Annotated in this window: 93 protein-coding genes, 1 pseudogene and 1 riboswitch (2 of these 95 cut by a window edge); of the genes and pseudogenes, 74 read left to right on the forward strand and 20 right to left on the reverse strand. The window is 46.6% G+C overall.

What is annotated here, in order from left to right; translation table 11 throughout:
* A protein-coding gene (locus ACUYLD_RS15895; RefSeq protein ID WP_446675473.1) for a peptidoglycan D,D-transpeptidase FtsI family protein crosses the window boundary here: on the forward strand, positions 1 to 1378 show its 3' portion. Its footprint begins 431 nt before the window's first position; the window shows 1378 of its 1809 coding nt (coding positions 432–1809); the start codon falls outside the window, past its left edge; its stop codon occupies positions 1376 to 1378.
* Here ACUYLD_RS15895 and ACUYLD_RS15900 read toward each other — a convergent pair.
* Positions 1333 to 2487: an AI-2E family transporter gene (locus ACUYLD_RS15900; RefSeq protein ID WP_250266486.1), complete on the reverse strand. Its 1155-nt coding sequence runs from the start codon at positions 2485 to 2487 to the stop codon at positions 1333 to 1335. The two genes, ACUYLD_RS15895 and ACUYLD_RS15900, sit on opposite strands and share 46 nt — an antisense overlap.
* Positions 2488 to 2666: 179 nt before the next feature.
* Here ACUYLD_RS15900 and ACUYLD_RS15905 point away from each other — a divergent pair, with 179 nt between their 5' ends.
* Positions 2667 to 4052, forward strand: coding sequence for a polysaccharide deacetylase family protein (locus tag ACUYLD_RS15905; protein WP_446675474.1), 1386 nt, complete (start codon positions 2667 to 2669; stop codon positions 4050 to 4052).
* A 98-nt stretch (positions 4053 to 4150) separates the two neighbouring features.
* On the opposite strand, the gene ilvD is transcribed toward ACUYLD_RS15905, so the two are convergent.
* The 3 genes from ilvD to ACUYLD_RS15920 all read right to left on the reverse strand — a co-directional run bounded on the left by ilvD (position 4151) and on the right by ACUYLD_RS15920 (position 7641).
* Positions 4151 to 5839, reverse strand: coding sequence for a dihydroxy-acid dehydratase (ilvD, locus tag ACUYLD_RS15910; RefSeq protein ID WP_250270526.1), 1689 nt, complete (start codon positions 5837 to 5839; stop codon positions 4151 to 4153).
* A 342-nt stretch (positions 5840 to 6181) separates the two neighbouring features.
* Positions 6182 to 6430, reverse strand: coding sequence for a KGG domain-containing protein (locus tag ACUYLD_RS15915; protein ID WP_029515716.1), 249 nt, complete (start codon positions 6428 to 6430; stop codon positions 6182 to 6184).
* A 176-nt stretch (positions 6431 to 6606) separates the two neighbouring features.
* Positions 6607 to 7641 (reverse strand): acyltransferase family protein, encoded by a 1035-nt coding sequence (locus ACUYLD_RS15920; RefSeq protein WP_254351012.1) that lies wholly within the window; start codon positions 7639 to 7641, stop codon positions 6607 to 6609.
* Positions 7642 to 7955: 314 nt separating this feature from the next.
* Between ACUYLD_RS15920 and ACUYLD_RS15925 the strand changes: the two genes are divergently transcribed.
* The 4 genes from ACUYLD_RS15925 to mgrA all read left to right on the forward strand — a co-directional run bounded on the left by ACUYLD_RS15925 (position 7956) and on the right by mgrA (position 11367).
* Positions 7956 to 8762 carry an alpha/beta fold hydrolase gene (locus tag ACUYLD_RS15925; RefSeq protein ID WP_446675475.1) on the forward strand — a complete coding sequence of 269 codons (807 nt, stop codon included), beginning with the start codon at positions 7956 to 7958 and terminating at the stop codon, positions 8760 to 8762.
* A 14-nt stretch (positions 8763 to 8776) separates the two neighbouring features.
* Complete coding sequence (locus ACUYLD_RS15930; RefSeq protein ID WP_250260679.1) at positions 8777 to 9547, forward strand: HAD family hydrolase; 771 nt, start codon at positions 8777 to 8779, stop codon at positions 9545 to 9547.
* The gene (locus ACUYLD_RS15935) at positions 9544 to 10284 is read left to right on the forward strand and encodes an NAD-dependent protein deacylase (RefSeq protein ID WP_446675476.1); all 741 of its coding nucleotides are present in this window, start codon (positions 9544 to 9546) and stop codon (positions 10282 to 10284) included. Before ACUYLD_RS15930 ends, ACUYLD_RS15935 begins: the two co-directional genes overlap by 4 nt.
* An 84-nt stretch (positions 10285 to 10368) precedes the next feature.
* Positions 10369 to 11367, forward strand: coding sequence for an L-glyceraldehyde 3-phosphate reductase (mgrA, locus tag ACUYLD_RS15940; protein ID WP_039272878.1), 999 nt, complete (start codon positions 10369 to 10371; stop codon positions 11365 to 11367).
* A 126-nt stretch (positions 11368 to 11493) separates the two neighbouring features.
* Here mgrA and ACUYLD_RS15945 read toward each other — a convergent pair whose 3' ends face one another.
* On the reverse strand, positions 11494 to 12360 hold the full coding sequence (locus tag ACUYLD_RS15945) for an AraC family transcriptional regulator (RefSeq protein WP_235308853.1): 867 nt from the start codon (positions 12358 to 12360) through the stop codon (positions 11494 to 11496).
* Positions 12361 to 12580: 220 nt separating this feature from the next.
* Here ACUYLD_RS15945 and ACUYLD_RS15950 point away from each other — a divergent pair, with 220 nt between their 5' ends.
* The 10 genes from ACUYLD_RS15950 (at position 12581) to ptsP (ending at position 25476) form a co-directional block, all read left to right on the forward strand.
* A complete protein-coding gene (locus ACUYLD_RS15950; protein ID WP_069290182.1) occupies positions 12581 to 13759 on the forward strand; it encodes a galactokinase in 1179 nt (392 codons plus the stop codon).
* Between the two features lies 1 nt (position 13760).
* Entirely contained in the window at positions 13761 to 14750 is a 990-nt protein-coding gene (gene galE, locus ACUYLD_RS15955) for a UDP-glucose 4-epimerase GalE (protein ID WP_023989887.1), read from the forward strand.
* A gap of 17 nt (positions 14751 to 14767) precedes the next feature.
* Positions 14768 to 16411, forward strand: a complete 1644-nt coding sequence (locus ACUYLD_RS15960; protein ID WP_446675477.1) for a UDP-glucose--hexose-1-phosphate uridylyltransferase — start codon at positions 14768 to 14770, stop codon at positions 16409 to 16411.
* A 184-nt stretch (positions 16412 to 16595) separates the two neighbouring features.
* Entirely contained in the window at positions 16596 to 17759 is a 1164-nt protein-coding gene (locus ACUYLD_RS15965) for an iron-containing alcohol dehydrogenase (protein WP_446675478.1), read from the forward strand.
* 174 nt (positions 17760 to 17933) lie between these two features.
* Positions 17934 to 18452: a protease gene (locus tag ACUYLD_RS15970; RefSeq protein WP_061829262.1), complete on the forward strand. Its 519-nt coding sequence runs from the start codon at positions 17934 to 17936 to the stop codon at positions 18450 to 18452.
* Between the two features lie 48 nt (positions 18453 to 18500).
* Complete coding sequence (locus tag ACUYLD_RS15975) at positions 18501 to 20036, forward strand: flotillin family protein (protein WP_254351109.1); 1536 nt, start codon at positions 18501 to 18503, stop codon at positions 20034 to 20036.
* Between the two features lie 190 nt (positions 20037 to 20226).
* A complete protein-coding gene (gene glcT, locus ACUYLD_RS15980) occupies positions 20227 to 21087 on the forward strand; it encodes a glucose PTS transporter transcription antiterminator GlcT (protein WP_023989882.1) in 861 nt (286 codons plus the stop codon).
* Positions 21088 to 21339: 252 nt separating this feature from the next.
* On the forward strand, positions 21340 to 23385 hold the full coding sequence (gene ptsG / locus ACUYLD_RS15985) for a glucose-specific PTS transporter subunit IIBC (protein ID WP_061829260.1): 2046 nt from the start codon (positions 21340 to 21342) through the stop codon (positions 23383 to 23385).
* A gap of 110 nt (positions 23386 to 23495) precedes the next feature.
* Positions 23496 to 23771, forward strand: coding sequence for an HPr family phosphocarrier protein (locus ACUYLD_RS15990; protein ID WP_013372579.1), 276 nt, complete (start codon positions 23496 to 23498; stop codon positions 23769 to 23771).
* Positions 23764 to 25476: a phosphoenolpyruvate--protein phosphotransferase gene (gene ptsP / locus ACUYLD_RS15995; protein ID WP_446675479.1), complete on the forward strand. Its 1713-nt coding sequence runs from the start codon at positions 23764 to 23766 to the stop codon at positions 25474 to 25476. Before ACUYLD_RS15990 ends, ptsP begins: the two co-directional genes overlap by 8 nt.
* Before the next feature lie 120 nt (positions 25477 to 25596).
* On the opposite strand, the gene gcvPB is transcribed toward ptsP, so the two are convergent.
* The 3 genes from gcvPB to gcvT form a co-directional block, all read right to left on the reverse strand.
* Complete coding sequence (gcvPB, locus tag ACUYLD_RS16000) at positions 25597 to 27093, reverse strand: aminomethyl-transferring glycine dehydrogenase subunit GcvPB (protein ID WP_302057415.1); 1497 nt, start codon at positions 27091 to 27093, stop codon at positions 25597 to 25599.
* Positions 27090 to 28445: an aminomethyl-transferring glycine dehydrogenase subunit GcvPA gene (gene gcvPA, locus ACUYLD_RS16005; protein ID WP_446675480.1), complete on the reverse strand. Its 1356-nt coding sequence runs from the start codon at positions 28443 to 28445 to the stop codon at positions 27090 to 27092. The genes gcvPB and gcvPA overlap by 4 nt, the downstream gene beginning before the upstream one ends.
* A gap of 124 nt (positions 28446 to 28569) precedes the next feature.
* On the reverse strand, positions 28570 to 29670 hold the full coding sequence (gene gcvT / locus ACUYLD_RS16010) for a glycine cleavage system aminomethyltransferase GcvT (protein WP_446675481.1): 1101 nt from the start codon (positions 29668 to 29670) through the stop codon (positions 28570 to 28572).
* Between the two features lie 176 nt (positions 29671 to 29846).
* Positions 29847 to 29945, reverse strand: a riboswitch (glycine riboswitch).
* Between the two features lie 394 nt (positions 29946 to 30339).
* On the opposite strand from gcvT, the gene gcvH reads away from it, so the two are divergent.
* From gcvH to ACUYLD_RS16090, 16 genes and pseudogenes are all read left to right on the forward strand, one after another.
* A complete protein-coding gene (gene gcvH, locus ACUYLD_RS16015; RefSeq protein ID WP_446675482.1) occupies positions 30340 to 30738 on the forward strand; it encodes a glycine cleavage system protein GcvH in 399 nt (132 codons plus the stop codon).
* A gap of 378 nt (positions 30739 to 31116) precedes the next feature.
* A complete protein-coding gene (locus ACUYLD_RS16020; RefSeq protein ID WP_069290173.1) occupies positions 31117 to 32595 on the forward strand; it encodes a PTS mannitol transporter subunit IICB in 1479 nt (492 codons plus the stop codon).
* 81 nt (positions 32596 to 32676) lie between these two features.
* Positions 32677 to 34755 carry a BglG family transcription antiterminator gene (locus tag ACUYLD_RS16025; protein WP_446675483.1) on the forward strand — a complete coding sequence of 693 codons (2079 nt, stop codon included), beginning with the start codon at positions 32677 to 32679 and terminating at the stop codon, positions 34753 to 34755.
* Positions 34752 to 35186, forward strand: coding sequence for a PTS sugar transporter subunit IIA (locus ACUYLD_RS16030; RefSeq protein WP_235308869.1), 435 nt, complete (start codon positions 34752 to 34754; stop codon positions 35184 to 35186). The genes ACUYLD_RS16025 and ACUYLD_RS16030 overlap by 4 nt, the downstream gene beginning before the upstream one ends.
* Positions 35183 to 36328, forward strand: a complete 1146-nt coding sequence (locus ACUYLD_RS16035) for a mannitol-1-phosphate 5-dehydrogenase (protein WP_254325058.1) — start codon at positions 35183 to 35185, stop codon at positions 36326 to 36328. The genes ACUYLD_RS16030 and ACUYLD_RS16035 overlap by 4 nt, the downstream gene beginning before the upstream one ends.
* Before the next feature lie 214 nt (positions 36329 to 36542).
* Positions 36543 to 38708: a DUF454 family protein gene (locus tag ACUYLD_RS16040; protein WP_446675484.1), complete on the forward strand. Its 2166-nt coding sequence runs from the start codon at positions 36543 to 36545 to the stop codon at positions 38706 to 38708.
* Positions 38701 to 40356: an amino acid ABC transporter ATP-binding/permease protein gene (locus ACUYLD_RS16045; protein WP_446675485.1), complete on the forward strand. Its 1656-nt coding sequence runs from the start codon at positions 38701 to 38703 to the stop codon at positions 40354 to 40356. The genes ACUYLD_RS16040 and ACUYLD_RS16045 overlap by 8 nt, the downstream gene beginning before the upstream one ends.
* A 255-nt stretch (positions 40357 to 40611) precedes the next feature.
* Positions 40612 to 43146, forward strand: coding sequence for a type I pullulanase (gene pulA, locus ACUYLD_RS16050; RefSeq protein WP_446675486.1), 2535 nt, complete (start codon positions 40612 to 40614; stop codon positions 43144 to 43146).
* A gap of 231 nt (positions 43147 to 43377) precedes the next feature.
* Positions 43378 to 44019, forward strand: coding sequence for a 50S ribosomal protein L25 (locus ACUYLD_RS16055; RefSeq protein WP_061828704.1), 642 nt, complete (start codon positions 43378 to 43380; stop codon positions 44017 to 44019).
* Positions 44020 to 44303: 284 nt separating this feature from the next.
* A complete protein-coding gene (locus ACUYLD_RS16060) occupies positions 44304 to 44801 on the forward strand; it encodes a hypothetical protein (RefSeq protein ID WP_446675487.1) in 498 nt (165 codons plus the stop codon).
* A gap of 9 nt (positions 44802 to 44810) precedes the next feature.
* Positions 44811 to 45800 (forward strand): methyl-accepting chemotaxis protein, encoded by a 990-nt coding sequence (locus ACUYLD_RS16065; RefSeq protein WP_446675488.1) that lies wholly within the window; start codon positions 44811 to 44813, stop codon positions 45798 to 45800.
* A gap of 181 nt (positions 45801 to 45981) precedes the next feature.
* A pseudogene (locus ACUYLD_RS16070) lies at positions 45982 to 46969 on the forward strand (S66 family peptidase).
* 49 nt (positions 46970 to 47018) lie between these two features.
* Positions 47019 to 48680, forward strand: a complete 1662-nt coding sequence (locus ACUYLD_RS16075) for a LytS/YhcK type 5TM receptor domain-containing protein (RefSeq protein WP_446675489.1) — start codon at positions 47019 to 47021, stop codon at positions 48678 to 48680.
* The gene (locus ACUYLD_RS16080; RefSeq protein WP_013311480.1) at positions 48677 to 49441 is read left to right on the forward strand and encodes a LytR/AlgR family response regulator transcription factor; all 765 of its coding nucleotides are present in this window, start codon (positions 48677 to 48679) and stop codon (positions 49439 to 49441) included. Before ACUYLD_RS16075 ends, ACUYLD_RS16080 begins: the two co-directional genes overlap by 4 nt.
* A gap of 190 nt (positions 49442 to 49631) precedes the next feature.
* Entirely contained in the window at positions 49632 to 50885 is a 1254-nt protein-coding gene (locus ACUYLD_RS16085) for an L-lactate MFS transporter (protein WP_061828705.1), read from the forward strand.
* A gap of 177 nt (positions 50886 to 51062) precedes the next feature.
* A complete protein-coding gene (locus tag ACUYLD_RS16090) occupies positions 51063 to 51974 on the forward strand; it encodes a serine/threonine protein kinase (RefSeq protein ID WP_039272919.1) in 912 nt (303 codons plus the stop codon).
* A 43-nt stretch (positions 51975 to 52017) separates the two neighbouring features.
* Here the strand turns inward: ACUYLD_RS16090 and ACUYLD_RS16095 are convergent, their stop codons facing one another.
* Positions 52018 to 54117, reverse strand: coding sequence for a vWA domain-containing protein (locus ACUYLD_RS16095; protein WP_446675490.1), 2100 nt, complete (start codon positions 54115 to 54117; stop codon positions 52018 to 52020).
* A gap of 626 nt (positions 54118 to 54743) precedes the next feature.
* Between ACUYLD_RS16095 and ACUYLD_RS16100 the strand changes: the two genes are divergently transcribed.
* The 25 genes from ACUYLD_RS16100 to ACUYLD_RS16220 all read left to right on the forward strand — a co-directional run bounded on the left by ACUYLD_RS16100 (position 54744) and on the right by ACUYLD_RS16220 (position 78820).
* Positions 54744 to 56912, forward strand: a complete 2169-nt coding sequence (locus ACUYLD_RS16100) for a hypothetical protein (RefSeq protein WP_023989860.1) — start codon at positions 54744 to 54746, stop codon at positions 56910 to 56912.
* Between the two features lie 119 nt (positions 56913 to 57031).
* Entirely contained in the window at positions 57032 to 57457 is a 426-nt protein-coding gene (locus tag ACUYLD_RS16105; protein WP_025685506.1) for a hypothetical protein, read from the forward strand.
* A 130-nt stretch (positions 57458 to 57587) separates the two neighbouring features.
* Complete coding sequence (locus tag ACUYLD_RS16110; RefSeq protein WP_254325066.1) at positions 57588 to 58037, forward strand: J domain-containing protein; 450 nt, start codon at positions 57588 to 57590, stop codon at positions 58035 to 58037.
* Positions 58038 to 58069: 32 nt separating this feature from the next.
* Positions 58070 to 58618 carry an FHA domain-containing protein gene (locus tag ACUYLD_RS16115; protein ID WP_023989858.1) on the forward strand — a complete coding sequence of 183 codons (549 nt, stop codon included), beginning with the start codon at positions 58070 to 58072 and terminating at the stop codon, positions 58616 to 58618.
* Between the two features lie 65 nt (positions 58619 to 58683).
* Complete coding sequence (locus ACUYLD_RS16120) at positions 58684 to 59211, forward strand: FHA domain-containing protein (protein WP_028542470.1); 528 nt, start codon at positions 58684 to 58686, stop codon at positions 59209 to 59211.
* 35 nt (positions 59212 to 59246) lie between these two features.
* Positions 59247 to 60077 carry a PP2C family protein-serine/threonine phosphatase gene (locus ACUYLD_RS16125; protein WP_446675491.1) on the forward strand — a complete coding sequence of 277 codons (831 nt, stop codon included), beginning with the start codon at positions 59247 to 59249 and terminating at the stop codon, positions 60075 to 60077.
* Positions 60078 to 60099: 22 nt separating this feature from the next.
* Positions 60100 to 61977 (forward strand): serine/threonine protein phosphatase, encoded by a 1878-nt coding sequence (locus ACUYLD_RS16130; RefSeq protein ID WP_446675492.1) that lies wholly within the window; start codon positions 60100 to 60102, stop codon positions 61975 to 61977.
* A 47-nt stretch (positions 61978 to 62024) separates the two neighbouring features.
* Complete coding sequence (locus ACUYLD_RS16135; protein ID WP_103049361.1) at positions 62025 to 63344, forward strand: normocyte-binding protein; 1320 nt, start codon at positions 62025 to 62027, stop codon at positions 63342 to 63344.
* On the forward strand, positions 63341 to 64030 hold the full coding sequence (locus tag ACUYLD_RS16140; protein ID WP_028542472.1) for a hypothetical protein: 690 nt from the start codon (positions 63341 to 63343) through the stop codon (positions 64028 to 64030). Before ACUYLD_RS16135 ends, ACUYLD_RS16140 begins: the two co-directional genes overlap by 4 nt.
* Positions 64031 to 64061: 31 nt before the next feature.
* The gene (locus tag ACUYLD_RS16145) at positions 64062 to 66713 is read left to right on the forward strand and encodes a molecular chaperone (protein ID WP_446675493.1); all 2652 of its coding nucleotides are present in this window, start codon (positions 64062 to 64064) and stop codon (positions 66711 to 66713) included.
* A gap of 62 nt (positions 66714 to 66775) precedes the next feature.
* On the forward strand, positions 66776 to 67288 hold the full coding sequence (locus ACUYLD_RS16150; RefSeq protein ID WP_446675564.1) for an RDD family protein: 513 nt from the start codon (positions 66776 to 66778) through the stop codon (positions 67286 to 67288).
* A 68-nt stretch (positions 67289 to 67356) separates the two neighbouring features.
* A complete protein-coding gene (locus ACUYLD_RS16155; protein ID WP_446675494.1) occupies positions 67357 to 67935 on the forward strand; it encodes an RDD family protein in 579 nt (192 codons plus the stop codon).
* 33 nt (positions 67936 to 67968) lie between these two features.
* Positions 67969 to 68745 carry a DNA and RNA helicase gene (locus tag ACUYLD_RS16160; protein WP_446675495.1) on the forward strand — a complete coding sequence of 259 codons (777 nt, stop codon included), beginning with the start codon at positions 67969 to 67971 and terminating at the stop codon, positions 68743 to 68745.
* Between the two features lie 25 nt (positions 68746 to 68770).
* Complete coding sequence (locus ACUYLD_RS16165; RefSeq protein WP_446675496.1) at positions 68771 to 69370, forward strand: hypothetical protein; 600 nt, start codon at positions 68771 to 68773, stop codon at positions 69368 to 69370.
* Positions 69367 to 70779, forward strand: a complete 1413-nt coding sequence (locus ACUYLD_RS16170) for a phage tail protein (protein WP_446675497.1) — start codon at positions 69367 to 69369, stop codon at positions 70777 to 70779. Before ACUYLD_RS16165 ends, ACUYLD_RS16170 begins: the two co-directional genes overlap by 4 nt.
* Positions 70776 to 71423: a hypothetical protein gene (locus ACUYLD_RS16175; RefSeq protein ID WP_446675498.1), complete on the forward strand. Its 648-nt coding sequence runs from the start codon at positions 70776 to 70778 to the stop codon at positions 71421 to 71423. Before ACUYLD_RS16170 ends, ACUYLD_RS16175 begins: the two co-directional genes overlap by 4 nt.
* Positions 71405 to 71929: a hypothetical protein gene (locus tag ACUYLD_RS16180; RefSeq protein WP_446675499.1), complete on the forward strand. Its 525-nt coding sequence runs from the start codon at positions 71405 to 71407 to the stop codon at positions 71927 to 71929. Before ACUYLD_RS16175 ends, ACUYLD_RS16180 begins: the two co-directional genes overlap by 19 nt.
* Before the next feature lie 15 nt (positions 71930 to 71944).
* Positions 71945 to 72337, forward strand: a complete 393-nt coding sequence (locus ACUYLD_RS16185) for a DUF4280 domain-containing protein (protein ID WP_023989844.1) — start codon at positions 71945 to 71947, stop codon at positions 72335 to 72337.
* A 21-nt stretch (positions 72338 to 72358) separates the two neighbouring features.
* Complete coding sequence (locus tag ACUYLD_RS16190; RefSeq protein WP_446675500.1) at positions 72359 to 75265, forward strand: hypothetical protein; 2907 nt, start codon at positions 72359 to 72361, stop codon at positions 75263 to 75265.
* A gap of 16 nt (positions 75266 to 75281) precedes the next feature.
* Positions 75282 to 76256: a hypothetical protein gene (locus ACUYLD_RS16195; protein WP_023989843.1), complete on the forward strand. Its 975-nt coding sequence runs from the start codon at positions 75282 to 75284 to the stop codon at positions 76254 to 76256.
* A gap of 21 nt (positions 76257 to 76277) precedes the next feature.
* A complete protein-coding gene (locus ACUYLD_RS16200; RefSeq protein WP_023989842.1) occupies positions 76278 to 76733 on the forward strand; it encodes a DUF6630 family protein in 456 nt (151 codons plus the stop codon).
* A gap of 124 nt (positions 76734 to 76857) precedes the next feature.
* The gene (locus tag ACUYLD_RS16205; RefSeq protein WP_302055728.1) at positions 76858 to 76983 is read left to right on the forward strand and encodes a hypothetical protein; all 126 of its coding nucleotides are present in this window, start codon (positions 76858 to 76860) and stop codon (positions 76981 to 76983) included.
* A 564-nt stretch (positions 76984 to 77547) separates the two neighbouring features.
* Entirely contained in the window at positions 77548 to 77757 is a 210-nt protein-coding gene (locus ACUYLD_RS16210) for an SUKH-3 domain-containing protein (RefSeq protein ID WP_446675501.1), read from the forward strand.
* On the forward strand, positions 77738 to 77995 hold the full coding sequence (locus tag ACUYLD_RS16215; RefSeq protein ID WP_446675502.1) for an SUKH-3 domain-containing protein: 258 nt from the start codon (positions 77738 to 77740) through the stop codon (positions 77993 to 77995). Before ACUYLD_RS16210 ends, ACUYLD_RS16215 begins: the two co-directional genes overlap by 20 nt.
* Before the next feature lie 339 nt (positions 77996 to 78334).
* Positions 78335 to 78820 (forward strand): hypothetical protein, encoded by a 486-nt coding sequence (locus tag ACUYLD_RS16220; protein ID WP_446675503.1) that lies wholly within the window; start codon positions 78335 to 78337, stop codon positions 78818 to 78820.
* A gap of 245 nt (positions 78821 to 79065) precedes the next feature.
* Here ACUYLD_RS16220 and ACUYLD_RS16225 read toward each other — a convergent pair whose 3' ends face one another.
* Positions 79066 to 80097 (reverse strand): PocR ligand-binding domain-containing protein, encoded by a 1032-nt coding sequence (locus tag ACUYLD_RS16225; RefSeq protein WP_235308917.1) that lies wholly within the window; start codon positions 80095 to 80097, stop codon positions 79066 to 79068.
* A gap of 189 nt (positions 80098 to 80286) precedes the next feature.
* Between ACUYLD_RS16225 and ACUYLD_RS16230 the strand changes: the two genes are divergently transcribed.
* The 4 genes from ACUYLD_RS16230 (at position 80287) to ACUYLD_RS16245 (ending at position 85690) form a co-directional block, all read left to right on the forward strand.
* Positions 80287 to 81420, forward strand: coding sequence for a glycerol dehydrogenase (locus ACUYLD_RS16230; protein ID WP_061828720.1), 1134 nt, complete (start codon positions 80287 to 80289; stop codon positions 81418 to 81420).
* A gap of 1 nt (position 81421) precedes the next feature.
* Positions 81422 to 83182, forward strand: a complete 1761-nt coding sequence (gene dhaK / locus ACUYLD_RS16235) for a dihydroxyacetone kinase subunit DhaK (protein WP_446675504.1) — start codon at positions 81422 to 81424, stop codon at positions 83180 to 83182.
* A 226-nt stretch (positions 83183 to 83408) separates the two neighbouring features.
* Complete coding sequence (locus tag ACUYLD_RS16240) at positions 83409 to 83660, forward strand: hypothetical protein (RefSeq protein WP_025723818.1); 252 nt, start codon at positions 83409 to 83411, stop codon at positions 83658 to 83660.
* A gap of 407 nt (positions 83661 to 84067) precedes the next feature.
* Positions 84068 to 85690: a cellulase family glycosylhydrolase gene (locus ACUYLD_RS16245; RefSeq protein ID WP_446675505.1), complete on the forward strand. Its 1623-nt coding sequence runs from the start codon at positions 84068 to 84070 to the stop codon at positions 85688 to 85690.
* A gap of 321 nt (positions 85691 to 86011) precedes the next feature.
* On the opposite strand, the gene ACUYLD_RS16250 is transcribed toward ACUYLD_RS16245, so the two are convergent.
* A complete protein-coding gene (locus ACUYLD_RS16250) occupies positions 86012 to 87016 on the reverse strand; it encodes an LLM class flavin-dependent oxidoreductase (RefSeq protein ID WP_165178664.1) in 1005 nt (334 codons plus the stop codon).
* Positions 87017 to 87168: 152 nt separating this feature from the next.
* Here ACUYLD_RS16250 and ACUYLD_RS16255 point away from each other — a divergent pair, with 152 nt between their 5' ends.
* Complete coding sequence (locus tag ACUYLD_RS16255; protein ID WP_446675506.1) at positions 87169 to 87492, forward strand: DUF3817 domain-containing protein; 324 nt, start codon at positions 87169 to 87171, stop codon at positions 87490 to 87492.
* A gap of 168 nt (positions 87493 to 87660) precedes the next feature.
* Here ACUYLD_RS16255 and ACUYLD_RS16260 read toward each other — a convergent pair whose 3' ends face one another.
* Together ACUYLD_RS16260 and ACUYLD_RS16265 are read right to left on the reverse strand one after the other, a co-directional pair.
* A complete protein-coding gene (locus ACUYLD_RS16260; protein ID WP_446675507.1) occupies positions 87661 to 88611 on the reverse strand; it encodes an acetylxylan esterase in 951 nt (316 codons plus the stop codon).
* A 36-nt stretch (positions 88612 to 88647) separates the two neighbouring features.
* Positions 88648 to 88911 (reverse strand): YkgJ family cysteine cluster protein, encoded by a 264-nt coding sequence (locus ACUYLD_RS16265; RefSeq protein ID WP_013311446.1) that lies wholly within the window; start codon positions 88909 to 88911, stop codon positions 88648 to 88650.
* 300 nt (positions 88912 to 89211) lie between these two features.
* Here ACUYLD_RS16265 and ACUYLD_RS16270 point away from each other — a divergent pair, with 300 nt between their 5' ends.
* A complete protein-coding gene (locus tag ACUYLD_RS16270; protein WP_025686368.1) occupies positions 89212 to 89469 on the forward strand; it encodes a GlsB/YeaQ/YmgE family stress response membrane protein in 258 nt (85 codons plus the stop codon).
* A 126-nt stretch (positions 89470 to 89595) separates the two neighbouring features.
* Here ACUYLD_RS16270 and ACUYLD_RS16275 read toward each other — a convergent pair whose 3' ends face one another.
* Entirely contained in the window at positions 89596 to 90897 is a 1302-nt protein-coding gene (locus ACUYLD_RS16275; RefSeq protein WP_069290152.1) for an MFS transporter, read from the reverse strand.
* Between the two features lie 278 nt (positions 90898 to 91175).
* Between ACUYLD_RS16275 and ACUYLD_RS16280 the strand changes: the two genes are divergently transcribed.
* From ACUYLD_RS16280 to ACUYLD_RS16290, 3 genes are all read left to right on the forward strand, one after another.
* On the forward strand, positions 91176 to 92027 hold the full coding sequence (locus ACUYLD_RS16280; RefSeq protein ID WP_069290151.1) for an amino acid ABC transporter substrate-binding protein: 852 nt from the start codon (positions 91176 to 91178) through the stop codon (positions 92025 to 92027).
* 73 nt (positions 92028 to 92100) lie between these two features.
* Entirely contained in the window at positions 92101 to 92769 is a 669-nt protein-coding gene (locus tag ACUYLD_RS16285; RefSeq protein ID WP_023989825.1) for an amino acid ABC transporter permease, read from the forward strand.
* A gap of 14 nt (positions 92770 to 92783) precedes the next feature.
* Positions 92784 to 93536: an amino acid ABC transporter ATP-binding protein gene (locus tag ACUYLD_RS16290; protein WP_061828725.1), complete on the forward strand. Its 753-nt coding sequence runs from the start codon at positions 92784 to 92786 to the stop codon at positions 93534 to 93536.
* A gap of 120 nt (positions 93537 to 93656) precedes the next feature.
* Here ACUYLD_RS16290 and ACUYLD_RS16295 read toward each other — a convergent pair whose 3' ends face one another.
* The 3 genes from ACUYLD_RS16295 to ACUYLD_RS16305 form a co-directional block, all read right to left on the reverse strand.
* Positions 93657 to 94811 carry an MFS transporter gene (locus ACUYLD_RS16295; RefSeq protein WP_254351062.1) on the reverse strand — a complete coding sequence of 385 codons (1155 nt, stop codon included), beginning with the start codon at positions 94809 to 94811 and terminating at the stop codon, positions 93657 to 93659.
* Between the two features lie 260 nt (positions 94812 to 95071).
* The gene (locus tag ACUYLD_RS16300) at positions 95072 to 96352 is read right to left on the reverse strand and encodes an AAA family ATPase (RefSeq protein WP_250239969.1); all 1281 of its coding nucleotides are present in this window, start codon (positions 96350 to 96352) and stop codon (positions 95072 to 95074) included.
* Between the two features lies 1 nt (position 96353).
* A complete protein-coding gene (locus ACUYLD_RS16305; RefSeq protein WP_446675508.1) occupies positions 96354 to 97811 on the reverse strand; it encodes an RtcB family protein in 1458 nt (485 codons plus the stop codon).
* Positions 97812 to 98355: 544 nt separating this feature from the next.
* Between ACUYLD_RS16305 and ACUYLD_RS16310 the strand changes: the two genes are divergently transcribed.
* From ACUYLD_RS16310 to lpdD, 5 genes are all read left to right on the forward strand, one after another.
* On the forward strand, positions 98356 to 98685 hold the full coding sequence (locus ACUYLD_RS16310) for an ArsR/SmtB family transcription factor (protein WP_061828729.1): 330 nt from the start codon (positions 98356 to 98358) through the stop codon (positions 98683 to 98685).
* Positions 98686 to 98714: 29 nt separating this feature from the next.
* On the forward strand, positions 98715 to 100496 hold the full coding sequence (locus ACUYLD_RS16315) for a SulP family inorganic anion transporter (protein WP_446675509.1): 1782 nt from the start codon (positions 98715 to 98717) through the stop codon (positions 100494 to 100496).
* Positions 100497 to 101015: 519 nt separating this feature from the next.
* Positions 101016 to 102641 carry a S8 family serine peptidase gene (locus ACUYLD_RS16320; RefSeq protein WP_069290144.1) on the forward strand — a complete coding sequence of 542 codons (1626 nt, stop codon included), beginning with the start codon at positions 101016 to 101018 and terminating at the stop codon, positions 102639 to 102641.
* Between the two features lie 566 nt (positions 102642 to 103207).
* Positions 103208 to 108712 (forward strand): S8 family serine peptidase, encoded by a 5505-nt coding sequence (locus ACUYLD_RS16325; protein ID WP_446675510.1) that lies wholly within the window; start codon positions 103208 to 103210, stop codon positions 108710 to 108712.
* Positions 108713 to 108892: 180 nt separating this feature from the next.
* Positions 108893 to 109243, forward strand: a complete 351-nt coding sequence (gene lpdD, locus ACUYLD_RS16330) for a prenylated flavin chaperone LpdD (protein ID WP_446675511.1) — start codon at positions 108893 to 108895, stop codon at positions 109241 to 109243.
* 8 nt (positions 109244 to 109251) lie between these two features.
* Here the strand turns inward: lpdD and ACUYLD_RS16335 are convergent, their stop codons facing one another.
* Positions 109252 to 109839 (reverse strand): hypothetical protein, encoded by a 588-nt coding sequence (locus ACUYLD_RS16335; protein ID WP_446675512.1) that lies wholly within the window; start codon positions 109837 to 109839, stop codon positions 109252 to 109254.
* 223 nt (positions 109840 to 110062) lie between these two features.
* Here ACUYLD_RS16335 and ACUYLD_RS16340 point away from each other — a divergent pair, with 223 nt between their 5' ends.
* Positions 110063 to 110434 (forward strand): DUF4190 domain-containing protein, encoded by a 372-nt coding sequence (locus ACUYLD_RS16340; RefSeq protein ID WP_025720792.1) that lies wholly within the window; start codon positions 110063 to 110065, stop codon positions 110432 to 110434.
* Positions 110435 to 110527: 93 nt separating this feature from the next.
* Positions 110528 to 110767, forward strand: a complete 240-nt coding sequence (locus ACUYLD_RS16345; protein ID WP_446675513.1) for a hypothetical protein — start codon at positions 110528 to 110530, stop codon at positions 110765 to 110767.
* Between the two features lie 447 nt (positions 110768 to 111214).
* Here ACUYLD_RS16345 and ACUYLD_RS16350 read toward each other — a convergent pair whose 3' ends face one another.
* Both ACUYLD_RS16350 and fabV read right to left on the reverse strand, forming a co-directional pair.
* On the reverse strand, positions 111215 to 111367 hold the full coding sequence (locus tag ACUYLD_RS16350) for a DUF1540 domain-containing protein (RefSeq protein WP_446675514.1): 153 nt from the start codon (positions 111365 to 111367) through the stop codon (positions 111215 to 111217).
* A gap of 295 nt (positions 111368 to 111662) precedes the next feature.
* The gene (fabV, locus tag ACUYLD_RS16355) at positions 111663 to 112850 is read right to left on the reverse strand and encodes an enoyl-ACP reductase FabV (RefSeq protein ID WP_446675515.1); all 1188 of its coding nucleotides are present in this window, start codon (positions 112848 to 112850) and stop codon (positions 111663 to 111665) included.
* Positions 112851 to 113039: 189 nt separating this feature from the next.
* Between fabV and ACUYLD_RS16360 the strand changes: the two genes are divergently transcribed.
* Positions 113040 to 115343, forward strand: the beginning of a protein-coding gene (locus tag ACUYLD_RS16360; RefSeq protein WP_446675516.1) for a WIAG-tail domain. It continues 3933 nt past the right edge of the window; only the first 2304 of its 6237 coding nucleotides appear in the window; the start codon lies at positions 113040 to 113042; its stop codon lies beyond the right edge, outside the window.

A 115343-nucleotide genomic window follows, 5' to 3' on the forward strand; every position in this document is an offset into this window, starting at 1 on the left:
TGAAGCAGGCAAGCTGCTGAAGCTAGCCCCTTCGCTTATCGAGCTTGTACCTTATGCGAAACGTTACAGGGATTTGCCCAATGGCAGGCAATGGCTTGGCTTTCTGTATAATCGTGCCGACCGAGCGAGTGAACTGCCAATGGGGGCAGCCGGGCTGGAAAGAACGTTGGAGCCGCTGCTGAGCGGCGTCGGTGAAACGTTCGTCTCCCGATTTGTAGATGCGCAGCGTCGTCCATTGACTCATGTACCGCTGCGTGTCAGTGCTCCATCCAATGGTCACTATCCATTACAGGTACAGACTACAATTGATCTACCTATACAGGAACAGATTGAAAAGCTGACGGAATCTAGTCATTTGGCAGAAGGGGCCGTGGTAGTGCTCGATGCAGGCAACGCGGATGTACTGGCGATGGTGTCTCGCCCTTTTTATAATCCTGGTCATGTTGATCCCCAGAAAAAAACAGACTGGTCTAATCGTGCACTTAAGGCGATAACGCCTGGTTCCATTTTTAAGTTGGTTACGGCTGCTGCTGCACTTGAATCAGGTGTTGTCCAACCGCAGGAACAATTCCATTGTCATGGAACTTATGGCAAGTACGGTTTGGCTTGCTGGAAAAAAGAAGGACACGGTACCCTGAACCTGGAGGAAGGGCTTGCCGTATCCTGTAATAGTGTGTTCGCTCATCTCGGTGAACGGCTCAATCCTGAGCAAATTCAGGCCACAGCCTCTGCATTGGGATTGGGCCGAACTGTGGGCTGGCAGGAGCGGAATCTTGCAGGGCTACCTCAATTCAGACCGCTGGATCACGAAGAAAAGGGAGCCGTATTCGGCTCCCATACGAACGCGTCTGATCCGGGCGTACGTGTACAGACAGCTATCGGTCAGCGCGATGTGCTGGTAACGCCTCTCCAAGCTGCTAATCTCATCGTCACCTTGCTGCACGATGGTCAAGTACGTGCACCACGCATTGTCAAACGCATTAGCTACGCAGACGGAAACACCTTACTGGAACTACCTACTCATGCTGTACCTTCATCCGAGGGTAGCCGCTCGATTCACACATCGACGGCTCGCATGCTTCGTGAAGCAATGGAAAAGGTTGTGACACAGGGGACTGGTGCCTCCTTGCGTAATAAATCATGGAATCTGGCCGGCAAATCGGGTACCGCCCAAGCTTTGAAGAACGGTCACCCTATCAATCACCAGTGGTTTATAGGGTATGGTCCGATAGAGCGGCCTCGTTATGCTGTCGCCGTCCTTGTGCAAAATGCTTCAACACATTCTACAAATCAAGCTACAGCACTGTTCGGTCAAGTAATGGATCTACTAGCTCAATCTTCCTCAGTTCCACGAGTAGCTACACGATCTTCCTCCTGAATTTTGACGATAAAAGGAGGCTCATCAAATTCCTCTGTCGGAAACCGAATCCATTGTTGCAGATAACCTTGCTGCCACAATTCCTTGAGCAAAATGATCAGAATGGGGGACAGGATTAATCCGGCCAATCCGAAGATGGATAACGATATAATGGCAAAGGAAAGCATCAGATAGGCAGATGAAACACCGATGGAGTTACCAGTAATTTTAGGCTCTGCCAGCTGGCGGACGATAACCGTGACAGCCATGACAATAAGCAACCCTACAGCCAGGCCGGTATTGCCTGTGATGAACAGATACACTGCCCACGGAATAAAAATAACAGGCACACCCAACAAGGGCAGGATATCAAACAAAGCTGCCACGAGCGCCAACGATAGGGCATTATCCACTTGCAAAATGAGTAAACCTATAAATACGAGAACAAAGGTAATCCCTACCAATAGAGCTTGAGCTTTGAGAAAGGCGGAGATAGCTTTTAGTACGTGATTTTTCAGAAAAAGGTAAGCCGTTTTTAGTGTCTTGGGTGTTTTACTACGGGCAATTCCCTTCCAAAGATTAATTTCCATACTTAAAAAGAACGCTAAAATGATCGCAACCGCAAAGTTGCCCATAAAAACAGTGAAAGAGCTGAGGAATTGTATGAAAAAGGATAACCCTAGCTGTGCCCATTTCGTAGCAATGGTGGTGGCAGTCGCAAAATAATCATTTACACGTTCGGTAACACCCGGAGGTAAAGCAGCAATTTTATCTTGAGAAAGATGAAGATACCGCGTGAATTCCGTTTGGATAATCTGCGTATAATGTGGGAGGTTTTGCGCGACTTTCGTAAATTGCGTAACCAGAATCAGGCCCAATCCGAAAAAAATAGCAAGTAAAAGGATGATAAACAGCAATACGGAGAGCGCAGAGGCGAAGGGCTTCTTCATTCCCTTGCGATGAAAATAACGAGCGGCAGGTTCAATGCACCAGAACACGACAAACGAAAGGAACACAGGTGCGGCAAGTTGATAGAGTTTGCTGGATACGAACATAATTAAATACACGGTTAATACGATCAGACCGATATCAAAAACGGTACGCCAATATTTTTTGTACAATGGAAGCATATGTATACAACGACTCCTTTTAGATTTTTATTTATTGTACACTAAATTGGACCTCAATGCTGACCATATGCAATAGCGAAATCTCGGCATGTTTACGTCATTGTGATAACATATAAGTAAGTGAGTTTTCCTCAGGAAGCCTGCTTGGGGAGTTCAGAATAGAAAAGTGGGGATAAAACGTGCAGACTCTGCTGTTATGGATGTTTTACATTTCAACTTTTTATGCTTTTATTCCGGCGCTGGTTAGTCGTATATTTGGTTTCCGGGTGTTCAGGCGCGGCAAAAGTGAGCAAGAATATGCACTCACCTTTGATGATGGTCCTGATCCAGTGTATACATCACAGCTGCTTGATTTACTGAAGCGTTTTGATGCCAAGGCTACTTTTTTTGTTGTTGGGATGAATGCAGAAAAATACCCTGAACTTCTGAAACGCATGCATGATGAAGGTCATCTAATCGGTATTCATAATTATGTGCACAAATCGAATTGGCTTATGCGGCCTGTTACGGTCAGAAGACAAATTGCCCAGACAGAGTCAGTCATTCGTCGAGTAACTGGCGAGGGAACGACCTTTTATCGCCCACCTTGGGGGATAGTGAACTTTTTTGATATTTCCAACACCCATGGTCGTCGAATCGTATTATGGTCCTCCATGTTCGGAGATTGGAAGGCAAGCATTGGAGCGAAACAATTGGCGGAGAGAATGCTCAAAAAGCTAAGGGGTGGCGAGGTGATGCTGCTCCATGACTGTGGTACGACATTGGGGGCAGACGCGGAAGCGCCCCAGAATATGCTAATCGCACTGGAGAAGCTGCTGAGGGTCGCCCAAGAACGACAATTGCGCAGCGTACGGGTGGATACATTGTTTTGCCGTCAGTCTGTCAATCAACCTACTGCCTCCGAGATGTTCAGTACGAGCTGGTCAAAAAGAACGCTGGTATGTGGATGGCTCCAGTATGAGCGGCTATTCCATGTTTTGTTTCGTCTTCGTCCCGTAAGTCAGGAGGATACGATCTTTTATTATCGTCGCCGTATCTATCATGGGCCAAATGTAAATATGGAGAACAGCAGGTGGCTAGAAAAAGGGGACCCGATAATTGAGCTTCATTTTGATAATAAAAAGTTATTTCAATTAGGTTCGACGGCAAAGTCGATGGTACATTTAGCTATTCAATTGGTTCGGATTGTGGAAAAACAACTTCCTGATCTGGCCCAACGCATTGTACATGATTCTGAAATGAAGGGTGTAAAGGCGATCTATGCAGTAAGTATGATTCATCGGGGACCAGAGAAGTTGGGATTTCAAGTTCGGGAGCTTCCCAAAGGACTGTTCAAGCATGTGTCCACTGTATATCTAAAGCTGTTATTTCGTGTTATTCATCCTTCGGGTTCAGAGCAATTGAGTGAAAAAAAAGATGTAATGGTACCGAAACTGATTGTGATGCCAATGGATACCTTGTTTGACCGTTTTCATCAGGGAGACTCACACTGCTCAGACGAAGCTCTTGAGCAAACAGCTCAGAGAGATGATGTCCATATACTCAACAGCGAAATGACTGAATAGGCTAACCTAATGACCTAATAAAAAAGCCTCTCGATCCATTGTTAGGGATCGAGAGGCTTTTTAGCCGTTCATAAAGTAATCCTATCTTGGCAAAGCATTTAGATTTTCATAATTCCGCCGTTACTTGCGTTCGTCACCAGCTTGGAATAACGCGCCAGGTAACCCGTTTTCACCTTCGGCTCAAAGCCTTTCCAGTTGGCGCGACGACGTTCGAATTCTTCGTCCGTAATGTGGAGCTCAATCTTACGATTGTTCAAGTCCAGCTCAATGATATCGCCGTCCTCAACAAAAGCGATAGGTCCGCCTTCTGCGGCTTCGGGGGAAATATGACCGATGGAGATACCACGGGAAGCACCTGAGAAGCGTCCGTCTGTAATCAGACCCACCTTGGCACCAAGCCCCATGCCCACGATTTGTGAAGTTGGAGCGAGCATTTCAGGCATACCAGGTCCGCCCTTTGGACCTTCATAACGGATAACAACAACGTGTCCTTCATTAATTTTACCGTTGGCGATACCTGCCAGTGCATCTTCCTGTGAATCAAAGCAGATAGCAGGACCTTTGTGATAACCACCAACCGAAGCATCAACTGCACCGACTTTAATGATGGAGCCTTGCGGTGCCAGATTACCGAATAATACAGCCAGACCACCGCGTTCGGAATGAGGGTTGTCCAGTTTGTGGATGACGTTAGTATCCAGAATCTCCTGACCCTCTACGTTTTCACGAATGGTTTTTCCGGTTACGGTAATACAGTCTCCATGCAGTGCGCCCGGTTTCTTCAACAATTCATTCAGCACTGCGCTTACGCCGCCTGCATTATGAACATCCTCAATATGATAGTCGGAAGCAGGTGCCAATTTGGACAAATGAGGTACGCGGTTTGCGACTTCATTAATACGTTCGATAGGGTAGTCTACTTCTGCTTCATGGGCAAGTGCCAATGTATGCAATACGGTATTCGTGGATCCGCCCATTGCCATATCCAATGCAAATGCATTATCAATAGCTTCTTTAGTCACGATATCACGTGGTTTAAGATCCAGCTTAATCAATTCCATTAATTGGCGTGCAGATTGTTTAACGAATTCTTTACGTTCTTCTGCTACTGCGAGAATGGTGCCGTTACCCGGCATAGCCAGACCCATCGCTTCTGCGAGACAGTTCATGGAATTCGCTGTGAACATCCCTGAACAGGAGCCACATGTCGGACAGCCATATTGTTCTAATTCAAGCAAGCTTTGATCGTCGATTTTACCAGCCTGATATGCACCTACGCCTTCAAAGACGGAAGTCAGGGAAATAGAGCGTCCGTTCTTGTCTTTACCAGCTTTCATAGGACCACCGCTGACGAAAATAGTTGGAATGTTAACGCGCAATGCGCCCATCATCATGCCAGGGGTAATTTTATCACAGTTAGGAATACAAACCATGCCGTCAAACCAGTGAGCGGAAACGACAGTTTCCAGAGAGTCAGCTATAATTTCACGGCTCGGCAGAGAATAACGCATACCGATGTGCCCCATGGCAATGCCGTCATCTACACCGATGGTGTTAAACTCGAAAGGTACACCGCCTGCCTCACGAATGGCTTGCTTGACAATTTTGCCAAATTCCTGCAAATGGACGTGACCCGGTACGATATCAATATACGAGTTGCATACCGCAATAAACGGTTTGTCAAAATCTTCTTCCTTGACACCCGCTGCGCGCAGCAAGCTGCGGTGAGGAGCGCGGTCAAAGCCTTTTTTAATCATATCGGAACGCATTTTCGTCTTAGCTGTCATGATGCTGGTTTCCCCCCAAAGTATAAAAATAGTATGGCGTTCAATGGACGCCGTGATAGCGCAGATGTTTTCTAAAGAGTCTATCATAGATGTGAGCTTTTTTCTACATATATGAAGATTTTGAAAAAGTACAAGAAGTGTTCTGTAATCAACAATATAGATATGACCAGTTTTATTTGTCTATATATTGCATTTAGGAGAGGTTAGAATGTGATTCTATTAGAAATATGTATACTGATAGGTTTGCGTATCAGGTAAAATATGAAAAGCCCATTTCGCAATAAAGCGGATGGGCTCAGGCTTGTTTTTATGTTAAAGGAGGGCGGAATATGACACTACAGCTTAATTTCTGCCGCCTTTACGACCGATGTCTCTGTAGAAATTTTTGTCATGCGACTCAGCTGTAGCATCGCCGCCCTTTTTGCCGATTTCCTGATAAAATTCTTTATCATGAGAGTTTGCGGTTGCTTCCCCGCCTTTTTTACCAATCTCCTGATAAAATTCCTTATTGTGCTTCTTGGAAGTAGCTTCTCCACCCATACGACCTGCTTCTTCGCGACTCATTTTCTCCTGATTTTGATTACGTGCCATTACAAATCACTCCTTAATAAAAAAGTTGTTTTTTGTTGCGCGCATCCTTTACTTACCACATCACGCCTGTATGAAACAGGCTCTAAGTGGAGTAAAGAGAGGGTAGACTCGCTTACATGTTCGTCTGTAAGTGGGTTGTCGCGTGTTCAATGTTAAATAAAAAAGGGATAAAAAGATTACGCGGACCGTCTAAAAGGATAAGGAGCTGGCTTTAGCATCCACTCTACCTGTGGCTCAATCAGAGGTCTTGTTGCAGTTCGAACCCAAGGCATGGTCAACATACAGCACAGACCTGCAGCACACACTACAATCAACATGACTTCCACTGGAGTATCTATATATTCGTAGACTCCCTTTGCAACGACGGTACGGACGATCAAGCCATGGAGTAAAAAGACATATAGTGTCCGTCTTCCCATCTCGGTTATACGTCCTGTCACGGTCGGAACAAAGCTTAGAAACGCCATCGATGCTATCCATTGAACTCCATAAATGCCGATGCGGTAAATTCCTGCGTACCATTCGGTATGGCCCAATTCCCCGTAAGTCATATTGCCATACAGCCAGCCTGCCGGGATGCCGAAATACGACGTTCCCGCCAGTACCATAAGCAGAAGAGATACAATGCCAGCGATTATGCGGACTGGTGTTGTGAAGAACCGTCGAACGTCCGCATAATTCAAATGATAACCTGCTACAAAGTAAGGCAAATAAACAAAGGTTCTGCATACGCTCAGCCATATACCATCCACAGGGAGATACCCGACAAGGATACCCAGCAGCACGGATATACCCAATTGGAGGACAGGTGGTATTTTCTGAAAAGTCAGCATCAGCAGTCTCCAACAGATATGGCTAGCAAGGAACCAGAGGAGCAGATAAGGAGCAAAGAACGAATGATGGATATGGGGAACGTGGAAGAGTGCAACATCCAAGATCGAATAGAGCGATTGAAAAATAAGATATTGCATACCGATCTGAAGCAGAACTTTTTGGCCTGCGGGTCCGGTCAAAGATGATTTGGCAAAGTAGCCTGTAACGAGTACAAACAACGGCATATGGAACATGAATATCCAGCTGAACCATTGTTGGGCAATATGAAGTGAACCGACTAGAGGCTCCAGAGCATTTCCTGCAAATACGCATATGATCAACAGAAATCGCAGATTGAGAAAGAAGCTTTCCCCTTGTACATCATGGCTTGTCGTCATGTGTTTCCCTCCGAACGGCTTCTGCCGACTAAACTATTTAAAAAATAATTCTTTACAAGGAACAAGGTACGATACTCTGGACCTTATCATTGTGATTTTTTTCACAATAGTAAGCGCTACCATGTCCTTATTATGTGGCGAATGCTTGAACACCGGAGAAAGATGGGCTAATACCTGGAAATGTATGCTGATTTGACCCTGTATGTACAACGATGTTACCCTAACAAGGCTATAGTTACGCTGATGAATACAGCGACACATTTTATATTCAAATTACGAATTTCGAGGTACAAAAGGCGAAAGGAACTTTTACAATGAGAAGAAGAACAAGAAGATCATACAATTCATATGGGACACGTGGTCCTCGGAAAATATGGAAAATTCCCTTAGGCATCCTGATTGTCATTGTACTAATCGCAGGGTGGGGGGCATGGAAGGTATTTACGCCTTATCAGCCTGATGAGACGGCTGCTGCTGCATTAGCCGAAGTAGCGGATGCTGTGAAAGTAAATGAACAAGAACATTGGGTTGGTTTTGAGCCTGTAAAAAGAAGCGGAACTGGAGTCATTTTGTATCCAGGGGCGTTGGTGAAGCCCGAAAGTTATGCGCCCTTGGCACGCCGTCTGGCGGAAAAGGGTCATCATGTGATCATTGCAAAAATGCCACTGAACCTTGCATTGATCTCCCCGGATTTAGCGAATGAAGTGCTAAAGGCATATCCGAAAGAAGCGTTTGTTATTGGAGGCCATTCGTTAGGCGGTGTGATAGCGGCCCGATATGCAGCTGCACATCCTGATCAGGTCAAAGGTGTATTTTTCCTCGCCTCCTACCCGGATAACAAGGGTAATTTAAAGGATAAAAATCTGCCCGTTATTTCTCTACTGGGAAGTGATGATGGAGTCGTCCAGATGGAAAATGTCCAAAGTGGAAGAACTTATTTACCAGCCAACACGCTGTATTTTACAGTCGAAGGGGGTAATCATGCCCAATTCGGCAGTTATGGTGTCCAAAAAGGGGATAATCCTGCAAAAATTAGCGCTGCCGAGCAATGGAATCAGACGGTAACGGCATTACAGGACTGGATGAAAGAGAGTGTGGATGTGGCTTCTAAGAATCAGTAAAGGAGGTGTGCTGCATGTCTGAGCTGATTGTGCAGGGGGAGCGTTACCCATGCCGTGGTATTTTATTAGATAAAGATGGAACGTTGCTGGATTTTATTCAGTTGTGGGGCCCCTGGGCTCGCTCTATACTGGATATGATGGAGCAGCATCTTACCGTGGCAGGTGCCAGTTTTACGTTGGAAAAAGGTACCGTTCTAGGTACTGTTCACGATCAGGAGGGACGTGTGATCGGTTACGACCCTTCTGGCCCGCTGGCCATGGGGACGGTGGACGAAAGTACGGGGGTACTGGCTTGGCAGCTTTATAATGCTGGTGTACCGTGGAATGAAGCTGTACGGCTTGTCCGCGACTTTAATAAAACGGCGATGGCTGATATTCGGCGACATCGGGCAGCGAAGGTGTTTCCAGGGTTGCGGACATTGCTGGAGCAAAGCCGCCATGCCGGGCTGAAGCTAGCGGTTGTGACCTCTGACAGTACAGAGGCTGCACAGGAGCATTTGGAGTGGATGGGGCTGACATCCTATTTTGATGAGATTATCGGACATGATAGGGTTACATATGGTAAGCCTGACCCGGAAATGGCTGAAAAAGCCTGCGCATTACTAGGATTGTCGCCGGCGGACGTGGTAGTCATCGGAGACAGCAATGGGGACATGCAGATGGGCAAACGTGCCGGAGTGCGGCTCGCTATTGGATTTGCACCAGAAGCAGAACGTTCTGGTCATTTGCTGGATGCGGATAAGGTTGTTCGTGGATATGAAGAGCTGGAGGTGCGTAGGGTATGAAAGTTAATACGTTGGCGGAATGGATACAGCAATCGCAGAATATTGTTTTTTTCGGCGGTGCAGGCACATCGACGGAAAGTGGTATTCCGGATTTTCGTTCGGCAGCAGGCCTGTATCAAAGTGAGGAGAAATTGCCTTATTCCCCTGAGGTTATGCTGAGCCGTTCATTTTTTGTGAAGCATCCTGAAGTGTTCTTCGACTTCTATCGCAGCAAAATGCTGCATCCCGATGCGGAGCCGAACGGTTGTCATCATTTCCTCGCGTCATTGGAAAAGCAAGGCCGTCTAAAAGCGGTTGTGACCCAAAATATTGACGGCTTACATCAGGCTGCCGGCAGTGTGAATGTACTAGAACTTCATGGCTCGGTGCATCGGAACTACTGTATGGAATGCGGACGTTTTTACAGTCTAGATGAAGTGATGAACAGCTCTGAGGTTGTACCTACATGTCCAATAGATGGAGGAATTATCAAACCGGATGTCGTTTTATATGAGGAGGAGCTGAATCAAGATACCATTATTCAATCCGTTCAGGCTATTTCGCAGGCTGATCTGCTGTTAATTGGAGGAACGTCGCTGACAGTACATCCTGCTGCGGGCTTGATTACTTATTTTCGTGGTAAACATACGGTGCTGCTGAATACAGATCCCACCTCGTATGATCATAAGGCGGATCTTTTGATCACCGATCCAATCGGTAAAGTTATGGAAAAACTTGCTCATCAATTAGATCTGTAATCGTTTTCTTGTCAACGCCTGGATAAAAGCGCTATGATGATGTTGTGATGGACATTACAATGTTTCGAGAGAGGCTGGGATAGCATGGTTTATTTAGCTGGCGAAGATCGTTATGAAAGTATGAAATATAACCGTACAGGGAGATCAGGTCTAAAACTGCCCGCTATTTCGCTGGGCTTGTGGCACAATTTTGGCGGGATTAACAACGCGGAGAATGGCCGTAGCATGATTACTCGCTCCTTTGATCTGGGAATTACGCATTTTGATTTAGCTAATAACTATGGCCCTCCTGCGGGATCAGCTGAGGAATTTTTTGGACAAGTATTAGCCAGTGATATGAAACCGTACCGGGATGAGTTGGTCATCTCCACCAAAGCGGGCTACAATATGTGGGCAGGGCCTTATGGTGACTGGGGATCTCGCAAGTATATGATATCTAGTCTGGATCAGAGCCTGAAGCGGATGGGGCTGGACTATGTCGACATATTCTACTCTCACCGATTTGATCCTGATACGCCGCTGGAAGAAACGATGGGAGCACTGGATCATATCGTACGATCCGGCAAAGCGCTGTATGTGGGTGTGTCCAATTATAGTGCGGAGCAAACAGCAGAAGCAGCTCGCATTCTGAAGGAGTTGGGAACACCGCTTCTGATTCATCAGCCGAAATACTCCTTGCTCGACCGCTGGATTGAAAACGGATTACAAGATGTACTGGACGAAAACGGGGTAGGCAGCATTGCCTTTTGCCCGCTGGCTCAGGGATTGCTGACCAATAAATATTTGAACGGAATTCCCGAGGATTCACGTGCAGCGAGTACTTCGGTTTTCCTGAATGAGAACCATGTGACGCCAGAGACACTTCGCAAGGTACGCGCCTTGAATCAGATGGCTGCTGCACGCGGACAAAGTTTGGCTCAATTTTCGCTGGCCTGGGCTCTGCGCGGCGAACGTCTGACCTCTGTCTTGATTGGGGCAAGCCGTGTAAGCCAAATTGAAGAAAATGTTGCTACCTTATCCAACCTGGACTTTTCTCAGGAGGAATTGGATCGGATTGATTCGATTCTGAATGCCGGGAACTGATAGGACGGCGGCACAGCTTAATGGCGAAAGTTAATTTGTAGTCATCGGCCTAATTTCGTGTTCTCTTTTACAATATAAATTAACTGCCCGTATCCGTTTGAAGGATGCGGGCTGTTTAAGTCTGTTTTACGACTGTGGATACTGCTTAACCTTGCTTCGGTACTCGGTTGGAGACTGACCACAGAAGCGCTTGAATTGACGTGAGAAATATAAGGCATCGGTTAGTCCGACCGAAGCGGCCACTTGCTCTACCGATAGTTCCGGACGCTCACGCAGCAGTTGACGTGATTTGTCGATTCTTAGCTTAAGCAGATAGGTGACGGGGGAGATCCCCGTTTCCTTTTTGAATATCCGTGACAAATACGCACGATTATAACCAAGTCCTTCAGACATTTGCTCAATGGAAACGGGGTGTGCGTACTGAGTGGACATATATTGAACCATCTGCTTGACTGTACGTTGAATTTGCGAATCCGCCCCGGACGGATCAGTCCAGTCACTCAGGTAATTGCCTGCTTCCCCCATAATCAGATACAAATACCCCAAGGCTGATAGATGAGAACTAGATTTTCTGCTATAAAAGGCCAATTGCATTTGCTCCAAATAACCGGGAATAGGACTTTGATCGGAAGCATGAAAGACAGGCTGGTGAACACGTAGCCCGGCCTCCTGCACCACCTGCTCAGTATGGTGCCCGGTAAACGCAGACCAACGATAACGCCACGGTTCCTCTTCATCAGAGGTATAGCTCACCAGCTGACCGGGATGAATAAGGAAAAAATCGTTTTCTTCAAGCTGATATGTGTGCTGTTCCGTTCGGAAGATACCTCTGCCCGATTCTACAAAGTGTAGCAGATAGTAATCATAGATTTTCGGCCCCACGGCATGACCGGATTTGGTTTGGCTCTCTCCTGCAAAAAGCACATGCAGCGGGCTATTTTCATAAAACACCGGATTAGAGGCGACGGCATAACTATATGAATACGCTTGCAAAATAGGGTCCTCCTTCCTGCATTTGTGAATGGTTTAGCGGATGCGGTATACTTACATTGTACATATCCAAGTCACATTTATCCATAGCTTAAACACATGGATGCATTACATTGTGTGACGCTTTCATTTATACTGAAATCATAAGAGATGTCAACCTGATTAAGATGTTACAGGGAAATCAGGAGGGCCTTTACTAACGGTATATGAGGTGGATGCGGATATGAACTCTACTGAATTAAAGAAACATTTTATTGAAAAATATGGTGAAAGCAGCAATGAACTGCGGATATTTCATGCACCTGGACGTGTCAATCTGATTGGAGAGCATATCGACTATAACGGTGGTTATGTACTCCCGGCTGCGCTGGAATTCGGAACGACGCTGATCCTTCGTGCGCGCAATGATGATGAAATTCATTTTGCTTCAACAAACCTGTCGTATGAAGTGTCTATCCCCCGTGGAGAAATAGGTAAAAACAAAACGGATGAGTGGGTGGACTATCCGGTGGGTGTGCTGGTGGAGTTGGCTGAAAAGGGAGTTCATCCGTCTAACGGATATGACCTGCTCTATCATGGAGAAATACCGAATGGTGCTGGATTATCCTCCTCAGCCTCCATTGAGGTTGTTACAGGATATGCGTTTCTCACGATCGAAAAACAGGAAACAGATACGGTCGAAATCGCTTTGTTGTCCCAGCGGGCAGAAAACAATTACGTTGGTGTCAATTGCGGTATTATGGACCAGTTCGCTGTAGCGAACGGAGCAGCTGATCATGCAATTCTGCTGATGTGCGATACGTTGGAGTACCGTAAAGTGCCATTCCGCACGGGGGCTTATAAGCTCGTGATCGGCAATACAAACAAGCGTCGCGGTTTGGTGGACTCAGCCTATAACGAGCGTCGTAGCCAGTGTGCCGAAGCACTGTCCATTTTACAGCAGCAGGAGCCGTCACTGGAATACCTCGCTCAGCTGGATGAGGCACGTTTCGGAGAGCTTCAGCATCACATCGCGGACCAAACAGTGCGTCGGCGGGCACAGCATGTGGTGGAGGAAAACGCTCGTGTGTTGGCCTCTGTCGATGCTCTCGCAGCGAATGAACTTGCAGCTTTTGGTCAGTTAATGAATGCTTCTCATGATTCATTGCGCGATTTGTATGAGGTCAGCTGCACGGAGCTGGACGTCATGGTTGAAGAAGCACGACGCATTCCTGGCACGCTGGGTGCTCGTATGACAGGAGCCGGATTTGGAGGTTGTACGGTTTCATTGGTTCATGAGGACGATGTGGAACGTTTTGTGAAGGAAGTCGGCGAAGCTTATCAGACCCGCACAGGGCTGGAAGCCAGCTTTTATGTATGCAAGGCAGGAGACGGAGTAAAAGAACTGAAGGAGGACGAATAACATGGCCATTTTAGTCACAGGTGGAGCTGGATATATCGGTTCACATACCGTAGCAGAACTGTTGGATCTGGGAGAAGAAGTTGTGGTGCTGGACAATTTGCAAACCGGGCACAAAGCAGCATTGCTTGGAGGCAAGTTGTATGAAGGGGATTTGAGGGATAAAGAATTACTGTCCAAACTGTTCTCTGAAAATAGTATCGATGCAGTTATCCATTTTGCAGCCAATTCGCTGGTTGGAGAAAGCATGCAAAATCCTGGTAAATATTACGACAACAATGTATTTGGCACGCTAAGCTTGCTGGAGGCGATGAAGGATGCTGGAGTGCGCCGAATCGTGTTTTCCTCTACTGCGGCTACCTACGGCGAACCGGAAAAGGTGCCGATTGAAGAGGGAGACCGTACAGAGCCAACCAACGTGTATGGTGAAACAAAGCTGATGATGGAGCGCATGATGTCGTGGTTTGATAAAGTTTTAGGCATCAAATATGTGTCTTTACGGTATTTTAATGCGGCTGGTGCGCATGAGAGCGGCAAGATCGGTGAAGATCACCGACCAGAAAGCCATCTGATCCCGTTAGTGCTCCAGACAGCCTTGAAACAGCGTCCACACATCGCTGTGTTTGGTGAGGATTATGCGACACCTGACGGCACGTGTGTTCGGGATTACATTCACGTGAGTGACCTGGCGGATGCTCATGTGCGTGCAGTAAATTACTTGCGCGAAGGCAATGACAGCAACGTATTCAACCTGGGCAACGGACAGGGCTTCTCCGTGAAAGAAGTTATTGAGACGGCACGCAAGGTCACTGGGCTCGACATTCCAGTTGTGACAGAGCCACGCCGCGCAGGCGATCCAGCGATATTGGTTGCATCTTCTGACAAGGCTCGTTCGGTGTTGGGCTGGAGTCCAGCACGTACCCAATTGGAGGATATTATTAGCGGAGCATGGGGATGGCATCAGTCGCACCCTCACGGCTACGGCGACGAATAGACGGGAGACGATGACATATGAGCGAGCGCCAATCCGCAGATAAAGGCCAAGGCCGGGAACTTTCCCGGCATCTGGCCCATGACATCGACGAAACTGTGCAGCAATCGGCTCTATATGCGGTGGAGCAACTGGTTGCATTCGCACAAAACAAGGGCTTGATCGGTCCGCAGGATACAGATTACAGCCGTAATCTGCTGTTGGAGCAGTTTGGGTTTTCGGAGCCTTATTCAGGTGGGGAGGCAGGGGGCGTTATGGCCCCCGAAGCTCTCCAGCCTGTGCTTAATGTATTGATAGATTATGGTTTTGCCATAGGACTTATCCCTGAAAACACAGATACGTATCGCGATTTGCTGGATTCCAAAATCATGGGACTGCTGATGGCGAGACCGTCTGAAGTCATCCGTGACTTTCATCAAACGGAGACTGAACGCGGCATAGAGGCGGCGACAGATGCTTTTTATCAATTATCCATCGATTCGAACTACATCCGAATGGATCGGGTTTCCAGCAATGTGTACTGGAATCAGTCGACATCTTACGGAGATATGGAAATCACGATTAATTTGTCCAAGCCAGAAAAAAGTCCTAAAGAAATTGCGATGGCGAAGCTTTTGCCGCCGCCTGTTTATCCCAAGTGTCAATTATGCCGTGAAAACGTCGGATATGCAGGAAGAGTAAATCATCCGTCCCGTCAAAATCTGCGTATCATTCCGGTAGAATTGAATGGGGAGCCGTGGTTTTTTCAATACTCACCCTATGTGTATTACAACGAGCATTGCATCGTGTTCCATCATGATCATGTACCGATGAAGCTTACGAAGGATACACTGCGGCGATTGCTGGCTTTTACGAAAGCGTTTCCGCATTATTTTATTGGCTCCAATGCGGATCTGCCGATTGTCGGCGGATCGATTCTGACCCATGATCATTTTCAGGGTGGTCGTCATACATTCCCAATTGAAAAAGCGGGTGTGGACGGTGTATACCATAATGAAGCGTTCCCGCAGGTTACAGCAGGGATTGTAAACTGGCCGATGTCGGTCATCCGTTTTACGTCAACAGATGCCGAGGCGCTGTTGGAGGCGGGAAATGCTGCTTTTGAAGCCTGGAAAGTTTATAGTGATCCTGTAGCTGATGTCCTCTCTCATACAGAGCAGGAGGGGGAAACGATTCCACATAATACTGTGACGCCGATTGTGCGCCGAGATTCCGAAGGCAGGTATCAGATGGATCTCGTACTGCGTAACAACCGAACGAGTGAAGAGTATCCGGAAGGTATTTTCCATCCTCATCGCGAGATGCATCACATCAAGAAGGAAAATATCGGTCTGATCGAAGTGATGGGACTTGCCATATTACCGGGGCGGCTCAAGGATGAACTGGATGGGATTGCAGATATTTTGTGTGGGGATGACAAACTGGCTGTGGCTATGCAGCAGGAAGGACATGCACTGTTTAAGCATGCAGACTGGATTTATCAGTTAAACACTCGGTTCGGTCGTTTGCCTGACAAGGAAACGGCTGTTCGTACCGTACAAAATGAAGTTGGACTGAAATTCAGTGAAATTTTAGAGCATGCAGGAGTGTATAAACGGAATGAGTCCGGGCAGCAGGCGTTTGGTCGTTTTATGAAACAATTGGGATATACTTTGGGAGAATAAAATCGCTGGTGCAGCACATAATACACTACGAGAACCCTCCCAAGATATGACATGGAACCATACTCCTCAAGGAGTGTGGTTTTTTTCTGAAAATAAAGCATATTTGTTTCCTGTAACCGAAAAGGTTATAATAGAGTAGTTTCTTAACATTAAACTTTAGAACTATTGGAGGCGAGCGTTTGCGATGAAAGCATTCGAATTTTATAATCCTACACAATTGATCTTCGGTAAAGGACAATTGGAGGCTCTCAAGCGTGAAGTTCCTAAATATGGTAAACGTGTACTGCTTGTATATGGCGGCGGCAGCATTAAGCGCAGCGGTTTGTACGATAATGTAATAAGTTTGCTTGGTGAAATTGGTGCAGAGGTAACGGAACTGGCTGGTGTAGAACCGAATCCTCGCTTATCTACAGTACATAAAGGCGTGGAATTGTGTAAAACACATCAAATCGACCTCGTCCTGGCTGTAGGCGGTGGTAGTGTGCTGGATTGTTCCAAAGCCATTGCTGTTGGTGCAAAATATGATGGCGACATGTGGGATTTTGCAGAGCGTAAAGCGGCACCACAGGCAGCATTGCCATTAGGTACAGTTTTGACCATGGCAGCTACCGGTTCTGAAATGAATGCGGGTTCTGTTATTACAAATGAAAAAACACAGGAAAAATTGGGATGGGGTAGCGTATTTGCGTTCCCTGCGTTTTCTATTCTTGACCCTGTAAACACATACTCACTGCCACAAAATCAAACCGTTTACGGAATCGTAGATATGATGTCACATACGCTGGAGCATTATTTCCATTTGGAATCCAATACTCCGGTCCAACTTGGCTGGTGCGAAACGATTTTACGTACGGTCATGGATGCGGCTCCAGGTCTGATCAACGATCTGGAAAACTACGAGCTGCGTGAAACGATTATGTATTGTGGTACGATGGCGCTGAACGGCTTCCTGAACATGGGGCTGACAGGTGACTGGGCTACTCACAATATCGAGCATGCGGTGTCTGCTGTTTATGATATTCCACATGGTGGAGGATTGGCTATTCTGTTCCCGAACTGGATGAAACACAATCTGCATGTGAAGCCTGAACGCTTCAAACAACTGGCCGTCAATGTGTTCCAAGTAAACCCAGAAGGCAAGAGTGATGAAGAAGTGGCGCTGGAAGGTATTCAGGCGTTGCGTGATTTTTGGAACTCGATTGGTGCACCAAGCCGTCTGGCTGATTACGATATTGATGCGTCCCAGATCGATGTTATGGCTGATAAAGCTGTGAAATTCGGATCTTTTGGTGGCTTTAATAAGCTCAATCGCGAAGATGTAGTCGAAATTTACAAAGCATCTCTGTAAACCGATACTTGTATCATTTTAAGCACGTTTGTGCGTCATTAGACGTACGAACGTGCTTTTTTGGGTTTGATTTGGGATATTGGAGGAAAATTTTGAAACTTTTTAAGGTTGAATACGTAAACATAGTTATAGACTGGAAACCAGACTGAAAAGGTACATGGAAGGAGGAGTCGCATGGAAACCATATTTTGGTGGTTATTGGCAGGGGGCGCTATCTTTACCGTAGTCAGTGTGCTGATTGGAGATGTACTCGGTGGTTGGCTGGATGGTGCATTGGAGCTACCGAGCCTCGATTGGTTCAGACCTGTCGTTTTACTTGGAGCCATGACCGCTTTTGGCGGAGCTGGAGTTCTGCTGACAAAGTATACTGGGCTGAGCATGGGGTGGGTCGTCGTGCTTGCTTTAGGGATTGCGTTTGTCATCGGAATACTCGTGTTCTTTGCGTTTATCAAGCCCATGGCGAATTCGGAAGTATCCAGCGGCTTCTCCATGCGTGAGCTGACTGGCCGGATCGGTGAGGTCACCATTCCTGTACCTGAGGTTGGTTACGGGGAGGTTATGATCCGCTTGGGTGCAGGCAACACCATACATACAGCATCGAGCTTCGATCACAAACCGCTTGCTGCGGGAACCCGTATCGTCGTGGTTGAGGTCGCAGAGGGCGTCGTCCGCGTAGCGTACCTGGACACATAGACGGCGCATTCGCTTAACTTGAAGGGAGCGTGATCGGGAGTGTCAAATTTGCAAGATATTGTGTTGGTCCCTGGGATTGTTGTCATCGTTATCGTTATATTAGGGATCGCTTTTTGGGCCCGTTACAAAACGGTAGGACCGGATGAAGGGATGATCGTGACGGGCTCTTTTCTGGGAAATAAAAATATTTCCGAGGATGACTCTGGACGCAAAATTAAAATTGTACGCGGCGGGGGGGCCTTCATTTGGCCAATTTTCCAGCAGTCCGAATTCATCTCTCTGTTGTCCCATAAACTGGACGTAACCACACCGGAAGTGTATACGGAGCAAGGAGTTCCCGTGATTGCGGATGGTGTGGCGATTATCAAGGTCGGCAGTTCTATTGAGGATGTGGCTACAGCAGCCGAGCAGTTCATCGGGAAGCCACTGGAGGCTCTTAGAGGAGAGGCTCAGGAAGTGCTGGAGGGACATTTACGCGCAATCCTCGGTTCGATGACAGTGGAAGAAGTTTATCGTAATCGGGATCGGTTTGCGCAGGAAGTACAGGGCGTGGCTGCTCGTGATCTGAAAAAGATGGGCTTGCAAATCGTTTCATTCACCATCAAAGATGTGCGTGATAAGCACGGATATCTGGATGCGCTTGGTAAGCCGAGAATTGCCGCTGTGAAACGGGATGCTGAGATTGCAGAAGCCGAGGCTGTGCGGGATGCCCGGATTCAGAAGGCGCGTGCAGAACAGGAAGGCCAGAAGGCCGAACTGCTGCGAGACACCAACATTGCCGAGGCCGCCAAGGAGAAGGAACTGAAAGTGGCATCGTTTAAGAAAGAACAGGATACAGCGAAGGCAGAAGCCGATCAGGCTTATCACATTCAGGAGGCCCGTGCCAAGCAAACTGCTGTCGAGGAGCAGATGAAGGTCGAGCTGGTGCGCAAAGAACGGGAAATTGATCTTCAATCCAAGGAAATACAGGTACGTGAAAAGCAATATGATGCGGAAGTGAAAAAGAAGGCAGAAGCCGATCGGTATGCGGTCGAGCAAGCGGCGGAAGCAGATAAATCGCGTAAAATGCGTGAGGCTGAATCGCTGCAATACTCGATTGAGACACAGGCTAAAGCGTCAGCTGAACAAAAACGTCTCAACGGGCAAGCAGAAGCGGATGCAGAACGCGCCAAAGGTACGGCAGACGCAGATGTCATCCGTTTGCGTGGACTTGCAGAAGCGGAGGCCAAGGAAAAACTGGCGGAGGCGTTCCAGAAGTTTGGAGAGGCCGCCGTGCTCGATATTATCGTGAAAATGCTGCCTGATCTGGCTGGACGTATTGCCGAACCGATTGCGTCCATTGATAAACTCACCGTAGTTGATACGGGAAAAGGAGAAGGAGCAGCGCGTGTCAGCAATTATGTCACCGAACTGATGGCTACGGCACCTGAGATGCTGAAGAGTGTATCCGGTATTGATGTGGAGCAGTTAATCAAGGGGTTGACCACGGGGAAAAAAGGCATTCATTCCGTGCCGCCTTCCGGCGAAGCGAATAAGCAGCCTCTTCCAGCCTCGGTGGAGGTAGCGCTAACAGATAAAGAATAACGATAAGTCTTTGGGGAGCATCTATCCCTAACCAAAAGACCGCTTTTCATCACAGCATTTCTCGGCAATGTGATGAAAAGCGTTTTCTTTTTATTGACCTTTAGCCGAATATTTGGTACTTTAACGTGGATTCCTCTGAGCTTCATGCTATAATTCTTAGGATCAAGGTTCTGATAAAAGAGGTGCGGATGTGAGCAGCCTAAAAGTGGCCAAAGCGCTGAATAACAATGTGATTATAGGGATGCATCCCGAGCATGATGAGGTTGTCGTGATTGGAAAAGGAATCGGTTTCAATCGCAGACCCGGCGATCTTATGCCGTTGGATTCAGTTGAAAAATTATTTATATTAAAAAGCCATGAAGAACAGGAGCAATACAAACGGTTGCTTCCTGAGCTGGATGAAAAGCTCATTGAGGTCATCGGTGAGGTGCTTCATCTTGTTCAGCTTCAAGCTAAGAAGCCTCTAAATGAGCACATACTGATTGCTTTAACTGACCATATCGCTTTTTCCATCAACCGTCATAAACAGGGAATTACGATTCATAATCCGTTTTTGTATGAGACTAGGGAAATATATCCTCAGGAATACAAGATGGCTGAGCAGGCTGTTGCTTTAATCAGGGATAAGATGGATGTAGATCTGGGAGAAGATGAAATCGGATTCGTGGCCCTGCATATTTATAGCGCCATGACAAACCAGCATATCTCCGAGGTTAGGAAGGATTCTCGTCTGATTGCTGATATGGTTCAGGTTGTCGAGACGACACTGGATTATCGTATTCCTCTTCAATCTCTTGATTATTCTCGACTGCTGACTCATCTGAGGTTTGCGATTGAACGTGTGCGCCGGGGAGAAATTGTGCAGGAGATTTATCGATTGGACAAGCTTTTGAATGAGGAGTATCCGGAAATGTATATGCTGGCCTGGAAGCTCACGAAAATTATGGAGAAAAGACTCCGTAAATCTGTGTACCCGGCTGAGGTTAGTTATTTGACAATGCATCTGCAACGGTTGTCCCAACGCAAAGAGCAGGGGGAGCAACAAAAGTGATAAAACAGGAATAAAAAAGTATTGCCTCGCATTTAGTGGGGTGCTATAATCAATTCTGCAATGAGGAAGACAACAACTGAACATTTAACGTGTTACTGATTCGATCAGGCATGAGTTGTTTTAAGTTATGATTGTTTACAGCCTACTGGGGCAAGCTATATCCCAAGGTTGTTTTCAAACATACTTAAATCGGCTCATGCCTTTTTTGTTGTTTTGCCTCTGTTCTAAATTTCAGAGAAGGATGTGGAAGGTATGTTTAAAAAGCTTTTCGGCGTTTTACAGCGTGTCGGTAAAGCATTAATGCTTCCTGTAGCGATTTTGCCAGCTGCGGGGCTTTTATTGGGTATCGGTAACATGCTGGTCAATCCTGATTTTCTCCAGTACATTCCGGCATTAAATGCGGGCTGGGTTCAATCGGTAGCGACGATCATGATGAATGCCGGACAAATCGTTTTTGATAATCTGGCCCTGTTGTTCGCAGTCGGCGTAGCCGTCGGTCTGGCGGGCGGTGAAGGTGTAGCAGGTTTGGCTGCCATCATCGGTTACCTCGTTATGAACATTACTTTGGGTACAGCCGTGGGTGTCACACCTGGTCTGATTGCTCAAAAAATACCGGGTTATGCGAACGTGTTGGGTATTCCAACGCTTCAAACCGGGGTGTTCGGCGGGATAATCATCGGTATACTGGCCGCGGCCATGTACAACCGCTTTTTCAAAATTGAGCTTCCTTCGTATCTGGGCTTTTTCGCGGGTAAGCGTTTCGTTCCAATTGCAACGGCGGTGTCCTCACTGATTGTCGGACTTGCGCTGGTTCTGATCTGGCCTCCAGTTCAACAAGGACTTAACGCAGTATCTCACTTTATGGTGTATTCCAACCCGACTTTGTCGGCGTTCCTGTTTGGGGTTATCGAACGCGCGCTTATTCCATTTGGTTTGCATCACATCTGGTATTCACCGTTCTGGTTTGAATTTGGTGAATATGTTAACAAGGCAGGTCAAACCGTTCACGGTGACCAGCAGATCTTCTTCAGCCAGCTTCGTGATGGAGTGGCGTTGACAGCAAGTACGTTCCAAGTGGGTAAATTCCCATTCATGATGTTCGGTTTGCCAGCAGCAGCGCTTGCAATGTACCATGAAGCAAGACCAGAACACAAAAAATATGTAGCAGGTATCATGGGTTCAGCAGCATTGACTTCGTTCTTGACAGGTATTACGGAGCCACTGGAATTTTCCTTCCTGTTCGTAGCTCCACTGCTGTTTGCAGTACACTGTATATTCGCAGGTCTGTCATTTATGACCATGCAAATTTTACATGTCAAAATCGGTATGACCTTCTCAGGCGGATTCATTGACTTCCTGATTTTCGGGATTATTCCAACCCGTACGCCTTGGTGGTATGTAATCATCGTCGGTCTGATTTTGGCAGTGATTTACTACTTCGGATTCCGGTTCATCATACGGAAGTTCAACTTGAAAACACCAGGACGTGAAGAAGCTACAGAAAATGTGGATGGTGCAGCAGCCGGTAGTAGTGATGAGCTCCCGCACAACATTTTGGCAGCTTTCGGTGGTTCATCAAATATCAAGCACCTGGATGCTTGTATCACACGTCTTCGGATCGAGGTTAATGAGAAATCGAACGTTGACAAAGCTCGTCTGAAACAACTTGGCGCATCGGGTGTCCTTGAAGTCGGCAACAACGTACAGGCAATTTTCGGTACACGTTCCGACACCATTAAAACTCAAATGGCTGATATCATGGCTGGACGTACACCTGCACCAGCTCCGGCGCAACCTGCTCCACAAGAGGAGAAGGAAGCTGGGGAAGAACAACAAACCATTATTGTAGAAGATATTGTAATGCCTGTTAACGGCGAATTGGTTGATATCTCGACGGTTCCCGATCCGGTATTTGCAGAACGTATGACAGGTGACGGCTTTGCGGTCGTGCCAAATGATGGAACGATTGTGTCCCCTGTTTATGGTAAAGTATTCAATGTATTCCCGAGCAAGCATGCGATTGGTATTCAATCCGATGGTGGTAAAGAAGTGCTTGTTCATATCGGGGTGAATACAGTGAAGCTTAAAGGCCAAGGATTTGACGTTTTGGTGAACGAAGGCGATCTTGTGTCAGCTGGCCAGCCTATTATGAAAGTAGACCTGGAATACGTGAAGGCAAACGCTAAATCCATCATTTCACCTGTCATTTTTACCAACCTTCCAGAAGGTTCTTCGGTAACTTTAAACAAAACTGGAGTATTGAAGGCTGGCGAAGATGGTATAATTACGATAAAATAAACTCTATGTGTTTCGGATTAGTTGATTAGGCGGCTTAGGCCGTCTGATCAATGATCTGGTATACTGCGTGTAAACAAATATTATCTTTAGGAAAGTGGGAGGAACAAATTATGCAAACAACTTTTAGAATTACGGATGAAGACGGTATCCATGCACGTCCTGCAACTGCACTGGTAAATACAGCTAACAAATTCAGCGGTGCTGAATCTTTTGCCGAAGCTAACGGTAAAAAAGTAACTTTGAAATCCATTCTGGGTGTATTGTCTCTGGGTCTGGAACAAGGTGATACTATTAACATTATCTGCGAAGGCGCTGAAGCTGCCGAAGCACTGAAAGCTCTTGAAAATGTAATCGTTAACGAAGGGCTGGGCGAAGTTCATGCTTAAAATTTCCGGGATTGCCGCTTCGGCAGGCATAGCCATTGCCCGGGCGTTTATCTTGGAGCATCCGAATTACGCTGTAGAGAGACGCGCGGTTGGTGATGTTGAGGCTGAAATCGCGAGATTGGATGCGGCTTTGGTACAATCTCAAACCGAATTGGAATCGATTAAGGAGAAAACGCTTCAGGAGCTGGGAGAGAAAAAAGCAGAAATTTTTGCATCTCACCTGCTCATCCTGAATGATCCTGAATTGATCGATCCGGTTAAAGCTAAAATCAGAGACGAGCAGCTTAATGCTGACTATGCTTTGAATGAAGTAGCTACACAGTTCATTTCCATGTTTGAAAACATGAAAAGTGCCTATTTGCAAGAACGCGCATCGGACATGCGTGATGTAACCAAGCGGATCCTGAATCACCTGCTTGGTGTTCATTTTGTTAGTCCTGCAGAAATTGCCGAAGAAACGATTGTGCTTGCAGAAGATTTGACACCTTCCGACACAGCTCAGCTGAACCGTGAATTTGTTAAAGGTTTTGCAACGAACATCGGCGGACGTACTTCGCATTCGGCTATTATGGCTCGCTCACTTGAAATTCCTGCAGTTGTGGGAACGAAAAATATATTGTCTCAAGCTAAAAGCGGCGATTTGATTATCGTTGATGGTTTGGATGGTCACGTATTCGTGAACCCTACCGAAGAGATTGTTGCGGAATACCGTGCTAAACAGGTGGCATACGACAAGCAACGCGAAGAGTGGCGCAAGCTGCGCGGCGAAGCTACAGTTTCTGTCGATGGTGTCCATGTCGAACTGGCAGCCAATATTGGTACGCCTAATGATGTAGCTGGTGTTCTGGACAACGGTGGTGAAGGCGTTGGCTTGTACCGTACGGAGTTCTTGTACATGGGACGCGATAAGCTTCCATCCGAAGAAGTACAGTATACGGCGTACAAAACCGTTCTGGATAGAATGGAAGGTAAGCCGGTTGTAGTCCGTACTTTGGATATCGGTGGCGACAAAGAACTTCCTTATCTGGACTTGCCGAAAGAAATGAACCCGTTCCTCGGATTCCGTGCTATTCGTCTGTGTCTGGATCGCCAGGATATTTTCCGCACTCAATTGCGTGCTTTGTTGCGTGCGAGTGTGCATGGTAACCTGCGCATCATGTTCCCGATGATTGCTACGCTGAACGAATTCCGTGAAGCTAAAGCTGTTTTGTTGGAAGAAAAGGAAAAGTTGGTAGCCGAGGGTGTATCCGTATCTGAAGAAATTCAGTTGGGCATCATGGTAGAAATTCCTTCAACAGCGGTATTGGCTGACCAATTCGCAAAAGAAGTGGATTTCTTCAGTATCGGTACAAACGATCTCATTCAATACACAATGGCAGCGGATCGCATGAACGAGCGGGTTTCTTACCTGTATCAACCATACAATCCATCCATTCTGCGTCTGGTGAAAATGGTTATTGATGCCGCTCACCGTGAAGGACGTTGGGTTGGTATGTGTGGTGAAATGGCAGGAGATACAACAGCAATTCCGTTGCTGTTGGGTCTTGGACTTGATGAGTTCAGTATGAGCGCAACTTCCATTCTGCCAGCACGTAGCCAAATCTCCAAGTTGTCCCGTGCGGACATGGAAAAACTGGCTACAAAAGCTCTGGACATGCAAACAGCAGAACAGGTTGTTGAATTGGTTCAAAGCATCGAAGGCTAAGGAAGGGTATTACATTTCAAAGGTTATATCTTTTTCCAACAAAAAAATTGCTGTGTACATACAGCAGCCGGTATCTATTTAGATACCGGCTTTTTTGCATCCTTTAAGTAGAATTTGTTTTTAACTGCATGAGCAATTCAGTACAGGTTTGCGGGCCGCGGTAGTTTCGTCCAATCGTGTGACTGGAGTAGTATACGGTGCATTGAGCACCAGCTCAGGGTTCTCTTCCGCTTCCCGCGCAATATGAATCATAGTGTCGACAAAAGCATCAAGTGTTTCCTTACTTTCCGTCTCCGTGGGCTCGATCATGATGCACTCCTCTACATTCAGTGGGAAGTAAATTGTAGGCGGATGGTAGCCGAAATCAAGCAGCCGTTTGGCTACATCAAGCGTGCGCACTCCAAATTTTTTCAAGCCTCGCCCCGACATTACGAATTCGTGTTTGCAATGTCCAGGGTAGGGCAGGTCAAAATGTGGAGCGAGCCGATGCATCATGTAATTGGCATTGAGCACAGCGCATTCCGATACACGCTTTAAGCCATCAGGACCGTAGCTACGGATATAGGCGTAGGCACGAACGAGAATACCGAAGTTGCCGTAAAAGGCCTTAACCCGTCCAATAGAATCTCCCTGTTCCCGGTCCCAGTGGTACACCCCCTGCGGATCCCGTACGACAAGCGGCTTGGGCAAATAAGGGATGAGCCGTTGCTTTACGCCGACAGGCCCAGCGCCGGGGCCGCCGCCGCCGTGCGGGGTACTCATCGTTTTGTGTAAATTGAGATGCACTACATCGAAGCCCATATCCCCGGGGCGGGTAATTCCCATGATGGCGTTGGAGTTCGCCCCGTCATAGTAGAGCAGACCACCCGCGTCATGCACGATGGCAGCAATGTCAGTGATTTGCTTCTCGAACAGCCCAAGCGTGTTCGGGTTGGTCAGCATGAGCGCAGCGGTGTCGTTGCCTACGGCTTGACGTAGCGCATCCAGATCCACCAGCCCCTCAGGGGTGGAGGGAAGGGTGACTGTTTCGAAGCCCGCGACGGTTGCGCTGGCGGGGTTCGTTCCGTGCGAGGAATCCGGCACGAGCACCTTGGTACGTCGCTCACCACGTGCTTCGTGGTATGAGCGAATCATCATCAGCCCGGTCCATTCGCCATGGGCGCCCGCGGCAGGCTGAAGTGTGACGGCATCCATGCCAGTTAACGCAGCCAAATCATTTTGGAGCGTATGCAGCAGCTCCATAGCACCCTGGATGCTCTCCTCGGGCTGATATGGATGGATTTTGGCGAAGCCTGTATATCGGGCGACATCCTCATTCACTTTCGGATTGTATTTCATCGTACAGGAGCCGAGCGGATAAAATCCGTTGTCCACGCCGAAATTGCGCCGGGACAAGGCGGTATAATGCCGAATAACGTCTACTTCGTATACCTCGGGTAATGCCGCAGGTTCACTGCGCAGCGCATAATCTGGCAAAAGCTCTGCCACCGGGCGACGGGGAACGTCGCACTCGGGAAGAGAATAGGCGATGCGACCCGGACGGCTCAATTCAAAAATGAGCGCTTGATCGTGTTCCTTCAACAGCCCTTGTTTCTGATCCTGTCCGGTGTGTATCATAGCAATCCCCCCAAGGTGTGTACAAATTGGTCAATCTCCTCTTTGGTTCTTTGCTCCGTCACGGCAATCAACATGTGACCAGCAAGTTCCTCATAGTCCCGGCCCAAATCGTAGCCAGCGATAAATCCAGCAGCTAGCAACTCAGTCTGGAGTTTGCTCATATCTGTACCCTCAGGCAGTCTAAGGGCAAATTCGTTAAAAGTCGGTGCGTTAAACGAGGCTGTTACGCCCTTCAAGCTCAGCAATTGCTCTAAAGCATAACGGCTTTTATGCAAATTTAGCTCGGCTACTTCCTTGATCCCCTGTCTACCCATGACAGACAAGTACACAGATGCAGATAAAGCTAGCAACGCTTGATTGGAGCAAATGTTAGACGTGGCCTTTTCGCGGCGGATATGCTGTTCCCGCGCTTGCAAGGTCAGCACGAAGCCGCGTTTACCGTTACGGTCAGTGGTCTGACCCACAATACGGCCGGGGATACGGCGCATATGTGCCTGAGAAACGGCAAAGTATCCACAGGTCGGACCGCCGAGAGAAGAGGAGATGCCAAGTGGCTGCGCATCTCCTACCACAATATCCGCGCCCTGTTTGCCGGGTGTCTCCAGCAAGCCAAGTGCCAGTGGGTTGGCGCTGACGACCAAAAGACCTTTGTGCGCATGGATGAGATCAGCCATCGGCTTCAGGTTTTCCACGGCTCCGAAAAAGTTGGGGCTTTGGACTAAAACAGCCGCGGTCTGTTCTGATACGGCCGCCGCTAACGCATTAGCATCCGTTACCCCGTCCGAATAGCCAATCTCCACGATGTCCAAATCCAATCCGCGTGCATAGGCTGCCAATACCTGACGTGCCTCCGGATGGACGGACCTTGATACGATAAGCTGTTTACGGCGGGTAGCTGCGGCGGACAGTGAGCCCGCTTCCGCCAGTGCAGTCGCTCCGTCGTACATGCTGGCATTAGCTACAGCCATGCCCGTCAATTCGCAAATATACGACTGAAATTCGAAAATGGCTTGTAGCTCGCCTTGGCTTACTTCCGGCTGATAGGGGGTGTAGGCTGTGTAGAATTCCGAGCGTGAAGTGATGTGCTGGATGACGGACGGAATATGATGATCATAGATTCCTGCGCCAAGAAAGCTGGCATGTGTGTCTGTATTGGCGTTGTGTCCGGCCAGCTCGGCCAAATGTCGGGTCAAGGCTCTCTCGTCGAGCCGAGAAGAAAGAGGGAGTTCCCCTTGATATCGAATGGCCTCAGGAATGTCACTGAATAAATCATCAATGGATGAAACGCCGACCACACGCAGCATTTCGATTTGATCCTGTTCAGTCATAGGGAGATAGCGATGCTGCTTCATAGGTTCTGGCTCCTTTCGAAAAGCAAAATTTAAATCGTAAATTAGCTAATAAAAAAGTGTGAGATGAAAACCCAGAAGTTCATATCTGACATGTTTGCTTTATTGAAATGAAGAGAGTTTAAGATCAGCGCGGGCGTTTATAAAAGGGTGCTGCCACCACCTCGGCACGCAGGCGTTTGCCACGAATCTCAACCTCCAGCGGTGTGGAGAGGGCGCTAAAACGACTGTCTACCAAGGCGAGGCCCAGATTACGCTTCAAGGTGGGCGACTGAGTCCCCGTTGTGACCTCACCGATGCGTTGTCCTTCTGCGAATACCGGGTAATGGGCGCGAGGGATACCGCGATCCATCATTTCCAGCCCGATCAATTTGCGAGGAATCCCTTGTTCTTTCTGACGTTGCAGTGCTTCTCTACCGATAAAATCTCCTTTATTCAGCTTGACGAAGAACCCTAGACCGGCTTCGAGCGGTGAAATCGTGGCAGATAACTCCTGTCCGTACAGCGGCAACCGTGCCTCAAAGCGTAATGTATCCCGAGCACCAAGTCCAGCGGGAATCAGCCCATACGACTCACCGGAACGAAGCAAACCCTCCCATACAGCTGGTGCTTCCGCAGCAGGTACATAAAATTCAAAACCGTCTTCGCCCGTATATCCGGTTCGTGAGACGAGTGCTTTTGCTCCGAACAATGGCACATTCTCATGGAAGCGAAAAGATGCCAGATTCGTAATGTCCGTATCTGCCACGGCTGCGGCAATACGTGCTGCTTCCGGTCCTTGCAACGCCAGCAATGCTATCGCATCAGACACATTCTCCATGTGAACGGATGCAGGCATATGGCGAATTAGCCAATCCCAATCCTTATCGATGTTAGAGGCGTTCACAACGAGCATGTAGCGCTCCGGTCCTTTGCAGTAAACAAGCAGGTCGTCTACTACCCCTCCATCGGGGTAACACAGGAGTGAATATTGTGCCTGACCTGGTTCCAACTGGCTGACATCATTCGTGGTCACCCTTTGCAGAAAAGCTTCGGCCTCTTTGCCTTCAACCAAAAATTCGCCCATATGCGATACATCGAATAAACCGGCACGTTGCCGGACGGCCTCATGCTCCTTTTGAATGCTGCTAAACTGAACGGGGAGCTCCCAGCCGCCAAAGTCAATACAACGAACCCCAGACTGCGTCCCGTAGGACGAATATAGCGGTGTTTTTCGCAAATTAGTCATTTTTCCACTCCTATCCGGTGTGATCGGCTAAACAAAAAAGACAGGCCGAAAAAAACGTATAGACGGCAGTCTACACTCTTTTTTCAGCTCTGTCCTTGATACCAGAAAGTTACCCCGGTATGTACCGGGTTTCCCCTTGGGTGATCCGCTCCAATAGCGAATGCTCTCCAGAGATGCGTCCGGCAGAGGTCCTTTTGCCTGAGAGATTCACCTGCAATGCAGGCTTACTCCTTCGGCGCTACCTTCGGGATCAACAGTATATTACCTGGCTTTGCAGATAACAACTTGATCCGATTCGCGTGCACTTATGTTTCATAAGCGGCAACAGCTATGCGAATCTTTTTGGCAGTCTCTCCCTCCGCGTTCATCCGCGTTTGCAGTTGTCGGGGTGTTTCCCAAAGCATTTGCTATAACCCATTAATACGCAAATTCATTCAAAATGTCAATAAAAATGTCATCAAAAACAATAGAAAAAACATTTAATATATAAATAAGGATATGTAAGCGTTTGTTATAAGCTATCATATTTTTATATAGTACGCCATATGAGGTGATATGAAGTATTTTTGTTAGTATTATTGACATGAGTGTTCTTGTTGTCATAATCTTAACCTGTCTAATACAGGTGAGCAAAAGCGATTTTATTCATATGGAAGTGAGGGGAACAGGATGAGTGAAGTAAAGCAGCAACTTTGGTATACAGACGAACATGAGTGGGTTCAGCGCACAGCGGATGGGACGTTGCGGATTGGTATCACAGACTTTGCACAGCATCAACTGGGTGATATTGTTTTTGTAGAATTACCTGAGGCGGGAGTAACGATTGAGCAGGGAGCGGAGATCGGTACGATTGAATCGGTAAAGACGGTATCCGACCTTTTTGCTCCGGTGACGGGAACCGTATTAAAAGTGAATGAAGCGCTGGAAAGTACGCCTGAGCTAGTAAATGAATCTCCCTATGAAAAAGGTTGGATGATCGAAGTAGAGATGGGTAAAGATGTGGAGGAAGCATTGGGCAAGCTACTGCCTGCGGATCAATACGAGCAGTTGATTTCCGATGAGCAGTAATGGAGCAATGTAGTATGGAATAAGAGTGTTATTTGTCTGCTCGATTTTTGTATACAACAGTCGCTATGATTTGACATAGCGGCTATTTTTTTGTCTTATTGCAGACGCAATTACGTGTTTTATTCTGATGTAGAGGGTTGTCCCTATAGTAAGAATCATACATAATCCAGTACGGTTTTTCGACTAATTTCTATAGCTACAGGTCATATTAAGAAGAATTATGCAGGTATAATACCTTCTCGGATAATTTAAATTTAAATGTTGTCATCAACGTTCATGACGAAAGTACGTTTTCATTTCGTTGATGAAGATAGCGCTGTCATTTAGTATGAATTTTAAGAAAAGGTAGTGATGCTTACCTACAAGGAGGATTTGAATATGAGTACATTGGACGCAAAGCCAAGTTCAAAAGGAGGCACTCGTGTCGCCGTACAGCGTTTTGGCCGTTTTCTCAGCGGTATGGTTATGCCCAATATGGGAGCCTTTATCGCGTGGGGATTGATTACGGCACTCTTTATTCCGACCGGGTGGTTCCCGAACGAAGGTTTTGCACAACTGGTTGATCCGATGAAAAATTATTTGCTGCCGCTGCTGATTGGTTACACGGGAGGCACGATGATTCACGGACAACGTGGAGGAGTGATTGGTGCCATTATGACGATGGGTGTCATAGTGGGAGCCGATATCCCGATGTTCCTGGGCGCGATGGTCGCTGGTCCGCTGGCTGCGTGGATATTGAAGAAGTTCGACAAGGCCATTGAAGGCAAAGTCAGATCAGGCTTTGAAATGCTGGTCAATAATTTTTCGGCCGGGATTATCGGTGCCATTCTAGCACTGCTTGCCCATGTGGCGATCGGCCCGGTTGTACAAATGATCAGTCAAGTATTGTCGGCAGGGGTACAGTTCCTCGTGAACGCAGGGCTACTGCCGCTTGTCAACCTCATTATTGAGCCCGGAAAAGTACTATTTTTAAACAACGCGCTGAATCACGGAGTATTAAGTCCGATTGCGTTGGAGGAAGCTGCAAGAACAGGGAAATCCGTACTGTTCATGCTGGAATCCAATCCTGGGCCGGGGCTCGGTATTTTGCTGGCCTACTGCCTGTTCGGTAAAGGCTCTGCGAAGTCGTCGGCTCCTGGCGCAGTCATCATTCATTTTTTCGGCGGGATTCATGAAATTTATTTCCCTTATATTTTGATGAAGCCGATTTTGATTCTTGCTGCTATAGCTGGGGGCGTTGTGGGAACCTTCTGTTTCATGTTGACAGGTGCCGGACTGGTTGCTGCTCCTTCGCCGGGCAGCATCATCGCCTATTTTCTAATGACGCCAAAAGGCGGATATTTGCCAATGCTAAGCGGGGTGATCGCTGCTGCGGTCGTATCTTTTGCTGTTGCCGCAGTGTTACTCAAGACTGGTAAGCAACAAGAAGAGGGGCTGGAAGAAGCTGCATCCCGCCTGAAAGATATGAAAAATCAAAGCAAGAGTGCAAGTGCTAACGCCACTGTAATGGAAGATAACCACGAATCTGATCGTGCTGCAGAAATTGCTGCAGATCGAACGCTCAAGGATAAATCCGAAGTGAACAAAATCGTCTTTTCCTGTGATGCAGGTATGGGTTCAAGCGCTATGGGTGCCTCGATTTTACGCAAAAAAATGAAGCAGGCGGGTGTGGGCGTAACAGTTACGAATACGGCAATCAGTGAAATTCCACAGGATGCGGATATTGTCATTACGCAAAAAACGTTGACAGACCGGGCTAAAACAGTGGCTCCTAAAGCTGAGCACATTTCCATTGACAATTTTCTGAAGAGTCCTGAATACGAAGCGCTGGTTGAACGTCTGAAATCCGATTCTTAATCCCCATCGAAGTCAGGCGGACTGTATGCAATGTACGTCTCCTGCTGGAGGGATGAGCTTGGGAAGGAACGGTATGCGCTTATGAATATTACGAAACGACAACGTGACATCGTGGAATATCTTCTGGAGCAGTCCAAAGAGGTTACAGCCGGGGAAATTGCCACGAAGATCAATGTCAGCACAAGGACGGTTCATCGGGAACTGGGTGCAGTCGAGCATTGGCTGGCAGCTCATGAGGTGAAGCTGGAGAAAAAGTCAGGGATCGGTATCTGTATAGATGCTGATCCAGCTCAGCTTGTATGCCTGCGAAAACAATTGCTGCATACGAAGTCAGACGAATATTCGGCTGAGGAGAGAAAGATCGTGGTACTCTGCATGCTGCTGGATACACGGGAGCCGATCAAGCTGTTGGCGCTGGCTTCAGATCTGAAAGTCACGGTAACTACGGTCAGTCATGATCTAGACGAATTGCAAGACTGGATTGAGGAACGTGGACTCATGCTTGTGCGCAGACGGGGGTACGGGGTCGAGATTACAGGGCGGGAGACAGACAAAAGACGGGCGATTTCCGAGCTGGCTCTCGAATATTTGGATGAATCCGATCTGTTTTCAGCCCGGGAAGAACTTCGTCCTGTAACCCGTGTTGCCGACAAGTTGCTGGAGATGATTGGCAGAGATAACCTGCTAATCGTGGAAAAGGCCCTCTGGCAGCCCCATGAAAAATGGTTGGAAAACATGGTGGAAAGCAAATACATGGAGCTGCTGATTCAAATTTGCGTTTCGCTGGTACGTCTTCGACTCGGGTATGTTATAGATCCTCTTCTCTCGTATTTAAAAACAGATTCAGATGAAAATATCATGCTTCGCACAGCTATGGTGGAACGCATATGCACGGAGTTGTCAGAGGCGCTGGATATTGAATTTCCAGAGCCGGAACGATCTTATCTCAGGCTGCTATTTCGTGATGCCGAAGATCACTCTACCCGACTACTGCCGTTGGATGATCTCGTACTGTTGGAGTCGGTTCATGAGTTGATTCGTCGTGTGGAGGAAGAGACAGGCACGCCATTGAAAGAGGACCGTGTTCTGCGTGAAGGACTGATTGCCCATATGGCTCCGGTATTCAAACGTTTGAAGGAAGGCAGGTCGATTCGTAACCCTCTCCTTCAGCAAATCCGCAAGGATTACAGCAGCTTATTCGAATCAGTGAAAAAGGCTGCGGCGAGCATGACAGAAATGAAAGTGCCTGATGAAGAGATCGGATTTCTCGTCATGCATTTCGGCGCTTCGCTGGAGCGGCTGCGACAATTGCGTCGGGAGGTGCGGGCCATTGTAGTCTGCACGAGCGGCATTGGATCATCCAGACTTCTGGCAACAAGGCTCGCCAAAGAGCTCCCACAGATCAAAATTGTGGATAGGGCTTCATGGTACGAGGCGGCGCGGATTCCCAAGGAGGATTATGATCTGATCATTTCGACAGTAGAGCTACCGCTTGAACCAGATCGGTATCTTAAGATCAGTCCGCTGCTAACGCAGGAGGAGAGTGACCGTCTACGTCATTTCATCCAGCATATTACACTCCATCATCTCAATGATCATCAGCAGGAACAGGCCGTTCAGCCTGGCCAGGATATGGAGTGGCTTACCGGTCTGCGGAAAAGTCTCGAGGAAATTGTACACATTGTACAGCAATTTCAAGTGTATCCGCTGGAAAATCAAGGGATGGATATGGCGGCGACCGTAGAGGCGATATGCATGCTGGAGGCGGAGCGGGGAAATGTTACAGAGCCTTCTGTGGTTGCTGCACAACTCATGGAAAGAGAGCGCCAAGGTAGTCAGGTGATCTCTGATACCTCCATTGCTTTAGTTCATACGCGCAGCCACTATATTCCCAAGCCTTCGCTTACCTTGTATAAGCTGGCAGAGCCGCTGTTGGCGGATACAGGTGAACAGGTAGAATGCGTGCTGCTCATGTTGGGGCCTCGTGAGCTGCCGAGAGAAAGCTTGGAGGTATTGAGCGAGATTAGTGCATTACTTTTGCAGGAAGACATGGTTACGCTACTGGAACACGGTAGCAGGGATCATATTGTCAATTATATATCGAGTGAGCTGGCTGAATTTTTCCACAGTAAATTAGGGACAGGGAGGAACCTACCGTGAGTATTATGACGATAGACAAAGTAAAAATGAACGCAACCGCCAAAGACAAATATGAGGCGATTCGTATGGCTGGACAAATCCTGCTGGATGCGGGACATATTTCAAGTGAGTACATTGACAAGATGCTGGAACGCGAGGAGATCGTGTCTACCTACATCGGGAATGGGCTGGCTATTCCACATGGCACCAAGGAATCCAAGACGCTTATTCAATCCACAGGCATCTCCATCGTTCAGTTCCCGCAAGGCGTAGATTTTGGGGAAGAGAAAGCATATATGGTGATCGGCATTGCAGCACAAGGCGGCGATCATATGGAGATTTTGACGAGTATCGCTGTGGTGTGTGCGGAGGAAGAAAATATGGATAAACTTCGCAACGCGGTGACCCCACAGGAAATTATAGATCTGTTCGAAAGTGAGCTGGAGCTATGAGAGCCGTCCACTTTGGAGCAGGAAATATCGGTCGCGGCTTTATCGGATTAATTCTGTCGCGTGCAGGCTATGAGGTTGTCTTTTCAGATGTCAACGACACCCTTGTATCCGAGTTACGCCGTCGTAAACAATATACCGTAGAGTTAGCCAATGATACAAAGGATACGGAGCTGGTCACGAATGTAACGGCGATTGACGGCAGAGATGCATCCGCTGTAGCGGATGCGGTAGACCATGCTGATCTGGTAACGACCGCGGTAGGGGTTAGCATCCTCAGGCATATTGCAGCAGGTATTGCCGAGGGAATAGTGCGGCGGGTGGAGCGAGGGGCAGGCCCGCTGCATGTGATTGCTTGCGAAAATGCAATCGGAGGCAGCGCCCAACTGAAAGAGCATGTTTTTGCGCTACTGGATGAGGCGACTCGTGCCAAGGCAGAGGCTTCGGTATATTTCCCCAATGCTGCTGTAGACCGGATTGTGCCGATCCAACACCACGAGGACCCGTTACATGTGCAGGTAGAGCCTTTTTACGAGTGGGTGGTGGATCGTTCACAAATGGCACCTGAGCATGAAGAAATCGAAGGTATCCTGTACGTGCAGGATCTAGAGCCTTACATTGAACGAAAGCTGTTCACGGTGAATACGGGGCATTGCGTGGCAGCCTATCTTGGCTATACCGCAGGTTATGCTACCATCCAGGAGGCCATGAAGGATAGCAAGGTGGTGGATTCGATACAAGGGTCACTGGAGGAGACAGGAGCAGTGCTTGTGAAGCGCTTCGGTTTGGATCAAGGGGAGCATAAGAAGTACATCTCTAAAATTTTGGATCGCTTCCGCAATCCTAATCTGACAGATGATGTTACTCGGGTCGGACGTTCACCGTTGCGCAAGCTGTCTCCCAATGATCGTCTTGTACGTCCCGCGCTCCAAGCGCAGGAGTATGGCATCCCTACGGATCATCTGGCGTTAGGAATGGCTGCTGCCTGTAAATTTGATATTACGGAAGACCCCGAGGCAGTCGAACTTCAGCAGGTGATTCGTAGCGAAGGACTGGGTGCGGCGCTGACGCGTTATACTTCCATAACCGCAGACCACCCGTTACATCGGCAGGTATTGGAGCAATATGATATTATAAATTCATAAAACAACGAATTATCAACATCTACTTTCCGTAATCCTCTTGAAGACAAAGCATCCACATCAACACTAACGTGTTCTGTAGGGATGTGCTTCAAGAGGATTTTTATATGCGTGATTTACATCACATAACAACCTGCTTAAATTGTTTATATTGATAATGATTATCATTATCTATAAAATGAAATCATTACTATTATAACTATTAGGGAGGATTATAGTGAAACCGATCTATATTACCTTAGGGTTTTTATTTTTGGTGCTTGGAGTTATTGGTGTAGTGCTACCGTTGCTACCGACTACACCGTTTCTACTGCTAGCGACCTTTTTCTTTATGCGGGGGTCCGAAAGGATTCACCAGTGGTTTTCGAATACCTCTCTATACCAAAAGCATCTAGAGAGTTTTGTCCAAACAAGGTCGTTGAAGCTGTCTACGAAAATCACGACATTGGGCTTAGCGTCAGCGATGCTGATTACAGGCTTTATTTTCACGCCTAATGTGTGGGGGAAAGCGCTCATCGTCTTGGTCATCCTTTTTAAATATTATTACTTTATATTCCGCATCGGAACAATAAGAAATGCTGCAGCAGAAATAACGCCTTCATGTTCATCTGAACCTATACCTACACCTACTCCAAAAAAAAGGTCTAAAATGGTCGACAGCCGTCTGCTCGGTCTAGTGGAACATTCTCGGAAATATATCGTCTTGGGTGTGCTTATGCAGTGGATCGGTCTTTTGGGGAGTATAGCCGCTGTGTTATCTATGGCTTTTGTTATGCAGCAGGCATGGGAAGGACAAGTGACTCGCAAGCTGATTCTATCTATGACGGTCATTGTTATTGCTGCTATTGCAGTTCGCTGCCTGAGCAATTATGCAGCCAGTATGTTATCCTATCGTGCTTCGGTAAATGCTAAAAAAACACTGCGCTCGCAAATTTACGGCAAGTTGCTGAAGATGGGATCCGCATATACAGATCATACCTCCACCTCGGGGGTTATTCAGTTTGCTGTAGAAGGGGTAGAGCAGCTTGAAACCTATTTCGGTAGATATATGCCCCAGCTATTTTACAGTCTGCTTGCCCCCGTCACGTTATTCATCACCCTCTCTTTTGTCAGCTTCAAAGCAGCCATTATACTATTGATCTGCGTTCCCTTAATTCCAGTGTCGATCATTGTCATTATGAGGATGGCTAAAAAGCTGTTTCGGAAATATTGGGGCAGTTACGTCAATCTGGGCCACAGCTTTTTGGAGAATGTACAAGGTCTGACTACGCTCAAAATGTACGGAACAGACCAGGATAAACATCAGGAAATGAACACAGCAGCTGAGGACTTTCGCAAAATGACGATGAAAGTGCTGACTATGCAGCTTAACTCCGTGGCCATTATGGATCTTATCGCATTTGGTGGTGCTGCTGCGGGTGTACTGGTCGCGATAAGTGAATATTCTTCAGGTCATATTGGCTTGGCAGGAGCGATCATCATTGTTTTGCTGTCAGCAGAATTTTTCATTCCGCTGCGTTTACTGGGTTCTTACTTCCATATCGCCATGAACGGAATGGCAGCAAGCGACAAAATATTTCAAATGTTGAGTACAGAGGATCTTATACATGGACAAGAAAGCATAGAAAACACAGATATTCGACTGAAACAGGTGAGTTTCGCCTACGACGAAAGAGATACCTTACGAAATATATCCATGGATATTCCCCAGGGCAGCTTGGTTTCAATTATTGGGGAATCAGGCTCTGGTAAAAGTACGGTAGCCGGATTGATCGTTGGGCATCACGAGGGGTATCGAGGAAGTCTGACGATTGGAGGAACCGAGCTTACCGATATTTCGGAAGAAAGCCGCATGCGTCACATGACCTGGATTGGTTTTAACAGCTACATTTTTAAAGGCACAGTGGAAGCAAATTTAAAAATGGGCAATGAGCACGCGGATGAGCAACAAATGCTGGAAGCTTTGCGACAAGTGAAGCTGTATGATTTTATCCTTTCAGAAGGAGGACTGGAAGCAGAACTGGAGGAGCAGGGGGCAAATCTGTCAGGAGGACAGCGCCAACGGCTAGCACTGGCCAGAGCATTGCTGCATGATAGTCGTGTGTACATTTTTGACGAAGCCACCTCTAACATTGACAGTGAGAGTGAGGAAGGCATTATGGAGGTAATACATGCGCTGGCAGGTCAAAAAACAGTGATTCTTATCTCTCATAGACTGGAAAATGTAGTTCAATCCGACTGTATCTATGTGCTGCAAAACGGATTGGTGGCAGAATCCGGAACGCATCATGAACTGTTGAACCAGCAAGGGCACTATGCGGATATGTATCTCAGTCAACACCGGGTAGAGCAGTTTGCAAAAGGAGGGGCTGTATATGCGTAGACACGGATTACGGATCATGGGCCAATTATTGGTATTGGCGGGACCTCTTTTACCTGTACTGCTCATCACGATTGTGACAGGAGTGCTTGGTTTTATTTGTGCTATTGGCATTATAGTGTATGGAGCCCTTGCTCTGCTTACAGCAACGGGCATCACGACAGGCTACACCATGTCGTTTTTGCTGACGGCGATCGTGGTTTGTGCCGTACTGCGCGGCGTATTCCGTTATGGCGAGCAAATGAGTGGTCATTATCTCGCTTTCAAGCTACTGGCTGTACTGCGTGACAAGGTGCTTCAAGCCCTGCGCAGACTCGCTCCAGCCAAATTGGAAGGCAAGGACAAGGGAAATCTGATATCACTCATTACGAGTGATATTGAGCTGCTGGAAGTATTTTATGCGCATACGATAGCGCCTGTAATGATCGGCATCATCACTTCACTGCTCATGGTATTTTTTATCGGTTCTTATGAGCCTCTATTAGGCTGGCTCGCTGCGCTTGCTTATCTAACTGTCGGTTTATTTATTCCCTTACTCACGTCACGTATGGGCAAACGTCAGGGGATGGAATACCGAAGCAGCTTTGGCAAGCTGAGCAGTTACTTTTTGGACAGCTTACGGGGTATGAAGGAAATTGTGCAATATGGACAAGGAGAACAACGTTTGAATGAGATTAACCGTCGCACGGATCAATTGGATGCCAAGCAGAAGGACTTGAAGCATCATGAAGGCATCACAAGAGCGATTACAGATGCGGCTGTAGTTGGATTCTCATTCTTGATGCTGCTGGCTGGCTTGTACGGTATGTCTAATGGTCAGGTTGACTTTACAGGTATGCTGATTTCTGTCATTGCACTGTTTAGTTCATTTGGTCCGGTCGTCGCACTGAGCAACTTGTCCAACAATTTGCTTCAAACGCTGGCGAGCGGGGAACGAGTGTTGAGTCTATTGGAGGAAACCCCGGAGGTTGAGGAAAATATCGAAGGGATGAGTGTTGCCTTTACTGGGGCACGAGTAGACAAGGTGACTTTTGCATACGATGGTCAAACGGTGCTGAATGATGTAAGTCTCACGATACCGCATAAGCGGATTTTAGGCATTCAGGGTAAAAGCGGCTCTGGCAAGTCTACATTGCTAAAGTTGCTGATGCGATTTAGGGACCCGCAGCAAGGTGAAATTTTGCTATCCGGACACGATTTGAAGGAAATTGGGACCCGACATTTGAGAGGATTACAGAGCTATGTAGACCAGCATACGTTCCTGTTTGATGATTCAATTGCAGCTAATATCAAAATCGGAAAGCCTGATGCTACACATGAGCAGGTGGTGGAAGCAGCACGTAAGGCATCCGTGCACGATTTTATTATGACCTTGCCTCAAGGGTATGACAGCCGAGTTGGAGAATTGGGGGACAGGCTGTCCGGTGGAGAACGTCAACGCTTGGGACTGGCCAGAGCCTTTGTCCATAATGCGCCTCTCTTACTGCTCGACGAGCCTACCAGCAATTTGGACAGCCTGAACGAGGCAATTATTTTAAAATCGTTAAAGGAACAGCAGCAAGATAAAACGATTGTCCTTGTTTCGCACCGAAGTTCTACCATGCGGATTGCAGACGATATTTTTGAAATGGATAACCGTAGATTGTCCTGACTTTTCTAACTATTGTTATACCTTAAGGGCAAAAGCTGTAGCCTGTTCATAGTTTTGTCATAAAATGGAGTGTGCGTTGAGATGGAAGCGTCATTCTTATTTAAATCATCCAGCTTTTCAAACTTGTCTTATTTTGATAGCCTATTAGGTGAAGATTTTACAAAATCCTGAGGTATATTGACAAGTCATAAACATCATAAATGATGGATGAACAGAGGCTGTAAGCCGATGTACAGAAATGGGTGGTGAACAGGAATGTCAGATTTCAATCAGCTCAATGAGCTTGAGCACACAACATATCCCATATATGAAGGCTATGATTTGGGTCTTACTTATACGCCTGCGGGCAGCAAGTTCAAGGTATGGGCACCGACTGCGCAGCAGGTCCATATAGCGTTGTATAACGATGCGGGGGTGTACGATCAGGAGGGGAACGTTCAGGAGCACAGCGGTGGTCAGGAATTTCTCATGAGCCGTGGTGATCAAGGTGTATGGTCTATAGAGCTGGAAGGGGACTGGAACAAATATTATTACATGTACAGGCTGGAGTGGGCGGACAACACCATTCATTATGCTGCCGATCCATATGCCACAGGGGTATCAGCCAACGGGCAGCGTACAGCGATCATTGATTTGGCTCAAACCAACCCGGACGGATGGGAATTGGATGCGGGGCCTACCCTTAAGCGGCCGACAGATGCCATTCTCTATGAGCTTCATGTGCGTGATTTTTCGATGGATACCCATTTTAATACGGGGAAAAAAGACTTATCTGCTGCTCAGGGACGGTTTGAGGCCTTTACGTATACGGGATTGAAGGATACTGAGGGGAACAGCATCGGGCTGGATCATCTGCTGGAGCTGGGCATTACACATGTTCATTTGCTTCCAGTGGCTGATTTTCATACGGTGAATGACTTTGCAGAATTAGAAACTGAATATAACTGGGGCTATGATCCGCAACATTATAATGTGCCGGAGGGGTCTTATTCTTCCAATCCGGCTGATCCGGAGACACGCATACGAGAGCTGAAACTGCTGGTACAGTCTTTGCATACTGTCGGCATCGGTGTCATTATGGACGTCGTGTACAACCATACTTATTCGGTGGAACAGGGGCCATTTGAGCCTATTGTACCTGGATATTATTACCGCACGGATGAGCAAGGGCAGCTCACCAATGGATCAGGTGTAGGGAATGAGGTGGCAACCGAACGTCCGATGGTGCGCAAGTATATCAAGGATTCACTACGCTATTGGGCAGAGGAATATCATATAGACGGCTTTCGATTTGATCTGATGGGGCTGATTGATACACCGACCGTAGAGCAGCTTACCCAGGAGCTTCGCTCTGAAGTGCGTCCCGATCTGCTGATCTATGGTGAGCCTTGGACGGGAGGAGAATCTCCGCAACCCTTGCTTACGCTAAAAGGAACGCAACGCGACAAAGGCTTTGCCGTTTTTAACGACAACTACCGTTCTGCTATTAAGGGAGATAGCGACGGTACTGGGAGCGGGTTTGCCACGGGGGCAGAACATCAGGAGGAACAGGTGCTCAAAGGTGCTTTTGGGGCTATTCATGATTTCACAGCTCAGCCATCGGAGACCGTCAATTATGTAACTGCCCACGATAATCTCAATCTGTGGGATAAAATTTTGACGGTAAGACATTTGCGGGAGCACTGTCGTTTTCCACAATGGGAGCAGGGGAAGCCACAGGATGGGAGGACACCGGAACAAGCTGTTGCCGAAGCAGACCCGTATTGGGAACTGGATGAAGATAACTTGCTAGAGAACGAAACCGTACGCAAGTCCCTGTTGGCTAACGGTATGGTACTCACATCGCAAGGCATTCCTTTTATTCATGCAGGGGATGAACTGCTGCGCTCCAAATATGGAGACCATAATAGCTACCGAAGCCCAGATGTGGTGAATGCCATCCATTGGCATAACAAGGCGAGGTTTCGCCCAGTGTTTGATTACTACCAAGGTTTAATTGCTTTGCGGCGCAACCACCCGGCATTCCGAATGGACCATCGTGAGCTAGTGGAGCAGCATATGGAAGTGCTGCAAAGCAGTGGGCATGTGGTGGCTTTTGCTTTGAGGCACCATGCTAACGGCGATGCCTGGAATCATATTGTGGTGATTTATAACGGCTCGGATACAGAGCAAACGATATTATTGCCTGCGGAATCGGATCGTTGGCGTGTGGTCGTGGACGCACACGGGGCTGGTAATGAGACCCGGTATGAAGTGGTAGGCCATCGTGTGACTGTATCGCGCTGGTCGATGATGGTGTTATATGATCAGGAAGAACCTGCACGAGTCTCCTTTTTGACTGAACAAGATCAGGTTAATCGTCAGGCGGAGAACGAATTGGAAGACTCGGATGAGGGAACAGATCAAGAAATTGCAGGTACAGCCATGGCGTTGACAGATGTACAGCTTGGAAACGATAGGGAAGTCGCGCCATTTCGCACGATTGAACTGATCTACGAGCGTGCAGATCGGCAATACACTGGCTGGAACGTATGGGTATGGGGAACTGGGCACCGCGACGGACATGTTGAATTTCGTGATTTGGATGACGGTCGTGCAATAGCGCGTATTCAGGTGTCTCCTGATATACAGCGAATTGGCTACATTGTCCGGCTTAATCACTGGGATGCCAAGGATGTTGAGGCAGATCGCTATATTGATATAGACCTGAACCAGTCTGTGATGCAGGTATTGATTCATAGTGGCAGAGAAGAATATTTGCTACTGGTAAATGATAATCGGGCCGGATAGACTTGTATGCTTGGTCGCTATATATACGAAAGTAGCATTTTTCGATTATTTCGAGAAATGCTATTTTTTTATGTAAACGTGTGTCAGTTTCAGAAAAAAGGGGTAAAATAGAATTATGGACTTGTTTAGTTTTGCCAGCTTGCTGGCTTATATCCTGTAGTACGACTGGTAAACAGGCAAGATTCTTGGAGGAAAATCATTTGTAAGGTAACCTGAAGGAGGTTGTATATCATGAGTTCTAATGGAGGAAGTATTCAACTGACCGCCCAGCCGAGAACAGAGAAGAAGGGTTCGGCTATTCGTGAATTGAGGTTAAAAGGACGGATTCCAGCTGTGGTTTACGGCTCTGAGCTTGAAGGAACCCCTGTACATGTCGATGCCAAGGAATTTAATAAAGTAGTCAAAACCGGACGTTCAGAGGTGTTCAACCTCACTGTAGAGGGTGGAGAAACCATTCCGGTTATTATTAAAGATTATCAACAGCGTGACAACCAATGGCTGCATGCCGATTTTTTGAAAATTGCCAAAAACAAACCGCTTCGCGTGCGTGTTTCTATTGATTATCAGGGTACACCTGTAGGTACAAAAACAGGCGGTATTCTGCAAGTTCAGGAAACGGAAGTTGAAGTCGAAGGCCTTCCTGCTGATTTACCATCTACCATTGAAGTGGATGTATCCGCACTGGATGTTGGCGACAAGCTGAGCGCTAGCGACTTGAAGCTCCCTAAAGGAGTAACACTGCACGTCCCTGAAGAAGAACTGCTTGCTTCTATTATCGTTCCGCGTGCAGTTGAAGTAGAAAATGCTGCTGTGGAAGGTGATGCAGCGGCAACTGAAGGCACTGAAGAGGCTTCCGAAAACAAGGAATCCTAATGTTTTCAGTTGGTTTATGAATCTTTTTCAATTGCAGAAGATCATCAAAAAGGTATTCAAAATCGCTCCCTACTAGGGGGCGATTTCTTGCATTCATTTATTAACACTTACATACTCTTTCTCTTTAAAAAGTTGTCCTGTTGTGATTTGGTGTTTAAAAGGGAATGTGGTGTTTGTACGATTTTCATTCAATACGCGTTCTGATATGACGATATATATAGTATGGTATTTACATTTTTATTTTATAAATACCTAATATATATCTAAGGAGCGCGTACACAATCATGGACAGAACGAATGAATTGTTGTGGCAAAGAAACAAATTGGTGATCATTATTTTTTGGATTATGACCTTGAGCAGCACCATCCCGGCATTATCTAATCCATCGGTGTGGGTGTCTAGTGGTGTAGGATTTGTAGTCGCCGCAGTTTTGACGATTCTGAATATGAAAAAGAAAGGAATCCGCCTTATTCCTTGGATTATTACGTTATATAGCGTATTAATATGTATATTTGTGAACTTATCTAGCGTGGAGGCAGTGACTACGATCTTTATTTGCTCATTGTTGTTGCTCTACCCATCTTACCGATACTTTTTGATAACAATGGTCTTAAATCTGTGTAATATTTTTATACAAATTACCATCGGTACGCCAGCAACTCCCCCGGCTACCGGTCCTTTGCGTTATATACACGAGTTTATTATTGTTTTACTGATTGGTTTGCTATTGTTAGTGGTATCGGTGTTAAATCAAAAGCAGTTTAAGAAAACGGAAGAGTAAAATAAAGATATGGATGCCACAAGGCAACGTATTGAATTTTTGTTTGAACAAGTTGGACAAGCTGTAACTGGATTGCATAGCTTCACAGAACGATTCAGGCATCAAGTGGATGCTACCGGCAGCGTGACGAATGAAGTCGCCATCGGGTTTCAGGAGGTTGCCAAAGGGGTAGAAATGCAAGCTTCGAATATCACTGAGGTAACGGATAACTTGGCTCAGTCTGACCAGCACGTGCGCGAGGTTGCCGATCATTCCCGAGAATTGAAGCAGCTCTCCGAAGATACGAAAAGTGCCGGGAGCAGAGGGAGCAATCAACTGCTTGCATTAACGTCTCAAATTAAGGATTTGGGTCTGGTTATGAGTCGTACCAAAGAAGAATTGGACGAGTTTAAAACACAAAGTGATAATATGTCTGCCATGCTCAAAGATATTACTCAAATCTCGAAACAAACCAATTTGCTGTCCTTGAATGCATCCATTGAGGCTGCCAGAGCGGGAGAGCATGGAAAAGGATTTGCCATCGTGGCTGGCGAAGTGCGTAATTTGGCTGAAATGGTAGGGAATACCTCGGTGGCAATGGAAGGTATTTTGACCCAACTGAGAACTCAGATGGATTCTGTCGTAAGCCAATTTGACATGGGACAGCAAAGACTACAGCAGAGTATGGAATCGGCCCATTCGACCGAAATTGTATTGGAGGATATCCTGCAAAATGCCAATAAAGTGCTGCTGCAGGCCGTGGAGGTGGAAGCCAGTACGAATAGTATGCAGCAATTCTCATCTCAGGTCGTTCAAGAGATGGAGGAGTTTTCAAGCGTTACAGAACAAGCGAGTGCAGCGTCAGAGCAAATTTTGGCTGGAGTAGAGGAGCAACGAAATATAACCTCCAATATGGTGACCGGATTTAATGAGCTGGAGACGTTGATTATCCAGTTAAAAGAACTGGTACATGATCAGAAGGAGGACAATATTCCTACCGAAATCAGCAAAAGCAAATAACTGAAATGCTTCATTATCGGACTAGAGATCCGGGGAGTATCGCTATCAAGCGGTACTCTCCGGTTTTTTACTGCGTTTGAAAAAGGGAAATGAAGAGGGGATTTCTAGAAGCTATAATTAGATGGAAGTTGATGGTATAATTTGTGGCAGTTTAAATGCTTTGTAATTAAGGGGGATGACCATGATCATAGGAAAGCAAGCACCCAAATTAAAAGCTGGAGACGAGATACGCATTCTTTCGCCGTCCAGAAGCTTGTCTATCGTTTCTGAGGAAAATCGCTTGATTGCCCAGCAAAGACTGGATGAGCTTGGGTTTAAAGTGAGCTTTTCGCAATATGTGCTGGAAAGTGATGATTTTACATCTTCCTCGATAGAGTCCAGAGTCGCAGACTTGCACGAAGCTTTTGTCGATCCAAAGGTAAAGGGCATCCTGACTTCAATTGGGGGCTATAATGCCAATCAGCTCCTTACCTATCTTGACTATGAACTAATTGGAGCTCATCCTAAACGATTATGTGGTTATTCGGATATAAACAGCGTTAAGCCATGCCATTTATGCCAAAACGGGGCTTATCACGTATGCAGGACCTCATTTTTTGACGTTCGCCATGTTGCGAGGAAATGAATATACGACGGCGTATTTCCAAAGGTTGATGTTGGATGAGGGCAGCATTCAAATCCAGTCCTCGTCGGAGTGGAGTGACGATACCTGGTATCTAGATCAGGATCAAAGAAGCTTTCACCGCAATGCGGGTCCGTATGCGATTCATGAAGGGGAAGCAACGGGTACGATTGTGGGCGGAAACTTGTGTACCCTAAATTTGTTGCAGGGAACTCCGTATATGCCGAGTCTGGAAGGAAGCATTCTATTTGTTGAGGATGATTATGAAAGCTCTCCCGCTACGTTTGATCGGGATTTGCAATCACTGTTGCACCAGCCTGGATTTGATCAGGTTAAGGGGATCATCATAGGACGATTTCAGCAGGCGTCGCATATGACAGAAGCATTGCTGCGGCAAATCATTAGCTCGAAAAGGGAATTGACCTCCATCCCAGTGATTGCAGATGCTGATTTTGGTCATACCACGCCGCAGTTTACATATCCAATTGGCGGGAAGGCTAGCATCCGTGCCCGTGATGGCAGGGTGAGTATTGAAATAAGTGAATAATTAACATAACCTATGTAGGCATATCCGTTTTTATTTGGGAGGAACGCAGGTGAACGCCTTGTTGGAAATGCTGATGCAGCTATTTGAGCGCGCAGCGTTGTTACTGATTTGTTTGTTTTTTATTACACGTATCCCACGATTTAAGGAAACCTTGCAAAAGAACAGTCATTCCCCGGCAGAGCTAACCTTACTAACGTTGATTTTTTGCATGTTTGCACTGTTCGGTACGTACACCGGGATTGAAGTCGAAGGTTCGCTGGTTAACGTTCGAATCATTGCAATTATGGCGGGCGGTATTTTGTTTGGACCCTGGGTTGGGATCGTTACAGGTATTGTATCAGGTATCCATCGTTATCTAATTGATATCGGGGGAGTGACCTCGATTCCGTGTCTGATTACAAGTATTCTGGCAGGTGTGGTGTCAGGATATATCGGCCGCAGGGTTAACCGTTCCAAGAGATGGCTAGTCGGTATCGCCGCAGGTATGGTCTGTGAAGCGTTGACGATGCTGCTCATTCTGGTGATGGCACAACCCCGTGGCCTTGGTGTGGACATCGTTTCCAAGATCGGTCTACCCATGATTATCGGAGAAGTCAGTATCGGTTTAATCGTTCTGTTGATCCAGAGTGTGGAGGGGGAAAAGGAGAATATCGCGGCCAGACAGGCCAAGCTGGCACTGGATATTGCCAATAAGACGTTGCCTTATTTTCGCTCCATTAATGCGGAATCCTTGCATACCATTTGTTCGATTATAAAAGAAGATATCAAGGCAGATGCGGTGGCGATTACGGATACCAGAGATGTGCTGGCTTACGTCGGTTTTGGCGAAGAACGTTATCATATCGGGGATGAAATCATTAGCGATGTGACTAAATCGACGATCCGCAGCGGTAAAATTACGATTCGCAACCATATTGCAGACGATAAAACACCCCAAATCCAGTCTCTGCTCATTATCCCGTTAGAGGAGCGGGGAGAGGTAACTGGAACCTTGAAGATTTATTATCGCAAAGCTTATAAAATCACGTATCCGTTGCAAACGATGGCGATTGGCTTGTCTCAAATCATTTCCACGTTAATGGAAGTGTCGCGTGTGGAGCAAATTAAGGAAGCCGCGAATAAAGCCGAGCTAAAGGCGCTCCAAACGAAAATTAATCCCCATTTTCTGTTTAACGCGCTGAACGCCATTGCCTCTACGACACGCACCAAGCCGGATAAGGCACGAGAGCTGATCATTAATTTATCGGGCTATCTGCGCTATAATTTGGAGCTGAATGATGATTTGATCGAAATTCATAAAGAGCTTCAGCAGGTGTCTGATTATGTGGAAATTGAGAAAGCACGCTTCGGCAACCGGCTTCAGGTAGAGTATGTAATGGATGAGGTGTCTGTGCGTATTCCAAGTCTTATTATCCAGCCCCTGGTTGAGAATGCGATTAATCATGGAATCCTCAAGAAAAAGGGGTCAGGTACAGTAACTATTTCTGTAAAGGATCGTGGAGAAAAGGTGCGTATTTCTGTGGCAGATACCGGGGTAGGTATACGCGATGATGTTGTGGATAACCTCTATCATGATCGGGTTCCGGCTAAACAGATCGGCTTGTACAATGTGCACAGACGACTCAAGCTTATGTACGGCGAGGGAGTTATTATTCTAAAGCATGAGCCGGGCACCGAAGTTTATTTTGACATACCAAAGGAGAAGTCATGAAGGCCATAATTGTAGAAGACGAGCTTCCGGCACGTGAAGAGCTGGAGTATCTTATTCAGACTCATAGCAACATTGAGGTGACTGATAGTTTCGAGGATGGGCTAGATGTGTTTCGGTTTCTGCAAGATCAGGAGACGGACGCGATCTTTCTGGACATTAACATTCCTTCATTGGACGGGATGCTACTGGCACAGAACATTAGCAAATTTGCCAAAAAGCCCTATATTATTTTTACGACCGCCTATAAAGAACATGCGGCGCAGGCTTTTGAACTGGAGGCGTTCGACTACATCCTCAAACCATATGATGAAAAACGGATCGCATCTATGCTGCGTAAGCTGGAAAATGCTTATGAGCAGCAGAACGTTCCAATACAGGAGCCTGTCCAGACGGCGCAACCCCGAGCTGCTGAAGCCAGCACCGTTGCTGCGCCAGGTCGTATTAATCTGCTGAAAAATGACAAAATCATTGTGACGGATGCGAACGATATTTACTATGCGTGTGCGCAGGAAAAGGTGACCCGTGTCTTTACAAGGCACGAAGAATATACGATGCCGATGAGCATTTCGGAATTTCATGCCCGGCTGCCGCAGCAGGACTTTTTTCGCTGTCACCGATCGTACACGGTGAATCTGTCGCAGATCCGTGAAATTGTACCTTGGTTTAATCATACGTATCTCTTGCGTTTGCGTGGACTAGAAGCTGAAATTCCGGTAAGCCGTAGCAAGGCCAAGGAATTTCGGCAAATTATGCGACTTTAAAGGCATTTCATTCCGCTATATGTGCATTTCATTCCTCAAACGATTTCTGGCTTACATGCAGGGTTATAATAATCCATGTAGAGAGAATCCTTACAGACTTGCTCCTCCACAGGCGCAAAGCGTACTGGATTCCCGGTTATGATGATCACAAATTGACGCTGTAGAGCCGGAATGAAAAGAGGAGATTGAAATGAAAACAAACAGCGGAAATCGTTGGCTTGTCGTACTTGGAACAATAATTGTCCAGATGGGATTAGGAACCATTTACACATGGAGTTTATTTAATCAACCGTTGGTGGACCGCTTTGGCTGGAACCTCAGTTCGGTTGCCATTACATTTTCAATTACCAGTTTTGCACTGGCGTTTGCTACATTATTCGCAGGCAAACTACAGGATAAATGGGGATTACGTCGTCTGATTTTGTGTGCAGGTGTCGTGTTAGGAGCCGGTCTCATGCTCAGTTCGCAGGTAACATCGCTGTCCCTGCTTTACATTTTGGCGGGTATTGTTGTAGGTTTTGCGGATGGAACGGCATATATTACATCACTGTCGAATCTGATTAAATGGTTTCCTGAGAAAAAAGGACTTATTTCCGGTATTTCGGTTGGGGCATATGGAACAGGCAGTCTTATATTCAAGTATATTAATGGTTCGTTGATTCAGTCCGTTGGCGTATCACAAGCGTTTTTATATTGGGGAATGATCGTGCTGATTATGATTGTGGGTGGTTCCTTCCTGGTAAGAGAAGCTGTAGTCGTGAACAAGCCTTCGGTACAAAATGGGGTTGTACAGCGAGATTACACCGTCAAAGAAATGCTGCGCACCAAGCAGGCATATCTGTTGTTCGTAATGTTCTTTACCGCTTGTATGAGTGGTCTCTACCTGATTGGGGTAGTCAAAGATATCGGCGTACGGATGGCCGGCCTAGATGTAGCAACAGCTGCTAATGCGGTCGCTATGGTCGCAATTTTCAACACGGCGGGCCGGATCATACTGGGTGCGCTATCGGATAAAGTAGGTCGTCTGAAAGTAGTAGCGGGTGCGTTGCTGACAACGGCGGTCGCAGTCACAGTGCTGAGTCTGGTACCGCTGAATTTTGGTTTATTCTTTGCCTGTGTAGCAGGAATTGCTTTTTGCTTCGGCGGCAACATTACAGTCTTTCCTGCCATTGTAGCTGATTTCTTCGGTCTGAAAAATCAAAGCAAAAACTATGGTGTTGTGTATCAAGGCTTTGGCCTCGGTGCGCTGGCGGGGTCATTTATCGCAGCCTTGCTTGGTGGATTCATCCCGACCTTTACCACGATTGCTGTGCTGTGTGTCGTATCGTTCCTAATTGCCCTCACCATTCGCACTCCAGAACAAGGCAAAGGCAAACTGCGCAGTGAACGGAAGAAAAATACCAACAGTGTGCGCAGCATGAAGCCTGGAACGAAACTGGGTTAAACGATTTAAGAACAAAGAACCAGATGAATGCCAAAAGACCTGTCATCATTTCTCTAAGGGAGATTATGGCAGGTTATTTGTTTTTCCAATAATCTATTTTACGGTATAATAAAAAGATGTGTAATAAGCCGATATATACAAAAGACATAAGCTAAGAACCTGACAGGAGGACGAGTCATGATCGTGGATACAAGCGGGAATCTGCTTGCCCGCAATACGAAGCTGCGAAATACATATCAAATTCGAAGCGCCTTGTCCCGCAGTGAGCTGGCCATCGTGTATACGGCAAGGCTGTTGGATAACCGAGAAAAGGTCATTGTGAAGGAATTTTTTCCGAATGCCCTGGCTTTGCGAGGGATGGATCGAAAAACGGTCACTTGCGGTACTTCTATGCAATCCAAATACGTGGAGTTTATGCATTATTTTTTGCGTGAAGGGCAAATGTTGAAGGAGTTAAGTCATCCGGGAATTGTCGGTTATATAGATCACTTTGAGGAAAATGGAACAGCCTATCTGGTCATGGAATACTGTGCAGGCAAGACATTGGATCGAATGATGAAAGAAGAAGCTGTGCCAACATCTGATCCCACTTTTTTGTACCACACGGTGCTACCTTTAATTGATGCCATGGAGTACATTCACGACAAAGGAATTATTCACCGGGATATTAAGCCGGGCAACATTATGATTGGGGAAAATGGCAACATCAAGCTGATTGATTTTGGTTCGGCTGTGCATTTTGAAGGCAAAGAGCATCCGATCTTTACTACGGCGGGCTATTCTCCGCTGGAATTTTACTCTAATCGTTCGCAGCAGGGGCCTGTGTCGGATATCTATAGTTTGGCCGCCACGCTGTATTATTGCCGAAAAGGAACACCTCCGCCAGATGTGCCGGGCCGATTGTTTGCAGATCATTCCGAGCGGATTCAGATTGAAAATGCAGGACTTTCTCTGCTGCCGTATGTCATTCGGCGTGGTCTGGAGGTACAGGCTAACAAGCGTTGCCGCTCACTTCGATGGTTTAAAGCCGCACTACGTGCGGAATATTGGATAAAAAAAGGGAAGCGCCCTACTCTTACGGTTCATTAATCGTAAGAGACGGCGCTTCTCTTTTTTTACGTTGTGACGGACATTATCCTGTCGGAGCTTGGATATGGTCGGTGTACACTGAAGTATTCGGTTTAATCGCTTTGTATCGCAGCTCGATTTCAGTGACACCATCTTCGAATGTAATGTACAGCTTGTCGCTGTACTCCATGACCGCTTTTTTGTTACGGGCTAATCTGATCTTTCCATGCTGTAAGGCGCAGCGTGTATCATGTTTTACGATTAGGCTCCCTTTTTTACCTGCGGAAAATACGATCCGTTCCGCTTCTGGCAATGGTTCGTGAACGTCAAGCGTACGGAACAATTCCTGCAAGCTGACCTTACGGCCCGGAAAGGAGGTGAGCGGCCAAGATTTTACCGGAATCTCCTGTCCACTTGCTGTAGCGAGAAAATATCCTTCAATTCTTCCGGCAAACTGCGGCTTCGGCCGCAAGAACCAATACAGAAGAGCGGCTACTACGACACTGATGGCTACCGTCCATTTAATGGCTGTATACCGGGATTGTACAGAAACGGTTAGTGTAGCGCTGCTATATGCTCCTTCCGGATCGGTAGCGGTAATCTTCAGCTGTGAGTCACCTGTGTGGAGCTCGGATAGCAGCAGATCATTACCGTTAATCTCAGCATAGACCGTATCCCCAGAGCCTTCTGAATCCAGCTTATAGCTCAGCTTGTCATGATTGGGGTCAACAATAAAATCTGATAAACTTCGACGAGAATCGCCATCTTCTTTTACCAGGTGAATCGTCAGGTCTTTTAAGACCTGTGGTGCTGCATTGGCCGCGTGAACCTTATGTACAATTCCCTTACGGTACCATTGCGGACTATCCAGAGATAGCTGCCATGTATAATCCCCGGTTTGAGGGAACGCATATTCGGTATGAAAGGCTCCTGACTTATAGGTCATAGGCACCTTTTTGGCTGTGCCCCCCTTGGGAGTAACTACAATATGGGCTTGGAGAGACGTATATACGGCTTCATCTGTAAGCTTTTGATTGTTCGGCAACAGAAGCTGAGCTTGAAACGGTGTCGCTTGACCTTTCAGCAACTGCACAGGCTTGTCGCCATGAGTTGCCGTTGCTTGCTTTCCTCCCATGGTAGCTTCGGCTTCCAGTCGATAGCTGCCAAGTAAATTGATTTTCACCAAATCTCCGCGTATGCCCCGTAGCTTCAACTTCACTTTACCTGCCTGTGGATGCTCGATTTTTAAAATCGCATAGCGGCTCGACTTGTACCTGCGGACATTTTCTGAATTGGAATATAGCTGTGTTTCCAGAAGGGGATGCTCCGACAAAAGCACCAGATTGGCTTCCTCCATACTAGAGTCAGGTAGAGTTACAGTTAATTCTTGCATCTCGCCAGTAGTCGTAATTGCAGCAATTGGGACGAGCTTGGAACGAATTTGACTGGCGAAAATACGGTTCAGAATTTCCGGCAGATCCTCAGCACTACTCGTAATAAAAGAAGCTCCACCCGTTTGAGAAGCAATCCGTTCGAGTTCTTGTCGATTCACTGTGCCATCATGGTTCAGACCAATCGTATACACCGGATATCCCTTGGTCTGTGCAGATTTGATGACAGAGGACACATCGTTATTGGAGTCACCCTTGGATCGTGAACCAGAGGAGGCACCAAAATCAGTCTCTCCATCAGACAACAGAATCATAAAAGGCTGACGCCCTTGGGATGCTCCTGCCGCTAGCAGCTCCGAGCCTTTGCGCAGCCCAAGTCCCAAATCCGTATAACCGGAACGGTTTAGCGTTCTGATTTCCTGTTGGATCTGGGATTTTTGCGCTGCCACGGCAATCGAAGTCAGTGGTTTCGAGGCGACCACATGGTGATTGTAGGCAACGAATCCGACGCGCGTACGGTCTGCATCACTCAAATCCATAAACATATTGATGACTTCGGCCGCAATGCCTTCAGGATCGGTATCCCTCATGGAATAACTGGTATCCAGTACAAAAACGGCATCGTAACCCTCGATCGGGACAGCACCTAAAGATGCTGCATTAGCCTGATTTACAGTGCAAATGACCCCGTTTAGGCTCATTTGTAAAAATAGTACAAAAGTCATGAAAACGATAATTCCTAGTTTCCTTATTCTGAACATAAGCTCCTCCATCGCCGAGGCCAACGTGGGGGGATCAGCCCTCCTAATCCTTGGGATATAAGGGATAAAGGATCAAAACAGCTGATAACCCTCACATTAGCCATGAATTTGATTCTTTTACGCTTATCAGAAATATCCAATGGACTTCTATCGGTAATTGAGTTCTATTTGTGAATATTTCCCTGAAAAAACAGGTCTAACATATCATAAAAATTACGTATTTACGCATAAAATGAGCCAAAATGCCCTATTTCAATCTGAGACTACAGAAATTGACAAAACTAAAGAGTGCTTTGTATGATAGCTCTCGTATCAACGGCAAAAATTGGGATTGAAGTTAGGAATACGAAATCATAAATTTAAAATTTCTGTGTTATCTGACTTTTGATTTTGGAAATACATCTCACTTGCATGCTTTGCCGTTAAAAGCCGAATAACGCTTCGGACCGATTTTCGAGGTTACATGCCTGTACCTTAAATGTGGTATAAGCTCAATCCTTTGACGAATTTAAATGTTAAGTAGGGGGGAGGAGGCAAAAGAACTAAAAATGAGTTTCGTCCGTTTCAAATTGGACATCCCATGTCCGTATATGGAGCAATGGACCTATAACTCATAATTTGTTCATTTGCCGACAGCGATGGAAATCATTTATCAAACCAACCGGACAATGCTTTTTGAAGAGATTAACCCGGAAAAGCTGGACCTGATCACCATTGTAGGTGATGTGAAGGGTATTGACAGCTTGAGCGATGAGAAGATCAAGGAAATTAATCAGCACCTTCTGGTGCGCAGCTTTGACGAATTTTTGGATAAGTTTTCACCGACCGTGTATTCGTTTTTTAACGCGGCCAATCAAAAAGTCGTCTACACCCTTAAAAAGCCAGAGGGAATTGATGAGGATAGCATTTCTGAAATTCGTGTAAATCAAAGTAATGATTTTCTGAAAATGTTGTTTACGCTCATTGATACCAAGCGCAGTCAAGGAATCACCAATGTAGATTTCAAATTTGAAAATCTGCTGGATATGATTTCACCGAAAAAGGTTATGGATGATATTCGTCAAGTCCGCAAAGAGATTCACTATATGTACGGTGAATACGACAAGCTGGATGATGGCGATCCGAAGAAACTCGACATGGGTGACAAGCTGAATGGAATGTTCGAGGAAGCGAGTCAGAACTATAACAACGTTATGGCTATGCTCCCACTGGCAATTGAGGACATCAAAACCCGCCTTCTGCTCGGTGGCGCCCAAGAGGAAAACTCCGGTGAGCTGATCCAGGTGGGTATGCTCTCCATTGGGGAAAGCGGCGAACTGAAAATTATTGAAGCGCCGAAGAGCGACAGCACTGAGCTGATGCTGTTGGATGAAAACAGCACTGGCGATCTCTCCCAAGTATTCGAAGAGGATTATAACTCCATCACAGATACGCCTTCTGACTATGTGAAGGATTTGGTGGTTCGCACATTTGTGCCACTGCCAGCTGTTCAGACCAAGGTGGATACAGCGGTTGAAGTTCAAAACTACAACACGTATCTGGAGTTCTATAAAAATGCCAAGGACGATTTCGTAAAGGCGGTTAAGCCGCTTGTGGAGAAAATCCTCGGTGTCAAAATGTTCTTCGATCAATATGCAACAAAGAGCAAAGGCATGCTGCCGACAATGCTGGTGGCGAACAACAAGCTGGACATGCTGGTGAAAAGCAGCAATATCCCGCGCCTGGAAACGTACCTGAACACTGTGAATGCTAAGAATGAATTCAGCGACACGATCTGGTTCGGTATCGTTCCATCCGTCGAGCTGGAAGCAGCCGGTAAGGTAAAGGTTTCACGTGAACGCTTCAAGGGCAACGAGAAGGTCGTTAAGCAGGGCGGAAATTCTATGGAATCGCTCTCGATGCTGCTGCAAGTCGTGAAGGATTACAAAATTCAAATGTTCTTTAACTTTGAATCCGGTGAAGAAACGACTTTCAACAGTATGGCGACAGCAGGCATCGATAAATATGTCGATAAATGCGCCAGTCTCGTTCGCAGAGAATATAGCGAATTTGCCATTCCTTGTGTACCGAACTTTACGATTATTCCGAAGGACAAATCGGGTGTCATTATCGACAGCAAAATGCTACAGACCGAAGACGGTGTACAGCTCTCTAAGGAGAAAGAGGATATTCTCAAGCTGTGGATCGAGGGTGTTTATGTAGGTGCAGCCTACGTTGCCGCTGGCTTGGTCGCTTCCTATCAGTGTCCTGAGTACCTGCGTGAGACGTTCAAAACGGTCAATAAAAACTTCCCTGGCGTACGCTTCGACATCGAAGCAGGAGACAACAGCCTGCGCACGGTAACGACGATGGCCAAGGAAATCACCGGATTCACCAACACGATCAAGGATGCCATCAACCGTAAAAACTTCGGTTTTGTATTCTCGTCGGAGAATGCTCAGATCCAGGATAAGGATATCCGCCGGATTACCGTCTACAAGGCGAGAAGCATGGCGATGTCCGAGGACGGTTTTGACTCCATCTACAAGACGCTGGTCAGCACGTACATTGAACGTATTTTACGCTACCAGACAGGGGACTTCAAACACGAAAATATCGTCCGCTTCTTCAGTAACAATCCGAGCAGTCAGAAGAGCAAGTGGCTGAGCAGCAGAGGATCTGTTAACTCGATCATTCAGGATGGAGACGATATGAGCTTCATTATTGATGAGAAAAGCAATATGTGCCATATCGATCTGGTCTTCAACGGTAATGTGAAGAACCTGGAAGTCATGATCACTAAGGGAACCAGCTCGGTCAAATCATGATCCGAGCACTACGAAAGATGTTAGAGGCGTTTCTATCCAGAACCGCCTTTATACATAAATTGCGGAGAAGCTCTGCATCTCCCGCCATCATATTACCTAATTTCAAGGAGGCAACACACATGGGATTCAGATTGAAAGTAGAAGGACAAGAAACAATCGAGCTGGGCTTGGATAACATCCAAACGGTTATTTATGACACCGATACACCGGACGATTCCAATGCACGCTCCACAGACGTAGGCTCCACGCTGCGTATCAGCGGTAAAATCATCACAGCCGTAGACGGTGACAGCGCGGATGACACGCTGAAACTGGCTTTGTGGTCTCTGGTTCCTGCTGAAAAAGCAGACAGCTACCGTAAAGTAACACTGGAAGTTATCGCAGCTGATCAAGTTGTGCGTAAAATCCACTTCCCGAATGCTTTCGTTGTAGACTACACCGAGCACTTCGGCGACACAGAAGGTGTAGGTGCATTTACACTCTACATCAAACAAAAGAAAGACAAAACCGAGCTGGCTACAATCGACGGCGGATATCCGGTTTAAGCTTAACGTCTTCACGTTAAGTGCAGCTTAAAAACACACTCACCCGGCACACAAGTGCAGGGTGGATAAATATTAAGAGGCCTACGGGTCTCTTAATATTTATTTTTTTCGGAGAGGGGAACATCACACAATGACCAACTACTATGAGCTGCTCGGTGTCAGCCGGGATGCTTCGGAGGCAGAGATTAAGCAGGCTTACCGTAAACTGGCCAAAAAGTATCATCCTGATACCAACCAGGGAAGCGAGGAAGCAACGCGCAAGTTCAAGCTGATTCACGAGGCTTACAATACCTTGCGTGACGAAGCATTGCGGCAGGCATACGATGCCGAGCTCATCCGAAAAACTGAGGGGGCTGGCGGGGAACAGCAAGAGAGAGGGAGAGGGGCTGCATCCTCCAGCGGTGCGCGTACGGCAGCCAAAGGATTCAATCCGGCTGATATAGGAACTGACTTTGAGCAATTTTTTGGTTTTCATCCGAAAACGAAGGAGGGCTCACCAGGAAAAAAAACGAAAAAACCCGGTGATCCGACGGATACCTCCGCGATGTTCAACCAATTTTTCGGCATTCGTAAAAAGTGATGACTTCAGGATAGAAATGGGGGAAGCAAGCAGTGAAAACGGCGCAGAACAGATGGGTTTTCATCATAGATGTTGCCATGTTCGGGCTGATGCTGGCGATCGCCTTTTATGTGTTTAATCGTACAGGCTACAGCGGTCTGAAAACCGTGGTCGCGATAGGTATTGGAATCGGCGTGCTTGTATACATACTGCGTAATCTGGTGTCCGTTGTACCTGTGGCCAAGCCAAAGGCACAACGTCAGCGGATTGCCAAGCTGGTGTTGATTGATGAAGAGGGCGAGTCCATTAAAGAATGGTATATCGAAGGCGAAACGTCGCTCTTAATTGGTAAAACAACGTCGCGTTCGGAGGCGGATATTGATTTGGTAGGTACAGATTATGCCTCCCTGGTAAGTGTGGAGCATGCGGTACTCAACCGGGTGAACAGCGACTGGTTTGTGGAGGATGTGGATTCCGGTAATGGTACAGGCTTGCGGTCTGCCAACGAAAGTGTAACCAAGAAGTTGGAAAGCGGTGAGCCATACCGGATTTACTCAGGTGATTTATTATATATTGCCAATACGAGACTGCTCGTTAAATAGATGAGGGCTACAAAATCCTCAGATCGCTAAAAAGACAATCATGACAATGGGGGAAGGAACCGACTATGAGTTTGACAAGATGCCCGAACGGACACATGTTCAGTACACGAAAGCACGGAAATACGTGTCCATATTGCAACACGGTAGTAAATATAGCTGCACCCAAGAGCGCGGAGCCAGCAGCGAAAACAAACGTCGCAGGAGATAACGACAAAACAATGCCGTATTTGGGCGAGACGGTGGGCATTCATCCGGTAACCGGATGGCTGGTATGCATCGAAGGAGCACAGGTGGGTCAGGATTATCGCATTATGGCGGAGAAAAACTTTATCGGGCGCGCAGAGGAAATGCATGTCCGCATTATCGGGGACAACACGATTTCCCGTAGAAATCATGCGGTCATTGTGTATGATCCGAAGAAACGTAACTTTTACTTGCTGCCAGGCGATTCATCAGGTTTGGCGTACCACAATAACGAGGCGGTATATTCACCAGCAGAGCTGGCTGCCTATGACGTGATTCAGCTGGGACACAGCAAATTTATCTTTATCCCGTTGTGTGGCGCCCATTTTGAGTGGGATAACGAAAACTAGGACGGAATTGGGCAATGGTGCAGGGAGGTAACGATATGCAGCCTTATTTTGTTGTAAGTGGAGCTGCGGTACTATTCGCTGTTCTGCTCATGATCCGTATACGACTGACGCGAAGTTCCGGCAGCCGTACCGTGAGTGGAATTGAGATCGGAAATGGTCAAACGATCGGGAGCCGGAGCGAGCAGGATGATTATTTCTCCAGTATGACGACACCTGTCGGTACGCTGGCTGTTGTCGCAGACGGTATTAGTGGGCTGGCCAATGGGCGTATGTCCAGTACCTTGGCTGTGACGACTTTTACGAAGGCGTTTGCCAAGCTGGAAGATGCAACGAATTTGAATGGATATTTTGCAGAGGCGGCAACTCAAAGCAATCGCGGCATTTTGCAAAATTTGAACGGACAGGGCGGAGGAACGACGCTGGCTGCGGTCATTGTGTGCGGCTATCAGCTGTATTACGGAGCGGTGGGCGACAGCCTGATTACGATTTACCGCAATGGTCATTTCCAAACAGTCAATTCCAAGCATACAGCAGAAACACTGCTGGAGGAACGAGTGCTTGCTGGACAAATGACCTCGGAGGAAGCCAAAACGAGTCCAGTGCGTAATCAACTGGTCAACTACTTGGGCTATGAGGGCTTTGAAAGCATGGAACTGGGTAATGCACCGATTCGTCTGTATTCAGGCGATCATGTGCTGCTGTGCAGCGATGGCATTCAGGAGGCGCTGACGGAGATTGAATTGGAAGAGATTATGCGCAAGGGTGGAACACCGCAGGAAACAGCGGATGCCATGATCGACGCCATTAATGATAAAGGCTTTAAAAGTCAGGATAATGCGACAGTACTTATTTTGGCGATAGGATGAAACAAGAAAGACGGGGGTAGCGATGCGCAAGGACAACAGCGATTTTAGTACCGCCTTTGTGTCGGAAGCGGGCTCTTACATAGACAACCGGGACTATTTTGCATTCATGGAGACGGACGACATGGCCTGTTATGTCCTCGCAGACGGTCTGGATTCGGATCAGGAGCTGCGCAGCGCAGAAATGGTTGTCAAAACGGTGCTGGAAAACTTCATGGAGAAGCCTTCCATGTCCAAACGGCGCTTGATGAGAGATCTGCGTGAAGCGCAGGAATGGCTGCAATTTGAAAGCCGTCGCGTTCGGCTCAAAGCCAGTCTGCTGATGGTAGTGACCAACTATAACAAAATGGTGTATGTTTCGTGCGGTAATGTGCGGCTATATCATTTTCGCAATGGAAGGCTTAATTTTCGCAGTAAGGATCATAGTCTGGCTCAGTCATTGGCAGATGATGGACGCATTCCAGACGAAGCGACCAGCACACATGAGGAACGAGGTAATCTGCTGGAATACTTGGGAAATCCGAATGGAGTTCATGCCCATTACGCCAAAAAGACCCAGCTTGCAGATGGAGATGTAATCCTGCTTGCCACCTCAGGGATGTGGGAGGACGTCGAGCTGGCGGAAATGCTGGGGGCGCTGGAGGAAGCGAAGGACCCGGTCATGCTGACGGACACCTTGGAAGAGGTTCTGCTAAGCAAACAGCACCGGACGGTGAATAATTACACGGCTGCGGCCATTTATGTAAATAAAGTTTTTCAGGAAAAGCATAAAAACCGCCGCAAGTTGATCAAACGGATTTTGCTTGCGTTGCTTGTTTTTATTGTTGTGGGCGGGGGAGCATGGATTACGCTGGCTCGTATGGCTGCGAATAAGGCAGCTGCACTGGAAACGATGATCGAATCAGCCCAAGCCGCAGACGATTATGCAAGGACAGGAGATTATGCGAAGGCGCTCAAGTCCTACAGCGAAGCGAAAAACGCGGCGGTTAAAATTAACGATAAGATTCATAAGCGACTGTATACAGCCGAGCAGAAACTATCTCAATTGCTGGTGGACGGAGACGGCTATGTGGAAAAGGCGGACTTTACCAAAGCTGAAGCCAGCTACGAGAAAGCACGAAAAAGCGCCGGGCTATATCCACCATTTAATGTGAAGGATATTGAGCATAAAATCGATCAATTGGACAGCTATGCCGAGACAGCGAGCTGGATGAAGGACGGAGATTTAAAATTTCAGGGCGGCGATTACACGAATGCGCTTAAGCTATACAAGAAAGCAAACAAGGCTGCGATGGAATCCGGTTATACGTCCGCACAAAAAGAACTGGAGAAGAAAATTACCGAGGCCAACGATAAATTGACAGCTATTCAGCAGCAGCTCAAGGAGATTCAAGCTGGAAAACTTCAGGCCAAAGGGGATCGGATGATGAAGGATCTCGATTATGAAGGAGCCATTGATGCCTATAGCGGGGCACAGGAAATTTATCAGGAGATCGATAAGCTCGAAAGTGTTCTGGCATTGGAGCGGAGTATTGCCAAGGCGGAGGAAAAGCAGAGCGCGGAACAGCAGAAAAATGGTCAGCTTCCTGCTGGATTGGGATTGTCTGACGGAGCGTTGAACGACACGGACGCAGGGGACACAGCGGGTGGAACTTCATCTTCCGCTACTGCAACCCCTGCTGCAGAATCGCAAACGAAGGCTGCGCCAACGGCTTCAGCGGGAACTACACCCGCGAAGAAGGAAGCCACTTCGGCTGCAAAGAGTATGGGTACAGGCGATGGAACTCCCCCTTCGGCCAAGGTGGATACCAACAAAGAGCAAGGAACTGCTGATTCCGCTTCTAAAGCAGCAGGGGCGTCTGATTCAGAGAATCAAGATCGGGCTGCTGCGAACGGAGGTTAAGTTTTTCATGTTCAATGAATGCTGGAGCCGGAAAGGAGTGAGACGTCGTGAAAGAGCTGGTACAGGACCGTTTGAGCAAGATGGACGATTTAGAGCAGAGACGTTTACTGAAAAATATGATGGCGGGGGTATTTATGAACCTCGTCGAATATCAGGAAGAAATGACCCGCCAGCTAGAACGGCGGGTATTTGAGGAAATTGAGAATACGGAAGAAAAGATTGATGTGTACGTGTCATTGACATCGCGTGAGGACTATGACCCAATTCATGAATTTTTATATCCTGTGTTACCGTCTGATACGGAGGAAAAGCAGATGGACATCAGCCGTGTGGCAGAGGTGGTACGCGAAGGCGGTGCGATGCCGTTGTTTACGCTTTTTCTTGAGATGGAGACCGAACGTATCTCAGCGCTGGTGCGCAGCAAACGAATTTTCTCAGGAATGTTGGTCACGGAAACCGGCAATTATCCGATTCGTTTTCGTCTGGAGCATAACCGTTCTTATATTTTGGAGATTGAGCAGTTATATCACACGTTTATGCAAAATGGCATGCCGTGGAAAACAATTAATCATCCGTACGCTTATAAGTTTGTGGACTGTGTATTGATTGGTGGAGACGGCGAGCCGGCCGCCCATGAAGAAATTCATGAAATTACAATTTCATTGGAGGAATTCGACGTTTTTAAGAAGGGCGACGTTTTTCCGCTTTGGAACATTGAAAGGCTATCTCTAAAGAACAGCGGTTTTCCTATACCCGCTATGGATCGTGTGAACTATGAGCATGTGCTGCCTTTGCGAAAAACAGGTCCTGAGCATGGTTATTTGATTGACGGGACTGAAGGCGATATCCGGTATATCAAGCGTACAGAAGAGGAACTGACGATTGTCACACCACGTGACAAGTCTGGCGAATGGAATGTGTTGAAGGTTACGAAGCCTGTTACAACGAGACTTAGTCGTCAGACTTATCCGTTATTGTCTAATCGGCGACAGGACAGCTTTTTGGGCCGCTATGCAGGAAAACAGGCCGTGATTGTCCGTGCCAAAGCGGAAATCATGCGCATCGTAAACTCATTTGAAGCAGCGCAGGGGCTGGAGCTGGAACGTGTGGACATCTGGGGAGGTGCAGGGAGAAATGATGTAAGCAACCTTGTAACCAAAACCCAGACGTATCCGTTAAATCCGTTTGTCAGCGATAACGTACGGACAGAGGAAGGCAAGCAGATCATGCGTTTGGGGTTCAGACGTGGTTCTGACGATGTTTTGCCCACCGCGCCTGCTTATATTTTATCCGATTTAATGAGCTTTCTGGTATCAGAAGTGCAGATGTATTTTCCAGAGTACAAGTGTGAAGGAGAATGGGTGTGAATTACGTCTGGGATTTGCTCATGCGAGCGAGAGAACAGGGGCTGGATGTAGATAAATTCCGCTTCGTACCCGCTGTCAGCTACTCTCCGTATATGGAGCTTAGTCTGGCAGAGTTGAATACTTCCCATTTGGAGCAGGTAGTGGAAATCAATCCGTACTACCGCTTTTATTCTATTTTTCGGGATCTGTTTCCACCGGATGCTGAAGAGTATCTGGAGCTGAGAGAATCGCTATTTGATATTATGATGCATTTTCTGGCGGAAATGGACTTGTATCAAGGGATGAATCGGCGGGAGTACCATATCCGGTTTGTTCGGCGTGATATTGCAGAGGGCATTTTTGGCCCGAAGGTAAAGGAAGGTTTTGGACAATTAAACCGTGAGGATCAGGACGCGATTGCTGAAGGATTGCTGCGCCTGTATGAGACGGGAGAAGCCGTACATCTGCTAAAAGAAACGATGCGACGCGTCTTTCATCGCTCAATCATTTACACCAATTGTGAGGAAAAAGACGAATTACTCATCTATATCGGCCAAGAGGAGACGCCATTGTCACGGATTAAAGTGGATTTGATTCTGGATTTGTTTCTTCCGGCACGTTTTACGACGGAATTGTATTGGACAAGTCATTTCGGCATTTTAGAGGAAGATCCTACGATGAAAATAGACGCTATCGCCCTCTATTAAGGCTAAATGGCTAAGAAAGGACATGTGAACGATGAACGGACCCTATACATACAGGTTGCTAGACCCGCTCACCGATCGAAAAAGCATACGCTTCACGGCGAAATACACGCGGGCGGAATTGGAGCAAATGACGACCTTTCAGTTACGCGGAATATGCGATAAGGAACGACTGGTCGAGGGCTTTGCCAATCGCCTGGCACGTGAAGAATTGATTCGCGTGATTTTGCGATTTCGGAGTGCGGAAGAGCATTTACTCATCACAAGGCCGAATCCTGGTGGTTTTGAACGCATGGAATCGGCACTACAGCGAAACTGGAACGACCGTCGGCAGGAGAGCAGCGGTATCCGGGTTCCCGCTAAAATCACACTGTATCAGGGTGTACGCACAGGTCGCATGGACAACTACCGGATCGAATCCGATTTGCCTTGGCTGAGCTCATCTAATGTGCTGCTGGTGAATGCGACAGGAGAACTGTGCGGTGTTTTGAATTTGGTGAAGGATGAGGGACGAGCAGGCGTATATTATCTTTCTCGTCATCGCAACGCTGAACTGCGAGAGACGTCCAATCATAGTTATAGCCTGCTATTTCTGCGAAGACAGGAATCAGAATATTTTTATAACCTCTACTATGGAGATAAGCCAATGCTGCCGCTGAAGCTTCAAGGTCACCGGGTTCCGGTGGCAGAGCTGATCATTCGGGGCACTGAAACTACAGATGCAGTACTTGCGATTGATTTTGGCACCTCGAACACCACAGCAGGTGCTTATTTGGATAGCTCCTACGTTACGGCTCCTGATACAGGTATGAGCAGCACGGTAAGGCTGAACGCCATCAATTATGTGTCATTCCCCGGCCCAGAAGGGGCAGAAGGCGACTGGATCGAAGTATTGCCGACTGCTATTCGCGTCGCAGACTGCTCCAATCCAGAACATATCCTTTATGTATTTGGGGAGGATGCACTACGTGGATCTGACGTGGCAGGCAGCCGTGCGACAGTATTGCGGGGGATCAAGCGGTGGGTCAACGATTATAAGCGAATCGAGGAATTAATGGATTCCGAGGGGAATACAGCAACCGCTTCCCGCAGTGATATTTTAGCTGCTTTTATCCGTTATGTGATTGCTACAGCCGAGCAGCAATTTAAGTGTCGGTTTCGCAACCTGCACTTTTCTGCTCCCGTAAAGCTGCAGCCCCAGTTTATAGAGATGTTTAGTGATATTTTACCTGATTACCAGATTGAAGCGGAGGATGCGCTGGACGAAGGGCTGGCTGTGCTGTACAACACGCTGGCAGACCAGATGGAACGAGGGACTTTTGCGGACGGTGAGGAGTATCAGGCACTTGTCATTGATTGTGGTGGAGGCACGACAGATTTGTCTTCCTGCCGATTCCGAATTGAGGACGGACGTATTGCTTACAAGCTGGATATTCACACAACGTATGAAAATGGGGATACCAATTTTGGCGGAAACAATCTGACGTATCGGATTATGCAGTTTATGAAAATTGTATTTGCAGGTTATTATGCTGCCGAGACGCGCTTGCCTGACACCGATATTGATGCCCTGATCGGCATTCCTTCGGGAGATTTGTACCGTCATGTGGATGAGTTTGGTGTAGATGCTGTATATGCGGGACTGGAGGAACGCTACCGAGAGGCAGAGGCCATCTTGCCTACCGCGTTCAAACAGTATGAGCATGCTACACGGGATGAATATCAGCGAGTACTGAGTAATTTTCATCTATTGTGGAGCGCGGCAGAAAATATGAAAAAGGAATTTTTTCTACGCACGGGGATCTTGCGCAGCCGCTTCGAATCCGAGCAGGTATTATCTGCTGAAAGCGACCTGAACATTGCAGTGATGGACCGTTGGCTGGTATCAGTCATCGAGAACGGACGGTTTCGTGATGAATATGGTTTGCCTGATGTAGTGTTTAACATTCGGGAAATACAGCAGCTTCTTAAGGCAGACATCTACAATATTGTGCGCAAGTTTTTGGATGAATTTTATCTGGAGGGGCGCTTGCAGGATTATTCGATTATCAAGCTAACCGGGCAGTCCTGCCGGATTGACGTATTTCGCGAAGCACTCAAGGAATTTGTACCAGGGCGCAGTATTGAGTTCCGTCAAAAGGCAGAGGACCTCAGCCGGGTACCTGAGTTGAAAATGGCCTGTCTGCGCGGGGCTATCCGTTACCTGAACGCTAAAAAAATGGGCACGATTGAGCCTGTCATTACCAATCATATTCCGGCTATTCCGTACACGGTCAGCGCATGGACACATACGGGTCGCGAGAAGGAGCTGATTGCGAGTTTGGAAAGCAACCGGGTACGCGGTTCTATTTCCCGGCCGTCTCATGCGGCTGAGGTGGAGTTCTTCCTGACGGCCGACGGCGGCAAGCTGCGTCAGCGTCATGTGTACCGTAGTCGGCCAGAAGCTTTTGAACCCATGCCTTATGAGGAAATTGCCGTGCTGTACGGGCGGGATATCCCGCAGGATGATACGGACTCTATCCGTAATGGGGAAACGAAATATTTTGTTTTTGTCGGAGATAGCCGCTGGGGTTTTTATGTAGTGCCGATTACCCGCCGAGATGAATTGCTGCATCTGGGACCCAAACGCTTTTTTGCTTTCGAAAATGATCTCTCCGAGCTGGATTTCTTTGACGGCACGAAATAGTAAATTAAGGATTTCACAAAATGCTGAAATCAGAAAAGTACACAACACTTGGAGGGGATAGCGTGCTGTATGCAGGTTTTTGGAAACGAACTTTGGCTTATATCATCGATAGCCTTATTCTATGGTTTGTATTTTTAATAATTGGATTGATCTGGCTTGTGATTCGGACCTTAGGGGATTGGGTACCATCTCCGGCAGAAAGCTCTTTGCTCTCAGATGGATCGACTTATATTTTTACAATGAAAACAATAGGACAGACCTTGCTGAATTGGGGAGCTATATGGCTATATTATGCGCTTATGGAATCGTCCAAATGCAAAGCAACGGTGGGCAAGCTGGCTCTCGGCATCGTTGTGGTAGATGAGTTTAACCATAAGCTCAGCTTTGGACGTGCAAGTGCACGCTACTGGAGTAAGCTTCTATCAGTCATCATTTTGTTCGTCGGTTTTATTATGGCAGGCTTTACGGCTAGAAAACAGGCTCTTCACGATCTGATCGCCCGTACCTATGTTGTGGACAAACGCGAGCTGGACTATATCCTTCGTGAGCAGGCTGATCGCGGAACCGGGATGTGACATTTAGGTTGGCACACAGATTCAAAGATTCTGATGAACAGCAGGCTTTAAACAGGAGGAGCAGCAGGATGTACGCTGGTTTTTGGAAAAGATTTTTAGCCCATTTGCTAGATTATACTATTTTATTTGTGACTATTCGTTTGATTGATACGTTGCCGTTTGTGACGATAGGGTTTGTCTCTGCGTTCGTAAAAATGCCGAATTTTTCGGAGTTTGTTTCACACTTAGACGATGTGTCGGTGAGAATTTTGGGAGCTATTATTATTTTTGGCCCTCTTTTATTGGATTGGCTTTACCACACCATCATGGAATCATCAAAATGCAGAGGAACGGTCGGCAAGCTGGCTGCGGGGATTGTCGTTGTGGATGAAAATAATGAAAAAATATCTTTCGGACGGGCCAACGCCCGCTACTGGGGTAAGATCATTAGCTTGGTCACTATATTTGTCGGTTACATCATGGTGGTCTTCACAGCGAAGAAGCAGGCGCTGCATGACAAAATCGCTTGTTCCTATGTGGTAAACAAAAAATGGCTCAATTACTCGGAGTATATAAAGCTTAACTCACAGATTCCAGAGGTGACTGTTCCGGCTCCTGCGCCCGGCGTAAATCGGTTGTCCGTTCCCTTGAATAAAGAAGAGCAGTAATGACGTCGCAGAGCGAAGAGAGGAGGAAACCACATGTTAACGCATATCGTTCCGAAGTTTGAGAAGGGCCGTATTCTAAAAACCGAGATGCTGGAGAACCTGCGAGACTACCCGCGCAGTTTTCTGGATATCCGGTATCAGGATTTTTCGGATGGCATTATCACCGGAATGAACGTAACTGTCGGGGAGAACACGCTGACCATTGGTAGAGGCATCGTGAAGCACAAGGATAGACTATACCTGCTGGAGCAGGAGCAGGAAGTGCCGTATGCGGCTACAGGCCGACTATCGGTGTTGAAGTTGCTCTTTTTGGAACAAACAGATCGCCCGGATTTCACAGCCCATCATGCAGATATCGTGCTGGAGGATGAGGCAGAGATCGGTCTGGATAAGATGGAGCTGGGCCGATTCAAGCTCAAAGATGGAGCCGTGCTTCGCTCGGATTATCAGGATTTTGCCGACATGGCAACCGAATTCAATACATGGAGTGATATTCATGCTCCTTTTGCGGGTTTGAAGCAGAGTACATTGCGCCCAGAGACGATGCGCTACTTCGCATCTGAGCTGCTTAAAAGTGGTGCCACAGATCCGATGGATTGTATGTTTGCGCTCATATGCCTGAACTCAGAAGCCGTAGACAGAGCTTCCATTCAGCATTACATTGCAAACCGAAATGGTGCGGAATACAGAGATTATTCTCATGCTCAGTTGCATAGACAGCTAGTTCTTATTCTAGAAGGCGCCGGACGTGGAAAACGAACAGCAGGCCGTTGGCAGGGCGGCGGCGGCGGACGGATGATTGTGGATTAGAAAATCAGGTAGAGGAGTGTGCATTATGAAATATGAGGATGAAAAGATTTTGGATCAGCTCCGCGAGATGGAGAAGCTGAAGAGGCCTAACAATATTTTAGCAGGACCCATAATCATTGACGGTCAAACCTATGTGTTTGAAGAGCGATCTTTCTTTAAAGATCGGCTGAAAATGCATGTCCCCTCTATCTTTAGTCCAATGCCCAAGCATTTGCAAAAGATTAAATATCCTCATGAGCAACGTCCAGAAATGATTTTGACGAATGATTTGGGCAGTGTGGATGTTACCCTGAATCGGGTGGACCAGACGCTACAAGATGAATGGGTGGAACAACTCACTTCTGGCATGAAGTCAATGATGAAAAATATGAATCCTGCCCATGTATTTTATGAAGAAAAAATAGTAGAGGTACATGGTAAGCAGATTGGCTATTTTGACTTTAAAAGTCCTGCACTGGACCAGCCCATCTACCACAATATGTTCTACTTTGAGCTGGAAGGAAAGACGGTCATGGGAACATTTTGTTGTCCGTATAAGCAGTATGCTGAATGGCGGGATGTCGCCCTGCAGATGATTCGTACCATTCAAACGGTTGACGAGGCAGAAGAGGAGGGATATGAATGAGTAACCCCATTTACACTACAGCAGATGTTCAGGTGGCCCCTTATCAGTTTCAGCGTGTATTAAGTATCCATCTTATTAAACAGTTAAACGAACATGTGAGCTTCTGCATACGTGGAATTGTTTCGGAGGACAAGCTGGATCAATACGTAGAAAAAGCAGATGAAGATGAGCACATCGAAGTCTTCTTAAAAAGTGAAGGCAAGGAGATCCGGTTTTTTCAGGGAATCGTCACGAATATTGCTGTAAAAGCTGTAAACGGAGTACGCGAGCTTACGATTGAAGCTAGCAGTGAAACCTTAATGATGGACATTCGCCCCAAACGTCGTTCATTCCAAAAAACAGGAGATTCATATAACAAACTATTTTCGCATGTTACAAGTTCGTATACTGATGCAGAAGTGATTGATGAGGCTTCTCATGGCGCAGCTATCGGTGAATTATTAGTGCAATACAATGAAACGGACTGGGCTTTTGTCAAAAGAATTGCTTCTCGGCTACATGCTGCTTTAATTCCAATTACGATGCAACAAGGACTGAAATATGTGATTGGTGTCCCCCATTCTAGTGCCCCTCAACCGCTGAACGAACATAACTATTCCATAAAAAAAGACTTGAAGGAGCACAAGCTCATGTCCCGTAACGGACTGCCGGAATATGGCGAGTCTAACAGCTTGAGCTATGAAGTGACCAGCAACAAAGTGCTAGAGCTCGGTAGCTCCGTTATTTTTCATAAAAGAACGCTTTACATAGCTAGGGCGGAGACGACCACAGAAGGAAATCTGATCGTGAATCGTTACATTTTACGGGATGCACATGGGTTAAAATGCCCAACCGTCTATGCCTATGATCTGTCAGGAGCCTCTCTGTTTGGCAAGGTGATTGATATTTCCAAAGAAAAAGTGAAAATCAATCTGGAAATTGATCAAGGCTCGACTGCATCCGGGGCTATGTGGTTTCCCTATTCTACGGTTTATTCTTCTCCTGATGGCAGCGGCTGGTATGTTATGCCGGAAGCAGGGGATCAAATTCGTCTGTACTTTCCGGATGAACGGGAGCAGAATGCTTTTGCCGCCAGTTCTGTCGATCTTACCTCCTCTGATCCCGTTAAAAGAAGTGATCCTGCGGTCAAAAGTATCAGCACCAAGTACGGCAAACAAGTCGTTTTCAAGCCTGGTGCAGTAGAAATTATCAACAGTGGGCAAATGCTCATGCGCCTCACGGATGAAGGCGGGATCGAAATTAACAGTAACAAAAAAATAACCCTGTCTGCTCAGGAAGATATCCAAATTACAGGGGGAGCAAAAATTATTATGGAGGGGAAAGAAGGCGTGAGTTTTATTCAATCCGGAGCCAAACTGGACATCATGGACGATGTGAGATTAACCGGGGGTAAGGTGAACATTGAATGAAGCTCATGGATCGGGATGCTGCGTTGCAGGATTTGCTGGAAAAGCACGTATTTACGGAATGGATACATGATTTGGCTCTTATTGAAAACAACTTTCTGACGCGCCAGCAAGCCATTGAAGACGAGCTTATAGCAGTTTTAGAGTCGCTATGCCAGCTCGCTACCCTTCAGCACGAGCAAGGTCGTAAGGGGGATATTCGATATATTTATATCTCCTTGCTTAGAACTCGTGTTATGAAAAATAAAGCGGTTTATCGTATAGATGCCTATGATGAAAATTGGTTTCTGGATGAGACTGAATGCGCTGTGGAATGGTCGGCAGACTTTGTTTTCGAGCCTCTGTTCAATCGCATGACTAAGCTGGAACAGCTTAAATCAGATTATGCCCGTAAGATCACGACGATGGATATTGAACAAATTCAACAAATTGAGGCGGTCAAATACCATCTGCTCACTGTTGAGTTCTTGAAAAACCAGATGCCAGTTTTTATCGCTTCCCCTTCGTTAGAAAGGATGCCAAAAGCAAATGCATGCACGATATTTGCTGGAGAATATCGAGATGATAGCGAAATATTGTGCCGTTTTAGGCATAGTGAGAGAGCCGAGACACGAGAGGGGGAATCTTCATGGATTATTTCCTCTTAAAGCAGGATGTGCGGTATACCAATGTTCCTAGGCTACAAAAGGTGATGGAAACGATTGATCCGTGGAAGCTGTATGATTTGCAGCCGGAGGATATTGTCAAGCCATTGATGTTTCACGTGAAGGCAGATGCAGAAAGTATTTTTATTGATTATCTAGAAGGTCCCATTCCTCTTATTTCAGATGCTTTAAAGCGTCTTGTCCAGGCCTATGTGCCGGAGATGCCTATGAAATTAACGATACTTACTCAGATCGAACAGAGGATACAGAAGAATTACTATATTCCTTTTGTGGAGCGGCTTACAGCAGTACATCCAGAAAGCGAATGGAATTTGGATCAAAGTGTGCTTCGAAAGCTGGTATTACATGCAGATGCTATTCGGGGCCACAAGATATTTACAATCCAGGAGAGTGCTATCCCGATGATCATCGTCCGTTTAGACGTGGCGGAAAGTATATTGCGGCGTGATTACACAGGGATCGCTTTGGAGCAAGTCGAGGTGAAATAGGGAGGGAAAGGGCACATGTCAGATAATGAGTATTATGTCGTACGGGGGGCCTGTATGCGTTGCACTTGCGGGACCCATCCTCGAAAGATCAATTTGCCGAACAGCCACGGGGCTTTTGTTAATGGTAAACCCATGATGAATGAAGGAGATTATTCTCCTGAAAATGTCCCTCATTTTGGAATTTGTAACAGTCCGGAACAGCCGAGTGCCGAGACTATATATCTGATCGCCGAAGATGGCTCCACAATCTCAGGAAAGCCATGCCTGCCGATGCTGACGGATAAGTGGAAAAACACAAAAGAACAGACAAAGGTGGAAGGCCAGCCAGCCTTGACGACCTCTTCATTTCAGACTTGTTTATATCATGGATTTATCGAATTTCATACGAATGGCCAGCAGGAGGAGTAGCTGGAAGGGAGGTTTGAAAACATGATAGGATATGATCAGATTCGAATAGATTCCCCCTACCCCATACAGGTCTTAAAGGATGTTCAGATCGAGTGGAAGCCAGGTGAGCATGGGCGTATTACACTCACAGGCATTTGTAAGGAGTCGAGTCATGCCACGGCTGCGCTAGATGCGACCTCAGAGGATCAGCTACATGTGTATGCGCAGAATGGACAAGAGGAAATCAGCTTATTTAAGGGTGTCGTCCATACGGTGGAAGTTGAGAACCATAATGGAGTATATACACTTACACTGGAAGGAATCAGTGGCTCATTTGAGCTGGATATTGTCAAAAGAAAGCGGTCTTTTCCTGAGGAAAAACAAACATATAAACAGTTAGTGAGTAAGCTTGCTCAAGGCTATGAGCGAAGTGATGTCTTGTTCCAGACCGGAGAGCAGTCGGTAGGCGAAGCCATTTTACAATATGATGAAACCGACTGGGAGCTTATGAAACGGATGGCGAGCCGTTTACATACAGTGGTGGTCAGCGACATATGGGAGTCCGCAGCGCCGAAGCTGTATTTCGGCATGCCAGCTGGCACCCAGCGAACGATTCGGAAGGATACGCTTTATACGGCAAGTAAAGATTTAAAGGGCTATCAGCGGGCAGGCGGAACGTCAGCCGGGCTACATGATACCGACTTTTTCAAATACGAGATCGAAAGCGGAGAACGGTATGCTCTTGGAGACGAGGTGCAATTTCGCCAGAAAACGATGATTGTAACTGAATTGCGAAGCCGCATGGAAAAGGGGCATTTGCTATTCAGTTATGTGTTGGCCCGCGCGGAGGGCATTCGCAGCGATTTCATTCCCAATCCCAAAACAATCGGAATTTCTCTGGAAGGAGAGGTTCTGGCGGTACGGGGAGAGGAAGTGAAGCTGCGGCTGGCGATTGATAAGGATGATGGAGTATCCGAGCCGCATTGGTACCCGTTCGCTCCCCCAACGGGAAGTGCGATGTACAGTATGCCGAAGGTGGGAACACAGGCAAGCCTGTATTTTCCAGATGCATCTGGTTCCAGAGCAATGATTTTGGGTGCGGTTCGTACAAATGGAGACGGTTGCGCGAAAACGAGTAATCCCAATGATCGATATTTTGGTACGGAGCATGGAAGTGAGCTGAAAATGGCACCGGGTCGCATCCATATCATGGGTGATCCGGGTGGGACATTGCAGATGAGTCTGGACGATGCTACTGGGATTGAAATAACTAGTCCCAAGAAGTTATCGTTAGAAGCAGAGCAGGAAATCATTCTGAATACGCCGAAAAAAATCATTATTGACGGAACCAGTCAGGTCATGGCGTATCAGACGGGAGGAAGCACGGGGCTTTCGGTAGAAAACGAATACCACGTGTTGGGAGTAAACGTCTGGGCGGACGGTAGCGACCGAACTGCATACCCGCCGTTTGATGATGAACCGAAGGAAGGCGAGCCACCTCCACCGCCGCCACCCCCTGAACCGTTTGACTGGGGCAAGCTGGGGATGAATATTTTGGGCGGTTTGGCGGTTGTGGCAGCTGTAGCCGTGGTGGCGGCCATTACGGTAGCGACGCTTGGAGCGGGTACGGTGGTCATTGCGGCGGTAGCCGGAGGAGCACTGCTTGCAGGCGGCTTGGGCGTAGCGAGTTTGGCGGCATCGGATATCGCCCGAGGGGAAGTGAGCGACTTTAGTGACTATGCCCTGACCGGCTTAAAAGAAGCGGGGATCGGGGCAGTGTCTGGAGCGATCTTTGGTCCACTCGGTGTAGGAGGAACGTTGCTAAGAAAAGCAGCGATCGGCGGTGTAACAAATGCCGCGGAAAATTTGGCGAGTCAGGTGCTGAGTGGTGAAAAAATCAACTGGGGCTCAGTAGCAAAAGACGCAGGACTGGGCTTTGTCACCGTGGGCGTACTGGATTCCAAAGTAGGCAAGGCCATCGGCGGATTCGCGGAAAAGGTAAGCAGCAAAGTTACACCGCAATGGATTAGCAAAGGTGTGGATGCAGTCGGGGCAGGCTTTGGTAAAGCTGTAACCAAACTGGAGCAGACCGGCAGTAAACTGGGTCAGAAGTTCAATGAGCAACTAAGTAAAATGGCAGACGGCCTCAACCCCGGTAAGTTGGCCACAGCCAACGGAGCGCCAGTTCCGCACGTTAATAAGATGGACAGCGGACCACTTCCACAGACAGATGTGCAGAAGAATTACAACAAGGTCATGAAGGAAATGGAAGAGAACTCGGCGAAAAAGGTTGAGGGGACGGGTAAAGGTGATCCAGGTGGTAGTAAGGCTGACAATATCAAAAAAGAAATTAAAACTTTAGATGAACAAATAGCGAAATTGAAAAAAGAAAGAAATGAGGATGACCTCAAAAGATTAACACGTAAAAGAAACAAATTGGCAAACAAACTAGATACTAAAGATGAAATTAGTGATAATTTTGACTTGAAAGACGCAAAAGAACATGAAAGAAAAATCGATAACTCTAAATATTTTAGTCATGATAAAGGTGATTTTGGAGAAGAAGTAGCGAAAAAAGTAGCAAAAGATAACAATTTAGGTGAAGACATTTCAGATTTTTTCCAAATAGGTAGGAACGGTGTAGATGCGACATTTTTATCAAAGGGTCCTCCACCAAAATTAACAATGATTGAATCAAAAGCATCAGATTCCGCCAGTTTTAGTTATTCTAATAAACAAAAATTGGGAGGGGAAGCTTATTTTCAAGATATGCTAAAAAGTAGCAATTCAATATATGCGGCTTTTCAGACTAAATTGAAAAAACTAAAAAAGGAGTATCCTGGATTGCAATTTGATTTTATTAGGGTAGAAACAGATTTAAAGATAACCAAAACTGGATTTGGTGTAGACGAATTAAAGATAAAAGATTGGAACAAAGCAATAGACTAACCTTAAGGAGGACATAATGCTAAATCCAAAAAAACTAGAAATGGCGTATAGAAGATACAGTAAAAACTTTGTTGACGGGATCAAATTTGAAGAAATTAAAAATGAATATGAAGAGTGCCAAAGTGAAATAATTAATATCGTCGATTTGAATGCCGTAGAGAAGGATCATATTTTATTAATAGATTTAGACTCAGTTTTCTCATATTACCTCTCAAAATGGAAGTACGATGTTTTAATTAATGGTGGAAATAGAGTAGAAGAATTGAAAAAGATGCAAATGGTCGTTTTTTACCAGTGTATGGGGCAAGATCTTTATAAAATCCGTTACCCTGGGATGATGCCAGAATACTCGTTTCGGGAAGTCATAACAGCCTTAATTCATTTCACGATGTTTGGGTGGGAGAAAGAAGAAAACATATTATTTGACTTTATAGAGAACAACCTTGGAAGTAATATACTAGAAGCTAATGAATGGAACAAACATACGTGGTTTTTATTGGAGTTATACTTACAATATAGAAATAAAACTATTGCGGGAACGAGTCAATACTTGCATATAGCTGTGAAAGAAAAATTCAAGGAAGCTGGGCTTCGATACGATTTAATACCGGAAGACCTGGATGTTTATAAGGGAGTGTTGGAGCAATGGAAAACTCGTGATTCGGAAGTAATTAACCGCCTGATTGGTGAAATGTCACTTTACCACTCGATGTTAGCCTCAGAAATAGGCGAGTCCATGGAATTTGGCGACTTTAGATATGGATTCTATCCATATGAAATATTGTTCTTGCTTTATGTAAGGAATAAATTGAGTCTACCTGTTTTCAATCATTTTGACGATGTATTGATGAACACGCCAGAAGCGAAAATGGAAATTGGAGATCATGAATCTTATCCGGAATGGGACACGCTGTTGCGCCTCATAGATAACTTTTATCGTAAAAATTATCCCGAATATATTCCGAATAAACATGGGGAATTGTTTCAATAATTATAAGCGGAGGAAATCAACATGTCTGATGAGGAAATCGTACAGCTCATATTTGAAGATCGCCAAGACATGGAAGTCATTCTAAGTGATTTGGAGGAGTTAAGTATCTACGAAAGTGTATTAAAATATGGTCTATCTACGAAGAAATTTCTCTATCTTGATTATCGAGGTGAGCAATCTATGGAGATTGTTAACTATATTTTGGATTATGAATTTGCTCATAACCTTGAGTTGGCTTCCCAGGAGGAATTGGAGAAATTGGGGGAATTTGAATATGAGTATGTGCCTGACAAGATAAAAGAAGTCAATAATCTCATTTATCCAAAAAAGTATGGATTGTTTGCTTATCCAACTGGTGGCGACTATTATGCTTTATTTATTGCCAAACTGGAGCACAAATCTAAACTGCTGCGAGAAGATCTATTGGTTGATGAATGGACACCTCCCAAAGAAAGATGTATACAGTATTATTATTAACCCCACTTTCGTACTATAAATCTCTGATCTAACTTCTTGTAAACTTTCCAAAGCTTGTTCCAACTTGAATGATGAGGGGGAATGAGCTTTTTTGCATGCTCAAAATCAAAGGAGGGCAAGAGAAATGGCAAAGCAGGTTCAGGCAGGAGAAGAAAAATTGGGATTGATTTCACAGACACAAGCAGAGTATCAGGAGATAAGAGGCTACTGCCAGAAAGTACGAGGGTCGCGGCAACAGGCGGACAGTTAAGATGCGCTGATAGTAGTCAACATTATTTACGGCATGATGAAGGACAAAACAGTATTCCGCATGCCTGAACAAGCAGAAAAAAAGAAAACTAAACAGATGGAAATGCTAGTATTTTAGCAACCATCTTACTTTTCAATAGATTAGCTTTACAACATAGGGAACGGGTAGTGCTAAAGACAAAAGCTAATTGAGAATTAGAGATCTTGCTAGGGAGCAGTTAGAGAAGCATGTTCAGTTCCTCAAAGACGAGAGTAACAATTCAATCCAAGTGTAATGGAATCCTGACTTAATTAAGAAAGTACAAGAAACAAGAGGAAAGCCAAAAACGACCCCAAAAATCCGTACAAGGATGATGAAAGTTTCAAATCATGGCATGTTGAAAATTGTGCTGAGATTCAGGCGGTCATCGACTTTTATAGTCAACATTAAAAATAGAAAATATACTAGTAAGTATCTTTAAAGGTAAAGAGAAGTACTACCAGCCATGTAAAACTGTGAAAAGACATTTTTTGATTTTATTGATGACTTTCATGAATAGTATTTTTGAAAAATAGGAGAATGATTATGGATAACTTATCATATGATGCGAGAGAAATACTAATACAAGCAGGATGGAAACCAATTAATGAGGTTGACTTAACCGCAACAGTAAAGTTTTTAGAAGCAATGGGGTATCAAGTATTCGATTCAGTGATTGATGCACTAAGCGTATTTGGTGAAGTCGAATATAAATTTAAGCATCCCGATGGAAAGTTTGGAAACCTTTATTTTTAGTCCTGAAGAAGCTGTAGGGGATTATTATGAAAAAGAAAACTTCGAGGAATATGAGGCGCGAGTAAAAGAGCCGCTTGTTGTAGTTGGAGAAGCATATCGCGGAAATTTAATAATGTTTATTTCGAAATCCAGGAAGGTATACGGAAAAAATGGATATTCATTATTCAAGTTCGGAGATAACATCTTCGAAGCACTAGATACTCTATGTTTATTTAGAAAACCAGAAGAGGTAGAATAATAAAGTTCAGCTATCGGCTGAAAGGAACCTAGGCAAGATGACGGCGGACATGAATTGCAACTTTTAATAAGGTTAGTACAACAACTATAGTAATGAAGGTAGACAAAGAAAGTTACTTTAATCGCAGTTCAACTACGTGTAGCAGGGATTATTGTGTGAGAAAACCATTTGGTGACGACCGGTCAACCGATACAGGTAAAAGGATAAGTTTTAGGTTAGCATCCTTACCCTCTAATACAATCCGAAATTAACTTTACCTTTGTTTCTAAGTCGTGAGCCTGTTTGGGACAGAGGCGGGGGCGCAACAATAGATTTGTGGGAAAGGTGGTTTGATAAGTTATGAAGTACGGAATACACAGTAATTTAGTTGAAGAGGTTATTCAATTCTCAAATTCTATGATGGATTTTCCAAAAATAGAAAGACCTCAAAATATTGTTACAATTAATCAATATGAAGAGGCGAAAAGACTAGCCATTACTGAAGTTTTCGGTGAAGATGAATATACTTGGTCTGATATAAGACAACTTGAAATGGGAAAAGTTAAGGGAAAGTTGTATAAATTAGATTCCCAAAAACCTAATGGTTTGGATGAATTAACTGAATTAATAGCAGATGGTCTTAGAAGTCAAATAACGGACTCTTATAGTGATTTTTTTGAAAGTGTTGTAGTAGATTTGAGAAACTGCGCAATAAATCGTGCAATAAATGGTGAGATTGAAAATTTTTACGAACAAATTTTTAGAATCTATAAGGCTGGTGGTTTTCCATGTGGGTGGGATGGTGATTACCCAGACGAAGGAAGACTTAATGCTTATTTTTCTTAAAAACAGTAATGTTTTTCTTTACTTTGCACAATGAAACGAACGCCCAGGATCAGTCAGAAACACTACAGTAAAGATAAAAAACACTCCAATATAAAATTGCTGATAAAAAGGGGATGGTAATTGAACGCAAATCATAATCTCAGGCAGCCTGAGAAGCACGAGCTGGATACGTAACTTGAGCACAACAATATGAACAGATGATCATGGTGACGTTAGACTCGTGAATCATCTGTTTTTCGTTTTTTTTATCCTTTGTAATACTTTCGGTACACCGCGGGCGTTGTGCCTTCATACTTTTTGAATATTTTAATGAAATACCCCGGCTCATTGAAGCCGAGCTCGCTACTGATCTGGGATACCGGAATATCTGTAGCTTCGAGCAACTGCTTCGCCCATTTAATCTTCAGGCGGGAAAGATAGCTGGAAAAGTTCTCTCCCGTTTCCTTCGCAAACAGCCGACTAAAATAGCTTGGGCTAATGTGGCATAAGTCAGCCAAGGCTTTCAGAGAAAAAGTTTCACCTTTGTGCTCAAAAATATATTCGAAGGCGGGTTTTAGTACGGGATTTCCACACGAAATATCCACATCTCCTGAGGAATTCAGATAGGCATCTGCTAAGAAATTATTCATTTCTTTCTTAAGGTTTTCGATATGCTCCAACGAGTAGCCAGGAAGGATCTCGGACAACTGTGGAGTGGACTGTGTGGCCGACGCCTTCTCGAACATTTCTGCGAGAAGATTTTTGTTCATCGCTTCTTCAACAATATAATTACACAATAAGGATAACATGCTGGAGATCGTCTGAATTTCCTGATAGGTCATGGACGGTAGATCGGCGTAGTCGTTCTTAAGTTCTTCCCATTTGGAACTGTACAGTTTTTCATTTTTTGAGGTGAGGATTTGCTCGAGATGTAAGGCGCTCGAAGGATCGGCTAAGCGGACCTGACCTGCCATGACGGCGCCGATGTACTTATCGTCGATAATGATCGGTACCGCGATGTCGATGATATCATAATGACAGAGATAAATATAAGGTTTGTTGGAACGCACCGCTTCAAGTCCACCGCGAGAATCACATTTTTGGCAGTAGGGAAGGAGATTCTCATCTTGGCGAACCTTCTTGCAGAACGATTGGCATTGGCTGTGGCTAGTTACGGGATTCCCTTTATAATCGACGGTGAGAATGGCTAATTTGGTAACGGATGCTAATGAATCTTGCAACTGCTCCCACTTTTTCAAATCAAAGATTTTCTGGATGCTCAAATGTTCACGTATCAAGATTCTCATCCCTTATAGGTAAATTATTCTGTAAGCAATAACAAAAAAGTACAATTCGTGATCTTCAGTGCAAAAAAATACGATTGTAAATTATAATATATTCCTCGATTCCTCCAATGTAAAGTTTACATGGTTCGGTTATAGTCTTAATCAGAACGAAGCCAACACAATCATAAGGAGGAATTATAGATGAGAAAAGCTTTTATCAGCCCAAGCAAATATGTACAAGGTGAAAACGAATTGTTGAATTTGGGTTACTATGTGAGCACCTTCGGCAAATCCGCTTTACTGATTGCGCATCCTGACGATGTGGCGCGGGTAAAAGATAAGCTTGATTCCACTTTGGGTAAATATAACGTAACCTTTATTGAAAGCGGTTTTATGGGTGAGTGTTCCAGACAGGAAGTGTCTAGACTTCAGGAAATTGCTACTGCGAATGGATGCGATTGTATCGTAGGTCTCGGCGGTGGAAAAGCGATCGACGCGGCGAAATGCGTGGCTCAAGGGGAAGCGCTAATCATCTGTCCGACGATTGCTGCGACGGATGCACCGACAAGCCACTCGGCCGTTCTTTACACCCCAGAAGGCGCTTTCGACGATTACGCCTATTTTAAGCAAAGTCCGAGTGTCGTATTAGTCGACACCACCGTTATCGCTAATGCACCAACCCGATTCCTTGTATCAGGCATGGGTGATGCACTGTCAACTTACTTTGAAGCCCGTGCGACTTCTCGTTCTTACTCCAGGGTCAATGCCGGACTGCCTAACGGAGTGCGCGAAGGACAGTGTGCGCCAGCAGTAGGTACGAATGCGGCGATTGCACTTGCAACGCTATGCTATGAAATGCTGTTGAAAGACGGTGCCAAAGCAAAAGCGGCATGTGATGAAAACCAAGTTACGCAAGCACTCGAAAATATCATTGAAACTAATATTTTACTCTCAGGCCTCGGCTTCGAAAGCGGCGGACTTGCGGCGGCCCATGCAATTCATGATGGACTCACGATTTTGGAAGGCACGCATCATTATTATCATGGAGAGAAAGTTGCATTCGGCACGATCGCACAGCTGGTGCTCGAAAACGCACCCACGGAAGAATTACATCAGGTCCTTGATTTCTGTTTAGCCGTCGGTTTACCGGTCTGCTTGGCTGATATCGGCGTCGATCATATCAGCCAGGAAGAACTCATGGAAGTAGCTGCAAAGGCTTGCATTCTGGAGGAATCGATTCATTCCATGCCGTTTCCGGTCACAGTGGAGCAGGTTGCAGCGGCAATCGCTGCGGCCGACCGTATCGGGAGCCAGTACAAAGCGGAGGTAAAGTAGCATGAAAAAGGTCATCAACCGTGCGGAAAATTTGGTCCTTGAGATGTGCAGTGGTATTGCGCTTGCGCATCCCGAATTGGAATTTCTGCCAAAATACAAAGTGCTCAAGAAAAAGGAATTGAACGCGGAGAAAGTAACGCTCATCAGCGGCGGTGGCAGCGGGCATGAGCCCGCCCACGCCGGCTTCGTTGGCAAAGGGATGCTCGATGCCGCGGTCTGCGGTGATGTCTTCGCCTCTCCTTCACAAATTCAAGTATATCAGGCCATCCGAGCAACAACTGGGAAAAAAGGTGCGCTGCTGATTATTAAAAATTACAGCGGCGATATTATGAACTTTAGAAACGCCGCCCATTTGGCCACTGAAGACGGTCTGGAAGTGGACTATGTAAAGGTTGAGGACGACATCGCTGTAGAAGACAGCCTATATACAGTCGGACGGCGCGGGGTGGCGGGAACGGTACTCGTCCATAAGATCGCGGGTGCAGCGGCGGAAGAGGGCCGGAGTCTGGCGGAAGTTAAAGCAGTGGCCGAGAAAGCTGCTGCGAATGTACGCAGTATCGGATTCGCCCTGACTTCGTGTACCGTGCCGGCGAAGGGCACGCCAACATTAGAGCTCGGGCATGATGAAATCGAGTACGGCGTCGGCATTCACGGCGAGCCTGGGACCAGCCGCGAGAAGCTGACGGATGCGGATACGCTGGCAGGCAGAATGGTAACCGATCTCCTTCGAGACATGCAGATCGAAACTGGCTTCAGCGGAGAAATCGCCCTGTTGATCAATGGTTTCGGCGGTACGCCTCTGCAAGAACTGTACCTTTTCAACCATTCGGTCACTCGCGAACTAGCAGCGAAGGGGATCACGATCGATCGCACTTTTGTCAACAATTATATGACGAGTATCGATATGGCAGGTATCTCGGTTTCCATCATGAAGCTGGACAACGAACTGAAAACGCTCCTTTCCCATGAAAGCAACGCACCTGCGTTCAAGGTGGCTGGGCCTGTTGATCATGTCGAATTCACGGATATTTCAACTGTAGCAGACGAAAATCGGCAAGTATCCTTTGAGGTAGAAACGGACCCTACCTTCGTGGTTATTGAGAACAACAAAGTTACGTTGAACAATCTTATCTACTTAGTCGATAAGATGAGCGAGGTTATCATCAAGAATGAGGTATCTTTCTGCGATCTTGACTCTCATGCAGGTGACGGCGACTTTGGCATGAGCGTTGCTAAGGGATTTCGTCAGCTGAAACGGGAATGGAGAGACATCCTGAATCAAGATTCTTTGACGATGGGAGCCTTTCTTCATTCATGCTCGCTCGTCATCATGGAGTACTGCGGTGGCGCTTCGGGTCCGATCTGGGGCTCAGCATTTCGCGCAGCGGCACGATCTGCGGACGAACGAAGCGAACTCACCGTTTCCGAATTTGCAGATATGATGCAGGCTGCGGTGCAAGGCATACAATCGACAGGCGAACGTTCTTTCGGCAGAGGAGCCGTCGTGGGCGATAAAACGCTTATAGATGCATTAGTGCCATGTGCGGATAGCTGGGCGGAGAGCGCGAAATTAGATTTTGACGTGAAGACAGCCTTTGTAAGAGGTGCTCAAGCCGCTGTATCAGGGGCCAAAAAGACGGAAGACATCGTGGCGCGCATGGGCCGTGCCGGAACGGTAGGAGAGAGAAGCCTTGGTTATCCAGACGCGGGGGCTTATGCGCTTGGAGTGATTTTTACGGAGCTTGCTGAATGTTTGAACTAATTCTATAAATCCAAAATTACTGGCGCGAATACTTCGTTTAGATATCCATTCCTGCCTGTAACACTCGCTAATTCTTAAAAGTTCAAGGTTTGTTCATTGCAATTGATGTGCATTAGGTTTATAATTTCAGACGGATTCAAAGGGCTTATCCCGGAATCCATGGGAGTTCATCCCATCTGAGCTAGCTTACTGCATGCTCAAATATGAATTAAGCGAGGGATTTACAATGAAAACCTGCTGCACCATCCAAGTTGACGAAGACAGTTTAGTTATTGATTTGCCAGAAGAAGGAACCACGCTAGAGTCCCTGCTCGGTGATATTGAGAGCTGTGGAGGTAGTGAAGAACCTTGGCTGCAACTTATTGACAAGGTAATAGGTAACTCATCTGAGACTGTACTGACAGATCAAGCGACGGATGGCGGCGATATGAAGGAAGATCAGACGACCAAAGAACCTCAAGCAACTGCTCAGGGGTAATAGGGAGATCCTACGTTAAGACGAAATTTGTAACATTAATCGATCACATATAAGATCATCTATAAGACTGCTATACCGAGCCAAGGCATCGGGAAGCAGTCTTTTTTTATCAAACAACTAAAAATTCTCCGAATTTTGCAATCGGTAAGTGAGTCTTTTGTCCCTTTAGTATTCTATAGTAGCCAACCAAGCAGAACACATCCCAAAACCGTGACTTCCTGTTCATTTTCAATCATAAAGTCGAAATGTAACATGAAACTAACTATAATAGTAGTATCATCCATATACAGGTAAGTGACATCGATGTTTGGACCTGATCCTCTTATTGTATGAAGGAGGAGGTAAAAAAGCAGAGAACAACGCACTGATAAGTCTCATCTACTTTATAAAAAGGAAGGAACGTGTAAATGATGAATGGGCAATGGGTCCTGCCAAGGATTGCAAAAAGAGTAGCGGTGATGCTAACAGCAGTATTGCTATTAACGTTAACGAACGGATTCAACTGGAATACGCAAACAGCAGAGGCTGCCGGGACGACCCCTGTGGAACGTTACGGACAACTTTCGGTAAAAAGTGGTAAACTGGTGGATAAAAACGGTAAACCTGTACAACTCAAAGGTATTAGCTCTCACGGTGTCCAATGGTTTGGGGATCTGGTAAATCAGGACTCTATGAAATGGCTACGGGACGATTGGGGCATTTCCGTATTCCGGGTTGCACTGTACACTGAAGAAAATGGTTATATTGCCAACCCTTCTTTGAAAAATAAAGTGAAGGAAGCGATTGAGGCAGCACAGAAACTGGGCTTGTACGTCATTATTGACTGGCACATTCTTTCAGATGGCGATCCGAACATTCATAAAAATGAAGCCAAAGCTTTCTTTAATGAATTTTCGACTCAGTACGGCCATTTGCCTAACGTAATCTATGAACTTGCCAATGAGCCGAATGGGAATGTGAACTGGAACAATCAAATCCGACCTTATGCGTCTGAGGTATCTCAGGTTATTCGAGCTAAGGACCCGGACAATATTATTATTGTAGGAACAGGCACATGGAGTCAGGATGTACATGATGCAGCAGACCATCCACTTCCAGACAAGAATACAATGTATACCGTACATTTCTATGCGGGTACGCATGGACAATCTTTACGTGATCGGGTCGATTATGCGCTGAACAAAGGCGTGGGCATATTTGCTACCGAGTGGGGTACAAGCGATGCTTCGGGTAACGGTGGTCCGTTCCTGAATGAATCCAAAGTATGGACTGGTTTTCTTGCAAGCCGTGGAATCAGCTGGACTAACTGGTCGCTGGCAGATAAAAATGAGACCTCTGCTGCGTTGTTGCCTGGTGCTGACCGTAAGGGCGGATGGCCTGATTCGCAATTGTCGGCTTCCGGTAAATTCGTAAAACAGGCGATTCTGGAAGGCTCCAGCAACAATGGTGGAGGCGGAAACAACGGTGGGGATAACGGCGGAGATGGCAATACTGGCAATACTGGCGGTGATAACGGTGGTGGCAACAACGGCGGCGATAACGGCAACGGAGGAAGTACACCCGGCAGTAACGATCAAGGGATTGTGCTTCAGTATCGCACTGGTGACACGAACGCCAAGGATAACGCAATCCGTCCTGAATTTAATATCAAAAACACAGGAAAAACAGCTGTGAAGCTGAGTGATCTAAAAATTCGCTACTATTACACAGATGAAAGCAAACAAGCTCAACAGTTTTTTGTGGACTGGGCTAGGATTGGCACTGAAAAGGTAAAAGCAACTTTTGTAACATTGCCGAATCCAAAGGCCAAGGCTGATAAATATGTGGAGATTTCTTTCACAGATGGAGCGGGAACAATTCAGCCCGGCGGGGAAAGTGGAGAAATTCAACCCCGGATTCATGCTGCAAATTGGAGCAATTTTGATGAGACCAACGATTACTCCTATGGTGCTACCCAAACAGCATTCGCAGACTGGGACCATGGCACTGTATATCAGCAGGGTAAGCTGGTTTGGGGTATAGAACCTTAGAATTTAACCGTTACTAACTTTATCGAAACGAGTAAAGATATGGGACTTTAGGGTGCAATCTTTCCAAGCTTTGGAGTATAAAGCATACGTCTTTGGTATATGGATACTAGAACTTTAGGAGTGGACGACCCACTCTTTAGTGTCAGTTTATGTACTACCAAAGTACCATATGATATTCGACTTTTGTGGTGCATGAATTACTTCCATAGTGCAGAGGGGTTGGTTCCAATGAACCCTTCTCTACGACAAACCCCCGCTGTTGCCATCATAGGCAGGCGGGGGTTTTTGTGTTTCTGAAGCTCAGCCTCCGTTCAATCGCGTCTATACCAAAGCAAAAGCTTTGGCCAGCAGACGGTAGGACTGAACACGTTTATCAAAGTCATGAATGGATGAAACGACCAGTAACTCATCGGTACGATACTGCTCAGCCAGTCTTAGCAGCTGTTCTTTACACTGTTCAGGGGTACCAACAACACGCCAGGCTGCAGACTGACGCAGCCGCTCACGATCCAACTCCGTGTACGGATAGGACATTGCTGTTTTCACCGACGGAAGAGAACTCATTTCTTTACCTTGCATGAGCAAAAGGAAATACAAACTAGCACTGGACGCCAGCTGCTCAGCTTCCTCTTCGGTTTCCGCGCAGGCCACCGTAACTGCCGCCATGGAATGGGGCTTATCACCCAGGATCGAAGGCTGGAATTGCTCGTGGTAACGTGCGGTAGCTTCTACACCACCTGGAGTCCCGAAAAATTGGGCAAAGGCATAGGAGGCACCCATCATCGCGGCCAATCTGGCGCTCTCTCCGCTGGAGCCGAGCAACCATAATTCAGGAACGGTCGATATCATCGGGGAGGCATGAAGACCGGCAAATCGATGATTGTCAGGCACCGAATCATGGAAGTAATCGATTAAATCGAGAATCTGCTGTGGATATTGTTCGACAGATTGGTACTTGCCTTCCTGCAGGGCACGAGTAGCCAGGGGTAAACCACCGGGAGCACGCCCTATTCCCAGGTCGATGCGTCCTGGATGGAGCGCCTCCAGCAAGCGGAAGTTTTCGGCGACTTTATACGCGCTGTAGTGTGGCAGCATAATACCGCCTGAACCCACACGAATGCGTGATGTGTGAGCAGCCAAATGCGCAATCAGCACCTCAGGGCTGGAGTGCGCTAGTGTTTTGGACGCATGATGTTCGGATACCCAATAACGGCTATATCCCAGTTGATCAGCTTCACGCGCTAAATCTGTTGTATTGGATAATGCATCCTGAGCAGTACCGCCTTCAGGAATATGAGACTGGTCCAGTATACCCAGTTTAAGCATTTATAATCACCTCTTACACAACTGTATCAGACACAACTCATTAGGTCAAAACTCAAAAATGGATAGGTTGGAGTTTGGGGACCTTTTCGTTATAATAAAGGATGTGTAAAGGATGAGAGAACATCCTTGCTTATGGAGAGGGGATTAAATTTGTGTTAAGAACACCTTTGGGGCGTGTCCGACTCATGCTCTGGATTCAAGCTATAGCTTATTTGGCGATACTATTCACCCACCAGCCCCTGCAAGTTGCGGGCATGACCCAGGCGATTATGGTGATTGGTAACATATACCGGGTGAGCTTTTTGTTGCTCCTCGTTGCTTTGATCTATGGGAAAACAGCACTGCATTGGTCTATACGGCGGCCTCTTTTTATTATGTTTGCCTCCTTCATCCCGTTTGGTCTGATGATTATGGATTTTGTTTGGGTGCGAAAATGGACAGGGGATTCGGCAGCAGAACAGCGAGCTGCATCGTAATCTTAGAAGATTTGTTTCGTGTGAGTTGTCGAGGAGTTTATCGGGCGTAAGCGGGACTGGCCCCGATGCAGTAGAAAAGAACATTACGCAGTTTGATGCGTGGTGTTCTTTTTTTGTGCACCGGAGGAATCATTCTATATATTGTACTTTCGAGCGTTGGAAATCGAATTAAGAAAAATGCTGAACTAAAAATTCTACCGTTTTGCGTCTTTGAAAGCCTTCAACCCAATGTCCGGTAAACGGATAAATTTCAATCGTTTTCGGTGATTCAATACGGTTATAAGCGGCGAAAATCGTCTCTGGCATACACACCGTATCCTTGAACCCTACCGATACCATGATCGGGGTACGAATGCGATGAGCCAGATTCATCACGTCAAAATAACTTAATGTATGTAGTACCTGCTCCAAATGCTCCGGAAATCGGTTGGCGAATTCAGCTGCTTCCGTCAGGGAACTGGTAGAATTCATCATACCAAAATCCATATGACACATATTGGGGATATCCGCTACCGTAATGGCAGCTTTATCGCTGAGCGTAGCCACCATTAATGAAAGTCCGCCGCCCTGACTGGCGCCACTGATTGCGATTTTAGCCGAATCGACATCCGACTGCTCCGCTACCCAATCTACGGCTCTAAGGGCATCGGTTGTAATCGTTTTGTAGTAGCAGGTATCCTTGTCCAATATTCCTTTCGTTACCCAGCCTTTAACCGTACCATGAGGATCACCCAGACGGTCTCCCGTTTCTCCTCCCTGGCCACGCACATCTACGGCCAATACCGCAAAGCCAAGCATGAGCCAAGAGGAATAATCTTCAGGATAGCCTTTTCCGCCTGTATAGCCATGAAACAGAACGATACACGGCAACTTTTGATCTCCGGCAAATCGGGGGCGTACATACCAGGCATGCAGAGGCGTATCATCGACACCCTCAAAAGTAACTCGGTAAGCAAGAATATGAGGATATGGCGTTTCTACGAGAGTTTTGAACGCATGTACAGGTTTGGCGTGAACTTCTTCCAATGTTTTGGCCCAGAATAAATCTATATCCTTCGGGGCGGTAAGATCGGGCCGATATTGCTTCAATTCGGCAATTCTTTTTTCAATAACATTCATAATTAAGATTCTCCTTCATATAGAATGAACTTCTCCTTAAGCTTTACCCGGTAAAGTTGACTCCTCCAGCTCTCTTAGCAGCTCAAATGCTCTTTCATTAGTGCTTCCACACGTATCCTCATCAGCATGGAATCCACTGCATACAACTGGGCGCTCAGGTTTGCCAAACAATCGGCAACGGTAATCGGAAGTTAACTGAGGGCAAGGAACACCAGCTGGTTTTCCATCTGGCATGCCAGGAATAGGGGAAGAAATCGTAATGGCAATACAGCAGGCGGCACATCCTACTCGACACTCCAGTTGGGGTCACTCCTTAATTAATCTGTTATTTTTGTAACTTATGCATGAAGTGACATTAATGAAGCCATAATGTGAGGATGGCACAAAAAAAGCAGGAATACAAGGATAAGCGCACATTAGACACACTTTTTACACTAGGGGTGTATAAATAGTCGTAGAGGCACGTAGGATGGTATCAAGCCCCTAAATCAGTGTTTCGTTCGGTGGTAATATTAACCAATTGTCTTCTGTGTGTTCAAAAGGAGTTCGAGTGGTTAATAATAGAACACAACGATAAAAACTTAAACGAGGTGACGCAAAATGAGTTGGTTATGGGCATTGATTGTTGGTGGTATTATTGGTTGGTTGGCAGGAATTATCGCAGGTCGTGATGTTCCGGGTGGCGTGATAGGTAACATCATCGCTGGCTTTATCGGTGCATGGTTGGGTAGCTTGATTCTGGGAGACTGGGGTCCTGAAATCGGATCGTTCTACATCGTTCCTGCATTAATTGGTGCGATTGTGCTGGTCGTGATTGTAAGCTTGATCTTCCGTTCCGTTGGACGGAGCAGGGGTTAACTTTACGAATCATTGAATAGACTAGCCCCTATGGGGATTAGGACTAAAATGAAAAAAGCTGCTTCCGCAAGGTTCGAAAATGAACCTGTGGGAGCAGCTTTTTTTGAGGAAAATGACGAATTTTTCCTATTGAAACCGCCTGATATGAGGAACACTTAGAACGCCCAGCACGATACACATGCCGATGGTTGCAAACATGCCAATTGTGAACATACCACCAAGCTTATCTGCCACAGCACCTACTGCCAGATAGCCGACAGGGAGCAGGGCAAAGGAAAACATTAGATCCAGACTAGCTACACGTCCAAAAGACTCGGCTGGGACTAATTCCTGGAGGCTTGTCTCCCAGATAATCGCAAATATCATAATGCCAAATCCTTCGAGCATCATGCTCATAATCAGTCCTGGCATCCAAGTGACTACAGACAACAGTAGTAAAGCAAGACCGCTGACAAAAGCTCCTAAGTAAGCGAGTAGACCGCGATGCTTCCAATGCTTGCGTGATCCATACACAAAGGCCCCCAGCATAGCGCCAATGCCGCTACTTGCCATCGCAATGCCGTATACGACTGGACTGTAGCCATGATGAACCTTGAACAGCCACGGAATGAGTACAGCGATAATGCCTGAATAACAAATATTAATGAAGGAAAAGGCAAGAATCGTAATCCATAGCCAGGGGTGGCTTTTGAGAATGGTAAAGCCTGCGATAAAATCCTTGAGAAAATGCTGCTTACCCTGATCTTGCTGTTCTGGATCTACCTGACCTTTGCCGATGATGGAGGCCAAATGAGCGCTTAACATCCAAAAGCAGGCAAAAGATATCAGATAAGCGATAGAATCCAGTCCAAAGCCAACACCAGGTGAGGAAAAAGATACAATGAAGCCTCCTAACGGAGGGCCAAGTAGACGGACGGCTTGTATACTGATCTGGCTAAGTGCGTTGGCTGCATTGCGTATGTCCGGTGTGAATACCTGTGCACGTAAGGCAGAATAAGCAGGATTAAAGATACCGTCCATCAATCCGTACAACGCTAGGCCAACGAATAGAACCGGCAATTTCATTCCGCCTGTAAACATCAGCACCGCCGCAATGAACATCAGTCCAAACCGGGCGATATTCGTAAACAGAAGGAGACGAATTCGGTCAATTCTATCCACGATCATGCCTGCGAAAGGCAGAATAAGTACGTTAGGCAACATATAAACAGTCATCGCCAGTCCCATAATAGTAGTCGAGCCTGTTAGGGAATAGATAACCAGTGGCAAAATGACTGTGGTGACTGAGCTCCCCAACATTGCGATCCAATGTCCAAGCCACAACAAAGTGAACGCTTTGGATTGTTTTAAAGGTGAAGTGAAGGTAGCCCAGGCCGAGTGACTTCCTTCAGGTGATGTAGAGGATAAGGTTGAATTTTGGGTATCCATGATCACACTCCGGTATATTTCTAAACTGCATATTAAAACCTATTATACGAAATCTCTAACGTAAGGGTACAGAAAAAGTTGCAGTGAGGGGAGTTATAATGAATAGCCTGCCAATGAAAGAGTCAACCTAGAATAACTTTAGGCTGCAAAGATATATAGCTTACCTTTTGCATAGGGATTATTGGATAAAAGCATTGACGCGTGAAAATGAATGATGTACTATTCAATGACCAGCCGCGTGCTAGGTTATCAAGAAAAAGGGAAAGAGTGTGGATACCATGAAAAAATTTAGTTTTTTGCCGATTGTACTCATCGTGATGGCATTGCTGGTTTCGGCCTGCGGTAACAACGATAAAGGCGCCAGTAACAATAATGCATCTACCGGAGATAACGGATCTAATAATGGAAAAGCAGATACTACTGCTACAGCTACTCTTGAATCTGTAAAAGCAAGCGGCAAGCTAAGAATTGGCACGGAAGGCACCTATGCTCCGTTTACCTACCACGATGCTGCAGGTAAACTGACAGGCTTCGATGTCGATATTGCGACTGAAGTGAGCAAACGCCTGGGTGTACAACCGGAGTTTATCGAGACGCAATGGGACGGCATATTCGCAGGGTTGAACTCCAAGCGGTTTGACACGGTGTTCAATGAAGTATCCATTACAGATGAGCGCAAGCAAAAATATGATTTTTCTGATCCGTATATTGTCTCCAAGGCAGTTCTGATCGTAAGCGAAGACAATACAGACATCCAGAAATTTGCTGATCTAAAAGGGAAAAAGGCTGGGCAGTCCCTGACCAGTAACCTGACTCAAATCGCGAAAAGCAACGGCGCAGAAATTGTGGCAACAGAGGGATTCAACCAAGCCATTGACCTCCTGACTTCCAAGCGGGTGGATGCGACCGTCAATGATGGATTATCCTATCTTGATCTGAAAAAGCAAAAGCCTGACGCACCAATTAAAAAGGTGGACGAATCTTCAGATGCTTCACACAGCGCAGCTGTATTCAATAAAGGCAGCGAAGATTTGATCAAGGAAGTAAACAAAGCGCTGGCTGATATGAAGGCTGACGGTACGTACCTGAAAATTTCCGAGAAATATTTTGGAGCCGACGTATCCAAATAATAAATGAAGACCCAACGTTCGCCAAGTCGAACCGAATCTTCCCAAACCTATCTTTTCAAAGGATGTCTGTACAATGGATGATCGCCAAATACAAATCATTATCGATTCATTATTGCCTCTGCTAAAAGCAGGGGTTTCTTTTACGATTCCGCTCACGCTTATCTCCTTTGCTCTTGGACTCGTGCTGGCGCTGATTACAGCGTTGGCCCGGCTGTCCAAATGGAGAATACTCAAGCTGATTTTCGGCTTCTATGTATGGGTGATTCGAGGAACTCCTTTGCTGGTGCAATTGTATATTATTTTCTATGGTTTACCTTCCGTAGGTATTACACTGGACCCGTTTATTGCTTCAGTGATCGGCTTTACTCTCAGCGTAGGGGCTTATAGCTCTGAAATTATGCGTGCGGCTATCATATCCATTCAGGAAGGCCAATGGGAGGCGGGGTACTCCCTGGGGATGACGCGCTGGCAAGTATTGCGTCGTATCGTGCTTCCGCAAGCATCCCGTGTGTCCGTACCTCCGTTGGCTAATTCATTCATCAGCTTGGTGAAGGATACCTCACTGGCTGCGACCATCACCTATGTGGAAATGTTCAGAACGGCTAACCAGATTGTAGCTACCACATACGAACCGCTATTGGTGTATACCGAGGCGGGAGTTATTTACCTGCTGTTTAGCACCATTTTGACTGTGCTGCAAAATTACCTGGAGAAGCGACTAGGCCGTTTTTCCGTCAGATAAAGGAGATTGTACCGGTGATCCAAATTCGGAATATACACAAATCGTTCGGCTCGCTGGAAGTGCTTAAGGGTGTTGACGTGACGTTGGATAAGGGGAAAGTGCTTGTTATCATCGGTCCTTCCGGCTCTGGTAAAACAACGCTTTTACGCTGCTTGAATTTGCTGGAGGTTCCTGACCAAGGAGAGATCCAAGTAGGGGATATTGCACTGAATTTTGCGAAAGGAACGAAGCTACGGCAAGAAAACATTTTGGCGCTGCGCAAGCGGACAGGGATGGTATTTCAATCCTACAATCTCTTCCCGCATATGACAGCCGTACAAAATGTGATGGAGGGACAAGTCACGGTTCAGAAAAAGAGCAAGGACGAGGCGCGCAAACGTGCATTGGAATTGCTAAAAAAAGTGGGGTTGGCTGATAAAGCGGAATCCTATCCTCATCAGTTATCGGGAGGACAGCAGCAACGGGTCGGTATTGCCCGGGCAATGGCTGTCGAACCTGAGGTACTATTGTTCGACGAACCGACCTCTGCGCTTGATCCTGAGTTAGTAGGTGAGGTGCTTAAGGTCATAAAGCAACTGGCTGCTGAAGGGATGACCATGGTTATTGTCACCCATGAAATGAAGTTTGCAGCTGAGGTGGCGGACCATGTGATTTTGATGGATCAGGGTGTAATCGTTGAGCAGGGTACGCCGCATGAGGTTTTGGAGCAGCCGACCAGTTCGCGGGCTATTCAATTTTTGAATCGTCTAAGCGGGGAAGCAGAATAAAGGGAATTTGAGTGTTTGTTAAATATAAGCGATTAGACAGAATAAAAAGGCAGCTACAGGCGGGCGTTGAAAAATAAGCCCCGCACCCGTAGCTACCTTTTACTCATCAGTTGTCCTCTTTTATTTCATTTTTAATGTAAGCAAAAAAGTACCCAATAGAATACAACAGCCTGCTATGAATGGTGCGAACATATTTGTATCAAATAAAAATCCCGCTAGAGTGGGGCCGACAATATTCCCGACACTCATATAGGCATTATTCATACCAGCTACATATCCTTGCTCATTCCCTGCCATCTTCGATAATTGTGTATTAAGAGCTGGACGAAGCATAGCGGTAGCAAAGAAAATAAGGGAAGTGAGAAGAAAGATACTCCAAAAATCTATGGCGAAAAGAAACAAAATATAAGCAGCTGAGGTGAAAAGAAGCGAACCTTTGATCACCCTTTGTTCACCAAACTTATTAATTATTTTAGCAACAACTAGTGCCTGCATACCGACTCCGATCACAGCACCTGCGGTTAGAATAATTGAAATATCTTGCGGCGAGAATTGGAAGCGGTTCGTTACATATAAACCAAGAACAGATTCAAAATTAGCGAGTCCAAAGGTCATCACCAGAACAAGTACAAAGAGCATCGCATACTTTGACCTTAACGATCTCACATATTGTTTGTACATAGATTCCTTCCGAGAAATTCTTGCCCGAGCTGCCTTCATTTGTTCTTTCGTCAAACTTTCAGGTAAACAAATCATTGAAAAAATAACTGCAATAATAGCCGCACCCGTTGCTATATACAGCGGCACTCTCGTTCCATATCCTGCAAGAAGACCACCAAGTCCAGGACCGATGACAAATCCGAATGACATGGCTGCGGCTAGCAGGCTATTTCCTTTGGCACGTTCTTCGGTTGTTGTAATATCCGCCACATATGCCATCATGGGCGGAATAATCAGGGCTGCTGCCATTCCTTCCAGAAGTCTTGAGGTATACAGCATCCATAACTCATCTCCGATAGCAAAGATAAATTTAGCTACAGCAAAAACAATGCCACCTACGACGATGAATGCTTTTCTCCCATATCGATCAGACAGTTGCCCAGTCATTGGAGAGAGCAGGAATTGTGTCACTCCATAGGCTGCTACCAATAAACCGATCGCCCGCCCACTGGCACCAAATTCAATGATCAGTTCTGGCAGGATGGGGGTAATTAAACCAACGCCCACCATAACGATGAAGATATTAATCATTAGGATTCCAAGTATTCTTTTCATGCAAAAAACCTCCTGATCCATTGGTTTCTGGATAGGAGGTAGACGTACGAACAAGAAGATACACTGCTCCCGTCAAAGAAGCAATGCGCTTATCGTGAATACCCAAAGCCTACACTAATCCTATCCAGAAAATTCGTAAGATTACGATTTTTTCTTTGGTGGAATAGGATTAGTAGATCATTGGCTTAAGGTCACCCTTTCGATACTTTATTGTTTATCAATATAACATAAATTTCTTTATAAGGCAATGAAAGGATAAATCAGAAGAACCCAACACGTCCTTCGGCCACATTTTTTAACCAGTCCTGCTTACGGCTCTTATCGAGCTCGCCTCGCATACCTTTAATAATCAGCTCAATATCGGCTTTTCCCTGCTCATGCCACTCCAGAGCCGTGCTGACATACAGTTCTCCGAGCTGAGCCAAGGAAAACCCGTCAGTCATGGCTGCCGCCTTCTGTGTACCTGTTTCCCCTGCAAAAACAAGGAAGTTGCGCAGCTTGAGATATGCCAGTCGCAGCGCTTCGTCAGGCAAACTAATTTCATAAGCCCGGTCGAAACGCCCTGCCCGGTTCATCAGACCCGGGTCGATTTTTTCGGGATAATTGGTCGTTCCGATGAGGAAGATGCCCTCCTTGGATGTAGCACCGTCGAGGGTATTCAGGAAAAAGGAACGCACCTCCTGAGGCATGGAATCAATGTCCTCAATGACTAGCACCATCGGAGCCAGGCGAGTAGCCGCCTCGAACACCTCTTTGACCGATTCACTGGTTGTATACTCCGTAATTTGCCAGTAGGCTGCCGGACCCGGTACACTGCTGGCAATAGATTTTACAAGTGTTGTTTTACCGTTGCCCGGATGGCCATATAGCAAAATACCACGCTTATAAGGAATGTTATAAGTCTGATAGAAGGTACGATCCGCTTCAAAAAACTGATCGAGTGATCGGAAAATATCCCGTTTGATTTCCGCTTTCAAAATCACGTCATCCCGCGTAATTGCGCGGGTTATCGGCTCTGCCTGCCGAGAAAGTCCACGGCTTGTGTCGGTAAAAACGGTGACACGCTTCATATTCTGCTTACGTTCACGACCGCGTACTCCCGCGAGGAAGCCTTGCAGCTCCTGGTCGCCTATCGCAAATACGTAATCTTCATTGTACACGCCATTCTCACGGAAAAAGGGAACTCGCGCCAGCGCGATGCCCCACTTGGGGTAGGCGAATACATTATTACGCATCGACAGATGCACGCCGTATTCAGGAGTCGGTCCGTCATCGTCATACTGGATGGTGCGTTCCTCCAAACGATCGAAGACCCGTGCCACATGTTCCAGATCGGGACTGCCTGAACGAATATCTTCCTCCAGCAGATCCCAATACTCAATATTGGGATCGTCGCTGGCATACAGCACGTATTTTACACCATAGCGGTTATAGAGTGCTTCACTGATACCGTCGATTAGACGGGCATAAGCGGCATAACCGGTAATGCGTCCATCTGTACGTTCATCAAATTCGTAAATAGCTGGGATGTCTATACTCAAATTATTTGGCTCCTTTCAGGGCGGCCAGCGGCTTGCATTTGGCTACAACTGCTGCGAGTCCTGCCCCGGTGACACTTTCGATAATATCATCTACATTTTTGTAGGCCTGTGGAGACTCGTCGATAATGCTTTCAAGTGATGCCTGATTGACCACAATTTCATCGTCTGTCCCTACACCCAGGGCCCCTGCAAAATCGTCCACACTGACGAGTCGTTTGGTCGCAGAACGCGAGCGAATCCGGCCTGCTCCATGGCAAATGGAGTGGAAGTTATCCTGACCGCCCGGTAAACCTACCATAATATAAGAGGCTGTCCCCATAGAGCCGGGGATCAGGGCTGGATGCCCTGTCGCCTGATAAGGCCGCGGATTGTCGGGGTGTCCTGCTGGAAGAGCACGCGTAGCACCTTTACGATGCACAAACACGCTGCCGTGATCCGGATGGGATTCCTCCCAAGCATAATTGTGCATTAGATCGTACAAAGTACGCAACTCGCACTTTGTACCAAAGACATCGCGGAAGGCTTCACGCACGGAGTATGCGATGAGATGTCGGTTCACCACAGCATAATTCAGCGCCGAATACATCATATCGACATAATGTGCAGCCTCGGGGTGATCCAGCGGTGCGAATACTAGTCTTGGGTCGGAGGTACCGAGCCCGAGACGGCTCATTGCCTTGGCAATGGCAGATGAACTGGCCTGGCTGACTGCTCCACCCCAAGCCCGTGATCCCGAATGAATCATCACAGCCACCTGACCGTCGAACATGCCCCAAGCTTCAGCTGTTTCGCGGTTTTCCTCCGCGATTTCAATCGCCTGAATTTCGACGAAATGATTGCCTCCACCCAGCGTGCCGAGCTGTCGGTGAGCCCGATGCCACGTACGATCTTCGACAAGATTCAGCACCTCCTCGTCAAAGGAGAACTTACTGTGCTCTACATGGGTGAGTGAGGTGGATTTCTTAGGAGTGTAGCTGTCCGGAATATATTTGTTGGGTAAGCCGTGCAGACCCTTGCGTACAATATGCTCCAGTCGGATATCCGAATAATGCCCGCGCTGGTGGGCTTCCATAGGCAAATATTTGTCGATGGTTTTGACCAGCTTACGGCGCAGCTTGGTTTCCTTCAAAGCATCCTTGTGCAGATTGGTCAGGTGTAGGCGCATGCCGCAGCCAATATCACTGCCAACGATGGAGGGAGATACATAGCCGTCCTCTATTCCCCATACAGCAGTCGTACCGATGCAGGTTCCGACGCCTACATGTACATCTGGTGTGTATCCCATATAGCGGATACCCGGAATTTGTAAATTGTTATTAGCCATCTCGAACACCTTGTAATCTAGTGAGGAGAAAAGTTGCTGAGAAGCATATACGGTTAGATCACCTGCCGGAAGCTTCATCAGATGGCTGTATGGTCCTTTATGCAAGGACGAGTCGGTTGTATGTTGTGTATTCATATAAATGGGTAGTTCCCTTCTTCAAGTAAATTCATAAATACTTGCATAAAAGATTAAAAAAACAAAAAAAACCGCAGACTTGTCGTCTACGGCTTCCTGCACCGAAAGTGTCATTACATTTTATGATCAACACATCATAAATACGTAAAATAACCTGTTCTTCCAATAGCATAAAAAAATAAAAAAGCCTGGCTAATCACGCCGTCAGACAGCGTGATATCACCCATCATGTCGCCCGAACGGGGCCGATGAGACGAAAACTCAAATATGTGGTTGTATCATGCTGTCTGTCTGTCGTTATCATGTAAAGCTCAGTCATGTCTGTCGGCCCCCTTTTCTTAAAGTTAATTGCTATATTAATGGAAACCTGTGGAAGCTGTCAACCCTGAAAGGTAGAAGTGTGGGAAAATGTGACTTTACTCACGGTGAAGTGTGAGTAACATCATAGTTCAATTGGCCCAAAGCTGTTATTGTACTAAATATTCAAATATTCAGATATTGTTGATCGTTTATAGGACAATTCTGTGAGGGGGACGGAGCAGGCATGGAAGGAGATCTCCAGAAATTTAAGGCCGACTTTTTCAAAGCATTGGCTCACCCTCTGCGCATCCGCATTTTGGAGGTGCTGAGTGAAGGGGAACGGAATGTGAACGAGCTACAGACTGCGCTCGGTTCCGAAGGTTCTGCCGTATCGCAGCAATTGGCCGTTTTACGAGCCAAAAATTTGGTGAACAGTTTCAAGGAAGGTACATCGGTCGTGTATTCACTACGTGATCCGCTTTTGAAGGAGCTGCTTGCGGTGGCGCGGCGGATTTTTGACAATCATTTGGTCGAAGCGATCTCGTTGCTGGAAGGTATACGTAACGAGAAGTAATGCTATTACAGAAAAGAAGGGTTACAGGAATGAAGTGGATAGGAAGGTTCGAAGGCTATAACGCAGGGGCTTTGCGTAAGGATCTCATTTCCGGAAGTATTGTAGCGATTGTGGCGATTCCGCTTGGTATGGCGTTTGCCATTGCATCAGGAGTAAAGCCGGAATATGGGCTGTATACGACCATTGTTGCGGGAATTTTGGTTTCGCTGCTGGGAGGGTCAAAATTCCAGATCGGAGGACCTACGGGTGCATTTATTCCGATTTTGCTGGCTATTGTCATGCAATACGGTTATGAGAACCTACTCATAGCCGGTTTTATGGCGGGCATTATGCTCATTTTAATGGGTGTGCTAAGGCTGGGGGCACTGATTAAGTTTATTCCCAAGCCAGTAACAATTGGCTTTACGGCCGGAATTGCCGTGACGATATTCAGCGGTCAGATTGCTAACTTTCTCGGCTTGCGCGGGGTAGAGCGGCATGAAACTTTTCTGCCTTCCATGGCAGAGCTCATCCATCGGCTTCCTTCACTGAATGTATATAGTATCCTGACGGCTTGTATCTGTCTTGCCGCGCTTATTTTGGTGCCTAAAAAATGGCCCAAGATACCAGGCTCACTGGTTGGTCTACTCTTGTCAACACTGGTGGCAGCTTTACTTTTTCCAGGGCAGGTGGCTACGATTGGCTCTGCGTATGGCGCAATTTCAGCATCTTTGCCTGAGCTACATATTCCTGTGATGACGTGGGATTTGATCGTGAAACTCTTGCCGCCAGCACTTGTTATTGCAATGCTGGGAGCTATTGAATCTTTGCTTTCAGCGGTGGTAGCTGACGGTATGACGGGAGCCCGGCATAACAGCAATCGTGAACTGGTTGGACAAGGGATAGCTAATTTGCTGACACCGCTGTTCGGTGGCATTCCTGCGACAGGTGCAATTGCCCGCACCGCCACAAATATCCGTAACGGTGCTGTTTCTCCTATGTCAGGCATCGTACATGGGTTCGTGGTGCTCCTCATCCTGGTGCTTTTCGCACCTTATGCGTCCAACATTCCGTTGGCCAGTATGGCTCCGGTGCTGATGGTAGTAGCTTGGAATATGAGTGAGCGCAAGCATTTTGCACACATTCTCAAAACGCGGACAGCGGATTCTATTGTGCTGGTTGTCACCTTTTTGCTGACAGTTTTTACGACGCTGACAACGGCTGTGGAGGTAGGTTTAATTCTGGCAGTTGTATTGTTTGTTAAACGTATGAGCAGTACACTTTCAGTAGATAAGGTACTTCCTGATCCTTCTGTAAAACATGAAAAAGTAGGCGCCCATATGGTCACAGATCAGCATGATTGTCCACAGGTGGCTATTTACAATGTGGAAGGCCCTTTATTTTTCGGTGCAGCCTCGGTATTGGAAAACTCAGGTGTGGGAGGTCGGAATGACCACCTACAAGGGATTTTGTTGTTGCGTATGGGGAAGGTTCCTTTTATGGATATGACGGGAGAAGGTAACTTTACCGCATTAATTCAGAAATACCGGCAGTCTGGCGGAACGGTGCTTGTTTCCGGGCTCCAGCCTCAACCGCGGGCATTACTACAGAAAACCGGATGCTACGACATGATTGGACAAAAGCATTTTTTCGAACATACAGGAGAGGCCCTGACGGCTGCCCTTGCGCTGGTGAATCAAGATCATTGCTGTGGATGCAGGCAAATGGCTTTCCGAGAATGTACGAGTCTGTGCCGCAGATCGCAGCAAACCAAATCATCCTTTCCAGATGGAGCCGTTTCGGTTCCCATACCTGTAAATAGCGGCAGATAACACTCTTTTAAATTTGTTGCTGAATGCCGAAAAATCTCTTCTAATCCCCGAAACCAAGTGCATAATGAAGACTTGCATTTGCTTCGAAAATGGAAGAGATTTTTCTCTTCTTCAAGAAAAAAAGGAATAAAATTCAAAAAAATGCTTGAATATCTGATTTTATGACACTATACTAGATTCAAAAGATACCATATGTTTCATTCTTTTGTTTTAAATTGTATTTTAATACTTGCACATTAACCTCCTCGATTACTTCTAAATTTCTTATCCTACCTTTCTCTTCATTTTTTTCACTTATCATTTTCAAACTTGTCCACCTGTTTCTACCCGATGCTCGTTCTTTACGGTCTGCACCAAGGGTTGTTCACCTCAGAATGATGACCTATGGATTCCACCCCGGCGGAATCTATATTTTTTAAAGGAGGTGAGTACCAGAGGCTATTTTGTGAGCTTTTGACGTAGCTGCCCGGAAGGCTGTCCTTGAGAATTAAAAAACCAAGTAAAGGGAGATGGAAAGTATTGATTAAGTCGAAAAATATCAAAAAGACGCTGTCGGTCAGTTTTACCGCTCTTCTTGCTTTTTCTCTGATTTCTCCGGTATATGGTGATTCCAGCACAACCACCTCAGCAGGAGCATCGACGATTTCCGCCAAGGTTTCTGCCAAGCTGAACCAACAATTCAGTGCCAGTGAGTATGTCACCTATCTGGTTAAATTAAAAGATCAGGTGGATACGGAGTCAGTTGCCAAGCATGCTTTTCAAAAGGCCTCTGCAGAGCAAATTTCACCTGCTGCTGCTAAGCTTTCTGTACGTACAACGGTTGTGAACTCTCTCATGGATACAGCAGAAAAAACGCAACAATCCGTGGAAGAATACTTAAAGAAGGAAGTCAATAACGGAAACGTCAAAAAGTACAAGAGTTACTTTATCGTGAATGCATTTGCGGTAACCAGCACGAAAGAGGTCATGGATAATCTCGCCACACTTCCTGAGATCGACAAAATTTTACCGGACGAAAAGCGGGAACTGCAAAAGGTAGAAATAGATAAGGATGCCCAGCCCGTAGTTGAGGAATCTACAGCTGACCAAGCGGTTGCAGATCAAGCCGCTGTAGATACGGCTGTGACGGAAGAGAATGCGCAAAAATCAGTGGAAGAATCCGTGTATAAGGATGCTGTAACGCCGAGCCGTGTCGAGTGGAATATCTCTAAAATCAAAGCACCACAGGTTTGGGCCAAAGGCATCGACGGCAAAGGCATTGTAGTCGCCAATCTGGATACAGGCGTTGAATATACTCACCCGGCGTTGAAAAGAAAATGGCGTGGTCTGAACGCTTCCGGTCAGGTCGTTAATCCAGAACTGAGCTGGTATGATGCGGTTGATGGAGCATCACTGCCAACTGATTCAAATGGACATGGTACACATACGATGGGTACGAGCGTTGGATCGGACAGCAACGGTACGAATGAAATCGGTGTTGCCCCTGGCGCCAAATGGATTGCGGTTCGAGTATTCAATCCAGATACGACCGACTCCATCTTACTGGACGGTGGACAATGGATTCTTGCTCCTGTAGATAAAAACGGTAAAAAGCACCCTGAGCTTGCACCGGATGTGGTGAATAACTCTTGGGGCGGCGGACCTGGTCTGGATGAATGGTATCGTCCAGTCACCAAGGCGTGGAGAGCGGCTCAGATTTTCCCTGAGTTCTCCGCAGGCAACACAACATTGTCCAATCCGGGCGGACCTGGGTCTGTAGCCAATCCGGCAAATCTGCCGGAAGCTTATGCAACAGGAGCCACGGACATTAACAACAAGCTGGCCAGCTTCTCACTGCGCGGTCCTTCTCCTTATGGCGAAGTGAAGCCTGAAATTTCGGCTCCTGGTGTCAACATCCGTTCTTCTGTACCGGGTGGAGTGTATGAGGGGGGATGGAATGGTACCTCCATGGCAGGTCCGCATACTGCTGGATTAGCGGCATTACTGCTTCAGGCCAAGCCATCTTTGACTGTGGATCAACTGGAGGATGTTATTTCAAAAACAGCGACGCCGCTGACAGATAGCCAGTATCGGACTTCACCGAACAATGGTTACGGATATGGTCTGATCGACGCGCTTGCTGCGGTGAACTCCGTACTTAAGTGAGGATTTTGCAAAAATCCCATAAGCGACTTCCAATGAACAAGATATAGAGCGAAAGATAGGATTAAGAAAGACCCCCGAAATCCCTTTGAGCGGCTCGTACAGAGATTGCATACACCTGTTAACCGTGTAATGCACTATTACGTAGCCGCAAAAAAGGGGTTTCGTACATAAAAGAATATAAAAGTCATAGAATTTCAAGAAAAATGCAAAAAAATGACTTGTATATCTGTTTTGATAACTTTATACTATTCCATAATATATGATTATATATCAATTTTTAATATAAACTGTAATGATATAACATGTCTTTTCTTCGAAGTTCTCCTGCTTGTTCTCCTTGGTTTCTACTAAATTTCATCGCTTCCTATTGGAATTGTAAACTCACCTATGAAGTACCACCTCCTATGAACAGCCAAATATTTTTGTGCCTCTATATTCTATGAAGGAGGTGGTCGCCAACCACATCGTGTTGCGCAACCCGTGTGTTTGATGTGTAAGGTATGAGGTCTTACTCTGTACAGGTTATTCCAGAAACATTAAACCTAGTAAAAGGAGTGGAGAAGTAATTGATTAAACCTAAACGATTCAAGAAACCACTATCTATCGGACTATCTTTGCTAATGGCCTTTTCCTTTGTTCAACCTGCTTTGGCGAATAACACACCGGATGGCTCCAAGCTGGAGCTGAAATCAGCCTCGCACAAGGTCACGACCGCGAAGGTGTCCCCGAAACTGACCAAACAGTTTGAGGAGAATAACTATGTTACCTATCTGGTCAAATTAAAAGAACAGGTAGACACCAACAAGGTTTCCAAAAATGCTCTCCAAAAGGCCTCACTTGAGAAAATAACACCTTCCGCTGCCAAAATGGCTGCACGCAGCCATGTGATCAGTTCTCTGCGTGAAACGGCTTCAAGAACTCAATATGGGCTTGAAAATTATTTGGATAAGCAATCAGAGAGCGGCGGAGTGAAGGAATATAAAAGCTTTTTTATTGTCAATGCATTGGCTGTAACGAGCACCAAGGAAGTGCTGGATCATATTTCGCAGCTGCCTGAGGTCGATAAAGTCTTGCCGAATGAAACGCGTTATCTGCAAAAGGTGACGGTTGACAAGCAAGCAGAGGGAGCAAATGCCAAAACGGCTGAAACAGCCACAGCAGCAACGGCGAAGTCTGCAACGGTAGAGAAGGCTGTAGAGCTGGAGAAGGACGATGGCAAAACATCGGCTAAGCCTGGCAATGCAGGTAAGAACGCTGTAGACCCATCTACGGTGGAATGGAACATATCTCATATTAACGCGCCACAAGTGTGGGAAAAGGGAATTGACGGAACCGGAATCGTGGTTGCCAATCTGGATACAGGTGTAGATTATACACATCCGGCCCTTCATCGTAAATGGCGGGGTTTGGACGCGGCAGGCAATGTCGTGAATCCCGAGCTGAGCTGGTACGATCCGCATAGTCATGCGACGCTTCCGGTCGATCAGGAAGACGATTCCCATGGTACACATACGATGGGCACGATGGTCGGCTCTGAGGAAAACGGAACGAATCGAGTTGGCGTTGCACCTGGTGCGAAGTGGATTGCGGTTCGGATTTTTAATCCGGAAACGACGGATGCGATTATACTGGATGGCGGTCAATGGCTGCTTGCGCCAAAAGATGCCCAAGGGAATCTTCATCCCGAGCTTGCTCCAGACGTAGTGAACAACTCGTGGGGAGGTGGACCGGGTCTTGATGAATGGTTCCGGCCTGTGGTTCAGGCATGGCGGGATGCTCAAATCTTCCCCGAATTCTCCGCAGGTAATACCTCTCTTTCCAATCCGGGCGGACCTGCCTCGGTAGCCAATCCGGCAAACTATCCGGAATCCTTTGCTACTGGAGCCACGGATAGCAATGATAATCTGGCCAGCTTCTCATTGTTAGGACCATCACCCTATGGTGAGGTGAAGCCAGAAGTTTCCGCACCGGGTGTGAATATCCGGTCATCTGTCGCTGGTGGCGCCTATAAAGGCGGGTATAACGGTACTTCCATGGCGGGACCTCATGTTGCGGGCCTTGCAGCTCTGTTGCTGCAAGCGAATCATTCGCTTACCGTAGATCAGCTTGAGGAAATTTTGATGAACACAGCTACACCGCGCACGGACAGCACATATCCTACTTCGCCAAATAATGGCTACGGACATGGTGTCATTAATGCGCTGGATGCAGTCGGTTCGGTCATGCAAGGTCTGGGCTCCGTGTCTGGTAAAGTTGTAACGGGTGGCGACGATCTGGAAGCACCTGTTCTCGAGCATACACCGCCCGCAGCGGCATTCGAGGGTATTGATATACCTCTGACTGCTCATGTAACGGATGATGTCGGCGTGACAGCCGTTGAGGCATTTGCCAAAACAGCAGGTACGTCAAACTATGTATATATTCCGTTGGAACGGACCTCCGGCGACAGCAAAGATGGTACATATCAAGCGTCTATCCCGACTTTTTTGGTGGACAGCGCTGGTCTGGAATACTATATTCGTGTAAATGATTATGGTAATAATGGGTTTGAAACTGAAGTATACAAGGTTAAAATCTCAAAAGGCGTAAAACCAGGCTACACACAAGACTTCGAAAAAGACATTGCCGGTATTAATATCGGTGGACAGGGCAGTGTTTGGAAATGGGGAACTCCGACAAGCGGCCCTAAAAGCGCACATTCGGGTACAAAGGTCATCGCGACTAATCTCGAAGGCCAATATCAGGCCAACTCCAACAGTTATTTTATGGCCCCTCCGATTGATCTGACCGAGAGCTCAAAAGGGGCACTGGTCAGCTTCAAGCATTGGTACGATCTTGAAAACAATTCTGATTTCGGCAAAGTGTACGTAGCAACCACAAACAATCAGAATGCGTTTGAGCAGGTATTATCGTTTACCGGCACCAGCAACGGCTGGAAAACACAATATCTTGATTTGCGGGCATTCGCGGGTCAAAAGGTATACCTCCTGTTCAACTTTACGAGTGACAATACGGTTGTGAAAGATGGCTGGTATATTGACGATCTGTCGATTCAGGAGCCAGACACCGTTGCACCTGCTGCACCGAGTAATTTGACTGCTGAAGCAGATACTGTGGGCAACGTCACACTGGCCTGGAATGCTTCCTCCGATGATGATGTAAAGCAGTACAAGGTGTATCGTTCTACCCAATCAGGCAAAAATTATACTTCTATCGGTACAACCTCAGCACTGACACTCACAGATACCATCACGGTCGGTGGAGCGACCTATCATTATGCAGTGGCGGCTGAGGATTATAGTGGCAATGAAGGAATCAAGTCGAATGAGGCTTCTCTGAGAGTAGACGTGCCAGATACGCTGTATAGCGATCATTTTGAAGGCAGCTCGGATAATGGCTGGACTCATTCCGGTACCAAGGATGAATGGGAACGCGGCATTCCCAAGGAAGTAGGACCAGAGAGCGCACTGTCCAGACCCAATGTGTGGGCAACCGATCTTGATAGCAATTATGAGAACGGAGCTGAATTTTCGCTGGTTTCTCCAAAAATTAATTTGCAGGCTGTACGCAACGCAACACTGACCTTCAATCACTGGTTTGAAATTGAAGCCGGCTATGATTACGGTTATGTGGAAGTGTCCAAAAACAATGGCGACACGTGGAGCGAGCTGGGCAAGTTCTCTCACAACACGAACGGGAAAAAGTGGACTCCAGTTTATTACAATCTGGATAGCTACACCGGCAATGAGATTCAAATTCGCTTCCGTTTGAAATCGGATAACAGTGTGAACAAGAACGGCTGGTACATTGACGATTTCCGTGTGCTGGGTATTCCAGCTGCGACAGTGACCAAGGACATCGTACCTGAGTCGAATATCAAGCTGGAAAAAGCGGAAGAACAATTCCCGCTGTACAAAATTACAAGCACTGAAAAGAGTGAATTCCAGGAGAAAGTGAAGCCGGTAGAAACAACGGTGGATAGTGGACGTGTCGGGCTCGACAGTCTTCCAGCCAGCGCTACGGTTACGGTATTGGAAACCGGACGTTCGGTGAAAACGGATCCGACTACAGGCAAATACAGCTTCACTCATGTAGCGGGCGACTATACGCTGAAGGCTGAAGCCTATGGTTATGTGCCTCAAACGAAAGCAGTCACGATTGAGAATAACAAAGTCATCAGAGCAAACTTTAGTCTTCAGGCCGTACCTCACGGTACGATTCACGGGGTCATTACCGACAAGCAATCCGGTGAACCGATCCAAAAAGCGAAAGTGTTGGTGCTGGAGGATGCACGTATTGCTCCGGTAGAGACGAATGAGGCTGGAGAATTTACGCTGGACGTGCTGGAAGGAACATACACATTGTCCATTTCAGCTGAGAATTATTATAGCGACAGTGTATCCGTTACTGCTCCTGCGAACGGTAGTGTGGAAGCGAATGTCACGTTGAAACCTTTCATCGGGTTCCAGGGAGGCATTGCCTACGATGACGGGACAGGAGAAAATGCTAGAGCCTTTAACGCGGCAGGCAATTCATGGGCAGTCAGAATGACGCCTGAGTCGGAAGTGGCTCAAGTGACAGGAGCATCGCTTTTGTTCTGGAACTCTGCCTTCCCGAATCCGGGAGGAACGGCATTCCAATATTCTATCTATGACGCCTCCGGTGCGGCAGGAGCACCTGGACGATTATTAGCTGGTCCATTCGACGGGACTGCCGTAAGGGATGAGACACAATGGACGACGGTGCAGCTCCCAGAGCCGGTGACGGTTCAAGGTGACTTCTACATCGTATATACACAGTCTGCTGTAGGCACACAGTCGCCGGGTCTTGCTACAGATGAAAGCAGTCCCAATGCGCTTCGAAGTTGGCAAGGTGTAAGCGGCACATGGAGCCAATCACCTGAGGAGGAGGGGAACTACATGATCCGGGCTATCGTCAGATATCCGGTGAATGCTCCAACGATTACGACTCCTACGAAGGCTACCTATACGCAGGAAGAGACGATTACCGTAACAGGAACTTCTCCGGCAGAAGGAGCCGATATTCAGCTCTTTAACGGTAAGGAGCTGGCTGGCACAACGAAGGTGAAGGATCGCCAGTTCAGTTTGTCGGTTGATCTTCAACCAGGTGCTAATCCGCTAAGTGTTCAAGCAGCGGTATACGGAAAAATAACGGATCGTTCCGAACCGGTGGTCGTGACACTTGACCAGACTAAACCGGGTCTGATCCTGACTTCGCCAGATGAAGGAGCCCGTACGAATGCGGGTGTCGTGAGCGTCACCGGTACGGTGTATGACGAATTCCTCACCGATTTGACGATTAACGGCGAGCCAGCCGAATTTGGAAGTGACGGCACCTTTAACAAGCGATTGCTTATCAACGAAGGTGAAAATCAAATTACGGTGACGGCCAAGGATCTTGCCGAAAACGAAACAACCGTTACGCGCTCGGTGTATGTCGATACAGCTCTGCCGAAGCTTGAAAACATTAACCCTGCTGAGGATGTGCGTATTACTCCAGGGCAGTCGGTACGGGTATCCTTTGACAGTGCATCCGGTTTGGAGGCGTCCTTCCATGTGGAGCTGCCTTTCAACCTGTCCACTTTGGGCCGCAACGATATTCCGTTAAATGAGACTTCGTCAGGCCACTATGAAGGTACTTATTTCACTTCATCTTCTCTGAACCTGGAAGGCGGAGTCATCGTGATCCGGGTAAGGGATGCAGCGGGAAATGAAGTGGAGACGGAGGCGCCGGGAAGATTGTATGTAACCAATGGTGGAGGACAGAACCCTGATCCGAATCCACCTACATCCAATGAAAAGCCAGTAGCCATTATTCAGGCTAATGAATCAGCTAAGAAGAACAAAAATGTACAATTTAACGCCAAAGCTTCCCGTGATGTAGACGGTGAAATCGTCAGCTACAGCTGGAATTTTGGCGATGGCGATACGGCGGTCGGTTCCAAGGTGAAGCATAAATTCACCACAGCTGGAACGTATACCGTGGAGCTAACGGTGACGGATAATGACGGCGCAAGCGGTAAGACTGTGCATACGATCACGATCCGTTAACAGCCAGTAGGAAAGGAAATGCTTCTTTTAGAATAGCAATGAAGGCCCACAGCAAGCCATGGTATACAGAGGCTGCTGTGGGCCATTTTTAATTGTCGAGCCGTTCAGGAAGCGATACAATGAATAATGCTCATAAAGTGAACTGTTTCACAATAATATTTTTTAGCAGGAGAGGATTATATGATTCATTTGCAAAAAGAAAGCGGACGTATCCGTCTTGTGCTGGATGCTTATTTTATGGGGGAAGATATCATTGTACTCATTTCTGGCGGTGATCAGCCCCATTTGGGAACAATTACAGCAGGGGCCAGACTCGAGCCGATTCAAACTGTGCAATTGCAAAATCACAAGGAATTTTATATTACCGAAGAAATTGCAGTTCGCTTGCGAAAAGAGTTTGCGGGCAATTTTGTCATTTGCTGCGGGGCACATTTGGATCATGCAACCAAGGACGAGATCCGAGTGCTGACAGATATGGCTATACAACTGGGAAAAGAGCTCATTGGAGAACTCAAGCAGGCACGCTTGTAGAGACTTTTTTAAGTGAACTCCCGAAAGAGCAGATTGCGATAGGGATACTTACTAAAGGGATACTTAAAAAGCAAGGCAAAGCCATCGTCCTCAATTTGTACGGATTTCAGCGCAGAGGATGGAATCAAACTACGGATCATGACATGAACTGCACGCTGGTCTTGTCTGTTGATCGCTTTGGCTAAGGCAGAAGCAAAACATGGATTGCGTGCCAATTCGCGATACAGCGGAAAAACGGCTTTTGCGATGGCGCGATGAACTCTCGGCTCAAATGTAAACTGCACAGTCCCCGGTGGAATCGTCGTTCCATTCGTATAATAGAGCATCGGTGGCTGAGCTAAAAAGGAAATAAAGTAGCCGATGCCATTCGTGCCTAAGCCTTGTTTGGCGGCAAATGGCGCTACTGAGCAGAGAAGGGATTTCATCCGATCCAAATTCGCCTGAACGACAGCTCGTGACCATTGGACGGCAAAAGCACGTCGGGTTGCAATAGCTTTGTAAAATGGCAGCATGGCAGTGGATATTATCCTAAGTGTGTTTGCATTTAAACGTTTGTGAGGCGAGCACTTTCTGTGGGATGTTGCACGATATAGCATAGCTCCGACCTCCTTGGCAGGATGCTCTCATGGAGCACAATTGATCTGTAACAGGTAAAATACTGTATGCCCAGTTACCTCAAAAAGTGCTAATATCGCTATGTTTCTTCTTTTTAACGTTCTAATTAAGAAAATCGAAATAAATACTGTCCTGATTTGTAAGATTGTGGTACCCTAGAACTTATATAATTGCTATTTTTCGTATTGGAGTTGAATTTAACAGATGAGTGATTTGTACAAGGAGCCTCGATCTTCCGATCCTTTTCAGGAGACGAACGATTATAATGCCCCATTTAACCCGCCCCCAGTAGTTCCACCTACCAATAGTAAAGCTGTTGCCTCGATGGTGCTCGGGATTTTATCTGTTGTCATTCCCTATATTGGGTTGATTATCGGAATTGTGGGTATTATTTTATCCAGTCTTTCCCTGAAGGAAATTAACCGTCATGGCGAGCAAGGCAGAGGTATGGCCATTGCTGGACTGGTATGTAGTATTATCGGTACACTGATTTATACACTGATTATCATTTTTATAGTTATTGTTTTTATTGTAGCGGCCTCCAGTGGCGATCCGGATATTTTTTCAGACATTTAATGAATTGAAGAATGCTTGAGTCAGACAAACCATTCACGATTTGACTATTGGATGCTATGATAAAAGGAGTCCAATGAAGGAGAGTGAAGCCGTATGGCACGTACTCAAACACAAAAAGCGCTAAGCAAGGCAAAACGCGCTGGAATCTATTGCGCGGCACAGAGCCGCAAAACGAATGACCATTATGGCGAGATTTCACAGCACATACGAATGAAGCCGACCAAGCAAGAACAATTACAAAAGGTCAAAAAAAAGAAGCGAATCGTTCAGAGCGACGCTTCTTTTTTTTGTTTTAGAGAGAACAGCAGGGTCCTTTTCGGCGTGACATTATAAAGTAAGCCTGCAACCTTACGTAAAAAGCTGATTCAACAAAAAAATGAAAAAAGGAGGGCTAACAAATGAGCGCATGGTCAGATCAAACTGAACACGAGCAATCAGATACTTGCGCAAAATGTATCCAATCACAAAATCTTGCTGAAGCGTGAAAAAACACAACGGAGCGGAACGTTCAGCTATACGGTGAAGCAGGTTGAATTGACACCCGTAACAACCCGCAACGTATTATAAGGACCTGGAAATGACTATTCCTTTGGAGGCTACTCCATGAATGGAGCTTAGCAACCAAACGTTGAGCAGAGAAATGATTGTGTGAATCGAATAGCGCTTTACTGTACCGAAAAAGGACTTGATAATAATTATCATTCTTGTTAGAATATCATAAGAAAGAAGGAACCCGGGCATGGGCTCCTTCATTATAAAGCTAGGCTTGAAATCAAAGATTTACTTGGCTTCGAAGGTTTTGCAGTCTGTTTCTTCGGATTTGTGAGTGTCTTCAGGTCTGTTGCTTACGATGTAAATGGAGCTAGCGCTACATTTATTGTCTTGGGCCCAGTACGTACATGAATTGACTTCACACAGAACGTCTTTTGCCATGTTGTACACCTCCTTATATGGATGTGATGGGCTGAGCAAATAGTATCACGGTCAGTCAAGGTAGGACTTGTCCAACTGTGTTTACCCTCTTGTTAGGAAGAGGGATTTTGCTATGCCTACCTGTACAATATCAAATGAAATTTAAAATTGCAATGTTAGCATCATTTGCAGTTCAAAGCGGACATAAGTGTCCCTTTTAATTAAAAACAAAAGCTGTCCTCCATGCAGAACGAAATGTTTCTCTGCTGGAGAACAGCTTTTTTTGTTTTTCAACATAATGACAATATTAAAAGACTTAGCGCACGTTAGGAATATTTACGATGGGATCAATGTCAGCATCATAGTCTACATCCTCGAACTCAAAGCCAAACAGTTGGAAAAATTCGCGACGATATCCTTCAAGATCGGACAATTCGTAGATATTGTTGGTCGTCAGCGCCTCCCATATTTTTGCAACTTCTGCCTGCACGTCTTCACGTAGTTCCCAATCATCAATACGAATACGTCCTTCTTCATCTACAGGAGTTTCTGGTGCGTACAGACGCTCAGCAAACAGGCGGTAGCTCTGTTCTACGCACCCTTCATGCAGCTCTTTTTCCTTCATTACCTTATATAAAGCAGAAATATACAGAGGAACGACAGGGATAGCGGAGCTAGATTGGGTAACGAGTCCTTTGGTGACTGCGACGAAGGCGCGTCCGCCTGTAACTTTCAGCTGATCGTTCAGCTGATGTGCTGTCTCCTCCAGATGATCCTTTGCACTTCCGATACTGCCTTCTCTGTAGATGGCTTGCGTAATATCTGAACCAATATACGAAAAGGAGAAGGTCGTTGCAGTATCAGCCAATACACCGCCTTCACGCAAGGCGTCAATCCACAATTTCCAGTCCTCACCACCCATAACCTCTACAGTTCCTTGTACCTCTTCTTCTGTTGCGGGTTCGAGCGTCACGCTGCTGACTTCCCCGGTGTGGAAGTTAACGGTCTTGTTTGTGTAAGGCTTACCAATAGGTTTGAGTACGGAATTAAACGTTTCGCCTGTGCGGGGATTTGTACGGCGACCTGAAGCGACACTGTAAACCACCAGATCGACTTGTCCCAGTTCTTCGCGAATGGCTTCCACCGTTTTGGCTTTGACCTCATCCGAGAAGGCATCGCCTGTCACGCTTAAGGATTTAAGCCCAGCTTCCTGAGCAGCTTTTTCAAATGCAGCAGAATTGTACCAGCCTGCCGATGCTGTACGTGTTGCCGTAGCGTTACTAGGGCGATATACACCAATTGTGTTGGCACGCGCACCGAAGGCGGCAGTAATGCGAGAAGCCAACCCATATCCGGCAGATGCCCCGATCACAAGTACATTACGGGGGCCCTGGATAGCAGGACGGGCCTGTACATAGTCAATTTGCTCCTGAACATGTTGGGCACAGCCCACCGGATGAGCAGTGGTGCAGATAAAGCCACGTGTTCTTGGTTTGATAATCATGTTATTGTAATTCCTCTCTTCTTGTAGCGATCTTCACCCTTACTATTTTAACTTTTAACTATTTTTTTTCAAACGTGGATTTCAGTAAGTAACCTTTTTACCCAAAAGTGTATCCTTGCACGGGGTGGCAAGTGCCTAAGGGCCTGCATATGATGCTGTAACGATAAATACGAGAAGGGAGAGAGCTGCTTGAAGAATAAGAGCCGCAAAACCATAAGAAACAAAAAGCCGCTCTATAGTGTAATTGACCCGGATATGAATGAATTAAGTATGATACAGCGCGTGAAGCCACAGCCTGCGGAGAGGGAGACAGAAGCAAGACTTCATCAAGTTGCTTCTCCGCCTCCCCCAACCAAAGAGGAGCCGGAGCTACAGACTGTTGTCGAACCTGAAGTCGAGGCTTCGCATGAGACAGAGGTTGAAGGTGCGGATGCAGAGGAGACTCAAGTGTCGATGGAGGAACCCCAAGAGCTAGAACCAGAACCAGAGCCGGAGCCGGAGCCAGAGCCAGAACCTGATCCAATTGATGTGGAGGAAATTTTGAGCAATAAGAAAGCCCCGCATGTAAACAATGCTTTCATCTATACAGACGATTTGAGCGATTTCGCTGTGACGGGTGAGAAGATCGCTCCCGCTTCCATAGATTTCAGCAAACTGAAACAAGAGAGCATCCACACGGAATCTCTGGCGGATTATGCCGTTCAAACGATTAAAATAGCCGACGGTGCTGTGACTTCTTCGAAGATTGCCCCAGACTCCATTACGGTGGAACATCTGTCGGACGCATCGGTGTCAGGCAGTAAATTGCAGGATCGCTCCATCGGTGGTGAAAAACTTCGAGATGGCAGCATCACTCCTGAGAAGCTGGCTGATAAGATTATCAGCGGCGATCATATTGCGAATGGCTCCATTGAGAGCCGTCACTTCAAGCAATGGATTGTGTCTTCAGATATGCTTCAAGATCAGTCGGTTACCTCTGATAAAATTCGCAGTGGTACGATTCAGTCGAACAATTTGGCTAATGAAGCTGTTGATAGCTCCAAGCTGGGCGATCAATCTGTGACCACTTCCAAACTGCGGGATGGGGCTGTGGATGGAGCTAAAATCCAAGCTGGCAGCATTGAGAGTGCACACCTGACCGAGCATGCCGTTCATGCAAGGCATCTGGCCCCCGGTTCGATTAATCGCAAGCAGCTATCCAATGGAATTGTGGGCAAGGAACAATTGGAGGAAGGTGTTGTCAGCGGACGTCATCTGGAGTCTGAGGCAGTGACCAGTGCGCACATTCAGGCTGGAGCGATTGAAAGAAAGCATCTGAGTCCTGGCTCCATCGGAGAAGAACAGCTTGGAACAGGCCAAGTAACAGCCCGACATATCGCGGATCGGAGTATTCAGTCCAATAAACTGGCAGATCAGTCTGTAGGCTCATTGCAAATTGTTGATCAATCCGTCACTTCATCCAAAATATCGGATCAGAGCATTCTCCCACACAAAATTGCCGATGAGGCAGTACTTACCAGACATATTGCAACAGCAGCCATACAAGGGCCTCAGATCTCTCCGGAGGCAGTCTCTTCCGTGCATCTTCAATCCGAAATTATTCGGAAAGATCATATTGCACCAGAGGCGGTTACGGAGCAACATTTGCATTCCGGGGCTGTGACAAGCGAGAAATTAGGGAAGGGAGCAGTGCTGGAACACCATGTGGCGAATCAGGCTGTCAAGGAAAATCACATTGCTTCGAGCGCGATTAAGTCTGACAAAATCGCTGACGAAGCAGTGACGGAACCTAAAATTGGCACAGGAGCGGTAACCGGAAATAAGATTGCCTCTCAAGCCATTACCCACGTACACATTGCAACGGGAGTAATCCGTGAAAACCACCTTGCCGAAAACAGTGTGGGCGGAAAGGCGTTAAAGGCTCAATCGGTTGATTCGACCCATCTGGCCCAGAGCTCTGTACAGAGCAAACATCTTGGGGAAGACAGTGTCGGAACCGCGGCCTTGCAAGAACAGTCCGTTACCGCAGACATACTAGGTGAAGGCGCTGTTCAAACCGCGCATTTGGCAAACGGAGCGGTGTACTCTCACCATTTGCAAGACCATGCCGTTACTTCGTTGAAACTATCGCCGGAAAGTGTGGCTACGGATAAAATTAATGATTTGGCGATTACTGCGCCTAAGTTAGCTGAGGGTAGTGTCACTTCCTCTAAGCTGTCTGCTCGTTCTGTGCAGCCATGGCATATTACAGATAAAGCGGTGCTGAGCAACCATCTGGCTGTTGAGGCAGTGGAGGCGAATCATCTCGCTCCGGAATCCGTCACCTCTAACCATTTGCAGTCTGCTTCGATCCAAACCAAACATCTCGCCCCGGATAGTGTGTCCGGCCATGCCCTTCAGTCGGAAAGTGTCACTTCTGAGAAGTTAGCGGCTAGGGCTGTGCAGGCTTCCAACCTGGCGGAAAACAGCGTGGGACCCGGACATTTGGCAGCA

The sequence above is a fragment of the Paenibacillus sp. SER-28 genome, assembly GCF_052906305.1.

Excerpts from the sequence above, each read along its gene's own strand:
- ACUYLD_RS16315 (WP_446675509.1), top strand. The coding sequence starts at position 98,715 with ATGAAGTGGATAGGAAGGTTCGAAGGCTATAACGCAGGGGCTTTGCGT.
- ACUYLD_RS16185 (WP_023989844.1), top strand. The coding sequence starts at position 71,945 with ATGTCAGATAATGAGTATTATGTCGTACGGGGGGCCTGTATGCGTTGC.
- ACUYLD_RS16195 (WP_023989843.1), top strand. The coding sequence starts at position 75,282 with ATGCTAAATCCAAAAAAACTAGAAATGGCGTATAGAAGATACAGTAAA.
- ACUYLD_RS15935 (WP_446675476.1), top strand. The coding sequence starts at position 9,544 with ATGAAAGTTAATACGTTGGCGGAATGGATACAGCAATCGCAGAATATT.
- ACUYLD_RS16045 (WP_446675485.1), top strand. The coding sequence starts at position 38,701 with ATGCGTAGACACGGATTACGGATCATGGGCCAATTATTGGTATTGGCG.
- fabV (WP_446675515.1), bottom strand. The coding sequence starts at position 112,850 with ATGATTATCAAACCAAGAACACGTGGCTTTATCTGCACCACTGCTCAT.
- ACUYLD_RS16295 (WP_254351062.1), bottom strand. The coding sequence starts at position 94,811 with ATGAAAAGAATACTTGGAATCCTAATGATTAATATCTTCATCGTTATG.
- ACUYLD_RS16155 (WP_446675494.1), top strand. The coding sequence starts at position 67,357 with ATGTACGCTGGTTTTTGGAAAAGATTTTTAGCCCATTTGCTAGATTAT.
- ACUYLD_RS16110 (WP_254325066.1), top strand. The coding sequence starts at position 57,588 with ATGACCAACTACTATGAGCTGCTCGGTGTCAGCCGGGATGCTTCGGAG.
- ptsG (WP_061829260.1), top strand. The coding sequence starts at position 21,340 with ATGTTTAAAAAGCTTTTCGGCGTTTTACAGCGTGTCGGTAAAGCATTA.
- ACUYLD_RS16285 (WP_023989825.1), top strand. The coding sequence starts at position 92,101 with ATGGATGATCGCCAAATACAAATCATTATCGATTCATTATTGCCTCTG.
- ACUYLD_RS16125 (WP_446675491.1), top strand. The coding sequence starts at position 59,247 with ATGCAGCCTTATTTTGTTGTAAGTGGAGCTGCGGTACTATTCGCTGTT.
- galE (WP_023989887.1), top strand. The coding sequence starts at position 13,761 with ATGGCCATTTTAGTCACAGGTGGAGCTGGATATATCGGTTCACATACC.
- ACUYLD_RS16245 (WP_446675505.1), top strand. The coding sequence starts at position 84,068 with ATGATGAATGGGCAATGGGTCCTGCCAAGGATTGCAAAAAGAGTAGCG.
- ACUYLD_RS15920 (WP_254351012.1), bottom strand. The coding sequence starts at position 7,641 with ATGACGACAAGCCATGATGTACAAGGGGAAAGCTTCTTTCTCAATCTG.
- ACUYLD_RS16025 (WP_446675483.1), top strand. The coding sequence starts at position 32,677 with ATGAATATTACGAAACGACAACGTGACATCGTGGAATATCTTCTGGAG.
- ACUYLD_RS16080 (WP_013311480.1), top strand. The coding sequence starts at position 48,677 with ATGAAGGCCATAATTGTAGAAGACGAGCTTCCGGCACGTGAAGAGCTG.
- ACUYLD_RS16345 (WP_446675513.1), top strand. The coding sequence starts at position 110,528 with ATGGCACGTACTCAAACACAAAAAGCGCTAAGCAAGGCAAAACGCGCT.
- ACUYLD_RS16095 (WP_446675490.1), bottom strand. The coding sequence starts at position 54,117 with ATGGAGGAGCTTATGTTCAGAATAAGGAAACTAGGAATTATCGTTTTC.
- ACUYLD_RS16280 (WP_069290151.1), top strand. The coding sequence starts at position 91,176 with ATGAAAAAATTTAGTTTTTTGCCGATTGTACTCATCGTGATGGCATTG.
- ACUYLD_RS15930 (WP_250260679.1), top strand. The coding sequence starts at position 8,777 with ATGTCTGAGCTGATTGTGCAGGGGGAGCGTTACCCATGCCGTGGTATT.
- ACUYLD_RS16310 (WP_061828729.1), top strand. The coding sequence starts at position 98,356 with ATGGAAGGAGATCTCCAGAAATTTAAGGCCGACTTTTTCAAAGCATTG.
- ACUYLD_RS16065 (WP_446675488.1), top strand. The coding sequence starts at position 44,811 with ATGGATGCCACAAGGCAACGTATTGAATTTTTGTTTGAACAAGTTGGA.
- ACUYLD_RS16350 (WP_446675514.1), bottom strand. The coding sequence starts at position 111,367 with ATGGCAAAAGACGTTCTGTGTGAAGTCAATTCATGTACGTACTGGGCC.
- ACUYLD_RS16020 (WP_069290173.1), top strand. The coding sequence starts at position 31,117 with ATGAGTACATTGGACGCAAAGCCAAGTTCAAAAGGAGGCACTCGTGTC.
- ACUYLD_RS16165 (WP_446675496.1), top strand. The coding sequence starts at position 68,771 with ATGAAATATGAGGATGAAAAGATTTTGGATCAGCTCCGCGAGATGGAG.
- ACUYLD_RS16175 (WP_446675498.1), top strand. The coding sequence starts at position 70,776 with ATGAAGCTCATGGATCGGGATGCTGCGTTGCAGGATTTGCTGGAAAAG.
- ACUYLD_RS16220 (WP_446675503.1), top strand. The coding sequence starts at position 78,335 with ATGAAGTACGGAATACACAGTAATTTAGTTGAAGAGGTTATTCAATTC.
- ACUYLD_RS15950 (WP_069290182.1), top strand. The coding sequence starts at position 12,581 with ATGAACTCTACTGAATTAAAGAAACATTTTATTGAAAAATATGGTGAA.
- ACUYLD_RS15965 (WP_446675478.1), top strand. The coding sequence starts at position 16,596 with ATGAAAGCATTCGAATTTTATAATCCTACACAATTGATCTTCGGTAAA.
- pulA (WP_446675486.1), top strand. The coding sequence starts at position 40,612 with ATGTCAGATTTCAATCAGCTCAATGAGCTTGAGCACACAACATATCCC.
- ACUYLD_RS16270 (WP_025686368.1), top strand. The coding sequence starts at position 89,212 with ATGAGTTGGTTATGGGCATTGATTGTTGGTGGTATTATTGGTTGGTTG.
- ACUYLD_RS16260 (WP_446675507.1), bottom strand. The coding sequence starts at position 88,611 with ATGAATGTTATTGAAAAAAGAATTGCCGAATTGAAGCAATATCGGCCC.
- ACUYLD_RS16035 (WP_254325058.1), top strand. The coding sequence starts at position 35,183 with ATGAGAGCCGTCCACTTTGGAGCAGGAAATATCGGTCGCGGCTTTATC.
- ACUYLD_RS15960 (WP_446675477.1), top strand. The coding sequence starts at position 14,768 with ATGAGCGAGCGCCAATCCGCAGATAAAGGCCAAGGCCGGGAACTTTCC.
- lpdD (WP_446675511.1), top strand. The coding sequence starts at position 108,893 with ATGATTCATTTGCAAAAAGAAAGCGGACGTATCCGTCTTGTGCTGGAT.
- gcvT (WP_446675481.1), bottom strand. The coding sequence starts at position 29,670 with ATGACTAATTTGCGAAAAACACCGCTATATTCGTCCTACGGGACGCAG.
- ACUYLD_RS16085 (WP_061828705.1), top strand. The coding sequence starts at position 49,632 with ATGAAAACAAACAGCGGAAATCGTTGGCTTGTCGTACTTGGAACAATA.
- ACUYLD_RS16055 (WP_061828704.1), top strand. The coding sequence starts at position 43,378 with ATGAGTTCTAATGGAGGAAGTATTCAACTGACCGCCCAGCCGAGAACA.
- ACUYLD_RS16335 (WP_446675512.1), bottom strand. The coding sequence starts at position 109,839 with ATGCTATATCGTGCAACATCCCACAGAAAGTGCTCGCCTCACAAACGT.
- ACUYLD_RS16190 (WP_446675500.1), top strand. The coding sequence starts at position 72,359 with ATGATAGGATATGATCAGATTCGAATAGATTCCCCCTACCCCATACAG.
- gcvPA (WP_446675480.1), bottom strand. The coding sequence starts at position 28,445 with ATGAAGCAGCATCGCTATCTCCCTATGACTGAACAGGATCAAATCGAA.
- ACUYLD_RS16105 (WP_025685506.1), top strand. The coding sequence starts at position 57,032 with ATGGGATTCAGATTGAAAGTAGAAGGACAAGAAACAATCGAGCTGGGC.
- ilvD (WP_250270526.1), bottom strand. The coding sequence starts at position 5,839 with ATGACAGCTAAGACGAAAATGCGTTCCGATATGATTAAAAAAGGCTTT.
- ACUYLD_RS15915 (WP_029515716.1), bottom strand. The coding sequence starts at position 6,430 with ATGGCACGTAATCAAAATCAGGAGAAAATGAGTCGCGAAGAAGCAGGT.
- ACUYLD_RS16060 (WP_446675487.1), top strand. The coding sequence starts at position 44,304 with ATGGACAGAACGAATGAATTGTTGTGGCAAAGAAACAAATTGGTGATC.
- ACUYLD_RS16305 (WP_446675508.1), bottom strand. The coding sequence starts at position 97,811 with ATGAATACACAACATACAACCGACTCGTCCTTGCATAAAGGACCATAC.
- ACUYLD_RS16160 (WP_446675495.1), top strand. The coding sequence starts at position 67,969 with ATGTTAACGCATATCGTTCCGAAGTTTGAGAAGGGCCGTATTCTAAAA.
- ACUYLD_RS15990 (WP_013372579.1), top strand. The coding sequence starts at position 23,496 with ATGCAAACAACTTTTAGAATTACGGATGAAGACGGTATCCATGCACGT.
- ACUYLD_RS16240 (WP_025723818.1), top strand. The coding sequence starts at position 83,409 with ATGAAAACCTGCTGCACCATCCAAGTTGACGAAGACAGTTTAGTTATT.
- dhaK (WP_446675504.1), top strand. The coding sequence starts at position 81,422 with ATGAAAAAGGTCATCAACCGTGCGGAAAATTTGGTCCTTGAGATGTGC.
- ACUYLD_RS16180 (WP_446675499.1), top strand. The coding sequence starts at position 71,405 with ATGGATTATTTCCTCTTAAAGCAGGATGTGCGGTATACCAATGTTCCT.
- ACUYLD_RS16120 (WP_028542470.1), top strand. The coding sequence starts at position 58,684 with ATGAGTTTGACAAGATGCCCGAACGGACACATGTTCAGTACACGAAAG.
- ACUYLD_RS15900 (WP_250266486.1), bottom strand. The coding sequence starts at position 2,487 with ATGCTTCCATTGTACAAAAAATATTGGCGTACCGTTTTTGATATCGGT.
- mgrA (WP_039272878.1), top strand. The coding sequence starts at position 10,369 with ATGGTTTATTTAGCTGGCGAAGATCGTTATGAAAGTATGAAATATAAC.
- ACUYLD_RS16230 (WP_061828720.1), top strand. The coding sequence starts at position 80,287 with ATGAGAAAAGCTTTTATCAGCCCAAGCAAATATGTACAAGGTGAAAAC.
- ACUYLD_RS16275 (WP_069290152.1), bottom strand. The coding sequence starts at position 90,897 with ATGGATACCCAAAATTCAACCTTATCCTCTACATCACCTGAAGGAAGT.
- ACUYLD_RS16210 (WP_446675501.1), top strand. The coding sequence starts at position 77,548 with ATGGATAACTTATCATATGATGCGAGAGAAATACTAATACAAGCAGGA.
- ACUYLD_RS16205 (WP_302055728.1), top strand. The coding sequence starts at position 76,858 with ATGGCAAAGCAGGTTCAGGCAGGAGAAGAAAAATTGGGATTGATTTCA.
- gcvPB (WP_302057415.1), bottom strand. The coding sequence starts at position 27,093 with ATGATACACACCGGACAGGATCAGAAACAAGGGCTGTTGAAGGAACAC.
- ACUYLD_RS15925 (WP_446675475.1), top strand. The coding sequence starts at position 7,956 with ATGAGAAGAAGAACAAGAAGATCATACAATTCATATGGGACACGTGGT.
- ACUYLD_RS16170 (WP_446675497.1), top strand. The coding sequence starts at position 69,367 with ATGAGTAACCCCATTTACACTACAGCAGATGTTCAGGTGGCCCCTTAT.
- ACUYLD_RS16100 (WP_023989860.1), top strand. The coding sequence starts at position 54,744 with ATGGAAATCATTTATCAAACCAACCGGACAATGCTTTTTGAAGAGATT.
- ACUYLD_RS15970 (WP_061829262.1), top strand. The coding sequence starts at position 17,934 with ATGGAAACCATATTTTGGTGGTTATTGGCAGGGGGCGCTATCTTTACC.
- ACUYLD_RS16250 (WP_165178664.1), bottom strand. The coding sequence starts at position 87,016 with ATGCTTAAACTGGGTATACTGGACCAGTCTCATATTCCTGAAGGCGGT.
- ptsP (WP_446675479.1), top strand. The coding sequence starts at position 23,764 with ATGCTTAAAATTTCCGGGATTGCCGCTTCGGCAGGCATAGCCATTGCC.
- ACUYLD_RS16130 (WP_446675492.1), top strand. The coding sequence starts at position 60,100 with ATGCGCAAGGACAACAGCGATTTTAGTACCGCCTTTGTGTCGGAAGCG.
- ACUYLD_RS16145 (WP_446675493.1), top strand. The coding sequence starts at position 64,062 with ATGAACGGACCCTATACATACAGGTTGCTAGACCCGCTCACCGATCGA.
- gcvH (WP_446675482.1), top strand. The coding sequence starts at position 30,340 with ATGAGTGAAGTAAAGCAGCAACTTTGGTATACAGACGAACATGAGTGG.
- ACUYLD_RS16340 (WP_025720792.1), top strand. The coding sequence starts at position 110,063 with ATGAGTGATTTGTACAAGGAGCCTCGATCTTCCGATCCTTTTCAGGAG.
- ACUYLD_RS16200 (WP_023989842.1), top strand. The coding sequence starts at position 76,278 with ATGTCTGATGAGGAAATCGTACAGCTCATATTTGAAGATCGCCAAGAC.
- ACUYLD_RS16090 (WP_039272919.1), top strand. The coding sequence starts at position 51,063 with ATGATCGTGGATACAAGCGGGAATCTGCTTGCCCGCAATACGAAGCTG.